Origin of the sequence: Pandoraea sp., assembly GCF_004297875.1 — a bacterium.
Classification (GTDB): Bacteria; Pseudomonadota; Gammaproteobacteria; order Burkholderiales; family Burkholderiaceae; genus Pandoraea.
Genome location: NZ_SCSK01000008.1, coordinates 1 through 113,983, shown reverse-complemented (window position 1 = coordinate 113,983; position 113,983 = coordinate 1). Strand labels below are relative to the sequence as shown.

Genomic DNA, 113,983 nt, shown 5'->3' with positions numbered 1-113,983 from the left:
TTGGGTCGTTAAGAACTTGTACGTCTTGGGAGAAATTCTAATAACCACGCAAAATGAAACAAGCCGCTAAAATCGAATTGTTTGTTCCCAATTTGGAACAGTGCCCCCCCGAGATGAAGCCATGATCGATGATCTGAACGACATGCTGATCTTTGCCGAGGTCGTGCGCTCCGGCAGCATCACCCGTGCCGGCGACCGGCTCGGCTTGCCGAAGGCTACCGTGAGCCGGCGTCTGACGCGCCTGGAAACCCGCCTGGGCACCAAGCTCATGCACAAGACGACCCGTCGCCTTGAGCTGACGGAAGTCGGACAGGCCTATTATGAACGGTGCCTGCCGATCCTGGAAGAAGTCGAGGAAACGCGCGACTTCGCCAGCCAGTTGTCGAACCGCCCGCGCGGGCGGCTGCGCGTGACCGCGCCAAGCGATTTCGCCATGCAGTGGCTCGCACCCGCGCTGGCCACTTTTTGCGCCGCCTACCCGGAAATCTCCGTCGATATGGATCTGAGCCCGCGCCACGTCGATCTGATCGCAGAGCGCGTGGACGTCGCGATCCGCGCCGGCCATTTGAGCGATTCGACCCTGGTGGCACGCCACTTTCTGGACCTGACGCGCAGTCTCTACGCCAGCCCGATCTACCTCGCGCAGACCGGCATGCCGAGTTCGCCCGACGAACTGGCCGGTCATCGCTTCGTGCTGCTGCAGGGCGCGCGCAACGTGATCGATACCGACGTACTCACGCGCGGGCGCCAGCGTGTCGAGTTCACCATGCGCGGCGCCCTGCAGGTCAACAGCATGGGAATGGTCAAGGAACTGGCGCTGGCCGGCGCCGGCATGGCTGCATTGACTGACGGGCTGGCCGCGCCCAGCGCGGCGCTGGGCCGTCTCGTCAAGGTTCTGCCGGAATGGTCGTTGCCCAGCCACCCGGTGCATCTGGTGACGCCATCGCGCCGCTTCCTGCCGCGCAAAACGCAAGTCTTCATCGAGCACATGATGGCAGTGGCGCGGCCACAGGTGTGACACGCCTGCCCCCCGGGCTACCGGCGGCGCGCAGCCAGTATCAGCCGTGCAGCCAGCGCCCCCGACGCGACGCGGCGCCGCGCTCGGTCGTGACGCTCAGGCGATAACGCTCAGGCTCGGGTGCGCCGAGGGTTGCCACGTATTCGCGCAGTTCATCGCGCCGAAACGCGTGCAGACGGATATCATCACCGGGCCGATAGCGCGCCAGCAGCTTATCGAGGTTGCCGGCTGTCACGCGCAAGCCGTCGACCGCCACCAGCGTGTCGCCGGCCGACAACCCGGCGCGCTGCGCCGCACCGCCATCATGGACCTGCGCCAGCGTGCACGAACCATTGCTGCTGCCAAGCTTCACCCCTAGGGCGGGCTTGGCATCTTCGCCGATCTCGCCTTTGAGCGTCACGCCAAACCATTCGAACAATCGCGCCAGCGGCAAATCGCTCGTGCCGTGCACCGCCGTGTCAAAGAAATCCTTCAGCGGCACGCCGCTGACCTGCTCGAACAGCGGCCTGATCTCATCGTCGCGCACACCCACCGGGCGACCGCGGTAGAAGTCGCGACCGTAGCGCTGCCATAGGGCACGCATGATGTCGTCGAGCGATTTCCGGCCGCGCGTTTTGGTGCGGATGATCAAATCCAGCGCCAGCGCGACCAACGAGCCCTTGGAGTAGTAACTAACGATCGCATTGGGTGCATTTTCGTCCTGCCGGTAATACTTGATCCAGGCGTCGAACGAACTCTCGGCCACGCTTTGCTTGTGCCGCCCGCTGCCGCGCAGCACGTTGCCGATGGTCTTGCCCAACAGATCGAAGTAATCCTGCTCGGCAATCACGCCGCTGCGCACCAGCATCAGGTCATCGTAGTAGGACGTGAAGCCCTCGAACAGCCACAGCAGCGAGGTGTAGTTCTCGCGCGCCAGATCATATGGCGCGAAAACCGCCGGCTTGATGCGTTTGACATTCCAGGTGTGGAAGTACTCGTGGCTGACCAGCCCGAGAAAGCCCCGATAGCCCTCGCTCATCGCCGCGCGTCCCAGCACCGGCAGATCGCCGCGCGCACAAAGCAGTGCGGTCGAGGCGCGATGCTCGAGCCCCCCATAACCATCTCCCACGGCCGTCACCAGAAACGTGTAGCGCGACACAGGCGCGCGGCCACGCCCGGTGGAGGCCGGTTCGAAGAATTTGATCTGCGTCTCGCAAATCCGCTTCATGTCGCGGCACAGCCGCGCCATATCGAGATTCGGCACGTTGCCGGTGATCGCCACTTCGTGCAGCGCGCCGCACGCCTTGAAGCTCGCATGGGCAAACGTGCCGAGCTCCACTGGCGAATCGATCAATTCGTCGTAATCGCGTGCCAGATAACGGCCGAACCCGAGCGCCTTGGTGTCGGGCGCCGGCGCCAGCGCCGTGGCAACCTGCCAGACACGGTAGTCCGCACCGACAGGGCGGACGATATCCACTTCGCAAGGCGCCGCCTCCTGGCCGCTCACGCAAAGAAATACGCTGCTGCCGTTGAAGAAGCCATGCGTCTGATCAAGATGCGCGGCCCGCACCGAGAGATCCCAAGCATAGACTTGATAAGTCAGCGTGAGCGCACCCGTGCACGGCGCGGCCTGCCAGGTATGTTTGTCGAGTTTGGCCAGCGCGATCTTGCGCCCCCGGCACGTGGCATCGATCGTCACGACATGGCGGGCAAATTCACGCACCATGTAGCTGCCGGGAATCCACGCGGGCAGCGTAAAGCGCTGTCCGGCCGGATCGGGCTGCGGCACGGTAACACTGACTTCGAACAGGTGGGCGGCGGGCTGCTTGGGGACGATGCTATAGCGAATCGGTTTCATCACGCGTCGTTATTGTTTCGGCATCCGCCGGCTTACTTGCCGGTTCCCAACACCTGGGCCAATTGGGTCGCCGTGAGGGCGCCCGGCAAGCGGCGTCCGTCGGTCAGAAAGATCGTCGGCGTGCCGGTCACATTCAGCCGACGCCCCAGCGCCAGGTTCTGTTCGAGCGGCGTGCTGCAGTTGCCGGCCTGCGCCGGCAGTTGTTGGTCGAGCATCCAGGCATGCCACGCCTTCAGCCGATCAGGCGCGCACCAGATCGCCTTCGACTTGGCCGCCGAGTCGGGCGCCAGCACCGGGAACAGGAAGGTGTACACCGTTACGTTAGTGACGCTGCTGCTCTTGAGCGCCTCCTCGAAGCGCTTGCAATACGGGCAATTCGGATCGGCGAACACAGCGATCTTGCGACTGCCGTCGCCCTTGACGTACTTGATCGCGTCGTTCAGCGGCAAGGTATTGAAATCGATCTTGTTGAGCTCGGCCAGGCGGGCCTGCGTCAAGCTTTGCCGGGTGTGCGCGTCAACCAGATCGCCCACCAGCAAATAGCGCCCTTGCGCGTCGCTGTACAGAATCTGGGTACCGAGATCGATCTCATAGATACCCGGCAGCGGCGTCTTTTCGACCGACTTGACTTGCGCGTCGGAGCCCAGGCTCTTTTGCACCGCTGCCTTGACCCGATCCAGCGTTGCGTCGGCACGGGCCGGCACGGTTGCCGCCAGCGCCGCGCAGCTCAGGAAAAGCGCGCCCAAAACACGCGCGTACGTGCGATTTCTTTCAAACATACCGATCAGCCCCTTGGCATTGACAAGGCCGGCCGCGCTCACCCAAGCGCGCGGCCAACCAGGAATTTCTTGAGAAACGGCGTTGCGTTGACCCAGTCCAGGCCGGTATTGCGCAGCCGCTGCATCACCGGCCCCGGCAGCGCAAACAGTCGCTGCAGCCCATCGCAGGTGAGCGCCATGCGGCGAATGTCCTCGCGACGCGCGCGCTCGTAGCGGCGCAGCACCGTGAAGTCGCCGCAGTCGCGAAACCCCTCGCGCGCGGCCAGCACCTCGCCCAGCACCGTCACGTCGCGCAGGCCGAGGTTCATACCCTGGCCAGCCAACGGATGCACGGTATGCGCGGCGTCGCCCACCAGCGCAATGCGCGGCGAGATGAGCCGGTTGGCCTCGCTCAGCGCAAGCGGAAATCCTTGCGCGCTCGCCGACACGCAGGTCAACTCGCCCAACCCGGCATCGCCGCTGACGCGCGTCACCTCGGCGGCCAATGCCGCCGGCGGCAGCGCGAGCAGTTCGTCGGCATGGTCTGCAAAGGCCGACCAGACCAGCGACACATGCTGCTGCGGCAACGGCAGCAGCGCAATGATTTCGCCATCGCGAAACCATTGGTACGCGGTATCGCGATGCGCCCGCTCGGCCCGAAAATTGGCAACCACCCCGACCTGCCGGTAATCGCGCCGCTGCACGGCGATGCCGGCCTGTTCGCGAACCCACGAGTGCGCGCCATCGGCCCCGACCACCAGCGCCGCGTGCAGCGTCGCACCGTCGTCGAGCTCCAACGTCGCGCGTTCGGCAGACACGGCGAGCGCCACGCCGCGCGCATCGAACACTTGTATTTGCGGCGCGAAGCGCAGCGCCGCATCCAGCGCCCGCTCGACATTGGACGATTCAGCGATCCACGCCAGCTGGGGCACCGCCGCCTGATAGGCGGAAAAATGCACGGCCCCGCGCGCATCGCCAAACACCTCCATGTCATACACCGGATTGACCCGGGCCGCATCCAGCGCCTGCCACACGCGCATTCGCTCGAGCAAGGTTTGCGAACTGGCCGACAGAGAGTAAATGCGCGCGTCCCAGGCATCGGACGGCGCGGTAGCCGGCCGCGCCAACAAGGCCACCTTCAGGCGCGCCTGCGCCAGCAGCAGCGCGGTCGACTTGCCGACCAGCCCGCCGCCGACGACGATCACATCGAATGAATTGGAATTGGACATACAAAGCGCGCGTGGGCGCAAGATCACAGACTCTGGGCATTATAGCCTTGGGCATCGTCCCTTACGCGCGCGGCGCACGCGAGCCCGCCCGGACCTCTCCAGTACAATAGCGGTTTTCCTCTGCACTGTTCGCGCCATGAGCCTCCAATGCGGCATCGTCGGCTTGCCTAATGTCGGCAAATCGACACTTTTCAATGCCTTGACCAAAGCCGGCATCTCCGCCGAAAACTACCCGTTCTGTACCATCGAGCCCAATGTCGGCGTGGTTGAGGTGCCGGACCCCCGTCTCAAGGCGCTGGCCGAGATCGTCAAACCCGAGCGTGTCGTACCGGCCACCGTCGAGTTCGTCGACATCGCCGGCCTGGTGGCGGGCGCCTCCAAGGGCGAGGGACTCGGCAACCAGTTCCTGGCGAACATTCGCGAGACCGATGCGATCACGCACGTCGTGCGCTGCTTCGAGGATCCGAACGTGATCCATGTCGCCAACAAGGTCGATCCGCTGTCCGACATCGAAGTCATCAACACCGAACTGGCGCTGGCCGATCTGGCCACCGTCGAAAAAGCGCTGCAACGCTACACCAAGGCGGCCCGTTCCGGTAACGACAAAGAGGCTCAACGGCTGGTCGCCGTGCTCGAAAAGGTGCTGCCGGTGCTCAACGAAGCCAGGCCGGTACGCTCGCTCAAGCTCGAGCCGGAAGAAAAAGCCCTGCTCAAGCCGTTCTGCCTGATTACCGAAAAGCCGACCATGTACGTGGCCAACGTCAAGGACGACGGTTTCGAGAACAACCCGCATCTGGATGCCGTGCGCGCCTACGCGGCCACCGAAAACGCGCCGGTGGTCGCCATTTGCGCGGCCATCGAGGCCGAGATCGCCGATCTCGACGATGCCGACAAGGAAGTCTTCCTAACCGACATGGGCATGGAAGAGCCCGGCCTGGACCGCGTGATTCGCGCCGGCTTCAAACTGCTCGGCCTGCAGACCTACTTCACCGCCGGCGTCAAGGAAGTGCGCGCCTGGACCATCCCGATCGGCGCTACCGCGCCGCAAGCCGCCGGGGTGATCCACACCGACTTCGAACGCGGCTTCATTCGCGCGCAAACCATCGCCTTCGACGACTTCATCGCCTACAAGGGCGAACAAGGCGCCAAGGAAGCCGGCAAGATGCGCGCCGAAGGCAAGGAATACGTTGTCCACGACGGCGACGTCATGAACTTCCTTTTCAACGTCTGATCCATCCCCGCGCGGTGCGCGGTCCAGGCCGGCCGCGCATGCGTGCAACGCCATCGTGGCCGCCTTGCGTTTGCTACACTTCGCCCACACCTCCCATTTTCAGCACTTCAGGCTAAACCGCCCATGGCACAGTACGTCTTCACAATGAATCGGGTCGGCAAGATCGTGCCGCCCAAGCGCCATATCCTCAAAGATATTTCGCTGTCGTTTTTCCCCGGCGCCAAGATCGGCGTGCTGGGCCTGAACGGCTCGGGCAAATCCACGCTGCTCAAGATCATGGCCGGCGTCGACACCGAAATCGAAGGCGAGGCCACGCCCATGCCCAACCTGAATATCGGCTACCTGCCGCAAGAGCCTAAGCTCGACCCGGCGCACACCGTGCGCCAGGCAGTCGAACAGGGCCTGGGCGAGGTATTCGAGGCACAGCAGAAGCTCGACGAGATTTACGCGGCCTACGCCGAGCCCGACGCCGATTTCGATGCGCTGGCCGCGGCGCAGGCCAAATACGAGGCGATCATCGCCGCCAGCGGCGGCAACAGCGCCGAGCAGCAACTCGAGGTGGCCGCCGATGCACTGCGCCTGCCGTCCTGGGATGCCATCATCGGCAACCTCTCAGGCGGCGAAAAACGCCGCGTGGCCTTGTGCCAATTGCTGCTGTCCAAGCCCGACATGCTGCTGCTCGACGAGCCCACCAACCACCTCGACGCGGAATCGGTCGAATGGCTCGAACAATTCCTCACGCGCTTTGCCGGCACGGTCGTGGCGGTCACTCACGATCGCTACTTCCTCGACAATGCCGCCGAATGGATTCTCGAGCTCGACCGGGGCCACGGCATTCCCTGGAAAGGCAATTATTCGAGCTGGCTGGAGCAGAAGGAAGAACGCCTCAAGCAGGAAGAGTCGGCGGAATCGGCCCGGCAAAAAACCATCCAGAAGGAATTGGAATGGGTGCGTCAGAATCCCAAGGGCCGGCAAGCCAAATCGAAGGCCCGCCTGGCGCGCTTCGACGAACTGAATTCGCAGGAATACCAAAAGCGCAACGAAACCCAGGAAATCTTCATCCCGGTGGCCGAGCGGCTGGGCGACAAGGTGATCGAGTTCGAGAAGGTCAGCAAGGGCTATGGCGATCGCCTGCTGATCGACAATCTCAGCTTCAGCGTGCCGCCGGGCGCGATCGTCGGCATCATCGGCCCGAACGGCGCGGGTAAATCGACGCTGTTTCGCATGCTGACCGGCCGCGAGCAGCCCGATTCTGGCGCCGTCACGCTCGGGCCCACCGTCAAGCTGGCCTATGTCGACCAGAGCCGTGATGCGCTGCAAGCGGACAAAACCGTGTTCGAGGAAATTTCCGGCGGCGCCGATGTGCTGACCGTGGGCCGCTTCGAGACGCCCTCGCGCGCCTATCTGGGCCGCTTCAACTTCAAGGGCGGCGACCAGCAGAAGCTCGTGGGCAATCTGTCCGGCGGCGAGCGCGGCCGGCTGCACTTGGCCAAGACGCTGATCGCCGGCGGCAATGTGCTGCTGCTCGACGAGCCGTCCAACGATCTCGACGTGGAAACCCTGCGCGCGCTCGAAGATGCGCTGCTCGAATTCGCCGGTTGCGTGATGGTCATCTCGCACGACCGCTGGTTTCTCGACCGTATCGCCACACACATCCTGGCCTTCGAAGGCGACTCTCAGGTCACCTTCTTCAACGGCAACTACCAGGAGTACGAGGCCGACAAGCGGCAACGGCTCGGCGAGGATGCGGCCAGGCCCCACCGCATCCGCTACCGGCCGATTGCGCGTTAGGGCGCGGCACCGGTTGCGCGGCGTCAGCGCCGCGCCAGCCGCAACACCGCGAGCAGCACGATCGCGCCGATGGTGGCCGTGATGATGCGCCCCAGCGTGCCGTAGCCCACCGAGACGCCGGCATGGCGCAAAATCCAGCCGCCCAGGAAAGCGCCGATCACGCCGACCACCATGTCACCGATCAAGCCGTAGGCGCCACCCACCACCAGGCTGGCCAGCCAGCCCGCCACCAACCCGATCAGCAACAGAACGATAATGCCGTGCATGCGGTCTCCCGTAAGATAAGCTGTCAATTCGAGCCCGACGGCTCAACTCGCGCGGCGCGCCACGGCACCGTAAATCACCAGCAGGACGATGGCCCCCAGAATCGAGGCAATCCATCCGGCCGATTGGCCTTCCTGATAGAAATGCAGCATCTGGCCGACGTATTTGGCCAGCAACGAGCCGGCGATGCCGAGCACGATCGTCATGATGACGCCCATGCTCTGCCGCCCGGGGTGCAGCGCGCGCGCCACGATGCCAACCACCAGTCCGACAAAGATCGTGCCGACGACGCCCATGATGCCTCCTGTGCGGCTGAGTTGCCCGGCGCGGCGCCGGCTTGCAGCCGCCGCCACTCTCGCCGCGAGTATAGCCAGCTTTGCCGGGCCGGATGCCGGAAAATCGTTACAGAACGTTGCACGGCCAGACGTCGGCGAGGCGACCAATGCGACCCTGTGCAAAATCGTCAAAAAAGTCGCAAAATCGTGTCAGAAGCGGATTCAAACCACAGAATTTTCGCTGTTAACGAGGAAAATCCTTGCCCCGCACGCGCCGCCAGGAAGACCAGCAACGCGATATAATGAGCGGTTGCCCCCGCTCATCGAACATGCAACTGCTTACACTCGGCATCAACCATCACACCGCCCCGGTCGCACTGCGCGAGCGGGTGGCGTTTTCGCTCGAGCAGTTGCAGCCGGCGCTGGAAACCCTCAAATCGCTGTGGCGCACCAACGGCAACACGGCCATGACGCCGGAAGCGGCGATTCTGTCGACCTGCAACCGCACAGAAATCTACTGCGCGACCAACAACGCCGCCGCGCGCGAGAGCACCATCGAGTGGCTGGCGCGTTTTCACAACATTCCGGCCAGCGAGCTGGCACCCCATATTTACGCCTTGCCGCAATCCGATGCCGTGCGGCACGCGTTTCGCGTGGCCAGCGGCCTTGACTCGATGGTGCTTGGCGAGACCCAAATACTCGGCCAGTTGAAAGATGCCGTGCGCAGCGCCGCCGAGGCGGGCGCGCTTGGCACCTACCTGAACCAGCTGTTCCAGCGCACCTTCGCGGTCGCCAAGGAGGTGCGCGGGCAAACCGAGATCGGTGTGCATTCGGTGTCGATGGCCGCCGCCGCAGTCCGGCTCGCGCAGCGCATTTTCGAGAGCATCAGCACGCAGCGCATTCTGTTCATCGGCGCGGGCGAGATGATCGAGCTGTGCGCCACGCATTTCGCCGCGCAGCATCCGAAGGCCCTGTTCATCGCCAACCGCACGGCCGAGCGCGGCGAGCGGCTGGCCGAGCGCTTTGGCGGCACCGCGATCAAACTGTCTGAACTACCCGCGCGCCTGCATGAATTCGATATCGTCGTGTCATGCACCGCCAGCACCCTGCCGATCATCGGGCTCGGCGCGGTCGAGCGCGCCATCAAGGCGCGCAAGCACAGCCCGATGTTCATGGTCGACTTGGCCGTGCCGCGCGACATCGAGGCCGAGGTCAGCCGCCTGGACGACGTATTCCTCTATACCGTCGACGATCTGGGCAACATCGTGCGAGAAGGCAATGCGCTGCGTCAGGCCGCGGTGGCACAGGCCGAAGCGATCATCGAAACCCGCGTGCAGCATTTCATGCAATGGCTCGACGCGCGCAGCGTGGTGCCAATCATCCGCGACCTGCATGGCCAGGCCGAGCGGCTGCGGCAAGCCGAACTGGAACGGGCCCAGCGCATGCTGGCACGCGGCGAGGATCCCGCCGCCGTACTCGAGGCGCTGTCCCAGGCGCTCACCAAGAAATTCCTGCATGGCCCGACCCATGCGCTCAACTATGCGCGCGGCGAGGAACGCGAGCGCATCGTTCAACTCATTCCCGATCTTTTCCATCACTCGGGAACTGCCGACAAATAAATGAAAGCGAGCATGCAAGCCAAGCTCGATCAGTTGAGCTCACGACTGACCGAGCTCAATGCGCTATTGAGCCAAAGCGACATCACCGCCAATCTGGACAACTATCGCAAGCTGACCCGCGAGCACGCCGAATTGTCGCCGGTGGTCGAGCAGTACGGCCTTTACCGCCAGGCAAGCGACGATGTGCTGGCCGCGCAGGATCTCGCCACGGACCCTGAGATGCGGGCCTTCGCCGAAGAAGAAATCGAGACCGCGCGCAAGCGCATGGTGGAACTCGAAGCGGAGCTTCAACGCATGCTGCTGCCGCGCGATCCGAACGACGACCGCAATATCTTCCTCGAAATCCGTGCCGGCACCGGCGGCGACGAGAGCGCACTGTTCGCCGGCGACCTGCTTCGCATGTACTCGCGCTATGCCGAACGCCAGCGCTGGCAGATCGAAATCGTCTCGGCCAGTCCGTCCGATCTGGGCGGCTACAAGGAAGTCATCGTGCGGCTGGTCGGCCAAGGCGCCTACTCGCGCCTGAAATTCGAATCGGGCGGCCATCGCGTGCAGCGCGTGCCGGCAACCGAAACCCAGGGCCGTATCCATACGTCGGCGTGCACTGTCGCGGTCATGCCCGAAGCCGATGACGTCAGCGACGTGCAGATCAATCCTGCGGACATTCGCATCGACACCTTCCGCGCCTCCGGGGCCGGCGGCCAGCACATCAACAAGACCGATTCCGCGGTGCGCATTACCCACTTGCCGACCGGCATCGTGGTCGAATGCCAGGATGATCGTTCGCAGCACCGCAACAAGGACCAGGCGCTGAAAGTCCTGGCAGCGCGCATCAAAGACGCCCAGGTACGCGCGCAGCAGGCCAAGGAAGCGGCCACGCGCAAGAGCCTGATCGGCTCGGGCGATCGCTCCGAGCGCATTCGCACCTACAACTTTCCGCAAGGCCGCATGACGGACCATCGCATCAATCTGACGCTCTACAAGCTCGATGCGATCATGGACGGCGATCTGGACGAATTGATCAATGCACTGATCACCGAACACCAGGCCGAGCTGCTCGCCTCGCTGGGCGAGTCCGACGCGTGAACGGTCGCGCCGGCCCGCCAGAGGCCACCGTGACGGCGCTGCTGCAGGGTTCGGCGCTGCCGCCGCTGGAGGCGCGCATTCTGCTTGGCCACGTGCTCGGCTGGACCCGCTCGCAGTTGATCACACGCGATCGCGACGCCTTGCCGGCAGCCGCCGCAGCGGCCTTCCGGCAACTCGAAGCGCGCCGCCTGGGCGGCGAGCCAATCGCCTATCTGACCGGGCAACGCGAATTCTATGGCTTGCGCCTGAACGTCACGCCCGATGTGCTGATTCCGCGGCCCGAGACCGAATTGCTGGTCGAACTCGCGCTGGAGCGCTGTCGCGAGATCCGCACCGATACCCCGCGCGTGCTCGATCTGGGCACCGGCAGCGGCGCGATCGCGCTGGCAATCGCCCATGCCTGCCCGAGCGCGCGGGTAACCGCGCTCGACCGCTCCAGCGCAGCGCTGGCGGTGGCCCGAGCCAATGCGCAGCGGCTCGGTCTGGCGCTCACGCTGCTCGAGAGCGACTGGTACGGCGCACTGACAGGCCAGCCGGCCTTCGACGTGATCGTGGCCAATCCGCCATACATCCGCGCCGGCGACCCGCATCTGAGTGCCGGAGATCTGCGCCACGAACCGGTGCACGCGCTGACCGACGGCCACGACGGCCTGAGCGCGCTGCGCACCATCGTCAACGGTGCGCCCGGCCATTTGACCGAGGCCGGCTGGCTGTTGTGCGAGCATGGCTATGATCAGGCCGAGGCGATGCGCGACCTGTTGCGCCAGGCTGGTTTCGACGACGTCTTCTCGGCCCGTGATCTGGCAGGGATCGAACGGGTCAGCGGCGCTCGGCTGGCGCCGGCGCGCAAGACCGAAATTCGCTAGAATGACCATTAAATTTCTTCACAGGCTGACATCATGAATACTCAGGAACGCATCCAGCAAATCGTCTCGGGCAACCCGGTGGTGCTCTTCATGAAGGGCAACGCCCAGTTTCCGATGTGCGGGTTTTCCGGGCGCGCGATTCAAATCCTCAAGGCATGCAACGTGACCGACTTTCTCACGGTCGACGTGCTGCAGGACGAAGAAATCCGTCACGGCATCAAGGAATTCGCCAACTGGCCGACCATTCCGCAACTCTACGTGAACGGCGAATTCATCGGCGGCTCGGACATCATGATGGAGATGTACCAAAGCGGCGAACTGCAGCAAGTGCTCGGCGCCGCCGCCTGAACCGCTTCGTGACGATCGCCAACGACGCCTCGAGTGCTGCAACGCCGCGCCGGCTGATCGTCGCCATCACCGGCGCGACCGGCGCCGTGTATGGCGTGCGCCTGCTGCAGCAATTGCGCCGCCACACCGACGTGCAGAGTCATTTGATGGTGTCGAGCGCCGGGTGGCAAACCCTGCATCAGGAACTGGGGCTGGGCAAGGCCGAAGTGCAGGCTCTGGCCGACGTCACCCACAGCGTGCGCGAGGTTGGCGCCACCATCGCCAGCGGCTCGTTCGCCACGCAAGGCATGGTGGTCGCACCGTGCTCGATGAAAACCCTGGCCAGCATCGCCCATGGCCTGTCCGACAATCTGATCGCCCGCGCGGCCGACGTAACGCTCAAGGAGCGTCGCCGCCTGGTGCTGATGGTACGCGAGACGCCATTCAATCTGGCCCATTTGCGCAACATGACCGCCGTCACCGAAATGGGCGGCATCGTTTTCCCGCCCTTGCCGGCCTTCTATCACCGACCTGCCACGCTCGACGACATGATCGACCATACGGTTGCCCGCGTGCTCGACATGTTCCAGCTGGCGCCGCCGCAAGCGCCCGCCTGGACCGGCCTGGCTGTCGACAAGGAAGACGCGGCAAACCCGTAATTCGGTGGCTCGCCAGCGCATTCATCGCCTATAGTGAAATCGCCCTTGGTCATCGGTCGGCCTGTCTCGGGACGGAGGATGCAATGTCGCAGATCGCTGTTTTCGACCTCACGCTTTGCCTGCTGGTTGCCACCACTTTGCTGAGCCTGCCGTGGCGCGGCGCCCTGAGATCGCTGCTGCAGGCCAGTCCGCATGCCGGCCTGCGCCTGCCGCCGCGCCCGCAGCCTGTCGCGGCACCCAGCGGCGCATTGCGTCATGGGCCTCACCGACACCGCGGTGTGCCCGCCGCGCACCCCACGCCGCATCATCATCGGCATATTCCGCGCGAACATGCGTACCGGGGCCACGACCCACGCCCATAACCCTGCGCCATCCGCCGCGCCGGCTGAACGGTTGTTGCGGTATTCGACCGATGCGACTCACATGGCTGAGCGCGGTCACCGCCCAATGGCATGGCCGCGCCAGCGTGATCCTGATGTTGCCGCTTAACCGATTGTTACATCTTTAGAGCCCCGGTTTCACCTCTGCGCGGGGTCCGTTCGTACAATGGAACCATATGACAGCGCCGCCTCGGCGTTGCCGCCACAAGGAAAAAACATGAAACGACCACTGATATTGATTGCTTCGGGCCTGATCGCATTGGCCGCATCCGGTGCCGCGATGGCCCACACCGACATTGGCATTTCCATCGGCGTTCCGCTGCCGGTATACGTGGCGCCGCCTCCCCCGGTCTACTATCGTCCGGCGCCTGTGTACGCCCCGCCGCCCGTGGTGGTGACCTCCGGCTGGTATGGCGATCGCGACTGGCACGATCGCGACTGGCACGATCGGGATTGGCGAGATCACGATCGCTGGCATCACGATCGCGGTTGGCATGGCCGCGGGCATGACCGGCATTAAGGGCCGCTCGCGCGGCGTTTCAACGCATTACGCTGATCGGTAAGCCCCCCCGGCCGAACCGGCAGCGTGATGCGGCAACGCAACAGCCTATAAAAAGGTTGCCAGGATTGCATCAATGTGATTGACTAAAAACACGGGCGCCGCATAAAATTCGCTCGTTTTCACGATAGGGACAAACACCTTGGACAGTAGCAGTTGTCGATCTTCGATCGGTTTGACTGCCTGACTGGCGAGACACCCCGCTAGCTTCCCCTAGCCACCGTCTTGCCACCAGGCAGGCGGTGCGCGCAGCAGTTCCGCAGTATCTCCCGTGCACCTATTTTGACGCGCAGCGGCGCCGGGTATCGCCGTATACCCTGCACCGCCGCGCCTGCGTTCGGATCGCGCAAGCGCCGCGACGGCCCAGTCCTCGCGCGCATGAGCGGGCCACGTTTGCATACCCATGCCTGTTGGATTGGAATCTACCCTTGCCCGACCACGGAGAAACACCATGACACCACCCGCCAACGTTCTACCGCCACGCAGCGCGGTACTCGACGAAGCCCACCTGGGCGATATCAAAGGGGCCTTCGGCACCATCGCTCATCACGACACCGCGCCGCGCCGCGATTGGCTGGCGCGATTTCGCACTCTGCTGGCGATTCTCGGCCCTGGGCTGATCGTCATGGTGGGCGACAACGACGCCGGTGCGTTCGCCACCTACACGCAAGCAGGCCAGAACTACGGCACGACGCTGCTTTGGACGCTGGCGCTGCTGATTCCCGTGCTGTACGTCAACCAGGAGATGGTCCTGCGCCTGGGCGCGGTCACCGGCGTCGGTCACGCCCGCCTGATTTTCGAGCGCTTCGGCAAGTTCTGGGGCGCCTTCAGCGTCATCGACCTGTTTATCCTCAACGCATTGACGATTGTCACCGAGTTCATCGGCATCACCTTTGCCGTCGGCTTTCTTGGCGTTCCGAAGTTATGGGGCGTGAGTATCGCCGCGGTGTTGACGATGGCAGCCGTCAGTACGGGGAGTTTCAGGCGTTTCGAGCGCTTTGCGATGGTGCTGGTATTTGCCAGCCTGCTGCTGATCCCGGTGCTGGTCGCCGTGCATCCGCCGGTCGGACAAATCGCACGGGACTTCGTGGTGCCGAGTTGGCCTGTGAGCGCCAGGCTCAGCGACGTCATGCTGCTGGTGATCGGCATCGTCGGTACCACCGTCGCGCCCTGGCAACTGTTCTTCCAGCAAAGCTACATCGTCGACAAACGCATCACGCCGCGCTTCATCAAATACGAAAAGGCCGACCTGTGGATCGGCATCGGCCTGGTAATGATCGGCAGCATCGCGATGATGTCGTTCGCCGCCGAACTGTTCCACGGTCGGCCGGAATTCGGGCAATTCACCGACGCGGGAGGCATCCTGAGCGGGCTCGACAAATATGTCGGCCGGGCACCCGCGATCATGTTCGCGATCGCCCTGATCGATGCCTGCATCATTGGCGCGGCGGCCGTGTCGCTGTCGACGGCTTATGCGATCGGTGACGTTTTCTCGATCCGCCATTCGCTGCACCGTGGCGTGGGCGATGCCAAGGGTTTTTATCTGATCTATTTCGCCATCGTCGCGCTGGCTGCGGTGATCGTGCTGATTCCGGGCTCGCCGCTAGGGCTGTTGACCGAAGCGGTGCAAACCCTGGCCGGCGTGCTGCTGCCCAGCGCCACGGTATTCCTGCTGCTGCTTTGCAATGACAAGGCAGTGCTCGGGCCGTGGGTCAACTCCCGGGGGCTCAACCTGTTCACAGGCGCGGTCGTCTGGGTATTGGTGATGTTGTCGATCATTCTGACCGCCTCGGTGCTGTTTCCGAACATCTCGGGCGAAGCGATCATCGGCATTCTGGTCGGCGGCACTGCGCTGGCCGTGGCCGGGTACTCGGCGACCATGGCGCTGCGCAAACTGCGCCACGAGGCCGAGACACCCAGCGAGGAAGCCAGTGCGCCGACACCGGACATCGAAACGCTGCGCGCGGGCTGGCGCATGCCCCCCCTGGACCAGTTGCCGGCGCCCAGGCTATCGCTGGCCAACCGCCTATGGATGGGCGTGCTGCGCGGGTACCTGGTGATCGCCGTCGGGCTGGTCATCGTCAAGGTGATCGAGCTTACGTTGCTCAGATAGCACCGCCCCTGGCGGTTTCAGGCCGAACCGCGCTTTGCGCGGTTCGGCCTCCCGTCCGGGTCAGGCGGGATTATCAATCGTCATCATGATCATGGTAATGATGATAGCCACCGCCGTAGGGATAGTAATAAGAACCGGCGGGCACCACCACGCAGCCCCCCAGCGTCAGCAGCAAAGCTGCGGCAATCAGATATCTCATGACGGCTCCCGAGGAAAAATTAGGTGAGCCGACGTGATACACAGGGCGGCAATCCGCTTGCGCCACATCGGCCGTTACCCTCGTTATAACCAAGCATCTGCCCCCGGAGATAGCGCAGTTTTGTAAGGCATGTAAGCAGATCTAACGCTTGCGCAAACCGCGCGTCGACGCACCGAACCCGTGCATGCACCCGGTAGGACAACGCGGGTGGGAGCGCACTGCCCGGATGCGCCAAAATAGCGCACAGAATTCACCAAATAGCAGCGCATCAACGATTTGCAAAAAATTGAATTTAATAAAATCAATTACTTAAAAAACAGGCACTCTTTTTGCTTACAATTTAATTCACTTCAATTTGCACCAAAAGCGAGCATACATGCCCTCCTATAGCCCCGCATACGACGTTCTTTTCCTTTTACTGGGCGCCACCATGGTGCTCGCCATGCACGCCGGCTTTGCCTTTCTGGAGCTCGGCACGGTCCGCAAGAAAAACCAGGTCAACGCGCTGGTCAAGATCCTCACCGACTTTGCCGTATCAACCGTGGCCTATGCGTTCATCGGCTACCCGCTGGCCTACGGCGTGAACTTCTGGGCCGGCGCTGGCGCACTCTCGGCGCACCATGGCTACGAACTGGTACGCTTCTTCTTCCTGCTGACGTTCGCTGCGGCAATTCCCGCCATCGTCTCGGGCGGCATCGCCGAACGCGCCAAATTTCATCCGCAGTCGGTCGCGACCTTCTTTCTGGTCGGCGTCGTCTATCCATTTTTCGAGGGTATCGCCTGGAACGGCCACTTTGGCGTGCAGGCCTGGTTCACGAAGATGTTCGGCGCGCCGTTTCACGACTTCGCCGGCTCCGTCGTAGTCCATGCCGTGGGCGGCTGGATCGGCTTGGCAGCCGTGCTGATGCTTGGCGCACGGCGCGGCCGCTATCACCGCGATGGCCACGTGTCGGCGCATCCGCCGTCGTCGATCCCGTTCCTGGCACTGGGCGCGTGGATTCTGATCGTCGGCTGGTTTGGCTTCAACGTGATGAGCGCGCAGCGGGTAGGCGGCATCTCGGGCCTGGTGGCCGTCAATTCGCTAATGGCGATGGTCGGCGGCACGCTCGCCGCCATGCTGCTCGGCAAGGACGATCCGGGCTTCATTCACAATGGGCCGCTGGCCGGCCTGGTCGCCGTGTGCGCCGGCTCCGATCTGATGCACCCGTTCGGTGCGCTGGTCGTCGGCGCCATCGCCGGCGCCCTGTTCCTGTGGCTGTTCACGCTCACCCAAAACCGCTGGAAGATCGACGACGTACTCGGCGTGTGGCCCCTGCACGGCCTATGTGGCGTATGGGGCGGCATTGCCGCGGGCCTGTTCGGCCAAACCTGGCTGGGCGGCATCGGCGGGGTCAGCCTGATGTCGCAGTTGCTCGGCACGGCGCTGGGCGTGGCAATCGCCTTTGCCGGCGGCCTGGTGGTCTATGGCGCGCTCAAGGCCACGATGGGCCTGCGCTTGAGCGAAGAGCAGGAATTCAACGGCGCCGACATCTCGATCCACAACATAACGGCGACGCCGGAACGCGAAACCAGCTGGTAAGGCCGGCCACGCCGCGCCCCGGCTGTCGCGGGGGCGCGCCTCACAACACGCATTCGCACTCGGTCACGCGCTCCGGCACCACCCCGGCAGGCGTCAGGCGCGGATCGGGCCCGGCAAATTCGCAGGTGCCGCCGTGTTCGCCCTGCCGCCCGCTCAACAACGGACAGCGCTCGAAAAGTTCGGCCACCCAGTCGACGAACGCGCGCACCTTGGGCGACAGATGGCGGTTATGCGGATACACGATGGAAATCGGCATCGGCGCCGGGCGGCAATCGGGCAACACCTCACGCAACTCGCCGGACTCCAGATAATTGCGCACCATGTAGCGCGCCGGCTGAATCAGCCCGAAGCCCTGCAGGCCGCAAGCAACATAGGCATCGGCGTCGTTGACCGACACCGTGCCGTTCATCTTCACCGCCAGCGGCTTGCCGTCGACGATAAAGTCCCAATCGATGATGCGGCCCGTGCGGCTGGAGAAATACTGCACCGCGACATGCTGTTCGAGATCCTCGAGGCTGCGCGGCTCGCCGTGACGCTCCAGATAGCCGGGCGCCGCGCAAGTCACGCCCTCGAATGTGCCAATGCGGCGCGCCACCAGCGTCGAGTCCCGCAATTCGCCGACCCGAATCACGCAATCGACCGCCTCCTGCACCAGGTCCACCGGCTTGTCGCCCAGCCCGATCGCCAACTCGATCTCCGGATAACGCAAGTGAAACTCGCATAGCGTCGGGATCAGGATCAATCGTCCGATCGACCCCGGCACGTCGATGCGTAGCCGCCCGCGCGGCCGGCGCGCGGTGTCGAGAAACGCTGCCTCGGCCTCCTCCACGTCGGCCAGGATGCGCAGGCAGCGCTCGTAATAGGCGGCGCCATCCGGCGTGAGGCTCAAGCGCCGGGTGGTGCGATTGAGCAGCCGCACGCCGAGCATTTTCTCCAGATTCTGAACGATCGTGGTCACCGTGGTGCGCGGCAGCTCGAGGGTATCGGCCGCCTTGGTAAAGCTGTTGGCCTCCACCACGCGGGTAAATACTTGCATCGCCTGAAAGCGGTCCATGACTCTCTCCCGAGGAAGCGACGGCGCGAAGATTGTTCGCATTAGCCGACTAGTGTTGCCGGATTATAGGCGTTTATCCGGTAACGGGTAACGATCAAAATGCGTTCCACTCGAACTCGACATCGGGAAATCCCGCGCGGCTTCATGCAAACGCAACGTCCCTCTCTCGCAGCGATATCCCGGCTTGCAGCCCTGCACGTCGAAGAGCGCACCATCGACGGCTACGCCGGCGCGATCCCGGTGCGGCTCTATCGGCCACGCGACGCCGGGGCGCTGCCGGTGGTGCTGTACTTTCATGGCGGCGGCTTCACCTCGGGCTCGCTCGACGATGCCGACACGCCGGCCCGCTTCATCGCCGCGCATTGCCCGGCGCTGGTGGTCTCGGCAGGCTATTCGCTCGCTCCGGCCGCGCCCTTTCCCGCGGCACCGGAAGACAGCCACGCCGCCGCCGTATGGATTGCGGCGCATGCGCACGACTTCGGCGCCGATCCGGCACGCCTGGCGGTGGCGGGCGACGACGCGGGTGGCAACCTCGCAACCTGCCTGACATTGATTGCGCGCGACCGCCACAGTGTCGAATTCGCCGCGCAGGTATTGCTCGGCCCGATGCTCGACCCGAGCATGACCCGGCTGGGCGACGCGGCCCGGCTGCACTCCGACATCACCGCGCAGGCCTGCGCGGTGTGCTATCGGCAGTATCTGCCTCGCGCCGACCAGCGCGTGCACCCGTATGCCGCACCGCTCGAATCGCTGCGCCTGCACGGCCTGCCGCCTGCCCTGATCGCCACGGCGCAATGCGATGTGCTGCACGTCGAAGCCGAAAAATACGCGGCCGCGCTGATCGCCGCAGGCGTACCGACCCAGGTCACCCGTCACGCCGACCTCACCCATGCGCAGTTGCCCACCCACACGCCGGCGCTGGCCGAAGCGGCCGAATTCCTCGGCCGCCGGCTGGCGCCACGCACTCGCCGCCCGCGCGCCTTGCGCACGCCAAATCTCGGTTAACCATCCAGGGGATTCCACATGTCACTGTCTCGCAAACGTCTTGTTCTGTTCGTCGCCGCCGCCCTCGCGGTGGCGGTCGCCGGCGGCCTGGCCGCCGTCCGCGTCAACGCCAACGTGCCGCACGCCCAGTCGGCCACACCGGCGCCCGCCCAAGTCGACGTCGCCGCCGTCATCAGCCGCACCATCACCGACTGGCAGGATTACTCGGGCCGGTTGCAGGCGGTCGATCGCGTCGAGATTCGCCCCCAGGTGTCGGGGACGCTGATGGCCGTGCACTTCAAGGACGGCAGTTTGGTCAAGAAAGGCCAGTTGCTGTTCACGATCGACCCGAGGCCTTATCAAGCCCGCGTCGATCAGGCCGAGGCGCAATTGAGCGCGGCGCGGGCTCGGGCGGCCTACACGGCGTCGGATCTGGCCCGCGCACAGCGGCTGCTGGCAGATAACGCGATCGCCAAGCGCGACTTCGACGAAAAGCAGAACGCCTCGCGCGAAGCCGCCGCCAACCTGCAGGCGGCGCAGGCCGCGCTCGCGGTGGCGCGCCTGAATCTGGGCTACACGCGCATCGTCGCCCCGTTCACCGGGCGCGTCTCGCGCGCGGCCATCACCGCCGGCAACGTGGTAGCCGCCGGCGCCGCCTCGGCACCGCTCACCACGCTGGTCTCGGTCTCGCCGATTTATGCGAGCTTCGACGTCGACGAGCAGAGTTATCTCAAGTTCATCGCCCATGCGGGCGTCGATCGTGGCCACGATGTGCCGGTCTACCTGGGTCTGGCCGACGAGCGGGGTTATCCCCGCAAGGGCGAAGTGCAGTCGATCGACAACCATCTGGACACGGCCTCAGGCACGATCCGCGTGCGGGCCGTATTCGACAATCCCGACGGCGCGCTGATTCCGGGCCTGTATGCCCGCATTCGCCTGGCCGGCAGCCGCCCCCACCCGGCCGTGCTGATCAGCGAACAGGCGATCGGCACCGACCAGAACAAAAAATTCGTGCTGGTGCTCGACGCGCATAACCGCGCCGACTATCGCGAAGTCACGCTCGGCGCAGTGCAGGACGGTTTGCGCGTCATCGCAAGTGGCCTCCAGCCTGGCGAGCGCATCGTCGTCAACGGCCTGCAGCGCGTGCGCCCCGGCGACCTGGTCGCGCCGCACATGGTGCCGATGGCCACCGACGCAGCGCTGGCCGCCGCCGAAGCAGCCCAGGCTGCACAGGGCTGAACGCCTCACGTTCACAGGAAACATCATGAACATTTCCAAGTTTTTCATCGACCGGCCGATCTTCGCGGGCGTGCTGTCCGTGCTGATCCTGCTGGCGGGCATCCTCTCTCTGTTCCAACTGCCGATCTCGGAATATCCGGAGGTCGTGCCGCCGTCGGTGGTGGTGCACGCGCAGTACCCGGGCGCCAACCCCAAGGTGATCGCCGAGACCGTCGCCGCGCCATTGGAGGAATCGATCAACGGCGTCGAGAACATGCTGTATATGCAGTCGCAGGCCAATAGCGACGGCAACCTCGCATTGACGGTCAACTTCAAGCTCGGCGTCGACCCCGACAAGGCCCAGCAGCTTGTGCAAAACCGCGTCTCGCAAGCGCTGCCGCGCCTGCCCGAGGAGGTCCAGCGGCTGGGCGTGACCACCATCAAGAGCTCGCCCACGCTGACGATGGTGGTGCACCTGATTTCGCCCAGCAACCGCTACGGCATGACATATCTGCGCAACTACGCGGTGCTCAACGTGAAAGACCGCCTCGAGCGAATCCCAGGCGTCGGCCAGGTACAGGTGTGGGGCTCGGGCGACTACGCAATGCGTGTATGGCTCGATCCGAACAAGGTCGCGCAGCGCGGCTTGACCGCTACCGACGTGGTCAACGCGATCCGCGAGCAAAATGTGCAGGTGGCCGCCGGCGTGATTGGCGCCTCGCCCAGTTCGCCCGACGTACCGCTGCAACTGTCGGTCAATGCGCGCGGACGCCTGAAGACGGCCGCGCAGTTCGGCAACATCATCCTCAAGGCCTCGCCCGACGGCTCGGTCACCCGGCTATCGGATGTCGCGCGCATCGAACTGGGCGCCTCCGAATACGGCCTGCGCTCGCTGCTGAACAACAAGCCCGCCGTGGCGCTGGCGATCATGCAATCGCCCGGCGCCAATGCGCTGGCGATCTCCGACCAAGTGCGCGCCGCCATGAAGGATCTGAGCCAGGACTTCCCGGCCGGCGTGCAATACCGCATCGTCTATGATCCGACCCAGTTCGTGCGCGCCAGCATAGAGGCGGTGGTCCATACCCTGCTCGAAGCCATCGCGCTGGTGGTGCTGGTGGTGATCGTGTTCCTGCAGACCTGGCGCGCCTCCATCATTCCGCTGCTGGCCGTGCCGGTGTCGATCATCGGCACTTTCTCGCTGCTGCTGATGTTCGGCTTCTCGATCAATGCCCTGTCGCTGTTCGGCATGGTGCTGGCCATCGGCATCGTGGTCGACGACGCGATCGTGGTGGTCGAGAACGTCGAGCGCAACATCGCCGCCGGCCTGTCGCCACGCGACGCCACCTACCGCGCGATGCGCGAAGTCAGCGGGCCGATCATCGCCATTGCGCTGACCCTGATCGCCGTGTTCGTGCCGCTGGCCTTCATGAGCGGCCTGACCGGGCAGTTCTACAAGCAGTTCGCGATGACCATCGCCATCTCCACGGTGATCTCGGCGTTCAATTCACTCACGCTCTCGCCGGCGCTCTCGGCGCTGCTGCTCAAGCCCCACGATGCTCCGCCCGACCGGCTCACGCGCGTGATGAACCGGCTGTTCGGCGGCTTTTTCGCGCGCTTTAACCGCATTTTTGGACGCGCCTCGCATGGTTACGCCACCGGCGTGACCGGCGTGATCTCGCGCAAGGCCAGCATGATGGGGGTCTACCTCGTGCTGCTCGCGCTGGCGGTGCTGGTCGCGCGAATCGTGCCGGGCGGCTTCGTGCCTGCGCAGGACAAGCAGTATCTGATCAGCTTCGCGCAACTGCCGCCAGGCGCTTCGCTCGATCGCACCGAGGACGTGATTCGCCGCATGACCGACATCTCGCTCAAGCAGCCCGGCGTCGAGGACGCCGTGGCCTTCCCCGGATTGTCAATCAACGGCTTCACCAACAGCTCGAGCGCCGGTATCGTATTCGTCACCCTCAAGCCGTTCGACCAGCGTCGCGCGAAAAACCTCTCGGCCGGCGCGATTGCTGCGGCGCTCAACCAGAAATACGCCAGCATCAAAGACTCGTTCATCGCCGTGTTCCCACCTCCTCCAGTGATGGGGCTGGGGACCATGGGCGGCTTCAAGCTGCAGCTCGAGGACCGCGGCGCGCTTGGCTATAGCGCGCTCGAAGCGGCCACGCAGAAATTCCTCAAGGCCGCGCGCGCCGCGCCCGAACTCGGGCCGACGTTCTCCAGCTACCAGATCAATGTGCCGCAGCTCAACGTCGACCTCGATCGCGTCAAGGCCAAGCAACTGGGCGTGAAGGTCACGGATGTTTTCGACACCATGCAGATCTATCTGGGCTCGCTTTACGTGAACGACTTCAACCGCTTTGGCCGCGTCTATCAGGTGCGCGTGCAGGCCGACGCGCCGTTTCGCGCCCATGCCAGCGACATCCTGCAACTCAAGACGCGCAACGCCGCCGGCGACATGGTGCCGCTATCCTCGCTGGTCACGGTAGGGCCGACTTTCGGCCCCGAAATGGTGGTGCGCTATAACGGCTACACCGCCGCCGACATCAATGGCGGACCCGCCCCGGGCTACTCATCGGGCCAGGCGCAGGCGGCGATCGAACGTATCGCGGCGCAAACGCTGCCGCGCGGCATCGGCTACGAGTGGACCGACCTGACCTATCAGCAGATCCTGGCCGGCAACTCGGCGCTGTGGGTATTCCCGATCAGCGTGCTGCTGGTGTTCCTGGTGCTGGCCGCCCTCTATGAAAGCCTGACCTTGCCGCTGGCCGTGATCCTGATCGTGCCGATGAGCCTGCTGGCCGCGCTGACCGGCGTGTGGCTCACGCGCGGCGACAACAACATCTTCACCCAGATCGGCCTGATGGTGCTGGTCGGGCTGGCCTCGAAAAACGCCATCCTGATTGTCGAATTCGCACGTGAGCTCGAGATGCAGGGGCGCAGCGCGCTGCAGGCGGCCATCGAGGCAAGCCGGCTGCGTTTGCGGCCGATTCTGATGACCTCGATCGCCTTCATCATGGGGGTCGTCCCGCTGGTGACCTCGACCGGCGCGGGCTCGGAAATGCGTCATGCGATGGGGGTGGCGGTGTTCTTCGGCATGCTGGGCGTGACGCTGTTCGGGTTGTTCCTGACGCCCGTGTTCTATGTCGTGCTACGCACACTCAATAGGCGCCGGCTGCACTCGGCCGCGCCGCACGACGCCCCGTTATGCGCCGACCAGACGCCCGACACCGAACTCCAAGGATGATGCAATGAAAAATACAATACGTATGCTGCCGGCGCTGCTGGCCGCGCTGCTCGCGCTGGCAGGCTGCTCCGTCACGCCGACTTATGAGCGGCCGCCGGTGGCCACGCCCGCCGCCTTCAAGGAAGCGAAGCTGACCCCTCGGGAGGCGGGCACCTGGAAACTGGCGCAGCCATCCGAGGCGATGCCGCGCGGCCAATGGTGGCAAGTGTTCGGCGATGCCACACTTGATCGGCTTGAAACCCAGGCGCTGGCCGCCAATCAGGACCTGAAAGCGGCCGCGGCCCGTCTGGCGCAGGCCCGCGCGCTGCAGCAAGGCGCGCGCGCCAGCCTGTTCCCCGAGCTGGATGCCGGCTTCGGCCCGACGCGCCAGCTCGACTCACCGGCCTCCCAAGGCCTGCCAGCCAATGCGCAGACCACGCCGTTCACGCTATGGCGCGCCCAGGCCAATGTCTCGTACGAGGCCGATCTGTTCGGGCGGGTGCGCGCCACCGTCAGCGCCGCGACCGCCGACGCGCAGCAAAGCGCCGCGCTGTTCCGCTCGGTGCAACTAGCGCTGCAGGCCGACGTGGCGCAGAACTATTTCGGCCTGCGCGAGCTCGATGCCGAGCAGCGCCTGTTCCGCCAGACCGTCACGCTACGCGAGCATGCGTTGCATCTTGTCGAACGGCGCTTCCGGGATGGCGACATCAGCGAGCTTGACGTCGCACGGGCAAAGTCGGAACTGGCCTCGGCCCAGGCCGATGAACTCGGCGTGGCGCGCCAGCGCGCGCTGGCCGAGCACAGCCTGGCGACGCTGCTGGGTTTGCCGCCGGCCGATTTCTCGCTGCCGCCGCAGCCGCTGGTGCCGATCGAGGTGCGCATTCCCGCCGGCTTGCCCTCCGCGTTGCTCGAACGCCGGCCCGACATCGCCGCCGCCGAGCGCGCGATGGCCGCGGCCAACGCTCGCGTGGGTGCGGCGCGCGCGGCCTTTTTCCCGCGACTGGAGATTACCGGCGGGCTCGGTTATGAATCGTCTCGCCTGGCCGACCTGTTCAAATGGTCCAGCCGCACCTTCCTGCTCGGCCCGCTGGTCGGCACCATGCTCTCGTTGCCGATCTTCGATGGCGGCCGGCGCGAGGCCGGCGTGGCGCAGGCGCGCGCCCGTTATGAAGAAGACGTGGCGAACTACCGCGAGAAAGTCCTGGTGGCGTTTCGGGAAGTCGAGGACAACCTCGCCAGCCTGCGCATTCTGGCCGACCAGACGCGAGCGCAAAATGCCGCGGTGGCGGCCGCCAGTCGCGCGGCCAAGCTCTCGGGTTTGCAGTACCGCGAAGGTGAGGTCAGCTATCTCGACGTGATCGATGCCGATCGCACCGTGTTGCAGGCGCAGCGCAGCGCCGTGCAGCTCGAGGGCCAGCGCGCAGTGGCCACGGTCAACCTGATCCGCGCGCTCGGCGGCGGGTGGGGCCCGCTGCCGCAGGGCGATCCGACGTCAGCGCGGCCGGCCGCAAATCATGTGTCAACCCTGGCCGCGCAGCAGCAACACCGGGTGACGCCTTGAATCGATACTTATGCCGTTGTTGGCATGAAATCGATAAATCCGGTCACGGCCCGCAGGCGGCCATCGGCTGACAGTTGTCCGAAATCGGTGCCGCCGGCCACGGCGGCACCGTCGGCCGGCGCGAGTTCCCAGGAAAAACGCATGCAGTCATGATGCGCGTCGATTTCGCCGATATGGCGGAACGCCAGGCCGGCAAATTGCGCCTGAACCGCCTGGAGCATCGCATCAATGCCGGCGTGCCCCTCGCCTTGCATCAGCGGATCGAGATAAGCCGCATCTTCACTCCAGGTCTGCGCGATCAGCTCACGACGTCGACCGGCGTCGGTCGTGTTCCAGGCGGCAAAATAACGGTCGACCAGCGAGGCGACATCAGGGCGCTGAGATTTCGAGTTCATATCGGACTCCATCGCAAAGACATTCGGGCGGCACGCGCCGGCATGACGCGTGAACCATCCCGATGTACGGTTCCATGATCCCGCCGCCATAGTCCGGCGTCGATTACTTGCGAGGTAATGGAAGCGTGGCCGGGGGCGCGCTATGATCGCACCATGACACTCTCAGCCCAAACCGATGCGCCCACCGTGGGCGGGCTGCTTCGCCAATGGCGTCAGCAGCGCCGCATGAGCCAGCTCGATCTGGCGTGCGAGGCCGACATCTCGACGCGCCACCTGAGCTTCGTCGAAACCGGACGCGCACAGCCAAGCCGGGAAATGCTGCTGCATCTGGCCGAACAGCTGGCCATGCCACTGCGCGAACGCAACAGGCTGCTGATGGCCGGCGGCTACGCACCGGTATTTGCCGAGCGCTCACTCGACGATCCGGCGATGAGCGCCGCGCGCCAGGCGATCGATCGGGTGCTGGCCGGCCACGAACCGTATCCGGCGCTGGCCGTCGACCGGCATTGGACACTCGTCGCCGCCAATCGGGCGCTCGAATCGTTGATGGGCGGCGCCGACCCCGGCCTGCTGAAGGCGCCGGTCAATGTGCTGCGCCTGAGCCTGCATCCCGCGGGGCTCGCGCCGCGCATCGCCAACTATTGGGAGTGGCGCGCGCATATACTCTCGCGCCTGCGCCGGCAGGTCGAGGTGAGCGGCGACCCCGTGCTGGCCGGCCTGCTCGACGAGCTGCACGACTATGCAGCGCCGAAAGGCCAGGACCACGGCGCCGCCGTGCCGTCTAGCCACGCGGGTGTGATCGTCCCCTTCGAGCTCATCACGGACGGCGGCATCCTGTCGTTCATCAGTACCACGACGATTTTTGGCACGCCGACCGACGTCACGCTGTCCGAACTGGCGTTGGAAGCGTTTTTCCCGGCCGATCAGGTAACTGCCGACAGGCTCAGGCGGCTAGCCCCGTAGTCCCAATCTTCGAGTTGCGGCGCGCAATCATCGGTAACAGGCCAACCGTGCCGCCGTCGGCCCGGAAGCACCTGCCCGGGCTCGAGGTTTCAGGCGGCCGCCTCGCGCAGCCAGGTCATTGCCTGCGCCTGTGGCAGCGCCCAGATGCGCGTCAGCATGCGTGCCACTTCGGCGTCGCCGGCGGCTCCGCTAAAGCGTGCCAGCGATGTCGCCTTGCCGGCGATTTCATCGCGCGAGAGCGTGTTGTCCGGATCGCCCTTGGGCACGTCGACGCGCCCCGTCAGTTGCCGGCCGTCGCGCGTGCGCAGCGTTACGCGCCCGAGCCAGCGCGCCGGGTAGGCAGCGTCCACCTCGGGATCGAGCGCCATCGCCACGCGCTCGCGGAAAGCCTGCACGGGCGCATCGCGCCATGCGTCGGCGAAGGCGTTGACGTCAGCCCGCCCATGCACGGCGATCAGGCCGAGCACCGTGCCCATCGAGAACTTCGCCTGATGCACCGACTGTGGCACGTCGACTGCGCCGAGCACGTCAATGGCGCCCTGATGCACATGTGCGGTGACGGCCTCGATATCGTCGGCCGCCAGGCCGTGTGCGCACATCGCCTGTTGCAGCGCATCGGCGGCCGGATGGGTGTGGCGGCACGAGGCGTGATATTTGAACGACGTCTCGGCCAACGCCCAGCGCTCGCCGAGCCGATCTGTCAGGCGCGCGGCCACGGCGTCTTGTGACATGCCCGCTGCCAACCCTTGCGCGCCGGTCAGGATGCGGCGCGCCCCGGTGAAGCCCTCGCGCGCGAGCCAGGCAGCGCTCAGGCCGTTGGCCGCCGCCTTGCCGGTATGGAGCTGCTTCGAATCGGCTGCGTCGCGCAGGAACTCCCAGAGCCCGGCGGCCTGCGTGCCGGCCGAGCCGAACGCATGCAGCATCTGCGTCGTATCGAGCCCGAGCAGGCGGCCCGCGGCAGCCGCCGCGGCGAGCGTGCCCGCGGTGCCGGTCGTGTGAAATACCTTGTAGTGCGAGCGGCCAAGGAATTCGCCGACACGGATGCCCACTTCGTAGCCCGCCACGCACGCGGCAATGAATTCGCGCCCGCTGGCCCGTTGCGCCTGGGCCAGCGCGAGCGCCGCCGGAAACACCACCGCCGCCGGGTGAAATACCGAACCGTTGTGCACGTCGTCCTGCTCGGCGAAGTGCGATGCGGCGCCATTGACCAGCGCCGCGAACAGCGGCGAGGTCGCGCGCCCGGACATCACCACCTCGGCGCTCCCGGGCGCACCCGAAACCAATGTGGGCCCCATCGCCTGGGCAAAGCGCTCGATCGCCTCGACCGGGCGCGCGCCCTTGCCGGCCAGCGCCGACCCCAACCAGTCCGCATACAGGTCCAGCGTGCGCTCGACCACTGCCGCCGGTATGTCGTCAAAGCGCAGGGTAGCGGCAAAGCTTGCCAGGGTTGCGTCGCCAAACGTCTGTTCGCTCATCTGTACAGTCTCCTTTGCATGATCAGATCATGCCCTGCGCGCGCCATTGCGCGATCTGCGGCGCGGTAAAGCCGAGTTCGGCCAGCACGCTGTCGGTGTGTTCGCCCAGCGCGGGAATCGCGTCCATGCGCGCATCGAACGCCTCGCCACCGGGCGGCAGCAGGGCGGGCAGCGCGCCGGCCGGCGATGCGACGGTTTGCCAGCGCCCGCGGGCAGCCAATTGCGGATGCGTCCAGACGTCGTGCATCGTGTTGACGTGCGCGTTGGCAATGCGTGCGGCTTCGAGGCGCGCAATCGCCTGCTCGGCGTCGAGCCCTGCGAACGCTTGCTCGATCAGCGCACGCAGCGCCTCCCGGTTGGCGCTGCGCGCGCTGTTGGTGGCAAAGCGGGGGTCGGCGGCCAGCGCCGGCTGCTGCAGCACGGTATCGCAAAACACGACCCACTCGCGCTCGTTCTGCAAGCCGAGCATCACCGTCTTGCCATCGCCGGTGGGAAACGGACCGTAGGGATAGATCGTTGCATGCGCGGCGCCGGCGCGCGGTGGCGGGCTCGCGCCCTGGTAGGCGTAATAGAGCGGAAATCCCATCCATTCGACCATCGCTTCGAGCATCGAAATATCGAGCCGGCAGCCGCGCCCGGTCTTGCCGCGCTGGATCAGCGCCGCCAGGATATTGCTGTAGGCATACATGCCCGCGGCGATATCGGCGATCGAGCAGCCGGCCTTGGCGGGCTGCTCGGCCGTGCCGGTCACAGAGAGAAAGCCCGCCTCGCTCTGCACCAGCAGGTCGTAGGCTTTTTTATCGCGATAAGGGCCGTTGGCGCCGTAGCCGGAAATGTCGCACACGATCAGACGCTCGTGACGCTCGTTCAAATGCTCATAGCTCAACCCGAGCCGCTCGGCCGCACCCGGCGCGAGATTCTGCACCAGCACGTCGGCCTGTGCGAGCAGGCGCTCGAGCACCGGCTTGGCCTGCGCGTGCTTGACGTCAAGCGTGACGCTTTCCTTCGAGCGGTTGGTCCAGATAAAGTGCGAGGAAAGCCCGTCGACGCGGTCGTCATAGGCACGGGCAAAGTCGCCCACGCCCGGCCGTTCGATCTTGATCACGCGCGCGCCGAGATCGGCCAGTTGGCGCGTCGCGAACGGCGCAGCGATCGCCTGTTCGAGGGAAACCACGGTGATGCCTTCCAGGGGTCGATGCATGGCGGTGTGGGCGGCACTCAAAAGGAACGGGGCAAGCCGAGCACGTGCTCGGCCACATAGGAAAGAATCAGGTTGGTCGAGATCGGCGCGACCTGATACAGCCGCGTCTCGCGAAATTTGCGCTCGATGTCGTATTCGCAGGCGAAACCGAAGCCGCCGTGAGTCTGCAGACAGGCGTTGGCCGCCTCCCATGAGGCCTTGGCCGCCAGATACTTCGCCATGTTGGCCTGCGCGCCGCACGGCGCATGGGCGTCGAACAGCTCGCAGGCACGAAAGCGCATCAGGTTGGCCGCGCTGGTTTCGATGTAGCTCTCGGCGATCGGGAATTGCACGCCCTGGTTCTGTCCGATCGGGCGATCGAACACAATGCGCTCGCCGGCGTATTGCGCCGCGCGGTTGATGAACCACCAGGCGTCGCCGATGCATTCGGCAGCGATCAAGGTGCGCTCGGCATTGAGGCCGTCGAGAATGTATTTGAAGCCGCACCCCTCCTCGCCGATCAGGTTCTCCGCCGGAATCTCGAGATTGTCGAAGAATAATTCGTTGGTCTCGTGGTTGACCATGTTCAGAATCGGCCTCACCGACAGGCCCTTGCCGATCGCCTCGTGCAGGTCGACCAGAAAGATCGACAGGCCGTCGGACTTGCGTTTGACCTGGTCCGCCGGCGTGGTACGCGCCAGCAGGATCATCAGGTCGGAATGCTGGATACGCGAAATCCAGACTTTCTGGCCGTTGACCACGTAGCGGTCGCCTCGCTTGACGGCCACGGTCTTGAGCTTGGTCGTGTCGGTGCCGGTGGTCGGCTCGGTCACGCCCATCGATTGCAGGCGCAGCTCGCCGCTGGCGATTTTCGGCAAGTAGCGGCGCTTCTGTTCTTCCGAGCCGTGACGCAGCAGCGTGCCCATGTTGTACATCTGGCCGTGGCAGGCGCCGGCGTTACCGCCGTTGCGGTTGATTTCCTCCATGATGACCGACGCTTCGGCCAGGCCCAGTCCCGATCCGCCGTATGCCTGCGGGATCAGCGCGGCCAGCCAGCCGGCCTCGGTGAGCGCGTCGACAAACGCCTCGGGATATCCGCGCGCGCCGTCGACTTCGCGCCAATATTCATCGGGATAATGCGCGCACAGATCGCGCAGCGCATCGCGGATGTCCTGGTAACGGTCTTCGGCGGGCAGATTCATAGGGCGATCGATCAGGGAGTGGGACGAAGCGCCAACACTGGCGCGCGCGACATCAAATGAAACAGGCGGTGCCCTCGAGGGCCACCCGGCCGTCGGCGGTGTAGGTCAGCAGATGCGCGTCGCCCGTGCCCGCATCGATATCGCCGCAGACATGGAACGGTGCGGTGTCGAAGACCGGCTGGCGCGCCTGGAAGCTGAATGCACCCAGCCGCGCGGCGGGCCGCTCGCGGCCGAGCAGGTCGAGCATCAGCGTGGCCTGCAGCGGGCCGTGCACGACCAACCCCGGGTAACCTTCGACCTCGCTCGCATAGGTGCGGTCGTAATGAATGCGGTGCCCGTTGAAGGTGAGCGCCGAATAGCGGAACAGCAGCGCGGCATCGGGGGTGACAGTGCGCTGCCAGGCATGGACCGGCGGCGCCTTCGATTCGGGCGATGTCCTGGGCGCGCTCGCGGCGGACGGCGCGCGATAGACAATGTCATGCTCTTCGTGCAGCAGCACTTCGCCGTCGGCGCGGCGCACCTCGTGCCCGACGCAGACGAATACCAGCTCGCCAGAGCGCCCGGTCTTGTGCTCGATATTCAAAATCGTGCTGGTGCGCTCGATCGAATCGCCCACGCGCAGCGGTGCGACGAACTCGAGGCGGCTGCCCGCCCACATGCGGCGCGGCAACGGCACCGGCGGCAGAAAGCCGCCGCGGCGCGGGTGGCCGTCCTCGCCCAGCTCCCGCTGCGGCGCAACAGGCAGGAAGTACAGCCAGTGCCATAACGGCGGCAGCGGTTCGCCCGGGCGGGCGGTAATGTCGTCGCGATCGAGTGTCGCCGCCAGCGCGCGCACCGGCGCGGCGCTCACGGTGTCGGTGCTGTGCTCGGTGCGGCCAAGCCACGGCGCGTAGGTATCGGACACGAAGCGTCTCCATCGAAGTCTTGGAATGCGGTACAGTGTGCCGCACGACGGGCGTCGTTACAATTCAGCTTTGCTTAAGACGGTGTTTCGTTCATGCCTAGCCCTGCCTCGCCGCCGCTGCATTTCGACCTGACCGACCTGCGCCTGTTCGTCAATATCGCCGAATCGAACAGCATGACGCACGGCGCGGCCCGCTCGAGCCTGTCGGTGCCGGCGGCCAGCATGCGCGTCAAGCACCTTGAGGATGCGCTGGCCACGCAGTTGCTGTATCGCACCCGGCGCGGCGTCACCCTCACGCCGGCCGGCCAGACCCTGCTGCATCACGCGCGGCAGATCGTGCGCCAGCTCGAGGCGCTGCGCGGCGACCTGCAGGATTATTCGGCCGGCATCAGGGGGCACATTCGCCTGTTTGCCAATACCACGGCCATGACCGAATTCCTGCCGACGGCCCTGAGCGGCTTTCTGACCGACCATCCGAGCATCAGCGTCGATTTGCAGGAGCGTCTGAGCCACGAGATCGTGCGCAATGTCGCCGAGGGCGTCGCCGATATCGGCATCGTCGCCGGCAACGTGCGCACCGACGGGCTGCAGGCGCTGCCCTATCGCAGCGACAAGCTGGTGCTTGCGACTGCCCGCCAGCATCCGCTGGTCCATGCGCGGCGCGTCGATTTTCTCGATGTGCTCGAGCACGAGTTCGTCAGCCTGCATTCGGGCAGCGCCATTCACGCTTTTCTCACCCAGGCGGCAGCCGACGCCGGACGCGAGTTGCGCGTACGCATTCAAGTCGGCAGCTTCGATGCAATGTGCCAGATGATCGGCCAGAACGTCGGTATCGGCGTGCTGCCGCAATCGGCAGCGCGGCGCCATCAGCAAAGCGCCGGCCTGCATCTGGCGGCGCTGGCCAACCCCTGGGCGATTCGGGATCTGAAATTGATCGTGCGCGAGATGGGCGCGCTGCCGGCGTTCGCGCAGCGCCTGGTGGCGTTTCTGCAGCAATCGGTGGGAAACTGAAGCGTGGCCAACGCGCCGCCGCACGCCCGCGCGAGGATCGGCGTAACATGGGGGCTCCCGCTTTCAAGGAGTTGCCATGCCGCGCGCCATCTGGAACGACGTTGTGATCGCCGAGGCCCCGGCCGACGAAGTCGAACGCGTCGAGGGCAATGTCTATTTCCCGCCGGGCACGGTCGACCCGGCCGCACTGCAACCCAGCGACCATCATACGGTGTGCTCCTGGAAAGGCACCGCGAGCTACTACAACGTGGTCGTGCAAGGTCAGGTCAATCCCGACGCTGCCTGGTACTACCCTGAACCCAAGCAGGCTGCCGCCCAGATTCGCGGGTACATTGCCTTTTGGCGCGGCGTTGAAATCGTCGACTGAGCGGCTATCTGCCCTCATCTTTCCCTTTATATTGTGCAAGAGCGCGCTATACTAAATATGCCCGCTCTTGACCGTACGGGTGAACTCCATTGACCCGCCTAGGCGGGTTCTTTTTTTGGCACCCGCACGCCGCGGTACCGGACCGTGCCACGTTCAATGGTACAGGCAACCTGGACGACGCAATGCAGCATACCGGCTGCCGTCGGCATCCATGAATGCATGGATTAGCGAATGTTACGTTGATTCGCTATCCTCCCTTTCCCGGCTCACGACTCTCGGCTCTCCGAGCGCGTACGGCGGGCCGTGTCGACGCTCCACCCAGCAAGCATTCGGCCGCGCGCCGCGCGTCGCCGGCCGCACTGGCCTGACCACTCACCAGCGCCACCGAAATCGCGCCATCGACCAGCAACAGTAGCTGGCGAGCCAGCACCGCTGCGTCGGTCGCGCCCGCCGCGCGGCACAGGCTTTCGATGAAAGCCAGCAGCCGCCGCTTGTGCAGACGCGAGACGTCGAGCATGGCGATGTCCGATGGCTTGGTCTGCCCTGCCACGTTAAGAAAGACGCAACCGTGGAAGTCGTCACGACAAAACCACGTGTGCAGCACATCGAACATGCCGAGCAGCTGCGCGGCCGGCTGCGGGGCCGAGCGCAGTGTTTCGCGCTCGAACCAGGCCATCCACCGATCGTCGCGGCGGCGCAGCGCCTGCGTCACAAGATCTTCCTTGGACGCGAAATACGTGTAGAAACTTTTGCGGGCGGTACCGGACTGGCGCACGATCGCGTCCACGCCGGTGGCATGAATGCTCGATTCATAGATGAGTTGCTCGGCCGCGTCGAGCAGGCGCTCGCGCGGACCGATGGCGGAGGTCTCTTTCATCGCTTGCTCAGGAGAGATGCCGCGCGTCACGGGTTCGGCGGGCTCGGGTGCGGGCGCTTACAGCCCGAGATCGCTCAGACCGGGGTGATCGTCCGGCCGGCGACCTTGCGGCCAATGAAAGAGCCGTTCGGACTCGCGGATCGGGCGGTCGTTGATGCTGGCGTGGCGAACCGCCATCAGACCGTGTTCGTCGAACTCCCAATTCTCGTTGCCGTACGAACGGAACCAGTTCTGTGCGTCGTCGTGCCATTCGTAGGCAAAACGCACGGCGATCCGATTGCCGCCAAACGCCCACAGCTCCTTGATCAGCCGGTAGTCGAGTTCGCGCGCCCACTTGCGCGTAAGAAACGCGACGATCTCGGCGCGCCCCACCGCGAACTCGGCGCGGTTGCGCCAGCGACTGTCGGTGCTGTAAGCGAGCGACACGCGCTGCGGATCACGCGTGTTCCAGCCGTCTTCGGCGAGGCGCACTTTCTGTGTGGCGGTTTCAAGCGTGAACGGCGGTAGCGGCGGGCGCGATTCGGTCGACATCATTTCACCTCGAGGCAATGGAGAGTTCAGACGGAATACGCGGCGCGCCTGGCCCGTCGACACACTCGCCAGAGCACCATTCGCAGCCGCGATCACACATGGTAGAACGATCGTTCTACACGGTCAAGCGGCGTTTCATTGTGCCGTTGGCGGCGCCCGGCGCACGCGGCGACTTCCCGGAGGGCGGCGATTCTTGCTCGCACCCGCATCCAAATCGACCTGGCCAACGTAATTAGTGGATGTTCGACACCGCCCGCAGATGGGTCCGAACTTGGCGCCAAGGCGATCTCGCTTGCCTTTGGAAAATTGACTGACCAGGTTTACTCAAGCATATGAAACCAACCAAGACACTCACGCTTATCGCGATCTTCCTGGGACTCCTTCAAGCCGCCGGTGCGCAGGCAGAAGAGGCGACCGCCGCCAGCGCCGCGCCGGACATTACGGCTGGTCCGTCGAGCTCCCCCTATCGGCCCGACATGGGACGTTTGCTGGCAACCCAGGGCGTGAGTTCGGTGGAGGGCCCGGCCGGCGGCGGGATCACGCCGTGGGCGCTGATCGCAGGCTACGGCACGCGCGACAGCTACGGCGCGAACGTGCATTACTCGACCTTGCGGACACAGGATTTCGGTTTCGATACCGCGGGCGTCGCGGTCGGCTTGTTCGACCGGGTCGAGCTTTCCGTCGCTACACAGAATTTTCGGGCGCGCAGCGGACCGCTCGATAGCCTGCGGGTCAATCAGGACATCATCGGTGTCAAGGTGCGCCTGTTCGGCAATTTGGTCTATGACCAGGAAGACTGGATGCCGCAAGTCTCGATCGGGGCCGAGTACAAACACAACAATGGCCTGAAGGGCCTGCTCAACGCATCCGTGACCGCGCTGGGCGCTAAAAGCGATAGCGGCACCGATTTTTATATTTCCGCGACCAAGCTGTTTCTTTCGCAAAGCCTGTTGGCCAACGTGACCTTGCGCGCGACCAAGGCCAATCAAATGGGCTTGCTCGGCTTCGGCGGTGATCTGCATAACAGCTACTCGCCAGAAATCGAAGGCTCGCTCGCCTATCTGCTGTCGAAAAACTGGGCCGTCGGCGCGGAATATCGCACCAACCCGCATAACCTCTCGGCCGACAATCAGAAGGATTACTACGACGCCTTCGTCGCCTATTTCCCGACCAAGAATATTTCGATCACAGCCGCCTACGTCAATCTGGGCAGCATCGTCGCGCCGGTCACGCACAACAACGCCCGGCAAAACGGCTTTTATGTCTCGCTGCAGGCCGGCTTTTGACGTTTGAAGCCACGCACATCGCTCAAGAACCCATGACACCCAGAGGCAAGACCATGAAATTTCATTCGCTCGCGTTTCTTACCATCGCCGCCGTCAGCGCGGCTCTCGCTTCCCCGGCCATGGCGCAAGGCATGCAGGCCATGCCGCAAGCCGCCATGACGCATGACGACAGCGTTTATCAGGCCTTTGGCGCTCAGCCTGGCGTGGACAAAGTGATCGACGATTTCATCGCGGTATGGAAAGCCGATCCGCGCATCAGCCACGCGCTGGATCATGCCAATGTGCCCCATTTGGCTGCCATGCTCAAACTACAGATCGGGCAACTGACCGGCGGCCCCGTCAAATATACGGGTGAAGACATGAAGACGGCGCATCGTGGCATGGGTCTGCGCGACGCCGACTTCAACGCACTGGCCGAGGATCTGCAAGTCGCGATGGATAAAAATCACGTCCCGTTTCGTGCGCAAAACAAATTGCTCGCGAAACTGGCGCCGATGGAGCGCGACATCGTGACGCACCGGTAAACGGCCAACTTCCTGGTCGCAGCAATCCCCCGCCACGCGCGCGGGAGCTTTCCCTGGGCTCCCGCCGCTTTTGATGGAAAGCACGAAGATGGACGACGGATCGAATCTCAATCGCCGCTTGATCGTAAAAATGATTGGACTGGGTTTTCTCGCGGCCCCCATGATTGCATTGCCACAGCCCTCGGTGCGGACGATAAAAATCGTCGCACAACGATTCAAATACACGCCCGACAGGATTGAGCTGAAGCTGGGTCAGCCAGTGCAACTGCAACTCACTTCGCTGGATGTTCTGATGGGTTTTAACGCCCCGGATTTCAAGATTCGGAGCGACATCGTGCCAGGCAAGGCCTCTCACCTGATGTTCACGCCGCAAAAAGCCGGAGAGTTTGGATTCTTCTGCGACATCTATTGCGGCGCCGGGCACACCAATATGATCGGCAGCTTCGTCGTGAGCTAAGCGCGGCCGCTGCTACGGGCGCACGGTCTCAATGAACGCCGGCCGCCCGGTCAACGCGCGATGCCACGCCAGCAGCGACGGCATCTCGGCCGGTTTGGGCAGCAACTCCGCAAATTGCTCGAGCAATCCGATCCAGCGATGCACCGCCAGGCCGATTACGATGTCCGCCGCGGTAAAGCCCGTCGAGGTAATGAACGGCTGTCGGGCCAGCACGGCGTCGGCCATCTCCAACTGGCGCGAAGCGTTCTCGAACGACGTTTTGATCGCCTCGTGATTACGCTGCGCCAGCGGCGTGCGCGTCAAGCCCAGGAAGGCCACGCGCAGCGTGGCCCAGAGCGTGCCCAGCTGCCAATCCATCCAGCGCTCGACATCCGCCCGCCTGGCGGGGTCGGCGGGCAACAGCGCGCCATCGCCCCGCGTGGCGGCAAGGTAGCGCACGATACTGTTCGATTCCCACAGCACCAGATCGCCCTCGACCCAGGTCGGCACCAGCCCGTTCGGATTGAGCGCCAGATACTGCGGAGTGCGCACGACGCCGAAATCGAGACCGGCATCGATGCGTTGATAATCGCGCTGCTCCATCAGGCCGAGCTCGGCCAGACACCAGATGACTTTCTGGACGTTGATCGAACTGCGTCTGCCATACAGTTGCATGAAAGGCTCCTTGAGGTTGTATTGCGGATTCTGATTTGCCGCGCCGAGCTTGGGGGGTATTCAAGGCTACCGGCATAGTGACCGGTGATGGCGGTCAGCGCCTGGCCGCCCCGAGGGCGCGAGACATCACGCAATGTACTTTTCGGCGTCCAGAAAGCACAAGGGGTTACGCGAAATTCACGTAACCCCTTAACTTGATTGGTGCCGGCTGCAGGACTCGAACCCGCCACCTGATGATTACAAAGCCTTTGCAGAAATACAGAAAATCAAATGTTTAGGTGAAGTTTCGCGTTCGCACTTCGATGCATTTCACTGGCATAAGAGCCCCGTCGCATCGAGGTCTAGGCATCAATTGCGAACGCGACGCAACGGTCTATTCATGCGCCGTTTGCCGTCCGAAAAATCCCTACCGCTACGCCTACTCCATCGACCGCGAACTGTAATGCATGAGCTTAGCGTATGAAAGTGCACACGTTCCATGCACCCCGCAATGCCTCGCAGCGTTCGTACTGGCGGGCCTCTGCGGTCTGCCTGCAGGTGCATAAAAAGTGTTCGATCAAGCGGGCGGGCGTGGCGGGGTCTCGACGGCGCGCGAAGGCTCACAAGGGGCGGGGTCGGTCCGAAGTTCGGGCAGAGTCTAGCAACGATGCGCTTTTTGCACACCGTGATCGCCTGGATGACTTGCGCCGCAACTGCACGTCAAAAGAGAGTTCGTCGTAAGATCGCAATAATTACCGACCCGCTTTCCAGGCAGCATTCGGGAATGCACATGACAAAAAAATTGCTCGAAGAACGGGGATTTTTCTGGTGGCACGATGATCCCTTACCGGCAAACCAATTTGCCGCGGACAGTTGCGTTGTTGGCACTCTGACCATTGAAGAGAACGGTGCGGCATATCTCGAACTGGATGGCTACTTCGCAGGCAGCGAAGGCGGTCCAATGGCAATCTTCGCTGCGCAGGGACAGCAATTCTCGTTGGAGAAAGCTATCCAAGGGAAGCTCAAGGCTAGTGACAAGAATGTTTTGCTGCTAGGACTGCGCCGACGTGGCGGACGGTTTAACTCCAACGGCATTTCGCACGAGGGGTTCGCAGCCTCTCATTGCCTTGTGACAGATGGATCGTTTCCACCGGCCACACGCCCGCTCCGTTTTAGCGCGCTTGAAGTCAAGCTAACCGGCCTGGAGGAGTGGTTGCGGTTGGGAAATATCGAGGTCAAGCGAGCTCGGCGGCGTATCTCTGCCAAACATCAGGTGCCCAGCGCCGATATCCATGAGTTGGACGACGGCACTTTGACGATGCGTTATGACATCAGTGGTCCCTGGACTGGAAAGCTCGTGCGTCGCATGGATAAGCTCAATCTCTCGGAGAGCGCGAACCTCCGGTTCAAGCCGAAGCGGGCGCGCACGCTCCTCGAAATGCGAGACGAATATGCGCGACTGCAGGAACTGTTTATTCTACTAACCGGAACGACATTTTCGCTGGAATGGCCGCTATTGATCATCGGCAAGACAGCCTATCGTTACTATTACGATGGATTTGAGCGATCGACCAAGGCTCCAACGTGGGACGAGTGCTGGGTCAATTACATTCAGGTGAAGAGCAACTTCGGTGCGATCGTGACGGCGCTGCGACGTAAGCGGGAGGAGTTCGGACCGGGGTTCTATCTCTATCTGGGCATCCGGCGTGGCATGAAGATGTATGTCGAGCACCGATTCGTGAACATGATCTGGGGGCTTGAGTCATTTCACCGCCGGAAGAACAAAGACAAGGCGAAGAAAACCAAGCTCGATGCCAAAATCCAGCGGATACTGGATCAAGTCAGCGGCAGCGATGACAAGCGATGGCTCGAAGGTCAACTGAAACACGCGGGTGAGCCGTCGCTGAAAGAGCGATTGATGGACGTCCTTTCCGCATTGCCACTCGCCTTCGAGCGCACACGGATGGAGGTCTTTTGCAAATCTTGCGCCGACCGTCGGAACGACATGTCGCATTTCGGCGGTCAGCGGGAGGGGAGCGATTACCGGGAATTCGCGGTCGATCTCGTAAAAAAATCGGAGGCTCTTGCGTATCTGTATCACGCAGTGCTGTTGCATGAAATCGGCGTGGACGCCACTTTGATCAAGGCAAGCCTTTTGGAAAATGGACCGAATGCCTCTCGCTCGAAGTATGCGTTCCGAGAGGTTGGTTTGCTGCCGGTGACTAACGGGGATGGTTTGCTGTTGGATGAGTAAGTCATGGCCGAGAGCCGTCTATGGCAATAGGTCGTTTTCGACCCACTGCCGACGATCGACGAAGCGCGGCATCATCGGCTGCTTTCAGGGTGTAGCGGTCATCGTTTTCTTTGCGCCCATTGCCAGTCAGACCAGCACACCACCGCCGTCAACAACGACGGTCTGTCCCGTAGCATAGCGATTTGTCATCAAATAAACGTACGTCTGCGCAAGGTCCTCCGCCTCGCCGACACGACCGACTGGTATGGCCGAGCCACTCGCGGCGTAGAGCGCTTCTCGCTCGCATTCGGGCAGGTCATCCCACAGCGGCGTGCGCACCAAACCGGGACTCACGAGGTTGACACGAATCGGCGCCAACTCCACAGCAAGCGCCCGTGTGAGGCCTTCCATCGCGCTGCAGACACTGGCCAGCGCCGCCCAGCCATATTGTGGTCGCAAGCTCGCAATACCGCTGGTCAACACCACGGAGCCGCCGGAGCGAAGAAACGGCACCGCATGTTTGACGGCGGCAATGGCGCCGAAGAATCGCACTTCGAAAATCTGACGGACCGTAGTGAGTTCCATGGAGGTGAGCGCCCCGGTTCGCAACGAATCCCCCGCGCTGTAGACCAGATGGTCGAAAACGCCGATTTGCCCGAACAGCGCGCGCACAGCGGACTCGCTGCTCAAATCGACCGTGTATCCCTTGGCACGGTCGCCGAGTTTCGCGACAGCTTCAGCGACTCGCACACTGCGCGATGAAACAACGCTCACCGAGGCACCGGCTGCCAGCGCGGCTTGGGCCGTGGCAAGGCCGATTCCAGAGGTACCGCCCAGCAGGACGACGTGTTGATGCTCAAGGTTTGCGCTTGCAATAGTCATGGTGAGTCCTCGTGGTGAGTTGAGAGTGAAGCCATGACCCGAGTATTATTCTTTAGCCTGACTTGATAAACCAGTCATCTCTTCGAACACTCCTTAATAGAGCTTGTGAATGGATCGATTCAGCAGCATGGCGATATTTGCGCGCGTGGTCGAGCGCGGCAGCTTTACCGCTGCCGCCGAAGGTAGCGGTATGACGCCTACCATGGTGGGCAACCATATTCGCGAGTTGGAACGACGGCTCGAAGGCCGCTTGCTAAATCGCACCACGCGGCGTCAAAGCCTGACCGAACTCGGCAAGCGCTATCACGCGCGATGCCTCGAAATTCTGGCATTGGTGGATTCCGCCGAACTGGATGCGCGAGAAATGCAGAGTAATCCGCGCGGCCGGTTGCGGGTAACTTGTCCGGTAATCTATGGCACGCGCGTGCTCATACCGGCGCTTGCCGCGTACCTCGACCGCTATCCCGAGGTTCAAGTCGAGTTGTCCCTCAGCGATCGCTTCGTCGATCTGGCGGAAGAAGGTTTCGACGCCGCCATCCGCGCTGGCATACTGCCAGACTCGGGCTTGATCGCGCGGCCGTTGACCCATTCGCCGCGCATCGCCTGCGCATCACCGGCTTATCTGGCGCGCCACGGACAGCCGCAGGTGCCCGCCGATCTGGTGAAGCACAACTGCCTGGCATTTATGGTCGCGAATGGACCCGAACGTGAATGGCATTTCCCACGTCCCGATGGCAACAGCGTGGAACGCATCGCGGTGCGTGGCCGTCTCGATGTCAATGGCGGCCTCGCGCTTCGCGAAGCCGCGCTCGCGGGACTGGGGGTGGTTTTTCAACCTCAGGTGATGCTGCAGGAAGATCTGGATGCGGGTCGGCTCGTTCGTCTTTTTCCCGACCGGCCGGCGCCGACCTGGCCTATCCATGTGGTGCACCTGCCCGATGCGCACATGCCGCCGAAGCTGGCGACTTTTATCGCCTTCCTCATGCAAACGTTGGGGCACGGCAGCGAACCATAGACCGGTCACGTTATGGGGAAGCGACCTGTGATTACTTGGCAGTCAGTTTCCGTGACGGCCTGAATTGACGGGTCAGGTCAGTGATGCGCTCAACGCTCTCGGTTCGCGAAGGCTCCCTGCCTGAGCGGAGCTGCCGCTCGAATGACCGTGTAGCGGCAATAGCGAACGGCGGCAGCTGGCGGACAACCGCCCCATAACGCCCCTCCAATAAGCCCCCCGGCCAGTCGCCGCCCCGCTCCCCGCAAGCCGAACGCACCCTGCTTCACTCCGGCCACAACCCAATCCCCCAGCCGCTTCCAGGCAAGTGGGTTCGTCGAGTCAACCTCGCCCACGTACACAGAAGCCCACGCCGCTTTGGAGTAGCATCATTGCGTTGAACCGAGTTCGTCGATCGCGGCCCTGCAGGTTGCGACGGTCGCGTTTGTGCGCTGGCTCGTCATGCCAGAGCGCAAGTGAACGGAGTTCGAGCGCTTCGTGGGGTGTGGGTAACCGCGCTCCCTGCGCGTACCCACGCAAATCAGATCAGGAGATTCAAATGAATTCTGCAACCACCACGCCGTCGCCCGCACCGGGTTACGGCTTTCACTGCGATCTGACGGCGGCGGATTTTGCGCAGGCCGTCACGCTGGTGATCGAGGCGCTCAAGGCCGAGGGCTTCGGGGTACTGACCGACATCGACGTGCAGGCCACCATGAAGGCCAAGCTGGGGGTCGATGGGCGCCCGTATCGGATCCTCGGCGCCTGCAATCCGCCGCTGGCCCATCAGGCGCTGGGGGCCGATCCCGACATCGGGCTGCTGCTGCCTTGCAACGTCGTTGTTCGCGAAGACGCCGACGGGCGTATCGTCGTCGGTTTCATGGACCCGGTGGCCGTGCTGCAGCTGACCGGCGACCCCGAGATCGGCCGCGTCGCGCATGAAGTGCGCGCGCGACTGGAGCGCGTGCGCGCGGCGCTCGTCGCTCGGTCCGACGGTTCAACGCGGCACTGAGCTGAGATCGCCCGAGTCTTGCCACCGCCGCGTCATCCCCGCCTCACACTTCATTGACTCTCACCCCGCCCACGAACGCCTCGATATTGGCGATCAGCTGATCGGCCAGCGCCTGCTGCGCCTGCTCCGACGCCCAGGCGACGTGCGGCGTGACGATGACGTTGGGCCGATGCGCGGCGCGCATGAGCGGGCTGTCGGCCGGAGGCGGCTCGCCGCCGGCCGCAACGTCGAAGCCGGCGCCGCTGACCAGCCCTTCGTCGAGCGCGGTGACCAGGCCGGCCTCGTCGACGAGCCCGCCGCGGGCCGTGTTGATGATCAGCGGCCGGCGTTGCATCGCACGAAATTCGGGCAGCGCCAGCAGGCCCTGGGTGTGTGGCGTGAGCGGGCAATGCAGCGTGATGATGTCGCTGGTGGCCAGCATTTCCTCCCAGGGTGTGTAGAGCGAGCCGAGTCCGCTCTTGCCCTTGTGCGCGGCGAACAGCGGCACCATGCCGAAGGCCCGGCCAAGCTCCGCGACACGCTGGCCGAGCACGCCCGCGCCGACGATGCCCAGGCGCGCGCCGCGCAGGTCGTGTATCGGATGATCGAAGAAACAGAACTGCCCGGCGCGCTGCCAGGCGCCGGCCAGCACGTCGTCGCGATAGGCGACCAGATTGCGGCGCAGCGCGAGGATGAGCGCGAAGGTGTGCTCGGGCACGGTGTCCACCGCGTAGCCGCGAATGTTGCTCACGGCGATCTCGCGGGCGCGGCACGCCGCTTTGTCGACGCAATCGGTGCCGGTGGCCGCCACGGCGATGAGCTTCAGCCCGGGCGCGTCGCGCAGCACCGCCTCGCCCAGCGCGACCTTGTTGGTGATGGCGATGGTCGCGCCGGCCAGGCGCGCCGCGACTTCATGCGGCTGCGTGCGGTCGTATTCGATCCATTCGTGCGCGAACGCGGGGCGGCGCAGGCGAATCTGCGGCGCGAGCGTCGCGCGGTCGAGAAAAACGATTTTGTGCATGGTCAAGATGTGTGCCGGTGCGGCAGGGTTCAAAGGAGCCGCATCGCCTGCGATGCGACCTGTTCGGCGGTGATGCCGAAGTGTTCGTATAGCGCGTCGGCGGGGCCGGAGGCGCCGAAGCCGGTCATGCCGACGAAGGCGCCGCGCTCGCCGAGATAGCGGTCCCAGCCGAGCCGCACCGCTGCTTCGATGCCAACGCGCACGGTGCCGGGCCCGAGCACGGCGGCGCGGTAATCGGCGTCCTGCGCCTCGAACAGCGCCCAGCACGGCATCGACACCACGGCGCTCGGCACGCCCTGGCCCTGCAGCCGCGCACGGGCGGCCAGCGCCACGGCGACTTCCGAGCCGGTGGCCAGCAAGGTGACTTGCCGCGCGCCGCCTTCGGCTTCGGCCAGCACATACGCCCCGCGACGCGAGAGGTTTTCCTCGACGTGTTCGGCACGCACCCGCGGCAGTGCCTGCCGGGCGAACACCAGCGTGCTCGGGCCGGTGCGGTGTTCGAGCGCGAGCATCCAGCACTCGGCGGCCTCGACCGCGTCGGCCGGGCGCATCACCAGCATGTTCGGCATCGCCCGCAACGAAGCCAGGATCTCGACCGGCTGGTGGGTCGGGCCGTTCTTGCCCACCCCGATCGAGTCGTGACTGAAGACGAATTTGACCGGCAAGCCCATCAGCGCGGCCATGCGCATCGCCGGCCGCTCGTAGTCGGAAAACGCCAGATAGGTGACGGCCAGCGCAATCACGCCGCCATGCGCGGCCATGCCGTTGGCCATCGCCCCCATCAGATGCTCGCGCACGCCGCAGTGCACATAGGCGCCGGCCCGCTCGCCGGCTGCGAACGCGCGCAGTTGCCGCTTGTGTCCGGTGGGCGCTTCGAGGTCGGCGCAACCGACCATGCGCTCCGGCAGATGCGGCGTGAGCAGGTCGTTGATGTCGGCCGAGATCATGATGCCGGCCTGCGCCTCGTCGCTTCGCATCGCGCGCCGGCGATAGTCTTCGAGCACGTCGCGCCAGCCCTCGGGCAGCCGGCCAGCCTGAATGCGCTCGAACTCGGCGCGCTCGGCCGGCGCCAGCGCGGCCACGCGCTCGCGCCAGGCATCGTATTCACCCCGGCTGCGGCGCCCGGCGGCGCGCCAGGCGTCGAGCACCGGGCCCGGTATCTCGAACGGTGCATGCGGCCAATCCAGCGCGTCGCGCATCTGCCGGGCATCGTCGGCGAACAGGCGCCCGCTGTGGCCGCCGCGCTGGCCCTGCAGGCGCGCGATGCCGCGCGCGATGACGGTGCGGCACGCCAGCAGCGACGGGCGCGGGTCCTGGCGCGCGTTGTCCAGCGCGGCCGAGACCGCTTCGAGGTCGTGCCCGTCGACTTCCTGCACATGCCAGCCGGCCACGCGAAAGCGCGCCGCGACATCTTCGCTAATCGACAGTTCGGTGCTGCCGTCGTCGGTGATCCGGTTATCGTCCCAGCACAGGATCAGCTTGCCCAGGCGCAGGTGCCCGGCCAGCGAGATCATCTCCTGGCCGATGCCTTCCTGCAGGCAGCCGTCGCCGACGAACGCGTAGGTGTAGTGGTCGACAATCTCGCGGCCGAAGCGGGCCGCCAGGTAGGCCTCGGCAATTGCCATGCCCAACGCGTTGGCAATGCCCTGCCCGAGCGGCCCGGTGGTGACCTCGATGCCGGCGCCGGTGTCGAATTCCGGATGCCCGGCGCAATGCGAGCCGAGCTCCCGGAACGACTTGATCTGGTCGAGCCCGATGCGCTCGTAGCCGGTCAGGTACAGCAGCGAGTACAGCAGCATCGAACCGTGCCCGTTGGAAAGCACGAAGCGGTCGCGGTCGGCCCAGGCCGGGTCGGCCGGATTGAATTTGAGATGGCGCGTGAAGAGCGCCGTGGCGATTTCGGCCATGCCCAGCGGTACGCCCTGATGCCCCTCGCCGGCTTGCAGGATGGCGTCGATCGACAAAAAGCGTATTGCGTTGGCCAGCGCCTTGGCATCGGTGTGCGACATGACAAAAGCATCCTTCGCGCGACCCTTGGGCGGGCCGCGTCAGTCAAAAAAGTGAGTGATGGAGCGGTTGGGTGCGGCAACGCTGCGGCGCGCCGCACCGCAGGTTCAGAGAAATCCGGTGGAGATCCACGGCACCGCCACGACCACCGCCAGGCCCGCGGCAAGCGCGCCCAGATACGGCCAGATGCGGCGCAGCCCGGCGTTGGGGTCGACCCGGCCGATCGTGCAGGCCGCGTAGTAACCCAGGCCGAACGGCGGCGTGAACAGGCCGATGCCCATGGCAAGAATCACGGTGATGGCGTAATGAACTTCGTTGATGCCGGCCTGGCGCGCGATCGGAAACAGCAGCGAGCCGAACAGCACCATCGCCGGAATGCCCTCGAGCACGCTGCCCAGGACCACGAAGGCGATCACCGAGATGAACAGGAACCCGTAAGCGCCGCCGGGCATGCGGGCCATCGCTTCGGCCAGCGCCTGCGAAAAGCTCGCCTGGGTCAAAGCCCACGCCATCGCGGTGGCCGCGCCGATGATCAGCAAAATCGCGCCGGACAGCGATGCGGTTTCGACCAGCATCGGATAGATGCGCCGCCAATCGAACTGGCGATACACCAGCAAGCCGATCACCACGGTGTAGGCAATGCCGATGGTCGAGACTTCGGTGGCCGTGGCCACGCCCTCGGCAACCGCATAGCGGATCAGCACCGGCAATACCAGCGCCGGCAGCGCCACGAACAGCGTGCGCAACACGGTCTTGAGGCTCGCCCGCGGCACTTTGTCCGCGGCGTCGCCGGTACGCCGCCGCGCGATGAAAGCCAGCGCCAGCGCCAGCACGATGCCGGGCAGCAGGCCACCCTTGAACAGCGCGGCAATCGACACGCCCGTGACCGAACCGATGATGATCAGCACCAGCGACGGCGGAATCGTCTCGGCCATCGCGCCGCACGCGGCCAGGAGCGACACCAGCTCGCCCTCGGGGATGCCGCGCCGCTTCATTTCCGGGAACAGCACTGGAGCGACGGCCGCCATGTCGGCCGTCTTGGCGCCCGAGATGCCCGAGACCAGCAGCATCGCCCCGATCAGCACATATGAGAGTCCGCCCTTGACGTGACCCAGCAGCGAGGCGAGAAAAGCCACCATCGCCTTGGCCATCTGGGTCATTTCGATGAGTTGACCCAGCAGGATGAACAGCGGCACGGCCAGCAGCACCAGCGAGCTCATGCCCTCGTTCATCTGCCCGGTGATGACCGCCAGCGGCGTGGTCGTGGTGGTGAGCAGGCACGCCACCGTGCACAGTCCGAAGCAGAACGCGATCGGCAGCCCGACCAGCACGCCGCCGCCGAGCAGCAGGCCGAAGAAAATCACCAGGTTCCAGTTGCCCATGTTCGCGAGCAGATCGCGCGCGCCGTAAAGCGCGAGAGCGATGAGTGCCAGCGCGCCGAAACCGAGCAGCAGTTCACGCGCCCGATGCCGCATCAGCCGGACCGCGCAGATCGCCAGCATCAGCGCGGCGCCCACCGGCACCGCCGCCGCGCGCACGGTGTCGTGCAGCCCCAGCACCGGCGTCTGCACGATCCACTGGTCGGAGGCGTAATTGATCGACGGGCCGAGCATGATGACCAGAAATACGCACGGCGCGCCGATCGCCAGCACCTCGGCAAACGCCTTCCACCGGCCCGGCATGCGTGCGGCCAGCACCGTCATACGCATGTGGTGCCCGCGCCGCAAGGCGACGGCCGAGCCCAGCATCGCCAGCCACAGGAACAGGATGGAAGCGATCTCGTCGCTCCATACCAGCGGGTGGTTGAAGACGAAGCGCGCAATGATGCCGACCAGCAGGATCATGACCTCGGCCAGTACCGCGATGGCCGAGGGGATTTCGATCAGCCAGCCGAGCGCGCTGTCGCACCGCCCCTGCCAGGCAGGCAGGGGTTGCTCGTCGATCGAGAGCACGCTTGTCATGCCAGCGCCCCGGTGGTTTGCTGCAGCAGGTCCCAGCCCTGCGCGCCGAACTTCGCGCGCCAGTCGCGATAGAAGCTGGTCTTGCTCAACTGGTTGCGGAACGCCTGCTTGTCGACATCGACGATCTGCAGGCCCTTGCTGGCCAGGCTTTGGCTCAACGTCGAGTTGAGTGCGGCGATGTCGGCCCGCTCTTCGGTGGCCGCGCGATCGAACTCCTTGAGCACGATGGCCTGCACGTCGCTCGGCAGACGCTTGAAGGCGGCCGGGTTGCCGAGAATCCAGTACGCGTCCCAGACGTGGCTGGTCATGCTGACGTACTTCTGCACTTCATAGAGCTTCGCGGTGGAGATGATCGGCAGCGGGTTTTCCTGGCCGTCGACCAGGTGGGTCTGCAGCGCCGAATACAGTTCGTTGAAGTTGATCGGCGTGGGACCTGCCTTGAGCGACTGGAACAGCGAGATCAGCATCGGCGCGACCGGCACGCGGATCTTGAAGCCGTGCAGGTCGTCCGGCGTGCGGATCGGCTTGGTCGACGAGGTGATCTGCCGGAAGCCGTTATCCCACGGACGCGACATCGCAAGCATGCCGGCCTTGGCGATTTGCGCCTGGGTGTATTTGCCCAGATCGCCGTCCATCGCTTTCCAGACATGATCGTAGTCGGGAAAGGCGAAGCCGGTGTTGGCGATGCCGGCGGCCGGCACGAGCGTGGAGAGCACCGAGGCGGCCATGTTGATGAATTCGACCCCGCCATTGCGGATCTGCGACAGCAGATCGGTGTCGGAGCCGAGCTGGTTGCTCGGAAATACGCGAATCTCCAGACGCCCGCCGGTGGCCTGCAGAATGCGCTCGGCGGCCTGCTTGGCGCGCACGTTCACCGGATGGCTCGGATCCTGGCCGGTGGCCAGCTTGTAGGAGAACTGCGGCGCCGAAAACGCCCGGCCGGAGACGCTCACCAGCGGCGCGGCCACCGACAGTGCGGCGCCGGCTTTCAGGAAGGTACGGCGGTTGATGCGGGTCTTCGTGTTGGAATCCGTGCTCATAATGTGCTCCTCCAGTGATGGGGTGTATTGCTGTTGTAGTTTTGATGCTTGCCTGAAACGTTCCGGCGCGCGCCTGCGCGCCGGGATGTTGCCACTGCTTAACCGTGAATCAGCATGCCGCCGTTGACGTCGATCACCGCGCCGGTGATGTAGGACGACAGATCCGAGGCAAGGAACGTGAAGGCGCCGGCCACGTCGTCGGGCACGCCGATGCGATTGAGCGGAATTCCCGCCAGGATCTCGACCCGCTTTTCGTCGCTGATCTTGCCGGCGTTGATGTCGGTGTGAATCAGGCCCGGCGTGACGCAATTGACGCGAATGCCGTCAATGCCGAACTCGCGCGCCATCGCCTTGGCCAGGCCCAGCACCCCGGCCTTGGCGGCCGAGTAATGCGGGCCGCCCAGGATGCCGCCGCCGCGCTGCGCCGATACCGACGACATGCAGGCGATCGAGCCGCCATGCTGTTTTTTCATCTGCGGAATGACCGCTTGCGACAGATAAAGAACACCGCGCAGATTCACGTCGAGAATCTTGTCCCAGCTCGCCGCGTCGATGTCGAGCAACTTGACCGGCTGGGTGATACCGGCGTTGTTGACCAGCACGTCGATGCGGCCGAAATCGCCGACGATCTGCTCGACCGCGGCCACGCACGCCTGCTTGTTGGTCACGTCGCAGGCATAGCCGCGATGCTCGGCGCCAAGACCTGCCGCGGCCTCGGCGGCGGCCGCCTGATCGAGGTCGAGAATGGCGACGCGCGCGCCGTGCCGGGCAAACATGCGCGCGGTGGCAATGCCGATGCCGCGCGGCGACGCCGCGCCGGAGATCACGGCAACCTTGCCGTCCAGAAGTTTTGTCTCGCTCATTTTGTTGTCCTAAAGTGGGTCACTCGAGAGGTTTTCGTCAGGGTGGCCGACGCCTCAGCGCAGCCAGGTTTTCACGGTATCGGCCATGGCCTGCGTGGAGATGCCGTAGCGATCGTGCAGGGTCGGCAGCGCACCGGCGTCGAGGAACGCATCGGGCAGGCCGATCTGGCGGAAGGCCGGCGTCACGCCGTGGCTCAGCAGCACGGCTGCGACTGCTTCGCCGAGCCCGCCGATCACCGTGTGGTTCTCGGCGACCACCACCAGGCGGCCGCTGCGGCGCGCCTCGCGCAGAATCGTCGCGGTATCGAGCGGCTTGATGGTCGGCACGTGCAGCACGCCCACGTCGATGCGGTCGTGCGCGAGCGTCTTGGCGACTTCGAGCGCGCGCATCGTCATGATCCCCGACGAAATGATCAGCACGTCGGCGCCGTCGCGCAGCAACTTGGCCTTGCCGAGCTCGAAGCGATAGTCGTATTCGTCGAGCACCACCGGCACGTTGCCGCGCAGCAGGCGCGCGTAGACGGGGCCGTGATGCGCGGCCATGGCGGGCACCATCTGCTCGATCTCCACCGCGTCGCACGGGTCGATCACCGTCAGGTTCGGCATGGCGCGAAACAGCGCCAGATCCTCGGCGGCCTGGTGGCTCGGCCCGTAGCCGGTGGTCAGCCCCGGCAGCGCGCAGGCGATCTTGACGTTCAGATTGTCTTCGGCGATCGCCTGATGGATGAAGTCGTAGGCGCGGCGCGCGGCGAACACCGCATAAGTGGTGACGAACGGCAGCGCGCCTTCGTGGGCCATGCCGGCGGCCGCGCCCATCAGCAGCTGTTCGGCCATGCCCATCTGGTAATAGCGCTCGGGAAAGGCCTGCGCGAAGATGTGCAGGTCGGTGTATTTGCCCAGGTCGGCGGTCATGCCGACGACGTCCGAGCGTTCGCGCGCGAGCGCCACCAGCGCGTTGCCGAACGGTGCGGCGCGGGTGGCCTGGCCATCGCCCGCGATCGAGGCGATCATCGCCGAGGTTTTAAGGCGCGGCTTGGTTGCGGCGTTGCTCATGCTTTTCTCCCGGCGTCGAGCGCTTGCAGCGCGAGTTGCCATTCGTGCGCTTCGACCCGAATGAAGTGGTTTTTCTCGCGGGCTTCGAGGAACGGCACGCCGCTGCCCATCTTGGTATCGCACACGATCATGCGCGGGCACGCGCCACGGTATGCGCGCGCCGCATCGAAGGCGGCGATCACGGCAGCCAGGTCGTTGCCGTCGATGCGCTGCACGAACCAGCCGAACGCCTGCAGCTTGTCGACCAGCGGCTCGAAGGCCATGACCTGCGTCGAGGGGCCATCGGCTTGCTGGTTGTTGACGTCGACGATGCCGATCAGGTTGTCGAGCTTCCAGTGGCTGGCCGACATGATGCCCTCCCACACCGCGCCCTCGTCGAGCTCGCCGTCGGAGAACAAGGTGTAGACGAAGGCGTCGGAGCCGCGGCGCTTGAGCCCCAGGCAACGGCCCACCGCAATCGTCAGGCCCTGGCCGAGCGAGCCGCCCGACATTTCCATGCCGGGCGTATAACTGGCCATGCCCGACATCGGCAGCCGGCTGTCGTCGCTGCCATAGGTTTCCAGTTCTTCCTCGGGGAGGATGCCGGCCTCGATCAATGCCGCATACAGCGCAATCGCGTAGTGTCCGTTGGACAGCAGGAAGCGGTCGCGGCCTTCCCATTCGGGATCGTCCGCGCGCAAGCGCAGCGCGTGCCCGTAAGCGACCGCGAGTACGTCGGCGATATCGAGAGCCTGGGCAATGTAGCCCTGGCCCTGCACCTCGCCCATGCGTATCGCGTTGCGCCGGATACGGTAGGCACACTCCGCGAGACGGGCATGCAACCCGGGGTCGCTCTTAGTCACCATGTTCTCCTTGTACCGGCCGCCGCACTCGGGCGCGGCCGGATTGGTTTGATGGATGCGGGCGCGCCAACGCCGCCTCGCCAGAACCTGGGCTTGGACAAGATGCTTGCCGTCGCAGCCAGTGAAACAAGCTTAAAGATTTGGACGGAGCGGCTCAAACGAATTAATATGGCCCTATCGTTGAATTCAATTCATGCATCCGCTGCAATGCACAATCGCGTCACGCTCAAGTCGGTTCAGGCTTTCGAGGCCGCCGCACGGCTTGCTTCTTTCTCGCTTGCGGCGGAGGAGTTGTTCGTCACGCCCTCGGCGATCAGCCATCAGATCAAGCTGCTGGAAGAACAGTTGAGCGTCAGGCTGTTCCATCGCGTGCATCGCGCGGTCGTGCTGACCGACCTGGGCCGGCAATACGCCGAGGAAGTCGCGGCGGCATTCGCGCGCATCGATCACGCGACCCGGGAGCTGGGCCGAGCCGCCAAAAGCGACATCCTCACGATCCATTGCACCCCGAGTTTTGCCACGCAATGGCTGATGCGGCGCCTGGCGCGCTTTAGTGCGCTACACCCGGACATCGACGTGCGCCTGAACGCCTCCGCTGGCGCGGTCGATCTGCTCTCCGAGGAAATCGATGTCGATATCCGTTATGGCGCCCGCAAGCTGCAGCCGCCGGGCGCCATGGTGATCGAATTGCCGTCCGAGACGGTCGTGCCGCTTTGCTCGCCCGATCTCGCGCATGGCGAGCATCCGATCACGCGGGCCGCTGACTTGCAGCATCACACGCTGATTCACAGCGAGGGCTGCCTGGTGGGCTGGCGCGACTGGATGCGCCTGCATCGCAAAGTGCCGCTCGACGTCACGCGCGGGCCGCGTTTCGACCGCTCCTTCATGTCGATCAGCGCGGCCGTCGACGGTTTGGGCGTTTGTCTCGACAGCCTGCTGCTCGCGCAACGCGAGCTCGAAACAGGCCAACTGGTGGCCCCGCTGGGCCTGACGGGGCTGACCGTGCGGGGCTACACGCTGAATCTGCTCAAGTCACGCGCCGAGCTGCCCAAGCTGCGCAGTTTCCAGGAATGGCTGGTCGGCGAGCTGGAAAAGTGAACCGGCGCGCAAGGTACGCCTTGCGACGAAAATAGTCCGTCGCGGCCACCCGCCGCGCTGCACCATTCGGGAGCCCTAGCCGCCCGCAAAAATCTGAGGCACACTGTGATTCAAGCGCAACGATACTGATCGTTGCGCGGGTATCTGTGAGACTGGGTCCATTCGGCCTCGACCCATTTCGAGGCCATTCGCGAGCGCGGTTGTCACATGTCGAATTTCACACACGATACCCCTGCCAACGGCGGCTGGATGGCTCGGGAGGCGCCCTTGTACGGACCTGCCGCGGCCGTCGTGCTCGCGCCCCTGTTCAAGATCTTCAGCGAGCACGCTGTCGACATCTCCGAACGACTGTTCGACAATCTGACGCGCTTGCCGATGTCGCCCCGTTTTTTCCAGATGCTGTCGGCCGACGAGCTCGAGCATGTCCGGCAGCGGCAACTCCAATATTTGCTGCAGCTCGCCTCGCCGACACTCTCGGCGCACGAGCATGGCGTGATGGCCCGCCGGATTGGCCGCATTCACGCGGCGATTGGCCTGGATCGCAGCGATCTGGCCAGATCGCCCGGCGCGCTATGGACATCGATCCGCAATTTCATCGCCCCCGACACGCATCACGCCGCGCTGGAGGTGCTCGAACGCCGCTTCATCCGGGATCTCGCATTGCAGCTGGAGGTGTATCAGAACCTGCAGACTTCACGCGAGACGATGCTGCTCAGTCTCACGGAGATGGCGTGGAAAGCGCAGACCTACGCCGACCTGATTACCCAGGTCGTCGAAACATTGAGTGATTACGACGAAATCGCCGGTTGCTCGGTCGGTCGCCCGGACGACGTGGGTGTGTTCCGCTACGAGGCCATCGGCGGCACGGCCATGGGGCGATACCTGAAGGAACTCGAAAAGTCCGCCGACGGCGCGATCATGGCCAACAGCGATACGCCCAAAGGCAACGGCCCGACCGGGCGCGCATGGCGCAGCGGGAATATCGAGCGCTCGCTCAATATCTCGACCGACCCTCATATGGCGCCCTGGAGAGAGGCTGCGCAACGAGTCGGCTTTCGCTCGAGCGTGGCGATTCCGCTGCATCAGCCGGATCATCCGACGCGCGCCATCCTGACCCTTTACAGCGCCTCGCCGGGCGCCTTCACCGCCAGCGACCGGATCGCATTCACGAGCCTGCTGCAGTCCCTGCTCGGGTTCGCCATCACGCGCCTCGAAGCATTGGAGGGCAAGACGCAGACCATATCTCACGGGTTGCGCCAACACTTTGCCGGCCTGCTTCGCGGCAATGCACTGGTGATGCACTACCAGCCGCTGATGGATCTGCACTCGGGGCGAATCGTGAAGGTCGAGGCGCTCGCGCGACTGCTCGACGGGGATCAATTGATCAGGCCGGACGCGTTTTTGCCGGCGTTCTCGGCGGAGGATCTGTTCGAGTTGTATCGCCTTGGCCTGGAACAGGCCCTGGCGGATCGCCGACGCTGGGCCGAGGCCGGCCACGACCTTGGCATCTCGCTCAATTTGCCGGCCACCGCGCTCGGCGACGGACGCTATTACCTGGCCACGCGCGACGCCCTGCACCGTCACGGCTGCACCGGCGAGAAGTTGACGCTGGAAGTGCTGGAGTACGACGCTTTTCCGTTGGGTGTCGATCCGCTCATCGTGTTGTCGCACTTCAAGGCGCTGGGCGTCGTGCTCGCCGAGGACGACCTCGGCTCCGGCCACAGCAGCCTCAATCGCCTGCGGGAAATTCCTTTCGACGACGTCAAGATCGACCGTCACACCGCGCGCGTGGGGCATCACAATCCGGAGCGCGTGCTGCTTTTCATCTACCAGTTGATTCAGCTCGGCCACACCCTGCTCAAGCAGGTGACCGTCGAGGGTATCGAAGATGCCGAAATGCTCGAGGCGGTCGCCGTGCTGGGCGCCGATCTGGCGCAGGGCTATGTGATCAGCCCGCCGATGCCTGCCAAGCAGCTCGCTCATTGGCTGAACCAGATGCGCCACGCCCCCGACCGGTCTCACCCGGTAACGGCTTATGGCGTGCTGGCGATGGACATTTTGAAGCGTGAGCGGCAACGCCTGCTCGCCCACGAAAACCAGCGCGTCGCGCCGGATTGAGGCCGGCGCGACCGGCATGATTTCCTGCACGGCTCAAGCGAACCCGATGACCGCGGATAAACGCCCGGGATGCTTTACAGCGTTTGCAATACCGCCTCGGCCGCGCTCACCTCGAATTTGCCGGGCGCTTCGACGAACAGCGCCTTGACCACGCCATCGTCGACCACCATCGCATAGCGCTGCGAGCGCACGCCCATGCCACGCGCCGACAGGTCCTGCTCCAGCCCCAGCGCGCGCGTGAACGCCGCGCTGCCGTCGCCCATCATGCGCACCTTGCCCTCGGTGTGCTGGTCGCGCGCCCAGGCGCCCATCACGAACGCGTCGTTGACCGACACGCACCAGATTTCATCGACGCCCTTGGCCCGCAGCGCGTCGTAATGCTCGACATAGCCGGGCACGTGCTTGGCCGAGCAGGTCGGCGTGAAAGCGCCGGGCAGGCCGAAGATCACCAGCTTCTTGCCGCGCGCCAGTGCCGGCACGTCCAGCGCGTTCGGCCCGATCGCGCAACCGCCCTGCTCGCTTTCGAAATATTCGTACAGCGTGCCCTGCGGCAGCTTGTCGCCTGTTTGAATCATGATTTTTCCTTGTATTCGAGAATGCGGCCGCGCTCGGCGGCGGGCATTTGCCGCCCGCGAACGGAAGCCTGAGTCATTGAACCGTCGCAGCGCCATGCCATGGGGATGCAGCCGTGCGCTACGGCCATACAGCCGGATTCATTCTAGGCAGTCCCCGGGGCTTTGCCAACCCGGACGAACCGCGGCCGGTTCGTCGGGATAACCACTTGTGACAAGCTGGTCGACATGTATGATATGTCTTCATACATTTGAGGCCGGCGGCACGACGAACCGCGTTGCCGCCGTGAAAGCCTGTCGCCACCGATCGATCGAGCATGAAACGTCAGAACCGTCCCAGGACACCGAGCGCCGCGCCCGCTGCCGCGCCGCTGCAGCGCGATAGCGCCACCTCGCTGTATCGGCAGATCGCCGACCAGCTCGAGCACGATATTCTCGCGGGGCATTTCGCCGTGCATGGCAAATTGCCCTCGGAACATGAATTGACCGTGCGCTTCGGCGTGAGCCGGGTCACCGTGCGCCAGGCGATGGATGCGCTGCTGGCGGCCGGACTGGTCGTCAAGAAGCAAGGCAAGGGGACTTTCGTCGCCGGCCAGAAGCTGCAGCACGATCTGCATTCGATGCAGGGCTTCTACGACTCGCTGATCGCGCAGGGCGTGGAGCCGGAGACGCGGTTGATCGAGTTCGCCGCGGTCGCGCGCCCCGAGCACGTCGACGCCAGCCTGGCGGGCGCCGATGACCAGTGCTTCTTCCTGCGGCGTATCTACCAGGTGGGCGGCGAGCCGATCGCGATGGTGTGCGCCTACCTGCCGGCCGAGGCGGCCCGGGTGTCGTGGCAGCAGGCCAGCGAGAACCCCATCTACGGCATTCTCGAGCGCCTGCTGCAGATGCGGATCACGCGCGCGGACGTGAGAATCCGCGCGCAGCCCGCCGGCACGCGAATCGGCCGCGAGCTCGGGCTGGGTCCGCGCGCCGCGCTGCTGGTCATGGAACGCGAGTCCTTCGGCGGCGACGGCAAGGTCGCCGAACACTCGTCGTTCTACATCCGTCCGGAAAACTACGAATTCCTGCTCAGTGCCCAAGGCCCGCTGCCGATCAGTTCATCGATCCGGGGCGCCACCCGCTCGCGCGTCGAGCAGCTCGCCTGAACGCCCGAATCGCTGCGTTCGGGTCGCGGCGCGCGCGACGCCCGTCCTTTTACGCATGCACCCTTTTGCCGGCCGGCCCGGCGATGAGATCCGACAGGCGCATTTCCGTGTCGATCAGCCAGACGAAGCCAGCCCCGACCAGCATCAGGCCGCTGGCCACCAGGAACGGCAAGGTCCAGCTGCCGCTCCATTGCACCAGCGCGCCGAACGCCACCGGCGAAATGATGCCGCCGACATTGGCCCATGTGTTCATCCAGCCCGCGGAGGTCGACGCATATGAGCCGCCCATGTCCATGGCGATCGCCCAGAACACCGAAATCGTCGCATCCAGGAAAAAGAACGAGCAGGAAAACAGCATGATGGTGACGAACTGGCTTTGCGCGTATATCGCGGGCAACAGCAGCAGGACCGAGCAGACCATCCCGGCGCTGGGAATCAGGCGCCGCCAGAGACGTTTGTTACCGGTACGCGCGCACAGGCGATCGCACAGCGCCCCGCCCAGCACGCTGCCGAGCATGCCGCCGATGAACGGCAGAAATCCGTAGATGCCCACTTTGAGCATGGTGAAATGGTGATCCTTGATCAGGAACGTCGGCAGCCAGGTCAGGTAAATCGTGAGAGTGTAGAAGTAGCAGAAATCAGCCAGGCAAAGCGCCCACATGCTTTTGCTCTTGAGCACCACCGCCCACACCTGCTTGCCATGTCCCAACTGGTTCCGGTGCGCGTGGCCGGTCGCCGGCGAACGGTACACCGCAAGCCATACCAGACCGATCAGCACCGTTGCACTGCCAAACACCCAGAACGGCCCCGGAATGCCGAATGCGACGATGCTGGCGACCCCGACAGGCACCGTGAGCGCCGCGCCCAGGCGCGTTGCCGCGTGCATGATCCCCTGCGACAGCGCGCGCCGCCCGGGCGGCACCCAGGGCGAGACGCCGCCGGTGGCCGCCGGCATCGAGGCCGCCTCGCCCGCGCCGGCCGCCGCGCGCATCCACGCCAGTTGCCCGAGGTTCAGCGCCGTGACGCCGCTGAGCAGCGTGAACGCGCCATACCAGAGCACCATCAGCCCGACCGAGCGTCGCGGCCCGACAATGTCGGACAGATAAGCGAGCAGCGGCTGAAGAATCGTGTACGTGATGGCGAACGCGGAGAAAATCCAGCCCATCGTGATCTTGCTGATATGCAGATTCGCGATCAGATGCGGCGCCACCACCGACATCAGCGCCTTGTCGGTGTAGTTGCTCATGTAGACCATCGAGCCCATCGCGATGACGATCCACGGATAGATGCGCGCCCGCTGACTGACGGCGGCGGGCGTCTGGAGCATGCCTTTCTTTGCCTCGGATGTTGCGTCCATTGTCTCCTCCAAGAAACATTTCGATCATCCGGCCCAGACGCGTCCGGTCGATGCGTGTCTGCGCGGGAACGGCACGCAGCCCGCCCGGCGAGGCGCCGCGAGCGTTGTGCATGTTGTCGATGCTCGTCGGTAAAGCCGGCCGGCGCGACGGCCGGAACTCCTGTGCGGCACGGCTCATGCAAGAGCGTGCCGTTCTTCTCTCATTGCTGTCTCGCAAGAAACGCTCGTCTCCTGCCGCGCGCGTGATGTCGCGCGCGCCAGGAGAGTCCAATTCACCCCCGCTCGACGAAACGCACCTTGCTCGTATTGCCCGGGGCGCCATGCCGCCCGGTCTCGCCCTCGCCCGTCGATGCCGAAGCACGCCCCTGCTGGTCCAGCACGCGCAGCGTGGCGGCGGCCGGGTCGACCTCGATCCACGCCCCATGCGGCACGCACGAGGTAATGTCCTCGTCGAAGCCGGCCAGCATGGGAATCCCGGCCAGCGCGGCGCCCTGCACCAGAATCGTGTTGACGCTGTTGAAAACGATGGCCAGCGGCGCCATGTCGCGTGACTGCATCTCGTGGAGCATCCAGGCGCTCGCGACCCCCCCCTTGGCGGTATCGAGCACGAGAATGCGGCCGACATACGACTGTCCGACCAGTTTGTGGGCCGGCCGCGAGAATACGCCGGTCAGGCGATTCAGGTCGTAGCGGGCCGACAGGCCATCGTTGGCGACGAGCGCATGCCCCTCGACCTTGCGCCCCATCGCATGGCGTGCGCTGAGCACCAGTTCATTCATTGCAGTTCTCCGGTTTCGGCGGCATCGACGCATGCCGTCATCGACGCGAGCATCGGCACATAACCATAGCCGCCCAGGATGTTGACCAGCTTCGCGCTGTTGCTTGCCAGCCGCTTCCAGCCTTTGGCCTCGGCCATCTCGCGTGCATATGATTGGTAGAAGCACATGCCCGCGAGAACCGTGCCTCCGGCCGCCTCGATGCGTTCGGTGAAGCCGAAGCGATCCGCGTCGGGCTTGACCTGCGGGCTGGTCACCGCCAGCAGCGGCACCTTGAAGCGCCGCCCGTCGCACAGTTCGGCCAGCGCACGAAGCTCATAGAGGCTCAGTTGCGGCGCCGAGAACACCACGACGTCGACGGCTTTTTCCAGCGCATAGCTGCGCGTGAGCGCCTCGATATCGGCGCGGCCGATGCACTGCCGCACCGGCAGGCGCTGCCCGCCCACCTCGCCCAGCGTGGGGGCCTCGGGCGTCACGCCGACGATATGGAACAGCGCGGTCGAGCCAAAGCTCGCCATTGCCGCGCCAAAGTGCTTGAGTTGATCCGAAGACGGTGCGACGTCGCCCATCTCGATGACCGGCACCTGCCAGTAGTTGCCGGCCAGACGGCCGATCACGCCGCCCAGCGCGCCCCATTCGTCGAGCCCGCGGGGCACGAAGTCGACCTGCACGCGCAGCGTGGCGCGCCGGTATTCGTCCAGATGAAATCCATAGCGCGGCGTGCGGCCGGTCAGGCCGGCCGCCAGTGCCGACGGTCCGCCCTCGAAATTCGAGCGCGCGCCGTTGATCGAGTTCGAGTAGATCACTACCCCGGTGTCGCCGAAAGCCACGTGCTCGCCGCGCGTGGCCGCCAGCACGGTCTGATAGTTGATGCAGGTGTCGGTCATGGTGACGCCGAGCTTGACGAAGGCGTCGATCGCCCGCCGCTCCAGCTCGAGCATCCACGCGCTTTGCCCGAGCGCATCGGCCTTGCTGAAATCGGTACCGCGCGGGTCGGTGATGGTCGGCACGCGCACCTGGTGCCGCCCGTCCTTGGCGTCGCACAGGCGTTCGAGCCACATCACGCCGGCCTGCCCCAGGCTCTCGGTATCGGCCATGATGTGCGCCTGTGTCACCGGCACGAAATCGCGGGCGTCGAAAAACTCGCCCACCGCTATCTGATGCTTGATGGCGATTTGGGCAACCTCGCCCATTTCGCCGGCCAGCATCGCTGTTTCTTCGTCATTGAGTCGCATTTTCTCGATCCCAGGTGATGTTCCGGCGCATCACGCCCGGCGGGCCCATGCACCGCCTGCGCGGACACCGTAGCGGCCCGCCGCGGCCTCGACGCCAGTTAATATGTATTAAGTTGTATTAATACATTGATGGACAGATAGTATGAAGACGGGATAGCGATGTCAATAGCTTCGATGTCCCGATTTCCGCCAATGCGTCGTCCCATCGCCGGCGCCGGCACTCCAGCGGCATGGCTTCCGTGGCATCAGGAAACCGTTGATCTTTGTCCCCGTTCGCGGCACGATGCCCGCATGACGCGATGCGCAGGGCCCCCGTAGGCGCCTGAAGAGAATCCGGACACAACGACAATGCGTTTTAAATTTTTCAAGGGCCTGCTGCCGCTCGAATGGCCGGGCGCGCTGCGTGACGCGCTGGCCGGCGTGACGCTGGCGTCGATGAATATTCCCCAGGTGCTCGGCTATGCGCGCATCGCCGGCATGCCGGTGGTGACCGGGCTCTATACGGTGCTGCTGCCGCTCATCGGCTTCGCCGTGTTCGGCTCGTCGCGCCATCTGGTGGTGGCGGCCGACTCGGCCACCGCGACGATCTTCGCCAGCGGGCTGACCGACATGGCGCCGGCCGGCAGCGCGAAATACGTCGCGCTGGTCGGCATGGTCGCATTGCTCACGGCCGGCTTCCTGCTCGTTGCGCGCATCTTCAAACTGGGGTTCCTGGCCGATTTTCTGTCCCGCACGGTGCTGGTGGGTTTTCTCGCCGGGGTCGGCGTGCAGGTCGGCATTGCGATGCTGGGCAATATGCTTGGCATCAGCGTGACTTCCGCCCACACGACGGACCAGTTGATGCGCCTGGCACAGGCCTGGCAGCAGACCCGCCCGCAGACCCTGGCGCTGTCGGTGCTGGTAGTGGCGTTGATTCTGGCGTGCAAGCGCTACGCGCCCCGGCTGCCCATGCCGCTGCTGACCGTGGTCGGCGGCATCGCCGCAAGCTATGTGTTTCATTTTTCCCGCCACGGCATCGCCGTGATCGGTCCGGTGCCGACCGGCTGGCCGCATTTTGGCGTGCCCATGGTCAGCTGGCGCGAGCTGATCTCGCTGGTGCCCATCGCCGGATCGTGTTTCGTCGTCATCATTGCCCAGAGCGCGGCAGCCGCGCGGGTATTTGCCGACCGCTACCACGAACGGCTCGATAAGGACGCCGACATTCTTGGCCTGAGCGTGGCCAATTTCGGCGCGGCGCTCTCCGGCGCATTCGTGGTCAACGGCAGCCCGACGCAGACCGCGATGGCCGATCGCGCCGGCGCGCGCAGCCAGCTCGCGCAACTGGTGTTCGCCGGGGTCGTGGTGCTGGTGCTGCTGTTTCTGACCGCGCCGCTCCAGTATTTGCCGCACTGCGTGCTGGCCGGCATCGTGTTTACCATCGCGCTCGGCCTGATCGATCTCAAAAGCCTGCGCGACATTCGCCGCGAGAGCCCCGGCGAATACGCATTGGCGCTGGCGACGGCCGCCGCGGTGGTGCTGGTCGGCGTCGAGGAAGGTATTCTGCTGGCCATTGCGCTGTCGCTGCTGCGACACGTGCGGCACAGCTACCGCCCCCATACGACCCTGCTCGCGCCGGACGCGCAAGGCAGGTGGCTGCCGGTGCCTGCCACGCCCGGCTCGCAGACGGCGCCCGGGCTGATCGTCTACCGGTTCGGTGCGGACCTGTTCTTCGCCAACGACAATCGCTTCGCCGATGAAGTGCGCCAGCTCATCCAGCGCGCGCCCTCGCCCGTGCAGTGGTTCGTGGTCGACGCCGGCGCCATTACCGACCTGGATTATTCGGCGGCCCGCTCGGTGCGCGCGCTGTGCGAAGACCTGACCGAACGGGGCGTCACGCTGGTATTCGGGCGCGTCAACGATTATTTGCTGGCCGACATGCGGCGGCACGGCATTGCCGAGGTGATCGGCGACGATCATATTTTCCCGACCCTGCACGAGGCGCTGTCGTTTGCCGGCGTTCACTCCGCTCGCGCCACGGTGTAGTGCCGCTGTCGGCCGAGCGCCTGCCCCCACTGCGCTGCCCGGCGCGGGGCTGGCCGCACGCCGCTCAGAACAGGACGTCGTCGTCCGGGTGCGGCGCCGCCGCGCCATGATGCTGGTGGGGGTCCGCCTGGCCTTGGACCTCCTGACGCTTGCGCCGAATGTGATAGGCGGTAAGCGATTGATGCGCGACCATGTCCAGTGCCGGCCGGGCCTGGCCCTGCTTGTCGGTCCAGACCTTGGGCGTGAGACTGCCCGAGAGCGCCACCGAATCGCCGTCGTCCAGCGCCAGCAGCGCCGCCCTGACATCGTCGGCAAAGGCGATCACGTTGACGAACAGCGTCTCGTCGCCGGCGGCGACCCGCACCTTGGCCGTCACGAATGCACGCCCACCCTGGCCGGTGCGCTCCTGCGCGGCACCGTATAGCCGCCCGCCAATCAACCCGTCGATCATGTCCCGCTCCCCAAGCTCAATGGCTCAGTGTAACCGCAAGCGGGCTCGCCGCGGCTCGGGCGATACGGATCGCCGCCGGCGCGCCGGCAGGCCGGGGCGTAAGATACTGAAACAATTATTCGACCGACAAGCATCGCGCCATTGTTGACGCGCGTGCGTCCGACCCTCTACCCTAGCGCCTGTCAAAGCGATGAGAATTGCCGTGAAAATTCCCCACGTAGTCGCCGGCCTTGGCCTGCTGGCCGTGCTGCCGATCGCGGCGGCACAACAGTCCTCGGTAGTCAAATCCATGCCGTCTTCGGCCGCCGATCAGGCGATCCAGCAAAACTGGAACGCCATCACCCATCCGCCCCCGCCGGCACCCGAGCCGGCGAGCAAGGCGCGAGCCGAACGGCGCGCGCACGAGCGGCGTGGCACTCGCCTCATGCAAACGACGAACTGAACGGCACCCGCCGCTCAGAGCGTGATCGTGCCCTGACCCAGTTCGATCACGCGGCCGCCGACGCGAATGCGCCGATCGGCGCCGACGTCGAGCTGCAGCCGGCACGGCCGCTCGATCTGGTCACCCTGGCTGATACGCAAACTCGCCGGCAACGCATGTCCGGTCGAGACCAGCCAGCCGCCCAGGTTGGCGCACGCCGACCCCGTGCCCGGATCCTCGCTGACGCCTCCGCCTTGCGTGGTGAAGAAATAGCGCGCCACCACCTGCCGCGTGCCGCTGTTCGGGCTGTTGCCCGGCGCATCGTCGAAAGCAAAGACGTAGCCGGTTTTGCGCCCCAGGCTGCTCAGCGGCCAGCGCTCGAGCAGGGGGCTGACCGGCGCCGCGCGCCGTACCGCGTGCGGATGCTTGAGCGGTATCAATAACTGATCTGCGCCGGTATCGACCCACATCGGGGCGGCGAGCAGATCGTCGGCCTGCAGCCCCACCAGCGCCGCCACCTCGGCCGGCGGCAACGACACCTCGCGCACCTTGGGCGCTCCCTCGCTGGGCGCGGTGAGCGTCCAGACGTCGCCGTGCGCCTGGACCGGCACCACGCCGGCCTTGAAGGAAAGCGTCAGCGCATCGCCGCTCTGGCGCAGCGCGCGTATCACGTGGGCGGTGCCCAGCGTCGGATGCCCGGCAAACCGCATCTCGTAACCCGGCGTGAAAATGCGCACGTTCGCGTCGGCCTGCTCGGCAGGCAAGATGAACGTGGTCTCCGATAAATTGAATTGACGCGCCAGCGCAAGCATCTGCGCATCGCTGAGCCCCCGGCCGTCTTCGAAGACACAGAGAGGATTGCCGCCGAAAGTGGATTCGGCGAATACGTTGACGATACGGAAGCGATAGTCGGGCATAAGGGATCCTCGGGTGGGGCATCGACGCCCATGAATTGGTGCGATTCGCTTAGCCTAGCGGCTTGCCAGGGCGCTTGCCATGGACAATTCGACGCGGATCGACCAAGCCAGTGAAGGCGCCGGCGACGGTCCCGGCAAACGCGGCGCGTCTGCCCTATACTGGCTCCTCCCCGAACTTGCCGCTGCGCCGAAGCGCCTCGTCCATGCTGCCGATCGCCATGACCCTGGCCATGCTCGCCGCGCCGCCCGCCGACCTGCTGGGCGCCGCACAGGCCCGCTTTGCCGCACTCGGCAGTTACGAGGCGACGATCCGCTCGTCGGGCGACAAGCGGGGCGCGGAAGTGATTCACTATTTCTATCGCCGGCCCGATCACGTGCGCATGGAATTCGATCAACCGCACCATGGCGCGGTCATCGTCTACGACCCCGCCTCGCGCCGCGCGGTGGTGTGGCCATTCGGCCAGGGACATTTCCCGCGCGTGGTGCTGCGCCCCGGCAATCCGCTGATTCGGGGCGCGCGCGGCCAGCGGGTCGACCAGTCGAGCGTCGGCGCGCTGCTGGCCAGCGCCCAGGCGCTGCAGGCCGAGGGCAACGCCTCGCCGGCCGGCGAGGCCATGGTCGGCGCGCAGCGCACATGGCATGTGGTGGTCACCGGCGCCGGCAACGCCAAGGTGGCCGGCGGCATTCATCGCTACGATCTGTGGCTCGCCACCGACTCCCTGTTTCCGGTCAAGGTGCAGAGTCGCGATGTCGCGGGTCAACTGCTGGAGTCGGTGCGCTTTGACGACGTGCGCCTGAATGTGCCGCTCGCGGCGAAGTTGTTCGACCCGCGGGCCAAACCGGCCGGGGCGCCCGCCGCCGTTGCGGTGCCGTCGACGCAACGCGCGCGCAACTGACGCGCGAATCCAGGCCGCGCGGAGCCTGTGCGAGAGCGTGCTCTGCAAAGTTTGGCCGAAGCGCTTAACATGCCACCTTCCGTCGTTTGGCTCACTGATTTCTCCTGACATGTCTTCTCGTTCCGGCAGTTCCCTGACACGCGGCAGCGTCTTGCTCATGGCAATCGCGTGCGGCTTGACCGTCGCCAACCTGTATTACAACCAGCCGATGCTCGACGACATCCGCAAGGACTTCGGCCTGAGCGCATCGCAGGTCGGCCTGATACCGATGCTCACGCAGCTCGGCTACGCCTTCGGCCTGCTCACGCTCACGCCGCTGGGCGACCGCGTCGATCGGCGCCAGCTGATTCTCGGCATGCTGGCCGTGCTCACCCTGTCGCTGATCGGCGCGGCGCTCTCGCCCGGCCTGGGCGCGCTCGGGGCAGCAAGCTTCCTGGCCGGCGTCACCTCGACCGTGGCGCAGCAGATCGTGCCGCTGGCGGCCCAACTGGCCGAGCCGGCCAGGCGCGGCAAAACCGTCGGGCAGGTCATGAGCGGCCTGTTGATCGGCATTCTGGCGGCGCGCACCTTGAGCGGCGTGGTGGCTACCGCCTTCGGCTGGCGCGATATGTTCTGGATCGCCGCCGCCATGATGGTGGCGCTCGCGCTCGTCCTCGCGCGCCGCTTGCCGCATGCGCCTGCCACCACCGATATGTCGTACCGGCAACTGATGGTCTCGCTGCTGCATCTCGCGCGCCGGCATCCGGCGCTGCGCGAGGCGTCGCTGGTCGGCGGGCTGCTGTTCGCTTCGTTCAGCGTGTTCTGGTCGACCCTGACGCTATGGCTGGCCAGCCCCGCCTTCGGGCTGGGCGCCGACGTGGCCGGCATGTTCGGCCTGGTCGGCGTGGTCGGGGCGCTGGCCGCGCCGATTTCCGGCCGGCTGGCCGATCATGGCGGCCCGCGCCGCGTGCTGGGCGTGGGCATTGCCATCGTGGTCGCGTCGTTCATCGCCTTCGGCTGGCTCGGCGCGAGCCTGTGGGGCCTGGCCGCCGGCGTGATTCTGCTCGACCTGGGCGTGCAAGGTTGCCAGATCGCCAACCAGACCCGCATCTACGCGCTCGATCATGCCGCCGCGAGCCGCCTGAATACCGTCTACATGACCAGCTACTTCGTGCTGGGAGCGTTGGGCTCGGCGCTGGGCTCGCTCGCCTGGTCGCATTTCGGCTGGCCGGGCGTATCGGCCGCCGGCCTGCTGCTCGGGCTCGCCGCCGGCATGTGCCACTGGGCCGGACGGCGTCACGTCGTGACCGCCACCAGTTGAGCCCCGCGAAGCGCCCGACGTGCCGGCATTGGCCAGGGCCGCTCGCAAAACCTTGGCCATCTCCATTTGCCCGATCCCCGGCGAACGGCCCGTTATCAGGCGCTGCGGCCGAAATGCCGTGGGAACTTCTCACGATTTCGCAACAGAATGATACAAATCATTACAGGAGCGGGCGACTCGATCGGGTATCTTGAAATCGCCAACTGTCAGCGGCAGCGCGACGCGCGAGCGTGTCGCGCAAACATGCCGGAGTCCGAAATTGACAGTGCCTTGAATGGAGATGAACAATGAAAACCTCACAACCTTTGCGCGCCATGAGCAAGCTCGCGCTGGCGCTTGCCTGCGCGGCCAGCCTCGCCGGCTGCGCGATGAACGGGATGTCGCCGCGCCAGGAACGCAACACGGCGCTGGGCGCCGGCATCGGCGCGCTGGGCGGTGCGCTGATTTCCGGCGGCGACGCCTGGACGACGATCGGCGGGGCGGTCGCCGGTGGCGTGATCGGTAACGTCACCACCGACAACCGCGGCCACTACTATCGCCGCGATCGCTACTGATCCACGCAGGCCACCAGCCTCCGCTGCCCCCCCTGTCCCGCGCGCGCCGGCATCGGTGAGCTCCGGCGCGCATCCCCCGGTCAACAGAACAAGGAACCACGATGAAGAAATCACTCATCGGCGCTTTTATCGCCACCTCAGCCACCTTTCTTGGCCTGGCCAGCCCGGTATCCTTCGCGCAAACCGGCATGCCGCAGCCCCCGGCAGCCCAGCAGCCGGCCTCCCCCGCGCCGGACTTCAACGACGCGCGCGATCAACGCACCGCGCTCAAATGGTATCTGCAGCGCACCTTCGAGGCGGTCGACACCAACCATGACGGCGTGATCGACCGCAAGGAGTGGGCCGCCTTCCAGGAAAAGGATCTGGCGCGCCGCCGCGCCGCCTTCGAACGGCACTTCAAGGCCGACGACAAAAACGGCGACGGCACCCTGAGCCGTGCCGAGGTACAGGCCTCGGAACCCTGGCTGGCGCCGCACTTCGACCAGGCGGATCTGAATCATGACGGCCAGTTGTCGCAGGAGGAAGTGCGGGCCTACATCCGCAAGCTGCGTCACGAGGAGTACGCACTCGATAACCCCGCCTCCAAACCGTAGGCGACAATCGACGTACCCACAGACGCGCCGGCGAGCCGCATTCGCCGGCGTTGTCGTTTGCGGCTCGATGCACCAGGGCCAAGGCGCCAGCGCGGCGCCTACTTGCCCGACAGTTGCGCTCTGACCAGCGCGCCCAGGCGCTCGATGCCGGCATCGATCTTGTCGACCCGGATCGACGAAAAACCGAGCCGGAAGCAATCGCGCTGCGGGTGATCCCCCATAAAGAACACATCGCCCGGCTCGATCAGGATGCCATGCGATTCGGCCTGACGCGCCAGCAGGCTGGCGTCGAGCCCCGCAGGCCCCTGCACCCAGCACGAGGCGCCGCCGGCCAACGGCACGAAGCGCGCCTCGGGCAAATGCCGGCGCAGTGCCTCGCCCAGCGCTTCGGCGCGTTGCGAATAGGCATGCGCGAGCCGGCGCAGCAACGCATCGTGATGCCCCAGCGAGAGAAACAGCGCGAACGAGCGCTGAATGAAGGCCGACGGGTGGCGCACCATCAGACGGCGCAGCGCGCGCAATTCGCTGACCAGTTCGGCGGGCGCGACGATATAGCCCAGGCGCAGGCCCGGCGCGAACGATTTCGACAGGCTGCCGACGTAGATCACGCGATTGTTGCGGTCGAGACTCTTGAGCGCGGGGTTGGGCGTGCCGGAAAAATTGTTCTCGCTCTCGTAGTCATCCTCGATGAGCACGAAGTCCTTGGCCTCGGCCAGCGCCAGCAGGGCCTCGCGCCGCTCCAGCGGCATCGTGGTGGTGGTGGGGCACTGGTGGCTGGGCGTGATGTAGACATAGTCGCACTCGCCCAGCGTGGCGCTCACCGGCAAGCCGCCCTGGTCCACCGGAAAGCCGACCAGGCGCGGCGTGCGCATGCTGAAGATGTTGCGTGCGTCGGGATAGCCGGGGTCTTCCATGCCCACCGTGGTGCGCGGCGACATCAATAGATCGGCCACCAAATAAAGCGCCTGCTGCGCGCCGTTGGTCAGGACGATTTCATCGGCGTTGGCCCAGACACCGCGGCGCGGCAGCACGCGCGTGCGCACTTGCTGGATCAGCGATTCATCGTCGCGCGCGATCATGTCGGGCGCCCAATCGCGAATCTCCATGACCGAGAGCGCCTTCATGCAGCACTCGCGCCAGTCGGCGGTAGGAAACAGGGCGGGGTCGAACTGGCCGTAAATGAAGGGAAATTCGTACTTCTGCCAATCGGATGCCTTGACGATATTGCGCTGGCGCGAGGGCCGCGACATGAAACGCGGCTCCCACACCGGCCCGCCCGGCCGCTCGGCGACGGCGCGCGGCGCGGGGGCATCGGCCGGACGCGCCACGCGACCCTGCAGCATGTCGGCATTGACGAAGTAGCCACGCCGCTCGCGCGCGATCAGATAACCCTCGTCCACCAATTGCTGATAGGCAAGCACCACCGTGTTGCGCGCGACGTTGAGCTGGTCGGCCAGCTCCCGGCTCGACGGTACCGGCACGCCGGGCTGCAGCTGCTCGTCGAGAATCGCCGACACCAGCATCTGGCGAATCTGGCCTTGCAGGCTCATGCCACTGTGGGCCGACAACTGGAACAACTGGTTCCACAGCACCGATGAAAGCCGGCTCGCCATGCGCTTATTCTCCCGTTGAGATTGCACTGCCAAAAATTTTGCCGCGTCGCCCGGCATTTCGCGAAGCGGCGCGGCACGCTGCCGCTATGATCGCTCCTGCAGCGCACAAATTCATATCGGGTTTGTACCAAGGTGCGCCAATGCGCCCCGGGTGCTGGCGCCCAGCCGCGCTTCGCGTGGCCTCATCGAATAATCTCATCTGGTTCTAACGCCCGGCCGCGTCACCGGCAATCATGAATAACACAAACGCGCGGTGCGCGGCCAGTTGCTTGGTGCGGACCGCTTCATAGCCACGTTTCGATTGCGTTCGCCATGAATCCATCCAGTGCCGTCGCGCCAGCCCAGCCGGCGACTCGCCAAGCCCCGCCCAAGGGCGCGGCCCACGAGTCTGCGCCCCCGCCTCATGGCGGCGCGCGGCGTTCGGCCTGGCGCTCACTGGCCAGCGCATCGGGCATGACCCTGTGCGACGGCCACGGGCGCAGCGTGCTGGACGCCACGGCCGGCAGCCTTGCGGTACCAGCCGGCCACAGCCGCGCGACGATCGCCGCCGCGGTCGGCCGGCAACTGGGCGAATGGCACGACAGCACCGCGCGTGGCGCGAGTCACCCGATGCTCGGCGAGCTGACCAGGCGGCTGCTGGCGCTGGCACCCGACGGCATGGAGCGCGTGCAATTCTCGACGACGCCGCGCGGCAGTCTCGAGCAGGCGCTGCGCGTGTGTGTCGCAACCCACGCCGCGCGCGGCGAACACCAGCGCACGATCGTGATCACCGACCAGCCGGCCGCGGCCGGCTTGAGCCTGGCCACCCTCAGGCCGGGCAGCAACGGCCGGCGCGTGCCGGACAACGGCCTGGGCGCCGGCCTGCTCGGCTTCGTGCAATTGCCCCATCCGCGCCTGGCGGAAAACCGCTTCGTCAAAGGCCAACCGGATCACGGCGATGCGCTGGCCGACGAGTTCACGCATATCGTCGAGCTGTTCGGCGCCGCGCATATCGCGGCCTGCGTGATCGAGCCGGTCGGCACCGCCAACGGCATCCAGGTGCCGCCGCGCAACTATCTCGAGACGCTGCAGACCGTGTGTCACGAACACGGCATCCCGCTGGTGTTCGACGAGTCCTCGTGCGGCATGGGGCATACCGGTGCGGCGCTCGGCGCGCTCAGCCTGGGCGTGACGCCCGACTTGCTGGTGCTGGGCAACGCACTGACCAACGGTACGCTGCCGCTGGGCGCGCTGCTGATCGGCGAGCGCGTCTGCCGGGCGCTGGGCGACACGGTCGGCGCGCCGGCCGACGACAGCGCTCACCCGCTGTATCCGGCCGCGGGCGCGGCCGCGCTGGCGATGCTCGATCTGTGCGAACAGGAAGCGCTGTTCGAGCGCGCGCAGCAACTGTCGCCCGCCTTTCTCGACCAGGTGTTCGCGCTGAGCGACCTGCCGGTGGTGCGCGACATCCAGGGCTTTGGCCTGCTCGCCGGGCTCGAGATCGACAGCGGCGCCGCCGCGAGCCGGCACGGCGCGCACGTCGCCGAGGTGCAGCGCCGCCTGTTCGAGGCCGACCTGAACGTGCTGGCGCGCGGCGACACCCTGCTGCTGGCGCCGGGCCTGGTGATGACGCCGCAGGAACTCGATCAGATGTGCCGCACGCTGCGCAGCGTGCTGACGGATTTCAGTTGAAGTAGAGAGGAGACCGCCCAAACCTGCCGTATTGGGCGAGACAGGCGGTTTGACAAACCGCGATATTCAAAACGAGAGAGGTGACACTGTGGCCCGCTTGAAGCATTTCATTCGCAGAACCGTTGCACTACTTGCAGCTCCCGCCCTGGCGTGGGCATCGCTGGGCAGCCTGCCCGCGCATGCCCAGGACAAGGAAATCACCATCGCCTATCAGCAGATCGTCGACCCGTGGCTGGTGGCCATTGCCAATCATAGTTTCGAGAAGGCGACCGGCTACAAGATCCACTGGCGTCAATTCGAATCGGGCGCGAAGGTGGCCACCGCGTTCGCCTCGGGCGACGTCAAGATCGGCGTGATCGGCTCCAGCCCGCTGGCCGCCGCGGTCACCCGCGGCGTGGATCTCCAGCTGTTCTGGATTCTCGACAACATCAACAACGCCGAGGCGATGGTGGTGCGCAACGGCTCGGGCATCAACAAGCCGCAGGACCTGGTCGGCAAGAAGCTCGGCGTGCCGTTTGCCTCGACCTCCGACTATCACGCGATGTTCGCGTTGCAGCGCTGGGGCATCAAGCCTGCGAGCGTGCATATCCTGAACATGCAGCCCAACCAGATCGCAGCGGCCTGGGAGCGCGGCGACATCGATGCTGCCTACGTATGGGATCCGGCCCTCTCCCGCATCAAAGAGACCGGCAAGGTGCTGATCACCTCGGGCGAGCTGAGCAAGGCCGGCAAGCCGACTTTCGACGGCATCGCGGTCGATCGTAAATGGGGCGCGGCCCACCCCGATTTCATGGCCAAGTTCGTCAAGGTCATCGCCGATGCGGACGCTGCCTATCGCGATAACGCAAAGGCCTGGACGCCGGACTCGCCCCAGGTGAAGGCGATCGTGCAAATGATCGGTGGCAACGCCAAGGACGTGCCGAACGCACTGGCGCTGTATGCGTTCCCGACCATGCAGGAACAGGCCTCGCCGGATTGGCTGGGCGGTGGCGAAAAGAGCCGCGCGGCATTCGCGCTCAAGGACACCGCCGCTTTCCTCAAGGGCCAGCATCAGCTCGACAGCGTGAAGGCCGACTACAGCAGTTATGTCACGCCGGCCTACGTCGACGCCGCGATGAAGCTGAAGTAACGCCGCACGCGCTATCTGCTTGAACGCCGGGGCGCATCGCAGCCCCGGCCATCTCCTCCAGTGGGATCGAGATCATGGAAAATATGCAAATCAAGGACGTCAGCGTCATCTACCCGGGCCGCCGCGCCGGCGAACAGGTGCATGCGCTGGCCAACATCAATCTGGACATCAACGCGGGCGATCTGGTGGTCGCGCTGGGAGCCTCCGGCTGCGGCAAGACCACGCTGCTGAGTCTGATGGCCGGCTTCATTTCACCGTCGAGCGGCGAACTGCTGCTGGGCGACAAGCGCATCGAGGGCCCCGGCTCGGACCGCGGCGTGGTGTTCCAGAAGCACGCGCTGCTGCCGTGGCTCAACGTCATCGAGAACGCCGAATTCGGCCTCAAGCTGCAGGGCGTGCCCAAGGCGAAGCGGCGCGAGATCGCGGCGCGCAATCTGGCACTGGTGGGCCTGAAGGACTTTCACCAACATATGATTTACCAGCTCTCGGGCGGGATGCAGCAGCGCGTCGGTATCGCGCGCGCGCTGACCTGCAATCCTTCGATGCTGCTGATGGATGAGCCGATGGCCGCGCTCGACGCGCTGACGCGCGAAACGATCCAGGAGCTGCTGCTCGACGTGTGGAAGGAAACGCACAAGATGATTTTCTTCATCACGCACAGCGTCGAGGAAGCGCTCTTTCTGGCCAGCCGGCTGATCGTGATGTCGCCGCGGCCCGGGCGCATCACGCACATGTACGAGCTGGATTTCAACCGGCGCTTTCTCGCGTCGCGCGATGCGCGCGCGGTCAAGTCGAGCCCCGATTTCATCAGGATGCGCGAAACCGTGCTGAGCATCATCTATGGCGACGAGCGTGCCGGACAGGCCGGCATGGTTGCCAACCAGGCCGCCGCGGAGGTCGCTCATGCTTAACAAACAGGCCTACTCCGCCGCCCAGGCGTCCGATCCCGAAGCCAGAGGTCACACCATGAACACCCTGCCCAAGGCAGCGCCGGCCCGCCCGGGCCTGCTGACCAAGCTGTTCGCCAAGAAGCCCGCCAAACCGGGTGAGGCGTTCGGCGCACCGGGCCAGGGCAGCAGCCTGGCCATCAGTATCACGACGGTCGTGGTGCTGTTCCTGGTCTGGATATTGGTGACGACGACCGGCATGGTCAAGCCGCTGTTCCTGCCGGGACCGCACGCGATCTATGCGAAATTCATCGAAGTCTCGACCGAGGGCTTTGCCGGCTCGACACTGTGGCAGCACACGCTGATCAGCCTGTATCGCGTGTTCGGCGCCTTTGCGCTGGCGTGCGTGACGGCCATCCCGATCGGCATCATGATGGGCGTGAACCGGGTGGTGCGCGGCATTTTCGATCCACCCATCGAGTTCTACCGGCCGTTGCCGCCGCTGGCCTACTTGCCGCTGGTCATCATCTGGTTCGGCATCGGCGAGTTCTCCAAGGTGCTGCTGATCTACCTGGCGATTTTCGCGCCGCTGGCGATCGCGGCCCGCTCGGGGGTGCGCTCGGTGTCGATGGAGCAGATCCACGCCGCCTATTCGATGGGCGCATCGCCGCGGCAGATCATCATGCACGTGATCGTCAAGTCGGCCCTGCCGGAGATTTTCACCGGCATGCGCATCGGCGTGGGCGTGGGCTGGACCACCCTGGTGGCCGCCGAAATGGTGGCCTCCAGCAAGGGGCTCGGTTTCATGGTGCTCAACGCGGCCGAGTTCCTGGCCAGCGACGTGGTGATCATGGGCATCATCATCATCGGCCTGTTCGCGTTCACCTTCGACTTGCTGATGCGCTATCTGGAGAAGGTGCTGGTGCCCTGGAAAGGCAAGGTGTAGGCCGCGCGGCGCGTGCGTTGCATCATCGCGCGCGCCGGACGTTGGCCGCCGGCAGCTCGAAGCGGAACATCGCTCCGCAGCCGGCATGCTCGATCAGGCGAATCTCGCTGTGATGCAGTTGCAGCATGCGTTGCACGATCAGCAGCCCCAGCCCGCCCGGCCGGCGCGGATCGCCCAGGCTGGGGCGGCGAAACAGGCCCTCGCGCAGCGCCGCCGGCACGCCCGGGCCGGTGTCGCTGACGGTCACTTCCACACTGTCCTCGCGCGGCGCGAGCGCCACTTCGACCGAGCCGCCCGGCGGTGTGTGGCGAATCGCGTTGTCGAGCAGATTGGTCAGCACGCGCTCAATCATGCCCAGATCGGCCGCCACCGCCGGCACGTGCGGCGGCAGGCTGGCCGAGAGGCCGACCTGCCGCGCCTGGGCCGCCAGCCCGAATTTCTCGAACACGTCCTGCACCAGATCGGGCAATGAGAAATCTTCCAGATTCGGCTGCACGAAACCGTGCTCGAGCCGCGCCAGTTCGAATAGCGACTGAGCCAGCCCGCCGACCTTGCGGCTCTGGTCCAGCGCGATCGACAGATAGCGGCGCCGCTCGGCCTCGCCAAGCGTATCGGCCTTGAGCGACAGGGTTTCCAGATAGCCGTGCAGCGACCCCAGCGGGGTACGCAAATCATGCGAGATATTGGCGATCAGATCGCGCCGCTCCTGGTCCTGTCGGGTCAGCGTGCGCCATTGCTCGCCGATCCGGGCGGCCATTTGCGTGAAGGCGCTCTCGAGCACGGCGATTTCGTCGCGCCGCCCGGGTGTCGGCGGCGCCGGCGGCTCGGGCGGCGGCAATGGCACGTCGCCGTTGGCGTCGAACCGGCGCACCCGCTCGGTGAGCCGGCGCAAGGGCCGGGTGATCAGGCCGAACGCGAAGAGCCCCGCCACCAGCCCGAGCAGCGCAACCAACGCCATCGACCATAGCGTCGTGCGCAGCACGGCACTCGCGGCCAGGCGTGCCGCCAGCCGGTCGCGCGCCTCGCCCTGCAACACCACGTAGATGTAGCCGGCCACGCCGTCGCGGCCGCCGACCTGCAACGGCGCCGCGCTGAACACCTTGCGCGCGTCGGTGCTGCGCGGGTCGTCGCCGAAGATCGGCAGCGGCGCGCCGGCCAGAAATCGCCGTACCGGCGCGAGGTCGACCCGGTTCCGCTTGAGGTGGCCAGCCGGGGCGTCGTCGCCCTTGATGCGGCCGCTGCTGTCGAGCAAATACACTTCCACGCTCGGGTTGACGACCATCAATTGCCCGAACAGCCGCCGCAGCGCGTCGGGCTTCAGCCCGCTGGCATCCATCAGTTCGGTATTGTGGGCGATATGCTCGGCCAGGCCGCGCGAGAGGCCCTGCACGACCTCTTCCTCGTGCATGTGGTTGGCCCGCACCTGCAGCCATGCGGAGGCGCCGCAACAGGCCAGCAGCAATGCGGAAAACACCAGCGACAGGCGCTGCGTGAGCGTCAGATTCATGATGCGTCGGCCTCCGGCACGAATTTGTAGCCGTAGCCCCACACCGTCTGGATACGGCACGGCTGGGCGGGGTCAGCCTCGATCTTGGCGCGCAGGCGATTGATATGGGTGTTGACGGTGTGCTCGTAGCCATCGTGCTGATAGCCCCATACGGCGTTGAGCAGATCCATGCGCGAGAACACCTTGCCCGGATGGCGCGCGAAGAAATACAGCAGGTCGAATTCGCGCGGCGTGAGTTCGATGCGCTTGCCGTCGACCGCGGCCTCGCGCGTGAGCGGATCGATCGACAGCCCGCCCAGTGCCAGGCTGCCGGCATCGAGCCGCATGTTGCGGGCCAGCGCATCGACGCGCCGCAGCAGCGCCTTGACGCGCGCCACCAGCTCGAGCACCGAGAATGGCTTGGCCAGGTAATCGTCGGCGCCCAGTTCCAGGCCGAGGATGCGGTGCACTTCGCTCGAGCGCGCACTGGTGATGATGATCGGCGTGTAGCGCGCCATCGCCCGGGCGCGCCGGCAGATCTCCAGGCCGTCGACACCGGGCAGCATCAGGTCGAGGATCAACGCATCCCAGCCACCCTGTTCAAGTCTTCGCAGACCCTCGTCGCCGTCGGCACAATGCACGACCTCATAGCGTTCGTCGCGCAGATGCAGGCACATCAACTCGGCGATGTGGCGATCGTCTTCGACGACCAGTATGCGTTTGGGCTGATCCATCCGTCGTTTTCCGGGAAGAGATGCGCCGAGCCCCGGGGGCCGCGGCGCTCATGCCGCCATTGTGCGCAATTCCGGGGCGGCCAAGTATCACATTTAATTTAAGTTTACGTGAGGATCTGGCAACCACGCGCGCCATACCATGCGCACATCGACCTTTGACTCCAGGAGAACGATGATGCCATCCCGCCGAGGTTTTCTACTTACCGGCGGCGCCGCTGCGGCCGCCATGGCGGCCGTGCTGGCCGGCCGGCGCGGGTTGCAGGCCGCGCCGGCCAGTGCCGCGGCGCCGCGCGAGACGTTCGAGGTGACGCACACCGAGGCGCAATGGCGCCAGTTGCTCGGCCCCGAGCGTTACGCGGTGCTGCGCGAGGACGCCACCGAGCGCCCCTATAGCAGCCCGTTGAACGACGAGCATCATGCCGGCGTATTCTCGTGCGCCGGATGCCAGTTGCCGCTGTTTTCATCACGCACCAAGTTCGACAGCCATACCGGCTGGCCGAGCTTCTGGGAGCCGCTGCCGCACGCGGTGGCCACGCGCGAGGATCTGTCGTTCGGCATGGCGCGCACGGAGGTGCATTGCCGGCGCTGCGGCGGCCATCTGGGCCATGTGTTCGACGACGGCCCGAAGCCGACCGGACTGCGCTATTGCATGAACGGGCTGGCGCTGCGCTTCACGCCCAAGGCCGCCTGAACACGGCCGCGCCGGCATGGATCGATTGTTGCATCAACCAAACCAGGGAACCTTCCAATGCTTCTCATTGTGCTCGCCTATCTCGGCGGTGTGCTGACGATTCTGAGTCCATGCATCCTGCCAGTGCTGCCGTTCGTGTTCTCGCGTGCGGACCAGCCTTTCGTGCGCAGCGGCCTGCCGCTGCTGGCCGGCATGGCGCTGACCTTCGCCGCGGTAGCCACCCTGGCGGCCGTCGGCGGCGGCTGGGTGGTGGCCGCCAACCAATACGGGCGCTGGCTGGCGCTGGTCATGCTGGCCCTGTTCGGCCTGACGCTGCTGCTGCCCCGGCTCGCGGAGCACCTGACACGCCCGCTGGTGGCACTGGGCAATCGCCTGTCGAGCGCCGCCCACGCCAGCGGAGCGCCGCGCGCCGGGTCGTCGTTTCTGCTGGGCATTGCGACCGGGCTGCTGTGGGCGCCGTGCGCCGGACCGATTCTCGGGCTGGTACTGACCGGCGCCGCGCTGCATGGCGCCAGCGTCGGCACTACGCTGTTGCTGCTGGCCTATGCCGCGGGCGCCGCCACGTCGCTGGCGGTGGCGCTGCTGCTCGGCAGCAAGGTGTTCGCCGCCATGAAGCGCTCGCTGGGTGCCGGCGAGTGGATCCGGCGCGGGCTCGGCGCGGCGATGCTCGGGGGCGTGGTGGCGATCGCATTGGGGCTCGACACCGGCGCCCTGGCCAGCGTCTCCACGGTGGCCACCAGCGGTCTCGAACAGGCGCTGATCCACGATCTTTCGCCAGCGGCGACGCACACCGGCGGCCCGGCCGGCGCGATGATGGCCGCGCAGGCCCAGCCGGAAGCGGCCATGCGCATGGTACGCACGGCGGCCCCGGTCGAGACCGCCGCCGCGCTGCCGGTCGAGGGGCAATTGCCGCCGCTGTCGGGCGCCGTGCAATGGCTCAATTCGCCGCCGCTCACCGCGCAGGATCTGCGCGGCAAGGTGGTGCTGCTCGATGTGTGGACCTACTCGTGCATCAATTGCCTGCGCACGCTGCCGTATGTGAAGGCGTGGGCGAGCAAGTATCGCGACCAGGGGCTGGTGGTCATCGGCGTGCATGCGCCGGAGTTCGCGTTCGAGCGCAACGTGGCGAACGTCAAGCGCGCGGTGCACGAGCTGGGCATCGATTACCCGGTCGCGATCGACAATCACTATGCGATCTGGCGCGCGCTGCACAACGAGTACTGGCCGGCGGAGTATCTCGTCGACGCGCAGGGCCGCATTCGCCATCATCACTTCGGCGAGGGTGAATACGCGCAGACCGAACACGCGATTCAGCAACTGCTGGCCGAGGCGGGCCATCGAAACGTCGCAACCGGCCTGGTCGGCACGCCCGATAAAGGCGTGCAAATGGCGCCCGACAATGCCGATCTGCAATCGCCCGAGACCTATATCGGCTACCGGCGCGCCGAGCGGTTTGCGTCCCCGGGCGGCCAGACACGCAATTTGCCGCAGCAATATACGGCCCCGGCGCGGCCGGCGCTCAATCAGTGGGGGCTGGCGGGCACCTGGCAGGTGGGCGGCGCCCATGCCACGCTCGACGGCGCGACGGGCCGCATCGTGTATCGCTTTCATGCGCGCGACCTGAATCTCGTGCTCGGACCGGCCAAGGACGGCAAGCCGGTACGCTTTCGCGTGAGCATCGACGGCGCGCCGCCGGGCGCTGCGCACGGGGTCGATGTCGACGCCAAGGGCGACGGCACGATTACCGAACAGCGGCTATACCAATTGGTTCGGCAGGACAAGACCGTGACCGACCGCACCTTTGCAATCGAATTTCTGGATCCGGGCGTTCAAGCGTACGCTTTTACTTTCGGATGACTTGTTACGCCACTCAAGCATGTATCGAGGAATCACATCATGAATACTTCAATCCGTCGCCGCACGCGCTGGACTCGGCCGATGCTGTTGAAAATGGCCGGCGCCGCCGTCGTGCTGGCTGGCCTGCTGGCATGGCAAGGGTCGGTACAGTCGGCCGAGAATGCGGTCACCATTCCGGCCCCGGCCAAGGATGAAACCGTCGGCTCCGTGCGTAGCGAGACAGCCGTGCTCGCCGGCGGCTGCTTCTGGGGCGTGCAAGGGGTCTTCCAGCACGTGCGCGGCGTCACGCAGGCGGTGTCGGGCTACTCGGGCGGCGCGGCCAGCACGGCCCAGTACGAGACGGTCAGCGGCGGCGACACCGGCCACGCCGAATCGGTGCGCATCACCTACGATCCGGCCAAGATCACCTATGGGCGCCTGCTGCAGATCTATTTCTCGGTGGTGCAGAACCCGACCGAGCTCAACTACCAGGGGCCCGATCACGGTACCCAATACCGCTCGGCGATCTTTCCGCAAAATGCGATGCAGCGCAGCGTGGCGCAGGCGTATATCGCCCAGCTCGACGCCGCGCACGTATTCCCCGCGCCGATCGTCACGCGGGTGGAAACCTTCAAGGGCTTTTACCCGGCCGAGGGCTATCACCAAAACTTTTTGACGCTGCATCCCGACAACCCGTACATCGCCTATAACGATCTGCCAAAAATCGCCAACCTGAAACAGCTTTTCCCGCATTGGTATCGCAGCGATCCGGTGTTGGTGAGTGCGGCGGCACGGTAAGACGCACCGGCGGCTCGGCGCTCGCCGCTCAGGCAAAGAAGCGCAGCGCCGTCAACCCGCCAATGGCGGCGACCACCCACTTCTCTTTGCCCGTGACGTGGTCCTTGAGCAGCAGGCTCGAAAGCAGCATGGCGAGGCATCCCGTCGAGTTCAAGATGGGCCAGGCAACCGCCGAGACGGCGCTGCCGACGGCGCCGATGAAGGTCATTTGCGTGACGACCGTGAGCCCGCTTCTGAGCATCAGCATGGCGCTCAGCGGCGGTCTGAAAACGTGCGACTGCCGCTGCATCAACCGACGCCACAAGGGGATGCAGCTCAAGGCCGCCCGCCAGATGATGACCGCGGTCGTGAAAACCACGGCGAGCCGCAGGTGCGAAGCGGAGAAAGACGGCACCAGGAGCGGCGAGAGGCTCGCCTGCAGCACCAGCGCACCGGTTATGAAAGCGCCGGCGGTCAAAAGCCCGGAACGGCGGTGGCGCGAATCCGCCGCAAGGAAAATCGGCAAGCTCACCACTGTCGTGGCAACCGCAAAGCCATAGGTTTTCCACTGCCAGTCGTATGTCGTCCAAAATATCCCGATGGGGATGAGCAAATCGGAGAACTTGCCAACGACCGTGACCTGGTTGACGTTCAGGTGTCGAAACCCATACGAGAATGCATAGGCAGTCAATTGCACCAGGGCGGCAAAGGCCACGGTGCGCCAATCCAGCAGGCAATGCGCGACCTCGCGCCCCGCACCCAGCAGCAGGCCTGCGAGCGTCATCAATGCCGCCGGAATGAGGTTATTCCATAAATTGACGTTGAGAATGGAGAGATTTTTGAGCCCGATCTGATATCGGTCGATGAGATTCAATCCGGCCCGGCTCACGGCGGAGATCAAAGCAAGCACCATGACCCATTGCGTGGTCGCGAGATCGCTCATGAGGTTGATGTTTTGTATTCGATGAATGGAGCGACATGCTATCGGGGTGAATTCCTGGCGGACATTAGAAATCTCCGATTGCGGGTTAAGACCCATAGAGTATGGCGGTACGATCCGTGGCGCACAGCAGCGCACAAACGAAAAGGCCGAACTGTCTGTTCGGCCCGGTCTGCGCAACGCAGCGGAAATGACGTCGGATCAGCGCCGCTTGGGTCGCTCGCTGTCGATCTCTTCGAGCACGTCGCGGAATTCGGCGACGTCTTCGAAACTGCGGTAGACCGATGCGAAACGGATATAGGCGATCTTGTCGAGCCGCTTGAGCTCGCGCATCACCAGTTCGCCGATGCGCTGGCTGGCGACTTCGCGCTCGCCGCCGGCCAGCAGCTTGTATTCGATGCGGGCGATGGCGGCGTCGAGCGCTTCGGCGCTGACGGGGCGCTTGCGAATTGCCAGTTGCATGCTGGCGCGCACCTTGGCGCGATCGTAGTCGGCCCGGCTGCCGTCTTTCTTGACGACCGAGGGCAGCGCCAGCTCGACCCGTTCGTAGGTCGTGAAGCGCTTGTCGCAGGCAGGGCACTTGCGGCGCCGCCGGATGGCGGCGCCGTCCTCGGCCTCGCGCGAGTCGATGACCTGGGTGTCATCGTGGCGGCAGAAGGGGCAGCGCATCGCGGCGGGCCGTGGTGGGTAGCGGGCTCAGGCGCTCAGCGATAGACCGGGAAACGCTTGGTCAGATCGGCCACTTGCCCGCGAACGCGCTCGATATTCGCCGCATCGGCGGGATTCTCGAGCACGTCGGCGATCAGGTTGCCCACCTGCACGGTCTCGGCTTGCCCGAAGCCGCGCGTGGTCATCGCCGGCGAGCCCAGGCGAATGCCGCTGGTCACGAACGGCTTTTCCGGATCGTTCGGAATGGCGTTCTTGTTGACCGTCATGTGGGCTTCGCCCAGCGCCGCTTCGGCCGCCTTGCCGGTGATTTGCTTGGCGCGCAGGTCGACCAGCATCACGTGCGACTCGGTGCGCCCGGAGACGATGCGCAAACCGCGCTGCACCAGGGTCTCGGCCAGCACGCGGGCATTGTCCACCACCTGTTGCTGGTACACCTTGAAATCGGGCGACAGCGCTTCCTTGAAGGCCACGGCCTTGCCGGCGATCACGTGCATCAGCGGGCCGCCCTGAATGCCGGGGAAAATCGCCGAGTTGACGATCTTCTCGTGCTCGGCCTTCATCAGGATCACGCCGCCGCGCGGGCCGCGCAGGCTCTTGTGCGTGGTGGTGGTGACGAAGTCGGCGAACGGCACCGGGTTCGGGTAGACGCCGGCGGCGATCAGGCCGGCATAGTGCGCCATGTCGACCATGAAGTAAGCGCCGATCGATTTGGCGATCTGCGACATGCGCTCGAAATCGATGTGCAGCGAGTAAGCCGAGGCGCCGGCGACGATCAGCTTCGGTTTGTGCTGTTCGGCGAGCTTGGCGGCGGCGTCGTAATCGATCTCTTCTTTTTCGTTCAGCCCGTAGCTGACCACGTTGAACCACTTGCCGGACATGTTGACCGGCGAGCCGTGCGTGAGGTGACCGCCATGCGCCAGGCTCATGCCCATGATCGTGTCGCCCGGCTTGAGCGCGGCGAAGAACACACCCTGGTTGGCCTGGGAGCCGGAGTTCGGCTGCACGTTGGCAGCCTCGGCGCCGAACAGCTGCTTGACGCGGTCGATCGCCAGTTGCTCGACCACGTCGACGTATTCGCAGCCGCCGTAATAGCGCTTGCCCGGGTATCCCTCGGCGTATTTGTTGGTGAGCTGCGAGCCCTGAGCGGCCATGACCGCCGGGCTGGTGTAGTTTTCCGAGGCGATCAGCTCGATATGGTCTTCCTGGCGCTGATTTTCCTGCTGAATGACCGCCCAGATTTCGGGGTCGATATTCGCGATCGTGTCCTTGGCTTTGTCGAACATGGCTTTTCCGTTGGGTTGAACAGGTTATCCGATGAGGCGGGGCAGGCATGCCAACGATTGGTGGCAAGCAATAGACAGAGCAGCCCCGCCATCACGGCTGCCCAGGCGAACGGCAAAAATGCGCCCCGCGCTTCCCGGTGGGTCAGTCCACCTCGGGCATGCCGGGCATGCCGTAATCGCCAGTCACGCGGGGGGATATGGCGCCAGTAGTGTATGCGAGGACGGCCTGATAGGCAACCGGGCCAACCCCGGTGGTGTTGCGCGGCCGCCGCGCCGGATTCAGGCGGCCGGCTTGCGTGCCGCGAACAGCACGCCGAGGGCGACCGAGGCCAGCCGCGAGAACGGCGAATCGGCCCGGCTGGTGAGGATCACCGGCACCCGGGTGCCGAGCACCAGCCCCGCGCATTCGGCGTGGCCCAGGTAGACCAGCGATTTGTAAAGGGTGTTGCCGGTTTCGAGATTGGGCACCAGCAGGATGTCGGGATGGCCGGCCACCGGCGAATGGATTTTCTTGATGCGGGCCGATTCGAGCGAAATGGCATTATCGAAAGCCAGCGGGCCGTCCAGCACGCCGCCGGTGATCTGGCCCCGATCGGCCATCTTGCACAGCGCCGCCGCGTCGAGCGTGCCCGGAATGGCCGGATTGACCGACTCGGTGGCCGACAGAATGCCGACCAGCGGCTTGGCGATGCCGACCACATGCGCGAGATCGATCGCATTCTGGACGATATCGCGCTTGACCATCAGGTCCGGCGCGATATTGACCACGCAATCGGTCAGCATCAGCGGCTTGGGCATGTCGGCCATGTCGAACAGGAACACATGCGAGATGCGGCGGCTGGTGCGCAAGCCCGCCTCGCGGCCGACCAGCACCCCCATCAGTTCGTCGGTGTGCAGGCTACCCTTCATGATCGCCTGGGCCTGCCCTTGCGCGACCAGCGTCGCAGCCTCCCGGGCCGCGGCGACCGGGTCGTCGGGCGTGTCGACCAGGGTCGCGCCGCTCAGGTCGATGCCACCGTCGGCCGCCACCTGCGTCATCCGCTCACGCGGCCCGACCAGCAGCAGCTTGCCCAGCCCGCGCGTGCCCGCCCCGATCGCCGCGCGCAGCGATACCTCTTCGCAAGGATAGACGACGGCGATCGTGATGCTGGAGCCGGCGGCCTGGTCGATCAGGCCGTTCAAATAGGGGTACGTATACGACATGTCTCCTCCTGGACGGGCGCGCCGCCCCTGGCCTGGCCGGCCGGGAGGAGCTCCCGCGACTAAAATGTTTGCGCCAGTTCCCGGGCTGCTTCCTGCAGGCGCGGCACGAACTCCATGGCCCGCGACAGCGGCGTGCGGGCGATCGGCGCGTGTACCGCGATGGCCGCCAGGCACGTGCCGTTGGCCGAAATCAGGGGCGCCGCCACGCAGGCGATGCCCGCCACGAATTCTTCGTTGTCGACCCCGATCTGCTTGTAGGCGATGCGATCGAGCTCGGCCTCCAGCAATTCGACGTCGGTAATGGTGTTGGCCGTGAAGCGTTCGAGCTTCAGGGTTCGCACCAGCATGCCGCGCTCCTCGCGCGGCAGCATCGCCAGCAGCAGCTTGCCGCTGGCCGAACAGTGCACGGGCACTTGCGAGCCGGGCTTCAGATCCAGCCGCAGCGGCCACGGGGCCTCTTTGCGATCCAGATACAGCACCTCCGTCTCGTTGAGCATGGTGAGATTGCAGGTCTCGCCCAGATCGGCCACCAACCGGCTCAGGATGGCATGCCTGACACGCCGCCCGCCGGTATGCATGACCACGTTCATGCCCAACTGCGACAGGCGCGGCCCGATCGCATAGGTATTCTTGCCGCCGGGTTCGCGAATCACCAGGCCGCCCGCCTCGAGCGCCGCCAGCATGCGGTGCAGCGACGCCTTGGGCGCCTCGAAGTCCTGCACGATCTCGGCCAGCGACAACGGCCGATCGGCCTTGACGAGGTGCTCCAACAGCGCAAAGGCCCGCAGGGTGGGCGTATCAGCTTTATTCATGCCGTCTTCCGTTCCGAAAAATGAAACGGGCTTATTGTACCGGCTGCCGTCGGCCGCATCCTGCTGCACACGCACTCCCTCCCGCGACGCCTGGTCTGGCGCCGTTTGCTTTGCTGGTTTGGCCTGCTTGGTCGGCAGGCCCTCTGCAAGCACTCCAGTCATTGCTTCATAACTCCCGGTATGCACGGACTCAATATGCGGCACGATTAAAATTTTGTCAACGAATCGTACCGAAAAATTTTTTTGTAACCGGTATTGTCTTTTTAGTGTCTTTGTACAAAAATAAACAGTACGTTTTGTTCCATTAATTTTTTGGCGGCTGACGCCGTCGCCCACCGCCCCCCCTAAATAGGAGACATACCATGGCCAACCGCCAAGTCACACAGGGCAAAACCAAAATGACGCCATCCGAAGCGTTTGTCGAAACGCTGGTCGCCAACGGCGTGACCGATGTGTTCGGCATCGTCGGCTCGGCTTGCATGGATGCGCTGGACATTTTTCCGGCCGCCGGCATTCGCTACATTCCGACCGTGCACGAACAAGGCGCCGGCCATATGGCCGACGGCTTCTCGCGCGTGGCCGGCCGCCATGGCGTATGCATGGCGCAGAACGGCCCCGGCATCACCAACTTCGTGACGTCGATCGCCGCGGCCTACTGGGCGCATAGCCCGGTGGTCATGATCACACCGGAATCCGGCACCATGACGATGGGTCTGGGCGGCTTCCAGGAAACCGAACAACTGCCGATCTTCTCGAAGATCACCAAGTTCCAGGGGCACGTCAATAATCCGCGCCGCATGGCCGAGATCACCGGGCGCTGCTTCGATCGCGCGATGCTCGACATGGGGCCGACCCAGCTCAATATTCCGCGCGATTATTTCTACGGCGAATACGAGTACGAAATTCCCGAGCCGATCCGCATCGAAAACGGCCCGGGCGGCACGCAAGCCCTGGTCGAAGCGGCCGAGCTGCTGGCCAGCGCCAAGTTCCCGGTGATTCTGGCCGGCGGCGGCGTGGTGATGTCCAACGGCGTCGAGGCCTGCGTGGCGCTGGCCGAGCTGCTCGACGCGCCGGTGGTCAACAGCTACCTGCACAATGATTCCTTCCCGGCCAGCCACCGCCTGTGGTGCGGCCCGCTCGGCTATCAGGGCTCGAAAGCCGGCATGAAGCTGATCTCCAAGGCCGACGTGGTGCTGGCCCTGGGTACCCGGCTCGGACCGTTCGGCACGCTGCCGCAGCACGGCATGGACTACTGGCCGAAGAACGCCAAGATCATTCAGGTCGACGCCGATCCGAAGATGCTGGGCCTGGTCAAGAAGATCTCGGTCGGCCTGTGCGGCGATGCCCGCTCGGCCGCGCTGGCCCTGGCCGAGCGCCTGAAGTCGCAATCGCTGGCCTGCCACGCCAACCGCGACCAGCGCCTGAACGACATCAAGCAGGAAAAGGCCGCCTGGGAAGCCGAGCTGACGGAATGGACGCACGAGCGCGATCCGTACAGCATGGACGTCATCAAGAACGCCAAGGAAATGCATCCGCGCCAGATGTTGCGCGAGTTGGAAAAGGCCATGCCGAAGGATGCAATGGTCTCGACCGACATCGGCAACATCTGCTCGGTTTCCAACAGCTACCTGCGTTTCGAGCAGCCCCGCTCGATGTTTGCGGCGATGAGCTTCGGCAACTGCGGCTATGCGTTCCCGGCGATCATCGGCGCCAAGGTGGCCGCGCCTCATCGTCCGGCCGTGGCCTACGTCGGCGACGGCGCCTGGGGCATGAGCTTCGGTGAAATCCTGACCTGCGTGCGCGAGAACATCCCGACCACCGCCGTGGTGTTCCACAACAAGCAGTGGGGCGCGGAGAAGAAGAACCAGGTGGACTTCTACAGCCGCCGCTTCGTCGGTACCGATCTGGAAAACCCGAGCTTCGCCGCGATCGGCCGCTCGATGGGCGCCGAAGGCGTGGTGATCGATCAGCTGTCGGACGTCGGCCCGGCGCTGGCCGCGGCCTGCGCCGCCCAGAAGGACGGCAAGACCACCATCATCGAAGTGATGGTCACGCGCGAACTGGGCGACCCGTTCCGTCGCGACGCGTTGTCGATGCCGGTGCGCCTGCTGGACAAGTACAAGGACTTCGTCTGAGTCGCTGGCTGGGCGCCACTTGCGTGGCGCCCATTGGCCGCCGCGGGCTTCGTCCCGCGCGCGGTAAAATTTGCGCAGTACCCTGGGGGCGTCGCCACACCGCTTCCCGTCAATAACGAAATAACGAAAAGCGCCAGCCGCTGCCCAGCGCAGCCGGTATAGAGCGTCGAGTGAAAAAATCAGGAGGCTTCACTGTGTCAGTCGTTCCCTTTCCCGCTCGTGCCGTGACGCGCGCCCGCGCCGGCAGCCTGCCTGCGGCGAATCGTCATCCGTTCCCGTTCCTGGACCACGGCGCGCAGCGCCGGCGTAGATCCCTGGCACCGCGCGCGTAACCCGCCCGCGAGCCGCGCGGCCGCGGCCGCATCCCTATCGCAAACCACACCGTTGCCAACGGCACCGGCCGGGTGCATCCGTTCGCGCGCAGCGCGAGCCCGCCCCGCGCATGCCGCCGGTGTTTTCGTCACGCTTGTCCGCCAAGAGGAGGCCGGCATGTATCAAGATCCACGCTCGAACCCATCAGCGAGCCGCCTGCAGCACAGTCTGAAACAACGCCACATGTCCATGATCGCGCTGGGCGGCGTGATCGGCGCCGGCCTGTTCGTCGGCAGCGGCGTCGTTATCCACTCGGCCGGTCCGGCCGCGATTATTTCCTTTCTGATCACCGGCGCACTGGTGGTGCTGGTCATGCGCATGCTCGGCGAGATGGCCTGCGCGCTGCCGGCCGTCGGCTCGTTCTATGAATATGCCCGGCTGGCGTTCGACGACCGTCCGGCGGCGGGCGAGCTGGCGGGCTTTCTGACCGGCTGGATGTACTGGTATTTCTGGGTCATCGTGGTCGCGGTCGAGGCCGTGGCCGGGGCCTCGCTGGTCCAGTTCTGGCTGCCTGGCGTGCCGGCCTGGACCATCAGCCTGGTGCTGCTGGTGCTGCTGACGCTGACCAATCTGGTGTCGGTCGCCTCGTATGGCGAGTTCGAGTTCTGGTTCGCCTCGATCAAGGTCGCGGCCATCGTGGTGTTTCTGTTCCTGGGCGGCCTCTACGTGCTGGGCCTGTGGCCGCACGCCACCGGCGGGCTGGGCAATATCACCGCGCACGGGGGCTTCATGCCCAACGGCATCGGGCCGGTACTCAGCGGCGCGGTAGCCGCCACCGGCTTCTACTTCGGCGCCGAGATCGTGACGATTGCCGCGGCCGAGGCCGCCGAGCCGCACCAGGCGGTCGCACGGGCCACCAATTCGGTCATCAGTCGCGTGCTGTTCTTCTACGTCGGCTCGATTCTGCTGGTGGTTGCCCTGGTGCCCTGGAACTCGGCCGGCATGGCCACGCCCTATGTGAGCGCGCTCGAGGCGATCCATATTCCGGCCGCGGCCAACATCATGAATGCCGTGGTGCTGACCGCCGTGCTCTCGGCGCTCAATTCGGGGCTTTATGCGTCCTCGCGCATGCTGTTCGCGCTGACCCGGCGCGGCGACGCGCCAGCCGCCCTGGCCCGCCTGAACCGGCGTGGCGTGCCGGTGCGCGCGATCCTGGCCGGCACCCTGTTCGGCTATGCGGCGGTCGTCATGTCCTACGTCTCGCCCGACAAGGTGTTCGCCTTCCTGGTGAATTCGTACGGCACCGTGGCGATTTTTGTCTATGTGCTGATCGCCCTGTCGCAATTGCGCCTGCGCGCCCGGCTCGAACGCCAGGCGCCCGAGCGCCTGAAAGTGCGGATGTGGTGCTTTCCGTGGCTGACCTACGTTGCCATCGCCGGCATGCTCGGCATCGTCACCGCGATGGCCTTCATTCCGTCGCAGCGCACGCCGCTGGCGCTCGGCGTGGTAAGCCTGGCGATCCTGCTGGCGGCCTTCGCGCTGCGCTCGATCTGGCGCGGGCCCCGCCTGCCGCAGGGGCAATACGAGACGTAAAACCGGCGTCCGGCGCTCGCCGGTCGCGAATACCCAGCCGGCGCCGCTTGTGCGCCGGCTTTTTTTTGCACCATTCTGGCTCCCACGAAGGCCCCCAACTGGCCCTAACGCATCGGCCGCGCAACTGGTTCAATGACATGCATGGGGTCGCCCGAACCCCGGCATCGAACCAGTATTCCGAGGAGTCACAAATCATGGATCAACAAAACCAAGTCAGCGTCGAGTTCCTGCAAGCCTTCAGCGATGCGTGGAACCGCCACGACCTGGACGGCCTGATGGAATTCATGGCCGACGACTGCATCTTCCAGGCCGCCGGCGGCCCCGAATTGTGCGGCAAGACGTTTGCCGGACGCGCGGCGGTACGCGAGGGCTTTGCGCTGGCCTGGCAAACCTTCCCGGATGCGCAGTGGCTCGACGGCGTGCACTTCGTGTGCGGCGATCGCGGCGTGTCGGAGTGGACCTTCACCGGCACCCGCGCCGACGGCACGCGCATCGAGGCGCGCGGCGTCGATATCTTCACGTTCCGCAACGGCAAGATCGCCGTCAAGAATGCGTTCCGCAAGGACCGCCCGCCCGTTTCCGGGGCCGCTCGCTAATCCGGCCGCCGCTAGGAGACAGTCATGGAAACGATCCTGAAACAGGCGAGCGCTACGGGCGACAACGGCGATAACAGCCGTCACGGCAGCCCGACCCAACCGTCGAACAAGTACGATCCGCAGTACGATCCGCTGGTCGCGCCCGATCCGGGGCGCGGGCGCGAATATGCGCCGACCTACTGGGCGGCCACGGCCGGGCCGGCGCCCGACGACGACGGCCCGATCACTCACGACATCGATGTCGACGTGGCGATCATCGGCGCCGGTTTCACCGGCCTGGTGACGGCGCTGGAACTGGCGCGCGAATATGGCATCAAGGCCACCGTGCTCGAAGCCAACCGGGTCAGCTGGGGCTGCACCAGCCGTAATGGCGGCCAGGCGCAAAACGCCTCCGGGCGCCTGACGCGCGGCCAGTGGATCGAGCGCTGGGGGCGCGAGACGGCGCTCCGGATGCACGCCGAGATTCTCGACGGCTTCGATTATTTCAAGCACCTGATCAAGAGCGGCAACATCGCCTGCGACCCGCAGCCGGGCGGTCACCTGTACATCGCCCACCGGCCGTGGGCGCTGGAGAAACTGCGCGCCCAGTCGAAGGTGTACAACGAAGTCTTCAACTATAAATCACGCATTCTCAGCGCCGAGGAAGTCAAGCGCCAGTACGTCGGCGACGCCGAGTGCCATGGCGCGATGCACGAGCCGGATGGCATCGGCGTGCATCCGCTCAAGCTGGCCTACGGCTACTTGCGCATGGCGCGCGAGGGGGGCGCGACGGTACATCCGTCCAGCCCCGTGACGCACTGGGAAACGCGCAACGGCATCCACTATCTGACAACCCCCGGCGGGGTGGTGCGCGCCCGCGCGGTTGGCGTGGCCACCGGTGGCTACACCTCGCAAGGGCTGCATCGGCAGTTGCGCAACCGGATCATGCCGATCCTTTCGAATTCGATGGTGACGCGGCCACTGACCGAGGCGGAGATCGCCGCCTGCAATTTCCGCACCAACGAGGTCATTACCGACACCCGCACGCTGCGCCACTACTACCGCAAGCTGCCCGACAACCGTGTGCAGATCGGCAGCCGCAGCGCGATCACCGGACGCGATGCGCCCAATCCCCGGCACCAGCAATTGCTGATCGACGGCCTGCACCGCAAATTCCCGGCGCTCAAGGGCATCCAGATCGATTATTCGTGGTGGGGCTGGGTCGACGTCAGTCACGACATGATGCCGCGCATCGTGCAGCCCGATCCGAATGAAACCGTGTATTACGCGCTCGGCTATGGCGGCAACGGCGTGATGTATTCGGCCCAGGCCGGCCGGCATATGGCGCAATGGATCGCAGGTCACGGGCGCAAGCTGGATTTGCCGATCTTCACCTCGCCGCTGCCGGGCCACATGTTCGCGCCGTTTCGCCGGCTCGGCCAGCGCATGCTGTTTCACTGGTATCACTTCCGCGACGAACGCGCCTGAGGATCCCCGAGCGGCCGGCGCTGCCCGGCCCGGCGGGCGCGCGCTATGGCTGCGCCGGCTGCTGCAGCAACGGCGCGAGCCGTCGCGCCGTCTCCTCCATTTTGGGGACCGACTGCATCAGGTCGCTCAGGCTCAGCCGCGCGGTCGGCGCATGGCACGCCAGCGCGGCGATGGCGTGACCGTCGGCCGCGCGGATCGGCAGCGCCACGGCGACCATGCCGCGCACGAATTCTTCATTGTCCACCCCGATATTGCGCACCGACATGCGGTCTAGCTCCGCCGCCAGCAACCCCGCATCGGTCAGCGTGCGCGGCGTCATGCGCGGCAGCGGCAAGCGTGCCAGCAACTGCTTGCGCTCGAGCGCGGACATCTGCGCGAGAAACAGCTTGCCGCTGGCGGTGCAGTGCAGCGGCACATGGGCGCCCGGCTGCAGTTGTTGGCGCAGCGGCTCGTCGGTTTCGACCCGTTCGACGTAGAGCACGCGGTCGCCGTCGAGCGCCGTGATATTGCAGGTCTCGCCAAGCGCCGCCACCAGGGTGCGCAGCACCGCGCGACACGAGCGCGTGAAGCTGTTGTTGCCAAGCGTGGCCAGCGCCAGGTTGGCCAAGGCCGGCCCCGGCATATAGCCCCGCTCGTTGGGAGCGTGCACGATGAAGCCGCCGGCTTCGAGCGACTCCATCAAACGCAGCAGCGTCGCCTTCGGAATATGCAGGCGAACCGACAACTGCGACAGCGTGAGCGGATGGCCCGCCCCCGCCAAGTGCGCCAGCACCGCCACCGGCCGCAGCGCGCGCGCCTCCTCCGCGCCTCCGTCACCGCCGCGCGGGACACCGCGGGCGGCAGCTTCCTCACTCGTCTCCATGTCTGTCTCTTTTGAAACAAAAATAAATGTTTTGATCCACTTTTTTCGATCTTAGCCCAATTTGCTTGATGAGAAATCAATTGCTTCATAAAGTCGAAACAAATCATTCCATTATTAAAACAGGAGCGAGACACCATGAAGCGCGATTACGACTATGTCGTGGTGGGCGCGGGTTCAGCCGGCTGTGTCCTGGCAAACCGCCTGAGCGAAAACGGTAAATACTCGGTCTGCCTGCTCGAGGCCGGCCCGCCCGACCGATATGTGTGGATTCACATCCCGATCGGTTACGGCAAGACGATGTTTCACAAGGTCTACAACTGGGGCTTTTATACCGACCCCGATCCGAACATGCTCGGGCGCCGCCTGTATTGGCCGCGCGGGCGCACGCTGGGCGGCAGCAGCTCGATCAACGGCTTGATCTACATTCGCGGCCAGAGCGCCGATTACGACCGCTGGGCCGCGCAGGGTAACTCGGGCTGGAGCTGGGAGGATTGCCTGCCTTACTTCAAGCGGCTCGAACACAACGACCTCGGCCCCGGCGCCACGCGCGGCACCGACGGTCCGTTGTGGGCAACCAGCATCCCGACCCGCAACGAACTGGTGGAAGCTTTCATCGGCGCGGCCAATAAGCTTGGCGTGCCGCGCGTGGACGACTTCAACACCGGCCATCAGGAAGGCGTCGGCTACTACCAGTTGACGACCCACAACGGCAAGCGCTGCTCGACCGCCGTGGCCTATCTGAAGCCGGCGCGCCAGCGCCCCAACCTGCATGTGGAGACCGATGCACAGGCGACCCGGGTGCTGTTCGAGGGCGCGCGCGCGACCGGCGTGCAATACGTCAAGCACGGACAGCAGTTCGAGGTAAGCGCGCGCCGGGAGGTGATTCTCTCGGCCGGTGCGCTGCAGTCGCCGCAGTTGCTGCAACTCTCGGGCGTCGGCCCGGGCGCATTGCTGCAGAAGTTCGGCATTCCGGTGGTCAAGGACGCGCCGGGCGTGGGCGAAAATCTTCAGGACCACCTGCAGATCCGCCTGATCTACGAGGTAAGCAAGCCGATCACCACCAACGATCAGCTCAACTCGCTGTGGGGCCAGGCGCGCATCGGCATGCAGTGGCTGTTCTCGCGCAGCGGGCCGCTGGCCGTGGGCATCAACCAGGGCGGCCTGTTTTGCCGCGCGCTGCCGGGCGAGGCCGTCACCCCCGATATTCAGTTCCACTTCGGCACCCTGTCGGCCGATCAGGCCGGCGGCTCGGTGCATCCGTTCTCGGGCTGCACCTACTCCGTGTGCCAGTTGCGCCCGGAATCGCGCGGCACCGTGCGCATCCAGTCGACCGATCCGCTCACGCCGCCGTCGATGCAGCCGAATTACCTGTCGTCCGAACTGGACCGGCGCACGGCCGTGGCCGGCGTGAAATTCGCGCGCCGTGTGGCGCAGGCCGACCCGATGCGCGCGCTGATGAAGCGCGAGCACCGGCCCGGCCACGAAGTGCAAAGCGACGACGAGATTCTGCATTTTTGCAGGGAATACGGCGCGACGATTTTCCACCCCTCGGGCACCGCCAAGATGGGGCCGGCGCACGACCCCATGGCGGTGGTCGACGAACGCCTGCGCGTGCGCGGCGTGGCCGGCCTGCGGGTGGTGGACTGCTCGATCATGCCGACCCTCGTGTCGGGCAACACCAACGTGCCTGTCGTGATGGTGGCCGAGAAAGCCTCGGACATGATCCTGACCGATGCCGTCGCCGCGCGCGAGGCGCTCGCCGCCTGAGACCGTTTTTTTTGCAGTACGTACGACCAGTTGTATCTCATCAGAAAAAAAGCGCCGGGAGGAGACGTCGACGGCGCGTATCAACCGCCATCCGGCGGCAACCATCAACGGAGACATTATGGCAAACGATAGCATCGCAATACGCCGCGTCGCGCTCGCCAGCGTGATCGGCGCGACCATCGAGTGGTACGACTTTTTCCTGTATGGCGTGATCGCCGGCATCGTCCTCAACAAGCTGTATTTCCCGGGTCACGACCAGGTGGTCTGACCATGCTGGCCTATACGACCTTTGCGGTCGGCTTTGTGGCGCGCCCGCTCGGCGGCGTGATCTTCGGGCACTTCGGCGACCGGATCGGCCGCAAGAGCATGCTGGTGCTGACGCTGCTCATCATGGGGGTGTCGACGGTGCTCGTCGGGCTGGTGCCGACCTATAGCCAGATCGGCCTGTGGGCACCCACCTTGCTGTTGCTGCTGCGCGTGTTCCAGGGCATCGGCCTGGGCGGCGAATGGGGCGGCGCGGTACTGATGACCTATGAATATGCGCCGCCCAACAAGCGCGGCTTTTATGCCAGCCTGCCGCAGATCGGTTTGTCGATCGGCCTGTGCCTGGCTGCCGGCGTGGTTGCGCTGCTGTCGAAGACGCTGACCAACGAGCAGTTCCTGGCGTGGGGCTGGCGCGCGGCATTCCTGCTCTCGGCGGTGCTGGTATTCGTCGGCATGTGGATCCGGCTGCGCGTGATGGAGACGCCCGAATTCGCCTCGCTCAAAAGCCGCCATGCGCAGGCCAAGGTGCCGTTCCTGGAAATGCTCAAGCACTTCCCCAAGAACGTCATGCTCGGCATGGGCGCGCGCTACATCGACGGGGTGTTCTTCAATGTGTTCGGTGTGTTCATCATCAGCTACCTGACCCAGCAGATCCATATCGACCGCACCGACGCGCTGATGAGCGTGATGGCCTCGGCGCTGGTGATGTGCCCGTTCATTCCGATTTTCGGTCGCCTGTCGGACAAGATCGGCCGCGCCCGCGTGTACTTCTGGGGCTCCCTGATCACCGGGCTGTCGTCGTTCCCGGCGTTCTGGCTGATCCTGACGCACTCGACCAATTTGCCGGTGATCTGGCTGTCGGTCGTGGTGCCGTTCGGGATTTTCTATGCGGCGGTGTATGGCCCAGAGGCAGCGCTGTTTGCCGAGCTGTTCGACGCCCGCGTGCGCTATACCGGCATTTCGTTCGTCTACCAGTTCTCGGGCATTTTCGCCAGCGGCCTGACGCCGATCATCGCCACCGCGCTGATCAAGGTCGGCGGCGGCCAGCCGTGGCTGATCTGCGCCTACGTGCTGTTCGCCGCGCTGGTCTCGGCCGTGTCGGCCGCCGCCATCGGCAAGCGCGCACCGGCCTATGCCTACGGGACGTAAGCAGCATCCGCCCATAACCGCCGCGGCCGCCAGACGTAATGCCTGCGCGGCCGCGGCGGTTTTCTGCTTTGTGGCGGGCGCGCCGCGGGTCAGTCGTGGAAAGTTTTAGAGATATCGAGCGCGGCCTGGCGCAACTCCGGCACGTAATTCAGCAAGCTGTCGATGCTGGCGCGACCGAGCGGGGCCTGCACGGCGATGGCCGCGCAGGCGCGGTTGCGATCGAGCATGACGGGCACGGCAATGGCGATCAGGCCCTGCAAATGCTCCTGATCGTTGATGCCGATGCGGCGCTTGCGCGTGAGCGCGAGCTCTTCGCGCAACGCGTCGAGGTCGGTGATGGTGTTCTCCGCTTGCGCGCGCAGCGGCAGCGAGGCAATCAGGCGCTCGCGCCGCATCTTGGGCAGCAGGCTGAGCAACAGTTTTCCGCTGGACGTGCAATGCAGCGGCACGTGCGAGCCCGGCTGCAGATGCATGCGCAGCGGCCACTGGGTTTCGACCCGATCGAGGTAGACAATATCGTCGCCGCTCAGGATGGTCAGGTTGCAGGTCTCGCCGATGCGGTCGACCAGATGCTTGAGGATGGCGTGCCGCGCCGCGGCGGGCCCCGAGTTCATCAGCACGCTGATCGCCATTTGCCGCACCCGCGCCGAGCATTCGTAATAGCGCCCGCCGGTACCGCGGGTGACGAGCCACGCGCTCTCGAGTTGCTTGAGAATGCGGTGCACGGTTTGCTTGGGCAATTCGATACGGCTGACGATATCGGTCAGCGCAAGCGGCTTGTCGGCCTCGGCAAGAATCTCGAGGATGCGGAAAGCGCGCAGCGCGGCGGCATTGGACTGGTTTGAGCTCATGGCATCAAATTTAGTGGTTATTGGGACTCGACTTGTCCCGATAAATGCACTTTAGTATGCTTCCTGCATAAAAAAATATAAAAATGCGCAAATTGGGACAGATCAGTCTCGACACTCGTCTAAATTGATACCAGGGCGTCGCCTCATCCGCCTGCGGCATTCAACGCGTTCCAACCACGACAGGGCCCATTGCATGAGTGCAACAACGCCGCCACGCATTGAGAAGCACGCTCCGCTGCCGGCCCGTACGAGCGCTTGGCGTGGCCCGCGCCCGCTCCGCCCGGCCCCCCCGCCGGGCCGCATCATTTCCCCATTGCAGCAGGAGGTTCAGCACCGTTGAGACTGGCCGGAATGGCTCCGCGCTCAACGGAGGGGCGCATTGCCAATGCTTTCATCCAAGTGGTTTGCAGTCGCGTTTCACATCCATCAAAAACGACGCATTACATGCAGTACATAAACTCAAGGAGACAGCCATGCGTTCGACGATTTCCGGGCGACTTCCCGGTCTGGAGACCAAGCGTTTCACCTTTGCCGCAGGCCTACGCGCATTAGTCCGCCTGGGCGGCCCGCTGCTCGGCCTGGCGATGCTGTTCGGCGGCGCCGGCCAGGCCTTTGCGGCGTATCCCGATCACCCGATCAATTTCATCGTGCCATGGGGCGCCGGCGGCGGCGCCGACCTGCTGGCGCGGACCTCGTCGAACATCATGCAGAAGTCGCTCAAGGTGTCGCTGCCGGTGATCAACGTGCCGGGCGCCGACGGCATGGTCGGCATGACCAAGCTGCTGACCTCCCCCGCCGACGGCTATAGCGTGGCGGTGCTGATCGGCGACACTTATGCGCTGCTCGCGCGCCAGAACCCGCCGTTCAAGCTGGATCAGGTGATCCCGCTGGCGATCATGATCCAGCAGCCGTCCGGGTATTGGGTCAGCGCCGACAGTCCTTACAAAACCTGGGCCGACCTGGTCAAGGCCGCCAAGACCAAGAACATGACCGTCGCCGTCACGGGCCTGGGCAGCGCGGACGACATCACCACCCGCTACCTGGCCAGCAAGGGCCTGAAACTGCAATCGGTGCCGTACGGCAAACCGGGGTTGCGCTATAGCTCGATTCTCGGCGGCAATAGCGACATTTTGTATGAACAGACCGGCGATGTGCGCAGCTATTTCGATTCCGGGAAAATCCGGCCGCTGATCTTTTTCTATCCACATCCGGTCGATATCCCCGCCTTCGCCAAGGTGCCGGTGTCGACGCAACTCGGCTATGACGTGACCCTACCGCAATTCCGCGCGATCGTGGTGCGCGCCGGCACGCCGCCCGAGCGGGTAAAGATTCTCGCCAACGCGCTGGCCGAAGTCGCCAAGAGTCCGGAATTCAAGGATTATCTGAAGCAGCAATACGCCGATCCGAACAGCTACGTGCCGCTGGCCGACGCGCATGCATTCATGGCCAACTGGCTCAAGCAGGCGCAAGAGGTGATCGCGCGGAGCAAGCAATGATGCGTGTTCCCGACCAGGCGCTGGCTGGCCAGCGCAAGAGCGCCGCGCCGTCGAGACTGACCAGGACGCTGCCCTATCTGCTGATCGCGGCGTTCTCGGTGTTCCTCTACCACAACGCGGACAGCTTCGAGTTCGTGAGGACGTACGGTCAGATCGGGCCGGACGCCTGGCCGAAGATCGTCCTGGTGGTCATGCTCGTCACGGCCTGTATCGGTGCGCTCAAGACGCTGCGGGCGCCGTCGGGGGCGCAACCGCGCGGCGAGGACGACGAGGCCGCCCTGCTCAATCCGCCCGAGCTGTACCCGGGCATGGTATGGGCAGGCGTGGCCGCGACCGCGTTCTATGCCTTCGCGCTGCCGATCCTGGGCTTCGCGATCGCCACGGTGCTCTACAGCATTGCCCTGATGTGGGTCGGGCACCAACGACGGCTCAGCGTCCTGCTGGGGTTGGGCGTGGGATTTTCGCTGTTCTTCATGTTCCTTTTCATGAAGGTCGTGTACGTCTCGCTGCCGCTGGGCGATGAGCCCTTCTCCAAGGTCTCCCTCCTGTTGATGTCGCTCCTGGGAGTGCACTGACCATGGAACTCCTTCACGATCTTGGCATGGGATTTTTCCATGTCTTCCAGTCCTTCGATTTTCTGATGCTGGTGGTGGGACTGCTGGTGGGCATGGCGGTCTCCATCATGCCCGGCCTGGGATTTGTCATGGGCGTGGTGCTGGCCCTGCCGTTCACCTACAAGATGCAGATCGAGCCGGCAGTCATCCTGCTCACCGCGATCTATTTTTCCGGTACCTACGGCGGTGCGTTCACAACCATCCTGTACCGCATTCCGGGCGAACCGAGCGACGTGCCGCTGCTGTGGGATGGCTACGTGATGGCGCGCAAGTCAGGACCCGCCAAGCCGCTGGGCTGGGCACTGGTGGCGGCCCTGGCGGGCGGACTGGCGTCGTCGGTGGTGATGGTGCTGCTGGCCGAGCCGCTCACGGCGATCGCGCTGAAATTCAATTCGGAGGACTATTTCGCGGCCATCTTCTTCGGCCTGACCACGGTCGTGTCGCTGGCCGGCAAGTCGCTCGTCAATGCGGTGATCAGTCTGTGCCTGGGCCTGTTGGTGGCGTGTATCGGCGTCGACAGCACTTATGGCGTCAACCGCTTCACATTCGGGGTACCGGTGCTTGGCGACGGCGTGCAACTGGTGGCGGTGCTGGTGGGCATGTACGGCCTGGGCGAGGTGTTCAAGCGGCTGGGCCAAGGACTGGCGCTGGATAACACGCACGCCGCCACCGGCAAGGTACAGACGCACTTCCCCTCGCTGCGGGAGATCTGGCAGATCAAGGGCACGCTGTTGCGCAGCAGTGCGATCGGCACGCTGCTGGGCATCGTGCCGGGCGCCGGCGCGACGATCACGTCCTTCATTTGCTACGGCACCGAAAAGCAGTACGGCCGGCGCCGCACGCAGTTGGGCACCGGCATGCCCGAAGGCATCGTGGCGCCGCAAATCGGCTCCACCGCCTCGGTCGCCGGCCATATGATCCCGATGCTCACGCTGGGCATTCCCGGCAGCGCGGCCACCGCGGTCATCCTGGCGGCCTTCCTGCTGCATGGCGTGCAACCCGGCCCGATGCTGTTGACCGACCCGACCTCGCACCAGGTGGTGTACACGATTTTCGCGTCGATGTTCGTCAGCATCATCGGCATGTGCATCATCGGGTTCTTCTGGATCCGCCTGGTGGTCAAGGTGCTGACCATCCCGCAGTCGGTGCTCAACGCGGTGGTGGTGCTGTTCTGCCTGATCGGCGCGTACGCCAGCCGCAACAGCATGTCGGACGTGTGGATGATCGTGGTCTTCGGCGTATTGGGCTATCTGTTCGAGAAGTTCAACTTCCCGATTTCGCCGTTGGTGCTCGGCGCGATTCTCGGTCCGATCGGCGAGAACAATTTCATGCGCAGCATGATCATCAATCACAACGATTGGACCATGTTCTTCCGTCAGCCGTTGAGCGGCTCGCTGATGGCTGCCTCGTTGATCTCGATTCTTTACCCCCTGCTCAAGCCCGTCGTGCGCTCGCTGCTCGGGCGCGGCAAACCCGCCTGAGCACCGCCGCGATGCCGTCGCGCCGCGTCGATCGCGCGGCGCGACGGCCGCAGCGGACGTGGCCGGCGGCCTGACGCGCCAACCTTCCCCCGAGATCTGTTCGATACCGCCCGATGAGGTATTTCATGCGCGCGAATTCATTGGAAATTACATTTATCGGGACAATAAAAATCCCGATAAATAAATTATTCGATGCTTTAAAGGAACGTGCGCTACAAAATGCGCAAATTGGGACGTTTGCGTCCCGAGGTTCCTCTAGATTGATACCAGAGCATGTTTTGCCATTGATACCAGCCGATTCGTTTCAATCCTGATGGGAGCCGTCACATGAGTGTTAACGCGCCATCGCGCGCCATCCAAAGCGATCCGCAAACCCACGCCACGGTCGCGCAGCTCGTGGCCCGCGCGCGCGCCGCACAAGCCGCTTTCTCGCAAGCGGGCCAGGGCGTCATCGACGATGCCGTCGCCGCGGTAGCCTGGGCCATCATGGAGCCCGAGCGCAACCGGCAACTGGCCGAGTGCGCGGTGCACGACACCGGGCTGGGCAATGTCGACGACAAGATACGCAAGAACTATCGCAAAACGCTGGGGCTGCTGCGTGATCTGCACGGCGTGAAAACCGTCGGCGTGATTGCCGAGGATCCCGCCAAGGGCATTGTCGAAATCGCGCGGCCAGTCGGCGTGGTCGCGGCCATCACGCCCTCCACGAATCCGGCGGCCACCCCCGCCAACAAGATCATCAACGCGCTCAAGGGCGGCAATGCGGTGATCGTGGCGCCCTCGCCCAAGGGCTGGAGCGCCGGCGCGATGCTGCTCGAATTCATTCATCATGAATTGCGCAAGGTCGGCGTCTCGCCCGACCTGGTTCAATGCCTGCCCTCGCCGGTCAGCAAGGCGGCGACCTGGGAGCTGATGCAGCAGGCCGATCTGGTGGTGGCCACGGGGTCGCAGGCCAACGTGCGCATGGCTTACACCAGCGGCACGCCGGCGTTCGGGGTCGGCGCGGGCAACGTCGCCTCGATCGTCGACGCCTCGGCCAATCTGGCCGACGCGGCCGACAAGATCAAGCGTTCGAAGACTTTCGATAACGCGACGAGCTGCTCGTCCGAGAACAGCGTGGTGATTCTCGACGCCGTATATGACGCAATGCTCGCCGCGCTCGATGCCTGCGGTGGAGTATTGCTGGACGCCGACGAGAAAGCCCGCCTGCAGGCTGCCATGTGGCCGGACGGCAAGCTCTCCGGTCATATCACGGGCAAGAATGCCGCGACGGTCGCTCAGCTGGCGGGCCTGTCGCGCGCGTCCCGGAGCCACGCTGGCCAACCGGCGTTTCTGATGGTCGAGGAAACCGGCTTCGGCAGCGACTACCCGTTCTCCGGCGAAAAGCTCTCACCGGTGCTGACGGTGTATCGCGCGCGGGACTTCGCCCATGCCTGCGAGATCGTCGAGCACATTTACGCTTATATGGGCGCCGGTCATTCGGTGAGCCTGCACTCGGCCGATAGCGCGCAGGCGCTCACGCTCGGGCTGCGCCTGCCAGTGGCTCGGGTCATCGTCAATCAGGCGCACTGCCTGGCGACCGGCGGCAACTTCGATAACGGCCTGCCCTTCTCGCTGTCGATGGGCTGCGGCACCTGGGGCGGCAACAATTTTTCGGAGAACCTCAATTACCGCCACTATTTGAACATTACCCGTATCGCCCGCCCGATCCCGGAACGGGTTCCTGCGCAAGAGGATCTGCTCGGCGCCTACTTCAGGAAATACGGCAAATGAATGCACCTCGCACTCTGCACGAATTGATCGAGCAGCGCGCCGCCGCGCATCCCGACAAAACCTATCTGATCTCGACCGAGAGCGGCCGCGAGCTGACCTATGGCGGCTTGCGCGACGCTTGCCGCAGGTTCGGCCGGCAATTGGCCGCCAAGGGGCTGAAGGCCGGCGACACGGTTTCGGTGTTCCTGCCCAATGGCGAGCAAACGACGCGCATCCTGCTGGGCATCATGGCCAATGGCCTGATCGCCAATCCGATCAACCTGTTGTGCCAGCCGGCCCAATTGCGCCACATCCTGGATCATTCGGACACCCGCCTGGTGTTTACATCCGAAGAAGGCGCCCAGGTGTTGCGCCAAGTGCTGGAGCAGGTCGAGCGTCCGATCGAGCTGATCGTGACGCGCGCCGACGCCACGGCGCTGCCTCCGGCTTTTTCCGGCGACGGCGACGACGCGACCGGGCCAGTCCCGCAGCCCGACCAGGACGCGCTGCTGATGTACACCTCGGGCACTACCGGCGTACCCAAGGGCGTGCTGCTCACGCACCACAACCTGGTCATTACCGGCCATCACATCAGCCGAGAGCATCGCCTGGGCGACAGCGACCGGGTGCTCGCCTCGCTGCCGCTTTATCACATCAACGGTCTGGTCGTCACCGCGATCGCGCCGCTCGTGCATGGCGGCTCGGTGGCGATGCCCGCGCGCTTTTCGGCCGGCATCTTCTGGCACGACGCCAGCCGCTTCGGCTGCACCTGGATCAATGTGGTGCCGACCATCATCGCCTACCTGCTCAATGATCCGACCGACCTGGGCGGCACCGATCTGAGCCTGTTGCGCTTTTGCCGCTCGGCCTCGGCCGCACTGCCGCCCGAGCATCATCGCGCCTTCGAGCAGCGCTTCGGCATCGGCGTGATCGAGACCATGGGCATGACCGAGACCGCGGCGCCGGCGTTCAGCAATCCGTTCGATCCGGCCCAGCGCAAGGTGGGCAGTATCGGCAAGCCGTCGGGCACCGAAGCGCGGGTCATCGATCCGCAAGGCAACACGCTCGGGCCGAACGAGACCGGCGAGATCGTGCTGCGCGGCGGCAATGTGATGCGCGGCTACTACAAGGCGCCGGAAGAGACCCGCAAAGCCTTCACGGCCGATGGCTGGCTGCGCACCGGGGACCTGGGCTATCACGACGCCGACGGTTATTTTTTCATCAATGGCCGCGCCAAGGAGCTGATCATCAAGGGCGGCGAGAACATCGCACCTCGCGAGATCGACGAGGCGCTGCTCAAGCATCCGGTCGTGCTGGAGGCGGCGGCGGTCGGCGTGCCCGATGCCAACTACGGCCAGGAAATTGCGGCGTATGTGGTGGTGCGCGAGAATCTTTCCTACGACGAGGCCGACCTGCGCGAGCACTGCCTGCGCGAGCTGGGCCGCTACAAGACGCCGCGCGAGTTCCACGTGATCACCGAGCTGCCGCGCGGCCCGTCCGGAAAGGTGCAGCGCCTGAAATTGCTCGACATCAAGTAATCCGCAAAAAACAAGCAGGCAACCCGATTGCCTCGCCAGAGACAGACAGAACTACGACAGAGACAGCGGCGGACCGCGCAGCGGCCTGCTCGCCAGTATGCGCCGCGGCGCCCAAAGGAGGTCGTATGAAGTACCGCATCAAAACCCGCCACATCATCCTCGGCGTCATGTGCCTGATGTATTTCATCGCGTACATCGATCGCGTCAATATCGCCGTGGCCGGACCGATGATCCGGCACGAGATGGGGCTGAGCAATACCGAGCTAGGCCTGATTTTTTCCGCCTTTGCCTATCCCTATGCCGTCATGCAGATCCTGGGCGGCTGGATGTCGGATAAATTCGGGCCGAAGAAGGTTTTGTTGGTGTTATCGCTGATCTGGGGCGCGTCGACACTGGCTACCGGGTTTGCCGGCAGCGTCATGGCACTGGTGGTCCTGCGCTTTGCGCTGGGCATTGGCGAAGGCGGCGCGTTCCCCTCGGCCACCCGCGCCTTTACGCACTGGATGCCGACTGCCGAGCGGGGTTTCGCGCAGGGCATCACGCATAGCTTCGCGCGCCTGGGCGGCGCGATTACCCCGCCGGTGGTGGTGGCGATCGTGATCTGGAAGGGCTGGCGCGAAGCGTTCATCGTGCTGGGTGCGCTCAGCCTTTGCTGGACCGTGCTGTACGCGCTGGTCTTCACCAACACGCCCGAGGAGCATCGCCGTGTCACGCCGGATGAGCTCAAGGAGATCGGTTATGCCAAGGGCGACGGTCTTCAGGCGAGGCGCACGCCCACGCCGTGGCGCAAGCTGATCAGCCGCATGTGGCTGGTGACCTTCGTGGACTTTTGCTACGGCTGGTCGCTATGGGTGTTCCTGACCTGGCTGCCTTCGTATCTGAAGGATTCGCGCGGTTTTGATTTGAAGCATCTGGCGCTGTTCACGGCGCTGCCTCTGCTGGCCGGCGTGGTCGGCGACACGCTCGGCGGCGTGCTGTCCGACAAGCTCTACAAAATCACCGGCAACCTGCGGCGCGCGCGCGGCACGATCCTGTTCACCGGTCTCGTCGGTGCGCTGATTTTCATTCTGCCGATGATCTATACAGCCAGTCCGATCGGCGCGGTGATCCTGCTGTCGCTGTCGTTCTTCTGCCTGGAGTTGACCAATGCGGTGCTGTGGAGCCTGCCGATCGACATCGCCGGCAAGTTCGCCGGCACGGCCGGGGGCATGATGAATACCGGTTTCGGCATCGCCGGCATGATTTCGCCGGTGGCGTTCGGCTTTCTTATCCAGATAACCGGCAGCTACACGATCCCGTTCCTGATTTCGGCCGGGCTGCTCGGCATCGGCGCGATCGCGGCGCTGTTCATCGATCCGAATCGGACCGTGGAGGCGGACGACGCCACGCTCGAAAACTTGAAGCCCGCCCTGTCCTAGCAGGCATGCGCGCACCCGGGCGAGGAATGCCGGGGCGCGCCGCCCAGTTTGCGCTTACTTATCGGTCAGACGGCGCAGACGGCGAATCAGACTCGAAGTATCCCAGCGATTGCCCCCCATCGCCTGCACATCGGCGTAGAACTGATCGACCAGGGCCGTCACCGGCAGCGATACGCCGGTGCGTTGCGCTTCTTCGAGGCAAAGCCCGAGGTCCTTGCGCATCCAGTCGACCGCAAAGCCGAAATCGAAGCGGTCCTCGACCATGGTGCGGCCCCGATTGTCCATTTGCCAGCTGGCGGCGGCTCCCTTGCCGATGACATCGAGCACCAGCGGCATGTCCAGTCCGGCATGCTGCCCGAAGTGAACCGCCTCGGAGAGCGCCTGCACCATGCCGGCGATGGCGATCTGGTTGACCATTTTGGCGAGTTGCCCGGCGCCGGGCCCGCCGATGCGCGTCACTGCCCGGCCGTAGGCCGACAGCACCGGCGCGACATCGGTGAATACCGCTTCGTCGCCGCCGCACATGATGGTGAGAATGCCCTTTTGCGCGCCCGCCTCGCCGCCCGAGACCGGGCCGTCGACGAAATGCAGGCCGGCGGCGGCCGCCGCCGCGTTCAGTTCGCGCGCCACGTTGGCCGAGGCCGTGGTGTGGTCGACATACGTGGTTCCCTTGGCCATGCCCGCAAAGGCGCCGGATTCGCCCAGCACGACGCTGCGCAGGTCGTTGTCATTGCCGACGCAGGAAATCACGATGTCGGCATCTTGCGCGGCGTTACGTGGCGTATCGGCACTTTTACCGCCGAATTCGGCGACCCATTGATCGGCTTTGGCTTTCGTCCGGTTATAGACCGTGACATGATGACCGGCTCGCGCCAGGTGTCCGGCCATCGGGTATCCCATTACGCCAAGCCCCAAAAAAGCAACGCGGCGCGGTTTGGCTTGCGAATTCTCGTTACTCACAGGATCTCCTCGAAGTGGTCAATTCATAAAAATATGTCAATTATAGGGGCGCGGCCGGATTCGCAGAGGTGTCACATCCGGTCACAAAAAAACCACACAAAGGCGCTGGCGTCACGCCGTGCATCCGCTAAAATGCGCGGCATGGCAGAATTCCACTTTCACTGGTCAATCCGCGTTTACTACGAAGACACAGATGCGGGCGACGTTGTCTTTTATGCCAATTACCTCAAATTTTTCGAGCGGGCGCGCACCGAATGGCTGCGCTCGCTCGGCATTGACCAGTCCCTGCTGGCAAAACGCACCGGCATGCTGTTCGTGGTGCGCCACACGGCCGTCGACTATCTCAGCCCGGCGCGCCTGGATGACCAGCTCGCGATTCGCAGCCGCATCGAGCGGCTTGGCCGCGCGTCGGTCGATTTCCTGCAGGAAGCCTGGCGCGGCGAGCAATTGCTGGCGCGCGGCACCATCAAGGTCTGTTGCGTCGCGGCAAGCGACCTGAAGCCAAATGCCATCCCCCCGGACGTCCTGAGCGCCATGCGCTCGGCCACCACGGCAGAACAAGAACTTACCGCCCATTTTTCACACTAAGAAACAAATTTTTCGTCGGTTACACAATGCCCGCACAAGACCTTTCAATGATCTCACTCGTCGTCAACGCCAGTTTGCTGGCGCAGGCCGTCATGGCCCTGCTGCTGGTGCTGTCGCTGATGTCCTGGACATTCATCTTCCGCAAGCTGTTCGGCATCCGTCGCGCGCGCATCCAAACCGAACGCTTCGAACGCGATTTCTGGTCGGGCGGCGATCTGCAGTCGCTGTATCAAAGCGCCGTCAACAACCGGCACAATACTGGTGCACTCGAGCGCATTTTCGAATCCGGCATGCGCGAATACCTGAAGGCGGTCGAAAAACGCATCTCGGATCCGAGCGCGATTCTCGACGGGGCACGGCGCGCCATGCGGGCGGCCTACCAGCGTGAAATGGACTCGCTCGAATCGAATCTCGCGTTTCTCGCGTCGGTCGGCTCGGTCAGCCCGTACATCGGTCTGTTCGGCACGGTCTGGGGTATCATGAACGCGTTCCGCGGCCTGTCCAACGTTCAGCAGGCCACCCTCGCCAACGTGGCGCCCGGGATTGCGGAAGCCCTGGTGGCAACGGCCATCGGCCTGTTTGCCGCAATCCCCGCGGTCGTTGCCTACAATCGCTTCTCGCACGACATCGACCGCCTGGCGATTCGCTTCGAGAGCTTTATCGAAGAGTTTTCCAACATCCTGCAACGGCAGATTCACTAGGAACCGACATGGCAGGCCCCATTCGCAGCAGTAGCCGTTCGCGCGGACGTCGCGCAATGGCCGACATCAACGTCGTGCCGTACATCGACGTCATGCTGGTGCTGCTCGTCATTTTCATGGTCACCGCGCCGATGGTGGCACCGTCGATCGTCAATCTTCCGACTGTCGCCAACGCCAGTCCGCAGCAGCAAACGCCGCCGGTCATCGTCAACATCGACGCGAACAACCAGTTGCTGGTTCGCTACAAGGACGCCCAGGAAACGCACGAGCAGAAAATGACCGAACAGGATATGCTCACGTTCCTGCAGAATCGCCAGGAGGTCAACCCGGATCAGCCGGTGGTGATCGCCGCCGACAAGACGGTGCGTTACGAAATGGTGATGAACGTGATGTCCGATCTGAAGGCCCAAGGCATTAAGCGTGTTGGCTTGCTCGTGAAGCAAAAATGACCCAGATGTTCGCGCGTCCGACTCCCCCCGAACCAGAACGAGGTACGGGCCGGTCTTTTTTACTGGCGCTGTTGATGCACCTGTTGCTGCTCGCGCTGCTGATTTACGGCATGCGCTGGCAGAATAGTTCGCCGGCCGGTTCGGAGGCGGAATTGTGGACCCCTGCCGAATTGAATCCGCCGACGCCGCCTCAGCCGCAGGCGCCGCCGCAACCGCCGACCCCGCCGGTCGCCGCTCCCGCGCCTGTGCCGGAAAATGCCGACATCGCGCTGCAGAAGGAAAAACGCCGCCGCGAGGAAGAGGCCGCCGCCCAGGCAAAGTTGCTGCAACAGGAGCAGCAGCAGGCGCAGGCCAAGCTCCAGCAGGAAATATTGCGCCGTCAGCAGGAGCAACAGCAGGCCGAGGCCGCCAAGGAAAAGGCACGCCAGCAGAAATTGGCGGCGCAGCAGAAAGCCGCCGAAGCCTTGAAACAGCAGCAGCAAGCGCAGAAACAGGCCGAGCAGGACAAGATCGCGAAACAGAAGGCCGAGCAAGCGGCTGCCGCCCAGAAGAAGGCCGAACAGGAAGCCGCCGCCAAGAAAAAGGCTGAACAGGAAGCTGCCGCGAAGAAGAAGGCCGCGCAGGAAGCGGCCGCCAAGAAGGCCGAGGAACAGGCCCGCCAAGCCCGCCTGGCAGCGCTTCGCGGTGCCGCCGGGGCGTCCGGCAACGGCTTGGGCAGCGCCGCGGCCGGCAATGGCGCCGGCGCCGGGGGCACGGCAACGCCGGGTTACGCCGATCGCGTGCGTCGGCGCGTCAAGCCGAACATTGTGTATACGGAGCGCAACCCGGGCAATCCGACGACGGTGATCGAAGTCCATCTGGCGCCCGACGGCACACTGCTCTCGCAGCGTATCGTCAAATCCAGCGGCGTGCCGTCGTGGGATCAGGCAGTCGAGCGCGCGGTAACGCGTTCCGATCCATTGCCGCGCGACACGAACGGCAAAGCCCCCTCGAGTTTCACCATCACGTTCCGGCAAAACGATTAGCCGACCGACATGACGAACTTGGGAACGAACAACCCTGCAACTAGTCACCACCACGGATGTGGTGATAGCCTGTTGCTTTTCTGATAGAAGGCCTACCGACAGCATGCGAATTTCCAGCAAGTCTGCATGGCACACCCTGATCGCCACGTTTCTGGCCGTGGCCTGCAGTGCCGCCAATGCACAACTGAACGTTGACATCACCGGCGTCGGCTCCAACCTTTACCCCATTGCCATCGCCAACTTCGCCAACGGCGCCAGCGCCCCGCAGGACATCAGCAGCATCGTGCGCGCGGACCTGACCGGCAGCGGGCGGTTCAGCCAGATCAACGCCGGCGACGCTCCGGTGTCCGAAACCGATCAGGTCGACCTGGGCAGCTGGAAGGCGCGCGGCGCCGACGCTTTCGTCGGCGGCAGTGTGACCCGGCTGGCCAATGGTCAGTACGACGTGCGCTTCCGTCTTTACGATACGGTCAAGCAGGCGAGCCTCGGCGGCCTGTCGATCACCAGTCCGGCCAGCGATCTGCGCCTGACCGCGCACAAGATCTCCGACTATATCTATCAGAAGCTGCTCGGCGTTCGCGGCGTCTTCGCGACGCGGCTGTCGTACATCGTGCATACCGGCAATCGCTATCAGTTGGTGATTTCCGACTCCGACGGCCAGGACCAGCACGTCGCGCTGACCAGCCGCGAACCGATCATCTCGCCGTCCTGGTCGCCGGACGGCACCAAGGTCGCCTACGTCTCGTTCGAACGTCAGAAGCCGATCGTCTACATTCACGACCTGCCGACCGGCCGGCGCGTGATGATCGCCAATTACAAGGGCAACAACAGCGCGCCGGCGTGGTCTCCCGACGGCAGGACGCTGGCCCTGGCCCTGTCGCTCACGGGCAACACCCAGATCTACAGCATCAACGCCAACGGCGGCGGGCTGCGGCGATTGTCGCGCGGCAGCGGCATCGACACCGAGCCGCAGTACTCGCCTGATGGCAAATGGATTTACTTCACCAGCGATCGCAGCGGTGGGCCGCAAATCTACCGCATGCCGGCCGCAGGTGAAGCCGCAGGTGCCGCGCAACGCGTCACCTTCCAGGGAAATTACAACGTCAGTCCGCGTATCAGCCCAGACGGCAAGCTGCTTGCCTATATTTCACGGGTCGGGGGCAGCTTCAAGCTGTACACGCAGGATTTGACCACCGGGGATGTCACCGCAATGACGGACACCACCCATGACGAGTCACCGAGCTTTGCCGCAAACGGCAAGTACATTCTTTATGCGACGCAAGTCAATGGCCGTAAGGTATTGGCGGTGGTCTCGGTGGACGGGCGAACACGGCAAATATTATCAGTGCGGGGAGGAGGCGTTCGCGAACCTTCCTGGGGTCCATTCATGCAATAAAACTAACCGGAGGTCCTATGAGTTCTTTACTTCGTAACATCCTGGCCGCATCCGCGGTCGTCGCCCTGGCCGCTTGCAGCTCGGGCGTCAAGCTCAACAATGGCGCGGGTTCGGCCAACGGCGCCGGCGCCAACGCCCGCAGCGTTGCTCCGGTCAGCGCCGTCGACGAGCTGAACAATCCGAACAGCCCGCTCGCTCAGCGCAGCGTGTTTTTCGATTTCGACAGCTACACCGTCAAGGACAGCTACAAGAGCATGCTCGAAGCCCATGCCAAGTACCTGATCGCTCACCCGAACCGTCATGTGCTGGTGCAAGGCAATACTGACGAACGCGGCACCAGCGAATACAACCTGGCACTGGGTGAGAAGCGCGCTGAAGCGGTCGTCAAGGTGCTCGAGCTGCTCGGCGTGCCGAGCTCGCAACTCGAAGCGGTCAGCTTCGGCAAGGAAAAGCCGAAAGCGCTGGGCCACAACGAAGCGGCTTGGGCTGAAAACCGTCGCGCGGATCTCGCTTATCAATAATCATCGCCATGCAACCTCGACTGCTTAAATCATTTGTACATGCCGGCCTGCTCGGCTGCCTGCTGCTGGGACCGGTCGCTCATGCCGGCTTGTTCGATGACGATCAGGCGCGCCAAGCCGTACTCGACTTGCGCGCCAAAGTCGATAGCAGTAATACGCGTATCGAGGGGTTGACACGCAACCTGCTGGACCTGAACAATCAGGTCCAGCAGTTGCAACAAGCCCTGGACGCGGAACGAGGCCAAAACCAGGAGCTTCAGAACCAGCTCGCGACACTGCAGAAGAATCAAAAAGACTACTATGCGGATCTCGATGCGCGGCTGAAGAAACTCGAACCGCAGCAAGTCACCGTCGACGGCGTCACCGGTACGGTTCAGCCGGGCGAAAAGACCGAATTCGACGCGGCGCTCAATCAGTTCCGCAACGGCGATTTCAAGGGCGCTTCCGGCAGCCTCTCGTCGTTCGTCAAGCACTACCCCAACAGCCCATATCTGCCCGACGCCGAATATTGGCTCGGCAACACGTATTACGCGCTGCGTGATTACAAGGCGTCGAACAACGTGCTGCAGAACGTCGTCAGCCAGTTTCCGAATCATCCTCGCGCACCGCAGGCGTTGCTGGCGATCGCCACCAACCAGCAGGAGACCGGACAGAAGGTCGCCGCACGCCGAACCCTGCAGACCATCATTTCCAAGTACGCCGATTCCGACTCGGCGCAGGTCGCCAAGCAGCGTCTGGCCAAGCTGCGCTGATTCGTCCACAGCCAACCGGCAGCAAGAACGCCGCTCGAACGAGTGGCGTTTTTTGTTTTTGACGTCGACCGCCTCATCGCGAACAGGCGAGGCGGCGCGTGCGACATGCCCATGGCGAGCGACGCACTCGGCCGAGAGCGCATCGCCGGCGCCTGAACTTGACACTCTCTCCGAAAAACAACTAAAATCGCTGTCTCGTTGGGTCGTTAGCTCAGTTGGTAGAGCAGCGGACTTTTAATCCGTTGGTCGCGTGTTCGAGTCACGCACGGCCTACCAAAAAAAAGAAGGGTTAGCTCAGGCTAACCCTTTTTCACTTTCAAACGCGCCGCCGACATGCCTGTGGCGCGACAGCCCAGCGACTCGACGGGCCGGCCACGCGCCACCGACTCTCACGACATGTCGCTCAACCGTCGCTTCGTGTCACAACCAATTGCCAGCCCGGCAGCAGCAAATCAGGATTCGCCGCCAAGTTGTATTGCGGATTGAGATTGATCAACTCCTCCAGGGCGAAATCGGCCACCAACGTATCGTTGCTCAAGTGCCGGCGTTGGCCATCCGTTTTTTCCTTATCCGTGAGCAATGTCCCCAGATGTTCCTTGGCAATGCCGTCCAATGTGCTGGTCGCCTCGTTGCCGGGATGGTATGGCGCGACGACAACCGTTTGCGGTTGCGGAGGCTGTTTCGGATGTGGATGGGGATGCGTGTGCTCACCGGGCGGCGGCGTCGTGGATCCCCCGCTGGGCGTCGTGGGTGACGTCGTGGGTGATGGTTGTGAAGAAGCCGCCGGATTGGGCTTCTTCTTCGCCGGCGCAGCCTGAGTCAAAGTGCTGACCAGGTAGCTCGCGCCGAAACTGGTCAGCCCGACAGCGCTGGCCCAGGTGGCGATTTTGTTGTCGAGCGGCATTTTCGGGGCGGCCTTCACGACCGGCGCCTCGCCAGTTGACACTGCGGCCTCCTCCACATTTGCCTCTTCGGACGGCGACTGGGCCACCACCTCGGGTGCAACGGCACGTCTTGCCGCAATGCTGCTGCGCAAATCGGTCAGCGCCATCTTCCCCAGTCCGTAGAGCACGCCTCCGCCAAAGCTGACCGTCGGCAGCCAGAACTGCGGCCCCGCCTGAATCGAATAGTCGGCCATGAGAAACGAATTCGCCACCGTTGCCGTCACCTGTGTAACGTACTTCTCTGTCTTGCTCGCCGGAAACGCCCTGCCCTTGACCAATTCATAGGCTCTCTGCGTGCCGCTCATTTCGTCGGTCAGCGCATAGCCGCTATTGTGCGGCTGGCTTTTCCAGTTCCAGTGGCTCGGATCGAAGCTCCAGGTCGCATAATTATGGTAAGCGCCATTCAAGAACAGGCTGACCATATTCCAGCCGTTCACCAGCCGCCCGCTGATTTTCGGGACGATCAGCGGCGCCGCGGTGCCCAGGCCGCGCATCACGAACCCGGTGCCGTTGCCCAGCGCGAGCTCATGCGGATCGATCAGAAAAGAAGCCGGTGCGGAAACACTTAACGTACCCAGATACCACGGCAGCTTGGAATGCCCCACGCGGCTGAAGAATCCTTTCACACCGCCAGGCTGGGCTGGCGGCGACACGCTCGACGCCTCGCTTCCGGAAAGCGTTTCGATCTGCTGGCCTCCCCCTTGCGTGGCGTTTGTGGCGTTTGCGGCGGTCGTTTCCGTAGCAGGCACTACCGACGCCGCGTTTGGATCGGTCAACCAGGAGGTCGAAAGCAAAACCCTCTTCGCGCCCACGTACCACAAAGGCATGGCGCTCGCCGCCCCACTGCCAGCCGATTGATTCGGGCCGGATGACGCCAGCGGTTGCAACAAGCTGGCCGTCTCGACGCCGCCCGGCGCCCCCGGCGTCGGAGGCAACGGGCCTTGCGTCGGCGCGGTCGGCGCACCGCCCTCCGGCGGCGCCGCATCGTCGATCATGCCCAACATCGTGTTATAGAAGCGCCGCAACTCCACGTCGCTAATGCTGCGCTGAAGCTCCTTGAGCGCCAGGGTGTGCGTGAGCGCCTCGCTCGCGCTGATGTTGCGCGGCGCACGAAACATTGGCACAACGTAGGATTCGTCAAGCTTGCCGCCAAATTTCTTGACCTGGGCCATGACAACGCTATTGTCACCGAGGATTTTCTTGGCGGCCTGCCACACGGCAAACGGGTCATCGGAAGTCGTCACCACCATCGTCTGATTGTATTCGGGGCCGACAGCCGGCCCCGTCGCTTGCAGGTCCAGGCTCGCGGTGATCACCTTGGCATGGTCGACCATCGGATCGATCACCGGCACGTCACCCATGCCGCGAGCGGCCAGCGCGGCACGGATGCGATCCGCCAGAACCGGATAATGCGTGCAATTGCACCACACCGACGTCGCATTGGGCGGCACCTGATCGACCACGGCGCGCACCTTTTCGTCCAGTCCGGCGGAAATTTCCGGATTCGGGCTGACATGCTCCATTTGATTGACCGCCGGAGCCCATGTCGGGGCCGCGAGCATGTGCACGGTCGGCGCGGTAACACCGGCCTGGTCCGCTGCCTCCGCAATCGCAACGGGATAGGCGCCTACGTCCACAGTGCCTTGGGTGGCGATCAACACCGGGTGGGGATCACCATGCGCCACGATCGCATTGGCCGTCGGAATTACCAGGTCGGTTACGGGGGTGCTCACGCCCGCAGCATAGACATTCTCCCCCGACGCGCTGGCTGTATTGCAGACAATGCCGAGACCGTGCAGATTGAGTTCGTCCATGCTCTTGAACGCGCTATGGGTATGTTTCGCGACCATTCTCGGTGTCAGCTCGCCATACGGCGCATTGTCGTGATCGAGAAACAGTACCTGGCGTACCGGCGAGCCGGACGTCAGATCGGACATCTCGTTCCCGAGCGTCTTGGCGGCCACGATGCCGCCATTACTCGAATCGAACAATCCCAGTTCGATCGGCGTCACGGGAGGTTGCGCGAGCGCTTGCTTCGCCAGTCTGTACCATCCGCGATGGGCCTTCGGATTGAAACCGTCCACCCCGGCGGCAAGGCCCGTATCGGCCTCTACCTCGCCCGGCGGCAGACGCATCACGCCATCGACCGCGCCGGCCCGCCCTGCCGCCATGATGGCGGCGGTCTGCTGGTCCACGCTATGCCACAAGTGCAACTTATTGGCATTGCGCAACACGGCGCCCCCCAGCAATTCGGCGCCCCAGTTCGACACACTGGCGGTAATCGGATAGTCCGAGAGAACCTTCGTGTAGATGGCCGGCATGTCCGCGCGCGGATTGTTCAGGTTCAACACATCGCTCGGCATGTGGTTATTGACGTTGCCCATGCCGATCTCGTTGCCCCCGTCGCCGATGGCAATCGCCCGCCCATTCGGGCGGTTATCGAATAATTCGAAGAGAATATCGAGTGGCGGGTTAAAGCCCTTGACGGATACCCCTCGCATATTCAGATATTCCCCTTGGGCATTACGCCCCGGGCGCTCTATCGACACCATCGTGTCGGGTTTGAGTCGATCAAGCAGCGCCTTGGCCGCAATCCGCGCCTTGCCAAAGTTATGCGGTGCGTCGAACACCACCACGTCCTGGGCTGTCAAGCCGATCGCTCGCAGGCATTTGCGCACCACCGGCGCATTGGTCTTGTCGGTGATGATGGTCGCTTTGATGCCGGCTTTCTGCAGGTCGTGATAGAGCAATACCGTGCCGGGGGGGCCGTCGGTTTCGGGCATGCCCTTGGCCACCGTGAAACCGGTGATCAGAGCGACGTGCTGGGCGGTACCCACCACCCGCGCAGCTTCCTCGATGCCGTTGCGCGCCATCATGATATGGATGCCGCGCCCCGGGAAAAGCGTGGCCACCTGATCGATGGGAGACAACCCCGACACGCCGTCGAGCGCGGAGCTCAAGGTGGCGCTCGAAACCATCGTGCGATCGGGCAAAGCGGGAGCTGTCGGCCGGCGAAACGCGGCCGGCACGGGGTTGCGCTCCTCGTAGGGCGCCGAGGGATCGTGATACGCCGCGCCCATGCTCTGGGGCGTGACCGAAGTCGACGGATTCATCAGCATATCGGTCAACGTCAACGGCGCGGCAGACAGCGCCGTCAGATCGATCAACCCTGGCGCGAGCCCAGTGTTGCCTTGGGCTCCACGACCAGCCGCGGAGCGCTGCCCCGGGATTACCGGGCCGGCATTGCCGGTCGCACCGGCGGCATTTGTGTTGGTATTTGTGTTGGTATTTGTGTTGGTATTTGTGTTGGTATTTGTGTTGGTATTTGTGTGGGTATTGGCGGTCGCTGCCGTGGCTGCGACGGCCGCCGTGACTTCGGTGGCTGAGTTCGCGCTATCGGAATTTCCCACACTGGCCGCCGTTGCCGCTGTGTCAGTCGCGGCCGGGTCGCCACTGAAGCTGTTCGCCTCGCTCCCGCCAGGCGCGCCCTCCGACTGAGCCCCGCGCACCTGGCTCCCCACCGAGCGCACCGCCCTGTGGATACCGAACGGCACCAGATTCATCCCCAGCGAGGTCAGCTGGCTCCACTTTTGATAGCCGCTCATCTGATCCCAGTTGTGGATCAGCGCGGCGCCCTGAGTGGCCATCTGATACGTGCCGCCGATCATCGCCGGGCGGTTGATGCGGCTGGCCAG

General features: G+C 64.7%; 100 protein-coding genes, 1 tRNA gene, 1 pseudogene and 1 riboswitch. Of the genes and pseudogenes, 61 read left to right on the top strand and 41 right to left on the bottom strand.

Annotated elements, in window-relative coordinates; all coding sequences use genetic code 11:
• The first annotated feature begins 121 nt into the window (after positions 1-121).
• A complete protein-coding gene (locus EPN80_RS04520) occupies positions 122-1,018 on the top strand; it encodes a LysR family transcriptional regulator (RefSeq protein WP_293024239.1) in 897 nt (298 codons plus the stop codon).
• Positions 1,019-1,058: 40 nt separating this feature from the next.
• Here EPN80_RS04520 and EPN80_RS04515 read toward each other — a convergent pair whose 3' ends face one another.
• Genes EPN80_RS04515 through EPN80_RS04505 form a run of 3 tightly spaced genes read right to left on the bottom strand, consistent with a single transcriptional unit; the run spans position 1,059 to position 4,842 of the window.
• The gene (locus EPN80_RS04515) at positions 1,059-2,855 is read right to left on the bottom strand and encodes a M61 family metallopeptidase (RefSeq protein ID WP_293024236.1); all 1,797 of its coding nucleotides are present in this window, start codon (positions 2,853-2,855) and stop codon (positions 1,059-1,061) included.
• 32 nt (positions 2,856-2,887) lie between these two features.
• A complete protein-coding gene (locus EPN80_RS04510) occupies positions 2,888-3,634 on the bottom strand; it encodes a DsbC family protein (protein ID WP_293024233.1) in 747 nt (248 codons plus the stop codon).
• A 38-nt stretch (positions 3,635-3,672) separates the two neighbouring features.
• Positions 3,673-4,842 (bottom strand): UbiH/UbiF family hydroxylase, encoded by a 1,170-nt coding sequence (locus EPN80_RS04505; RefSeq protein WP_293024230.1) that lies wholly within the window; start codon positions 4,840-4,842, stop codon positions 3,673-3,675.
• Between the two features lie 136 nt (positions 4,843-4,978).
• Here EPN80_RS04505 and ychF point away from each other — a divergent pair, with 136 nt between their 5' ends.
• Positions 4,979-6,073 carry a redox-regulated ATPase YchF gene (ychF, locus tag EPN80_RS04500; RefSeq protein ID WP_293024228.1) on the top strand — a complete coding sequence of 365 codons (1,095 nt, stop codon included), beginning with the start codon at positions 4,979-4,981 and terminating at the stop codon, positions 6,071-6,073.
• Between the two features lie 123 nt (positions 6,074-6,196).
• The gene (ettA, locus tag EPN80_RS04495; protein ID WP_293024225.1) at positions 6,197-7,864 is read left to right on the top strand and encodes an energy-dependent translational throttle protein EttA; all 1,668 of its coding nucleotides are present in this window, start codon (positions 6,197-6,199) and stop codon (positions 7,862-7,864) included.
• A gap of 23 nt (positions 7,865-7,887) precedes the next feature.
• Here ettA and EPN80_RS04490 read toward each other — a convergent pair whose 3' ends face one another.
• Positions 7,888-8,130 (bottom strand): GlsB/YeaQ/YmgE family stress response membrane protein, encoded by a 243-nt coding sequence (locus tag EPN80_RS04490; protein ID WP_047215832.1) that lies wholly within the window; start codon positions 8,128-8,130, stop codon positions 7,888-7,890.
• A gap of 42 nt (positions 8,131-8,172) precedes the next feature.
• A complete protein-coding gene (locus tag EPN80_RS04485; RefSeq protein ID WP_293024305.1) occupies positions 8,173-8,427 on the bottom strand; it encodes a GlsB/YeaQ/YmgE family stress response membrane protein in 255 nt (84 codons plus the stop codon).
• Positions 8,428-8,732: 305 nt separating this feature from the next.
• Here EPN80_RS04485 and hemA point away from each other — a divergent pair, with 305 nt between their 5' ends.
• The 8 genes from hemA (at position 8,733) to EPN80_RS04445 (ending at position 16,012) form a co-directional block, all read left to right on the top strand.
• Positions 8,733-10,022, top strand: coding sequence for a glutamyl-tRNA reductase (gene hemA, locus EPN80_RS04480; RefSeq protein WP_293024222.1), 1,290 nt, complete (start codon positions 8,733-8,735; stop codon positions 10,020-10,022).
• A complete protein-coding gene (gene prfA, locus EPN80_RS04475; protein WP_293024220.1) occupies positions 10,023-11,108 on the top strand; it encodes a peptide chain release factor 1 in 1,086 nt (361 codons plus the stop codon).
• Positions 11,105-11,974 (top strand): peptide chain release factor N(5)-glutamine methyltransferase, encoded by an 870-nt coding sequence (gene prmC / locus EPN80_RS04470; protein ID WP_293024218.1) that lies wholly within the window; start codon positions 11,105-11,107, stop codon positions 11,972-11,974. The genes prfA and prmC overlap by 4 nt, the downstream gene beginning before the upstream one ends.
• A 33-nt stretch (positions 11,975-12,007) precedes the next feature.
• Positions 12,008-12,322 (top strand): Grx4 family monothiol glutaredoxin, encoded by a 315-nt coding sequence (gene grxD / locus EPN80_RS04465; RefSeq protein ID WP_293024215.1) that lies wholly within the window; start codon positions 12,008-12,010, stop codon positions 12,320-12,322.
• Between the two features lie 8 nt (positions 12,323-12,330).
• The gene (locus EPN80_RS04460; RefSeq protein WP_293024212.1) at positions 12,331-12,960 is read left to right on the top strand and encodes a UbiX family flavin prenyltransferase; all 630 of its coding nucleotides are present in this window, start codon (positions 12,331-12,333) and stop codon (positions 12,958-12,960) included.
• 83 nt (positions 12,961-13,043) lie between these two features.
• Complete coding sequence (locus EPN80_RS04455) at positions 13,044-13,322, top strand: hypothetical protein (protein WP_293024210.1); 279 nt, start codon at positions 13,044-13,046, stop codon at positions 13,320-13,322.
• Between the two features lie 235 nt (positions 13,323-13,557).
• On the top strand, positions 13,558-13,860 hold the full coding sequence (locus tag EPN80_RS04450; protein ID WP_293024208.1) for a hypothetical protein: 303 nt from the start codon (positions 13,558-13,560) through the stop codon (positions 13,858-13,860).
• Positions 13,861-14,350: 490 nt separating this feature from the next.
• Positions 14,351-16,012: an NRAMP family divalent metal transporter gene (locus EPN80_RS04445; protein WP_293024206.1), complete on the top strand. Its 1,662-nt coding sequence runs from the start codon at positions 14,351-14,353 to the stop codon at positions 16,010-16,012.
• 73 nt (positions 16,013-16,085) lie between these two features.
• Here the strand turns inward: EPN80_RS04445 and EPN80_RS04440 are convergent, their stop codons facing one another.
• Entirely contained in the window at positions 16,086-16,211 is a 126-nt protein-coding gene (locus EPN80_RS04440) for a hypothetical protein (protein WP_293024204.1), read from the bottom strand.
• A gap of 376 nt (positions 16,212-16,587) precedes the next feature.
• Here EPN80_RS04440 and EPN80_RS04435 point away from each other — a divergent pair, with 376 nt between their 5' ends.
• Positions 16,588-17,790: an ammonium transporter gene (locus EPN80_RS04435; protein ID WP_293024202.1), complete on the top strand. Its 1,203-nt coding sequence runs from the start codon at positions 16,588-16,590 to the stop codon at positions 17,788-17,790.
• A 40-nt stretch (positions 17,791-17,830) separates the two neighbouring features.
• Here the strand turns inward: EPN80_RS04435 and EPN80_RS04430 are convergent, their stop codons facing one another.
• Positions 17,831-18,844, bottom strand: a complete 1,014-nt coding sequence (locus tag EPN80_RS04430; protein WP_293024198.1) for a LysR family transcriptional regulator — start codon at positions 18,842-18,844, stop codon at positions 17,831-17,833.
• A 144-nt stretch (positions 18,845-18,988) separates the two neighbouring features.
• Between EPN80_RS04430 and EPN80_RS04425 the strand changes: the two genes are divergently transcribed.
• From EPN80_RS04425 to EPN80_RS04410, 4 genes are read left to right on the top strand one after another with little or no spacing between them, the layout of a single operon-like run.
• Positions 18,989-19,849, top strand: a complete 861-nt coding sequence (locus tag EPN80_RS04425) for an alpha/beta hydrolase (RefSeq protein WP_293024195.1) — start codon at positions 18,989-18,991, stop codon at positions 19,847-19,849.
• 18 nt (positions 19,850-19,867) lie between these two features.
• Positions 19,868-21,067 (top strand): efflux RND transporter periplasmic adaptor subunit, encoded by a 1,200-nt coding sequence (locus tag EPN80_RS04420; protein WP_293024192.1) that lies wholly within the window; start codon positions 19,868-19,870, stop codon positions 21,065-21,067.
• A 25-nt stretch (positions 21,068-21,092) separates the two neighbouring features.
• On the top strand, positions 21,093-24,293 hold the full coding sequence (locus EPN80_RS04415) for an efflux RND transporter permease subunit (RefSeq protein WP_293024189.1): 3,201 nt from the start codon (positions 21,093-21,095) through the stop codon (positions 24,291-24,293).
• Between the two features lie 4 nt (positions 24,294-24,297).
• Positions 24,298-25,833, top strand: coding sequence for an efflux transporter outer membrane subunit (locus EPN80_RS04410; protein ID WP_293024185.1), 1,536 nt, complete (start codon positions 24,298-24,300; stop codon positions 25,831-25,833).
• Positions 25,834-25,841: 8 nt separating this feature from the next.
• Here the strand turns inward: EPN80_RS04410 and EPN80_RS04405 are convergent, their stop codons facing one another.
• A complete protein-coding gene (locus EPN80_RS04405) occupies positions 25,842-26,228 on the bottom strand; it encodes a nuclear transport factor 2 family protein (RefSeq protein ID WP_293024183.1) in 387 nt (128 codons plus the stop codon).
• Positions 26,229-26,381: 153 nt separating this feature from the next.
• Here EPN80_RS04405 and EPN80_RS04400 point away from each other — a divergent pair, with 153 nt between their 5' ends.
• A complete protein-coding gene (locus EPN80_RS04400; protein ID WP_293024180.1) occupies positions 26,382-27,191 on the top strand; it encodes a helix-turn-helix transcriptional regulator in 810 nt (269 codons plus the stop codon).
• An 89-nt stretch (positions 27,192-27,280) separates the two neighbouring features.
• Here the strand turns inward: EPN80_RS04400 and EPN80_RS04395 are convergent, their stop codons facing one another.
• The 4 genes from EPN80_RS04395 to EPN80_RS04380 are packed head-to-tail and all read right to left on the bottom strand — an operon-like array spanning position 27,281 to position 31,952.
• Positions 27,281-28,666 carry an MmgE/PrpD family protein gene (locus EPN80_RS04395; RefSeq protein WP_293024178.1) on the bottom strand — a complete coding sequence of 462 codons (1,386 nt, stop codon included), beginning with the start codon at positions 28,664-28,666 and terminating at the stop codon, positions 27,281-27,283.
• A 22-nt stretch (positions 28,667-28,688) separates the two neighbouring features.
• Positions 28,689-29,867 (bottom strand): CaiB/BaiF CoA-transferase family protein, encoded by a 1,179-nt coding sequence (locus tag EPN80_RS04390; RefSeq protein WP_293024176.1) that lies wholly within the window; start codon positions 29,865-29,867, stop codon positions 28,689-28,691.
• A 17-nt stretch (positions 29,868-29,884) separates the two neighbouring features.
• Positions 29,885-31,048, bottom strand: a complete 1,164-nt coding sequence (locus EPN80_RS04385) for an acyl-CoA dehydrogenase family protein (protein ID WP_293024174.1) — start codon at positions 31,046-31,048, stop codon at positions 29,885-29,887.
• Between the two features lie 52 nt (positions 31,049-31,100).
• Positions 31,101-31,952, bottom strand: a complete 852-nt coding sequence (locus tag EPN80_RS04380; RefSeq protein WP_293024172.1) for a MaoC family dehydratase N-terminal domain-containing protein — start codon at positions 31,950-31,952, stop codon at positions 31,101-31,103.
• Between the two features lie 117 nt (positions 31,953-32,069).
• Here EPN80_RS04380 and EPN80_RS04375 point away from each other — a divergent pair, with 117 nt between their 5' ends.
• Both EPN80_RS04375 and EPN80_RS04370 read left to right on the top strand, forming a co-directional pair.
• A complete protein-coding gene (locus EPN80_RS04375) occupies positions 32,070-32,963 on the top strand; it encodes a LysR substrate-binding domain-containing protein (RefSeq protein ID WP_293024303.1) in 894 nt (297 codons plus the stop codon).
• Between the two features lie 76 nt (positions 32,964-33,039).
• Positions 33,040-33,330, top strand: a complete 291-nt coding sequence (locus tag EPN80_RS04370) for a DUF427 domain-containing protein (protein WP_293024170.1) — start codon at positions 33,040-33,042, stop codon at positions 33,328-33,330.
• A 247-nt stretch (positions 33,331-33,577) separates the two neighbouring features.
• On the opposite strand, the gene EPN80_RS04365 is transcribed toward EPN80_RS04370, so the two are convergent.
• Positions 33,578-34,207, bottom strand: coding sequence for a TetR/AcrR family transcriptional regulator (locus EPN80_RS04365; RefSeq protein ID WP_293024168.1), 630 nt, complete (start codon positions 34,205-34,207; stop codon positions 33,578-33,580).
• A 57-nt stretch (positions 34,208-34,264) separates the two neighbouring features.
• Complete coding sequence (locus tag EPN80_RS04360) at positions 34,265-34,738, bottom strand: nuclear transport factor 2 family protein (protein WP_293024301.1); 474 nt, start codon at positions 34,736-34,738, stop codon at positions 34,265-34,267.
• A gap of 332 nt (positions 34,739-35,070) precedes the next feature.
• On the opposite strand from EPN80_RS04360, the gene EPN80_RS04355 reads away from it, so the two are divergent.
• The 3 genes from EPN80_RS04355 to EPN80_RS04345 all read left to right on the top strand — a co-directional run bounded on the left by EPN80_RS04355 (position 35,071) and on the right by EPN80_RS04345 (position 37,005).
• The gene (locus EPN80_RS04355) at positions 35,071-36,024 is read left to right on the top strand and encodes a DUF3034 family protein (protein ID WP_293024166.1); all 954 of its coding nucleotides are present in this window, start codon (positions 35,071-35,073) and stop codon (positions 36,022-36,024) included.
• 53 nt (positions 36,025-36,077) lie between these two features.
• The gene (locus EPN80_RS04350) at positions 36,078-36,548 is read left to right on the top strand and encodes a group 1 truncated hemoglobin (RefSeq protein WP_293024164.1); all 471 of its coding nucleotides are present in this window, start codon (positions 36,078-36,080) and stop codon (positions 36,546-36,548) included.
• 88 nt (positions 36,549-36,636) lie between these two features.
• Positions 36,637-37,005, top strand: a complete 369-nt coding sequence (locus EPN80_RS04345; protein ID WP_293024162.1) for a cupredoxin domain-containing protein — start codon at positions 36,637-36,639, stop codon at positions 37,003-37,005.
• A 12-nt stretch (positions 37,006-37,017) separates the two neighbouring features.
• Here the strand turns inward: EPN80_RS04345 and EPN80_RS04340 are convergent, their stop codons facing one another.
• Positions 37,018-37,659 carry a glutathione S-transferase N-terminal domain-containing protein gene (locus tag EPN80_RS04340; RefSeq protein ID WP_293024160.1) on the bottom strand — a complete coding sequence of 214 codons (642 nt, stop codon included), beginning with the start codon at positions 37,657-37,659 and terminating at the stop codon, positions 37,018-37,020.
• A 769-nt stretch (positions 37,660-38,428) separates the two neighbouring features.
• On the opposite strand from EPN80_RS04340, the gene EPN80_RS04335 reads away from it, so the two are divergent.
• On the top strand, positions 38,429-39,892 hold the full coding sequence (locus tag EPN80_RS04335; RefSeq protein ID WP_293024158.1) for a HEPN domain-containing protein: 1,464 nt from the start codon (positions 38,429-38,431) through the stop codon (positions 39,890-39,892).
• A gap of 126 nt (positions 39,893-40,018) precedes the next feature.
• Here EPN80_RS04335 and EPN80_RS04330 read toward each other — a convergent pair whose 3' ends face one another.
• Positions 40,019-40,753 (bottom strand): SDR family oxidoreductase, encoded by a 735-nt coding sequence (locus EPN80_RS04330; RefSeq protein ID WP_293024155.1) that lies wholly within the window; start codon positions 40,751-40,753, stop codon positions 40,019-40,021.
• A 109-nt stretch (positions 40,754-40,862) separates the two neighbouring features.
• Here EPN80_RS04330 and EPN80_RS04325 point away from each other — a divergent pair, with 109 nt between their 5' ends.
• Together EPN80_RS04325 and EPN80_RS04320 are read left to right on the top strand one after the other, a co-directional pair.
• The gene (locus EPN80_RS04325) at positions 40,863-41,768 is read left to right on the top strand and encodes a LysR family transcriptional regulator (RefSeq protein WP_293024153.1); all 906 of its coding nucleotides are present in this window, start codon (positions 40,863-40,865) and stop codon (positions 41,766-41,768) included.
• Between the two features lie 535 nt (positions 41,769-42,303).
• Positions 42,304-42,756 (top strand): DUF302 domain-containing protein, encoded by a 453-nt coding sequence (locus EPN80_RS04320; protein ID WP_293024151.1) that lies wholly within the window; start codon positions 42,304-42,306, stop codon positions 42,754-42,756.
• Positions 42,757-42,799: 43 nt separating this feature from the next.
• On the opposite strand, the gene EPN80_RS04315 is transcribed toward EPN80_RS04320, so the two are convergent.
• The 7 genes from EPN80_RS04315 to EPN80_RS04285 form a co-directional block, all read right to left on the bottom strand.
• Positions 42,800-43,756, bottom strand: coding sequence for a D-2-hydroxyacid dehydrogenase (locus EPN80_RS04315; protein WP_293024148.1), 957 nt, complete (start codon positions 43,754-43,756; stop codon positions 42,800-42,802).
• Positions 43,757-43,785: 29 nt separating this feature from the next.
• Positions 43,786-45,765, bottom strand: a complete 1,980-nt coding sequence (gene tkt, locus EPN80_RS04310) for a transketolase (RefSeq protein ID WP_293024146.1) — start codon at positions 45,763-45,765, stop codon at positions 43,786-43,788.
• Positions 45,766-45,870: 105 nt separating this feature from the next.
• Positions 45,871-47,724 (bottom strand): TRAP transporter large permease subunit, encoded by a 1,854-nt coding sequence (locus EPN80_RS04305; RefSeq protein ID WP_293024143.1) that lies wholly within the window; start codon positions 47,722-47,724, stop codon positions 45,871-45,873.
• Entirely contained in the window at positions 47,721-48,764 is a 1,044-nt protein-coding gene (locus EPN80_RS04300) for a TRAP transporter substrate-binding protein (RefSeq protein ID WP_047214690.1), read from the bottom strand. Before EPN80_RS04300 ends, EPN80_RS04305 begins: the two co-directional genes overlap by 4 nt.
• A gap of 98 nt (positions 48,765-48,862) precedes the next feature.
• A complete protein-coding gene (locus EPN80_RS04295; RefSeq protein WP_293024139.1) occupies positions 48,863-49,627 on the bottom strand; it encodes a glucose 1-dehydrogenase in 765 nt (254 codons plus the stop codon).
• A gap of 54 nt (positions 49,628-49,681) precedes the next feature.
• Complete coding sequence (locus tag EPN80_RS04290; protein WP_293024137.1) at positions 49,682-50,680, bottom strand: transketolase family protein; 999 nt, start codon at positions 50,678-50,680, stop codon at positions 49,682-49,684.
• Complete coding sequence (locus EPN80_RS04285) at positions 50,677-51,525, bottom strand: transketolase (RefSeq protein WP_293024135.1); 849 nt, start codon at positions 51,523-51,525, stop codon at positions 50,677-50,679. The genes EPN80_RS04290 and EPN80_RS04285 overlap by 4 nt, the downstream gene beginning before the upstream one ends.
• 204 nt (positions 51,526-51,729) lie before the next feature.
• On the opposite strand from EPN80_RS04285, the gene gcvA reads away from it, so the two are divergent.
• Positions 51,730-52,620, top strand: a complete 891-nt coding sequence (gene gcvA, locus EPN80_RS04280) for a transcriptional regulator GcvA (RefSeq protein WP_293024132.1) — start codon at positions 51,730-51,732, stop codon at positions 52,618-52,620.
• A gap of 207 nt (positions 52,621-52,827) precedes the next feature.
• On the top strand, positions 52,828-54,738 hold the full coding sequence (locus tag EPN80_RS04275; protein WP_293024129.1) for an EAL domain-containing protein: 1,911 nt from the start codon (positions 52,828-52,830) through the stop codon (positions 54,736-54,738).
• 74 nt (positions 54,739-54,812) lie between these two features.
• On the opposite strand, the gene EPN80_RS04270 is transcribed toward EPN80_RS04275, so the two are convergent.
• Entirely contained in the window at positions 54,813-55,313 is a 501-nt protein-coding gene (locus tag EPN80_RS04270; protein WP_293024126.1) for a peroxiredoxin, read from the bottom strand.
• A gap of 314 nt (positions 55,314-55,627) precedes the next feature.
• Between EPN80_RS04270 and EPN80_RS04265 the strand changes: the two genes are divergently transcribed.
• Positions 55,628-56,458 (top strand): GntR family transcriptional regulator, encoded by an 831-nt coding sequence (locus EPN80_RS04265; protein WP_293024123.1) that lies wholly within the window; start codon positions 55,628-55,630, stop codon positions 56,456-56,458.
• A gap of 49 nt (positions 56,459-56,507) precedes the next feature.
• Here the strand turns inward: EPN80_RS04265 and EPN80_RS04260 are convergent, their stop codons facing one another.
• From EPN80_RS04260 to EPN80_RS04250, 3 genes are all read right to left on the bottom strand, one after another.
• Positions 56,508-57,815: an MFS transporter gene (locus EPN80_RS04260; protein ID WP_293024120.1), complete on the bottom strand. Its 1,308-nt coding sequence runs from the start codon at positions 57,813-57,815 to the stop codon at positions 56,508-56,510.
• Between the two features lie 272 nt (positions 57,816-58,087).
• A complete protein-coding gene (locus EPN80_RS04255; protein WP_293024119.1) occupies positions 58,088-58,594 on the bottom strand; it encodes a DUF126 domain-containing protein in 507 nt (168 codons plus the stop codon).
• On the bottom strand, positions 58,591-59,826 hold the full coding sequence (locus EPN80_RS04250; protein WP_293024117.1) for an aconitase X catalytic domain-containing protein: 1,236 nt from the start codon (positions 59,824-59,826) through the stop codon (positions 58,591-58,593). The genes EPN80_RS04255 and EPN80_RS04250 overlap by 4 nt, the downstream gene beginning before the upstream one ends.
• A gap of 348 nt (positions 59,827-60,174) precedes the next feature.
• Between EPN80_RS04250 and EPN80_RS04245 the strand changes: the two genes are divergently transcribed.
• Positions 60,175-61,848: a SulP family inorganic anion transporter gene (locus tag EPN80_RS04245; RefSeq protein WP_293024114.1), complete on the top strand. Its 1,674-nt coding sequence runs from the start codon at positions 60,175-60,177 to the stop codon at positions 61,846-61,848.
• Positions 61,849-61,912: 64 nt separating this feature from the next.
• On the opposite strand, the gene EPN80_RS04240 is transcribed toward EPN80_RS04245, so the two are convergent.
• Positions 61,913-62,299, bottom strand: a complete 387-nt coding sequence (locus tag EPN80_RS04240) for a single-stranded DNA-binding protein (protein WP_293024111.1) — start codon at positions 62,297-62,299, stop codon at positions 61,913-61,915.
• A gap of 202 nt (positions 62,300-62,501) precedes the next feature.
• Between EPN80_RS04240 and EPN80_RS04235 the strand changes: the two genes are divergently transcribed.
• Positions 62,502-62,741, top strand: coding sequence for a hypothetical protein (locus tag EPN80_RS04235; protein ID WP_293024108.1), 240 nt, complete (start codon positions 62,502-62,504; stop codon positions 62,739-62,741).
• Between the two features lie 14 nt (positions 62,742-62,755).
• Here the strand turns inward: EPN80_RS04235 and EPN80_RS04230 are convergent, their stop codons facing one another.
• The gene (locus EPN80_RS04230; RefSeq protein WP_293024105.1) at positions 62,756-63,637 is read right to left on the bottom strand and encodes a PhzF family phenazine biosynthesis protein; all 882 of its coding nucleotides are present in this window, start codon (positions 63,635-63,637) and stop codon (positions 62,756-62,758) included.
• A 203-nt stretch (positions 63,638-63,840) separates the two neighbouring features.
• On the opposite strand from EPN80_RS04230, the gene EPN80_RS04225 reads away from it, so the two are divergent.
• The 4 genes from EPN80_RS04225 (at position 63,841) to EPN80_RS04210 (ending at position 66,980) form a co-directional block, all read left to right on the top strand.
• Positions 63,841-64,533, top strand: coding sequence for a DUF1571 domain-containing protein (locus tag EPN80_RS04225; protein WP_293024102.1), 693 nt, complete (start codon positions 63,841-63,843; stop codon positions 64,531-64,533).
• Positions 64,534-64,642: 109 nt separating this feature from the next.
• The gene (locus tag EPN80_RS04220; protein ID WP_293024099.1) at positions 64,643-65,833 is read left to right on the top strand and encodes an MFS transporter; all 1,191 of its coding nucleotides are present in this window, start codon (positions 64,643-64,645) and stop codon (positions 65,831-65,833) included.
• Between the two features lie 287 nt (positions 65,834-66,120).
• Positions 66,121-66,387, top strand: a complete 267-nt coding sequence (locus EPN80_RS04215) for a glycine zipper 2TM domain-containing protein (RefSeq protein ID WP_293024096.1) — start codon at positions 66,121-66,123, stop codon at positions 66,385-66,387.
• A 101-nt stretch (positions 66,388-66,488) separates the two neighbouring features.
• Entirely contained in the window at positions 66,489-66,980 is a 492-nt protein-coding gene (locus EPN80_RS04210; protein ID WP_293024094.1) for an EF-hand domain-containing protein, read from the top strand.
• Between the two features lie 98 nt (positions 66,981-67,078).
• Here EPN80_RS04210 and EPN80_RS04205 read toward each other — a convergent pair whose 3' ends face one another.
• Positions 67,079-68,593, bottom strand: coding sequence for a PLP-dependent aminotransferase family protein (locus tag EPN80_RS04205; protein ID WP_293024091.1), 1,515 nt, complete (start codon positions 68,591-68,593; stop codon positions 67,079-67,081).
• Positions 68,594-68,905: 312 nt separating this feature from the next.
• Here EPN80_RS04205 and EPN80_RS04200 point away from each other — a divergent pair, with 312 nt between their 5' ends.
• The 4 genes from EPN80_RS04200 (at position 68,906) to EPN80_RS04185 (ending at position 73,226) form a co-directional block, all read left to right on the top strand.
• Positions 68,906-70,264: an aminotransferase class III-fold pyridoxal phosphate-dependent enzyme gene (locus tag EPN80_RS04200; RefSeq protein WP_293024089.1), complete on the top strand. Its 1,359-nt coding sequence runs from the start codon at positions 68,906-68,908 to the stop codon at positions 70,262-70,264.
• An 88-nt stretch (positions 70,265-70,352) separates the two neighbouring features.
• Positions 70,353-71,393: a taurine ABC transporter substrate-binding protein gene (tauA, locus tag EPN80_RS04195; protein WP_293024087.1), complete on the top strand. Its 1,041-nt coding sequence runs from the start codon at positions 70,353-70,355 to the stop codon at positions 71,391-71,393.
• 74 nt (positions 71,394-71,467) lie between these two features.
• Positions 71,468-72,304, top strand: coding sequence for a taurine ABC transporter ATP-binding protein (locus EPN80_RS04190; protein WP_293024085.1), 837 nt, complete (start codon positions 71,468-71,470; stop codon positions 72,302-72,304).
• Positions 72,305-72,359: 55 nt separating this feature from the next.
• On the top strand, positions 72,360-73,226 hold the full coding sequence (locus EPN80_RS04185) for an ABC transporter permease subunit (RefSeq protein ID WP_293024299.1): 867 nt from the start codon (positions 72,360-72,362) through the stop codon (positions 73,224-73,226).
• A 22-nt stretch (positions 73,227-73,248) separates the two neighbouring features.
• On the opposite strand, the gene EPN80_RS04180 is transcribed toward EPN80_RS04185, so the two are convergent.
• Positions 73,249-74,733 carry a HAMP domain-containing sensor histidine kinase gene (locus EPN80_RS04180; protein ID WP_293024083.1) on the bottom strand — a complete coding sequence of 495 codons (1,485 nt, stop codon included), beginning with the start codon at positions 74,731-74,733 and terminating at the stop codon, positions 73,249-73,251.
• A complete protein-coding gene (locus EPN80_RS04175; protein ID WP_293024080.1) occupies positions 74,730-75,446 on the bottom strand; it encodes a response regulator transcription factor in 717 nt (238 codons plus the stop codon). The genes EPN80_RS04180 and EPN80_RS04175 overlap by 4 nt, the downstream gene beginning before the upstream one ends.
• Before the next feature lie 175 nt (positions 75,447-75,621).
• On the opposite strand from EPN80_RS04175, the gene msrB reads away from it, so the two are divergent.
• The 3 genes from msrB (at position 75,622) to msrA (ending at position 78,771) form a co-directional block, all read left to right on the top strand.
• Positions 75,622-76,137 (top strand): peptide-methionine (R)-S-oxide reductase MsrB, encoded by a 516-nt coding sequence (msrB, locus tag EPN80_RS04170; RefSeq protein WP_293024297.1) that lies wholly within the window; start codon positions 75,622-75,624, stop codon positions 76,135-76,137.
• Between the two features lie 57 nt (positions 76,138-76,194).
• Complete coding sequence (locus EPN80_RS04165; protein ID WP_293024078.1) at positions 76,195-77,994, top strand: cytochrome c biogenesis protein DipZ; 1,800 nt, start codon at positions 76,195-76,197, stop codon at positions 77,992-77,994.
• A 93-nt stretch (positions 77,995-78,087) separates the two neighbouring features.
• Positions 78,088-78,771 (top strand): peptide-methionine (S)-S-oxide reductase MsrA, encoded by a 684-nt coding sequence (gene msrA / locus EPN80_RS04160; protein WP_293024295.1) that lies wholly within the window; start codon positions 78,088-78,090, stop codon positions 78,769-78,771.
• Between the two features lie 28 nt (positions 78,772-78,799).
• Here msrA and EPN80_RS04155 read toward each other — a convergent pair whose 3' ends face one another.
• From EPN80_RS04155 to EPN80_RS04135, 5 genes are all read right to left on the bottom strand, one after another.
• A complete protein-coding gene (locus EPN80_RS04155; RefSeq protein ID WP_293024076.1) occupies positions 78,800-79,870 on the bottom strand; it encodes a hypothetical protein in 1,071 nt (356 codons plus the stop codon).
• A 21-nt stretch (positions 79,871-79,891) separates the two neighbouring features.
• A complete protein-coding gene (gene nrdR / locus EPN80_RS04150; protein WP_293024073.1) occupies positions 79,892-80,359 on the bottom strand; it encodes a transcriptional regulator NrdR in 468 nt (155 codons plus the stop codon).
• A 35-nt stretch (positions 80,360-80,394) separates the two neighbouring features.
• Complete coding sequence (gene glyA / locus EPN80_RS04145) at positions 80,395-81,642, bottom strand: serine hydroxymethyltransferase (protein WP_293024071.1); 1,248 nt, start codon at positions 81,640-81,642, stop codon at positions 80,395-80,397.
• A gap of 92 nt (positions 81,643-81,734) precedes the next feature.
• Positions 81,735-81,839, bottom strand: a riboswitch (ZMP/ZTP riboswitch).
• An 82-nt stretch (positions 81,840-81,921) separates the two neighbouring features.
• Positions 81,922-82,845, bottom strand: a complete 924-nt coding sequence (locus EPN80_RS04140; RefSeq protein WP_293024069.1) for a bifunctional enoyl-CoA hydratase/phosphate acetyltransferase — start codon at positions 82,843-82,845, stop codon at positions 81,922-81,924.
• Between the two features lie 59 nt (positions 82,846-82,904).
• Complete coding sequence (locus tag EPN80_RS04135; protein ID WP_293024067.1) at positions 82,905-83,657, bottom strand: IclR family transcriptional regulator; 753 nt, start codon at positions 83,655-83,657, stop codon at positions 82,905-82,907.
• 362 nt (positions 83,658-84,019) lie between these two features.
• Between EPN80_RS04135 and xsc the strand changes: the two genes are divergently transcribed.
• The 4 genes from xsc to EPN80_RS04115 all read left to right on the top strand — a co-directional run bounded on the left by xsc (position 84,020) and on the right by EPN80_RS04115 (position 89,760).
• The gene (xsc, locus tag EPN80_RS04130; RefSeq protein WP_293024065.1) at positions 84,020-85,792 is read left to right on the top strand and encodes a sulfoacetaldehyde acetyltransferase; all 1,773 of its coding nucleotides are present in this window, start codon (positions 84,020-84,022) and stop codon (positions 85,790-85,792) included.
• A 489-nt stretch (positions 85,793-86,281) separates the two neighbouring features.
• Positions 86,282-87,697, top strand: a complete 1,416-nt coding sequence (locus tag EPN80_RS04125) for an amino acid permease (protein WP_293024063.1) — start codon at positions 86,282-86,284, stop codon at positions 87,695-87,697.
• Positions 87,698-87,891: 194 nt separating this feature from the next.
• On the top strand, positions 87,892-88,293 hold the full coding sequence (locus EPN80_RS04120; RefSeq protein WP_293024060.1) for a nuclear transport factor 2 family protein: 402 nt from the start codon (positions 87,892-87,894) through the stop codon (positions 88,291-88,293).
• Between the two features lie 24 nt (positions 88,294-88,317).
• Entirely contained in the window at positions 88,318-89,760 is a 1,443-nt protein-coding gene (locus EPN80_RS04115) for an FAD-dependent oxidoreductase (RefSeq protein ID WP_293024057.1), read from the top strand.
• A 43-nt stretch (positions 89,761-89,803) separates the two neighbouring features.
• Here EPN80_RS04115 and EPN80_RS04110 read toward each other — a convergent pair whose 3' ends face one another.
• Complete coding sequence (locus EPN80_RS04110) at positions 89,804-90,622, bottom strand: IclR family transcriptional regulator (protein WP_293024054.1); 819 nt, start codon at positions 90,620-90,622, stop codon at positions 89,804-89,806.
• 135 nt (positions 90,623-90,757) lie between these two features.
• On the opposite strand from EPN80_RS04110, the gene EPN80_RS04105 reads away from it, so the two are divergent.
• Both EPN80_RS04105 and EPN80_RS04100 read left to right on the top strand, forming a co-directional pair.
• The gene (locus EPN80_RS04105) at positions 90,758-92,389 is read left to right on the top strand and encodes a choline dehydrogenase (protein WP_293024051.1); all 1,632 of its coding nucleotides are present in this window, start codon (positions 90,758-90,760) and stop codon (positions 92,387-92,389) included.
• Between the two features lie 118 nt (positions 92,390-92,507).
• Positions 92,508-93,802, top strand: a pseudogene (locus EPN80_RS04100) (MFS transporter).
• An 89-nt stretch (positions 93,803-93,891) separates the two neighbouring features.
• On the opposite strand, the gene EPN80_RS04095 reads toward EPN80_RS04100, so the two are convergent.
• On the bottom strand, positions 93,892-94,653 hold the full coding sequence (locus EPN80_RS04095) for an IclR family transcriptional regulator (RefSeq protein WP_293024049.1): 762 nt from the start codon (positions 94,651-94,653) through the stop codon (positions 93,892-93,894).
• A gap of 473 nt (positions 94,654-95,126) precedes the next feature.
• On the opposite strand from EPN80_RS04095, the gene EPN80_RS04090 reads away from it, so the two are divergent.
• The 6 genes from EPN80_RS04090 to EPN80_RS04065 all read left to right on the top strand — a co-directional run bounded on the left by EPN80_RS04090 (position 95,127) and on the right by EPN80_RS04065 (position 102,952).
• The gene (locus EPN80_RS04090; RefSeq protein WP_293024046.1) at positions 95,127-96,149 is read left to right on the top strand and encodes a tripartite tricarboxylate transporter substrate binding protein; all 1,023 of its coding nucleotides are present in this window, start codon (positions 95,127-95,129) and stop codon (positions 96,147-96,149) included.
• Positions 96,146-96,724 carry a tripartite tricarboxylate transporter TctB family protein gene (locus EPN80_RS04085; RefSeq protein ID WP_293024043.1) on the top strand — a complete coding sequence of 193 codons (579 nt, stop codon included), beginning with the start codon at positions 96,146-96,148 and terminating at the stop codon, positions 96,722-96,724. Before EPN80_RS04090 ends, EPN80_RS04085 begins: the two co-directional genes overlap by 4 nt.
• A 2-nt stretch (positions 96,725-96,726) precedes the next feature.
• Positions 96,727-98,244 carry a tripartite tricarboxylate transporter permease gene (locus tag EPN80_RS04080; RefSeq protein WP_293024040.1) on the top strand — a complete coding sequence of 506 codons (1,518 nt, stop codon included), beginning with the start codon at positions 96,727-96,729 and terminating at the stop codon, positions 98,242-98,244.
• 327 nt (positions 98,245-98,571) lie between these two features.
• Positions 98,572-100,017, top strand: a complete 1,446-nt coding sequence (locus tag EPN80_RS04075; protein WP_293024038.1) for an aldehyde dehydrogenase family protein — start codon at positions 98,572-98,574, stop codon at positions 100,015-100,017.
• The gene (locus tag EPN80_RS04070; protein ID WP_293024035.1) at positions 100,014-101,534 is read left to right on the top strand and encodes an acyl--CoA ligase; all 1,521 of its coding nucleotides are present in this window, start codon (positions 100,014-100,016) and stop codon (positions 101,532-101,534) included. The genes EPN80_RS04075 and EPN80_RS04070 overlap by 4 nt, the downstream gene beginning before the upstream one ends.
• A gap of 125 nt (positions 101,535-101,659) precedes the next feature.
• Positions 101,660-102,952, top strand: coding sequence for an MFS transporter (locus tag EPN80_RS04065; RefSeq protein ID WP_293024033.1), 1,293 nt, complete (start codon positions 101,660-101,662; stop codon positions 102,950-102,952).
• Positions 102,953-103,006: 54 nt separating this feature from the next.
• On the opposite strand, the gene EPN80_RS04060 is transcribed toward EPN80_RS04065, so the two are convergent.
• Positions 103,007-103,840, bottom strand: coding sequence for an NAD(P)-dependent oxidoreductase (locus EPN80_RS04060; protein ID WP_293024031.1), 834 nt, complete (start codon positions 103,838-103,840; stop codon positions 103,007-103,009).
• A 204-nt stretch (positions 103,841-104,044) separates the two neighbouring features.
• Between EPN80_RS04060 and ybgC the strand changes: the two genes are divergently transcribed.
• From ybgC to EPN80_RS04020, 8 genes are all read left to right on the top strand, one after another.
• A complete protein-coding gene (gene ybgC, locus EPN80_RS04055) occupies positions 104,045-104,500 on the top strand; it encodes a tol-pal system-associated acyl-CoA thioesterase (protein ID WP_293024293.1) in 456 nt (151 codons plus the stop codon).
• 26 nt (positions 104,501-104,526) lie between these two features.
• Positions 104,527-105,201 (top strand): protein TolQ, encoded by a 675-nt coding sequence (gene tolQ, locus EPN80_RS04050; protein WP_293024027.1) that lies wholly within the window; start codon positions 104,527-104,529, stop codon positions 105,199-105,201.
• An 8-nt stretch (positions 105,202-105,209) separates the two neighbouring features.
• Positions 105,210-105,650, top strand: a complete 441-nt coding sequence (gene tolR, locus EPN80_RS04045; protein WP_293024025.1) for a protein TolR — start codon at positions 105,210-105,212, stop codon at positions 105,648-105,650.
• Positions 105,647-106,675, top strand: a complete 1,029-nt coding sequence (tolA, locus tag EPN80_RS04040; protein WP_293024022.1) for a cell envelope integrity protein TolA — start codon at positions 105,647-105,649, stop codon at positions 106,673-106,675. Before tolR ends, tolA begins: the two co-directional genes overlap by 4 nt.
• 103 nt (positions 106,676-106,778) lie before the next feature.
• The gene (tolB, locus tag EPN80_RS04035) at positions 106,779-108,071 is read left to right on the top strand and encodes a Tol-Pal system beta propeller repeat protein TolB (protein ID WP_293024019.1); all 1,293 of its coding nucleotides are present in this window, start codon (positions 106,779-106,781) and stop codon (positions 108,069-108,071) included.
• A 17-nt stretch (positions 108,072-108,088) separates the two neighbouring features.
• A complete protein-coding gene (pal, locus tag EPN80_RS04030) occupies positions 108,089-108,592 on the top strand; it encodes a peptidoglycan-associated lipoprotein Pal (protein WP_293024016.1) in 504 nt (167 codons plus the stop codon).
• Between the two features lie 8 nt (positions 108,593-108,600).
• Positions 108,601-109,344, top strand: coding sequence for a tol-pal system protein YbgF (gene ybgF, locus EPN80_RS04025; RefSeq protein WP_052892688.1), 744 nt, complete (start codon positions 108,601-108,603; stop codon positions 109,342-109,344).
• 200 nt (positions 109,345-109,544) lie between these two features.
• A tRNA-Lys gene (locus EPN80_RS04020) sits at positions 109,545-109,620 on the top strand.
• 127 nt (positions 109,621-109,747) lie between these two features.
• Here the strand turns inward: EPN80_RS04020 and EPN80_RS04015 are convergent.
• Positions 109,748-113,983, bottom strand: a 4,236-nt coding sequence (locus EPN80_RS04015; protein ID WP_293024008.1) for an LWXIA domain-containing protein, incomplete at its 5' end; no start/stop codon positions are given.

What these genes read in the sequence shown, in the direction of transcription:
- EPN80_RS04520 (WP_293024239.1), top strand. Translation starts at nt 122, where the DNA reads ATGATCGATGATCTGAACGACATGCTGATCTTTGCCGAGGTCGTGCGC.
- EPN80_RS04515 (WP_293024236.1), bottom strand. Translation starts at nt 2,855, where the DNA reads ATGAAACCGATTCGCTATAGCATCGTCCCCAAGCAGCCCGCCGCCCAC.
- EPN80_RS04510 (WP_293024233.1), bottom strand. Translation starts at nt 3,634, where the DNA reads ATGTTTGAAAGAAATCGCACGTACGCGCGTGTTTTGGGCGCGCTTTTC.
- EPN80_RS04505 (WP_293024230.1), bottom strand. Translation starts at nt 4,842, where the DNA reads ATGTCCAATTCCAATTCATTCGATGTGATCGTCGTCGGCGGCGGGCTG.
- ychF (WP_293024228.1), top strand. Translation starts at nt 4,979, where the DNA reads ATGAGCCTCCAATGCGGCATCGTCGGCTTGCCTAATGTCGGCAAATCG.
- ettA (WP_293024225.1), top strand. Translation starts at nt 6,197, where the DNA reads ATGGCACAGTACGTCTTCACAATGAATCGGGTCGGCAAGATCGTGCCG.
- EPN80_RS04490 (WP_047215832.1), bottom strand. Translation starts at nt 8,130, where the DNA reads ATGCACGGCATTATCGTTCTGTTGCTGATCGGGTTGGTGGCGGGCTGG.
- hemA (WP_293024222.1), top strand. Translation starts at nt 8,733, where the DNA reads ATGCAACTGCTTACACTCGGCATCAACCATCACACCGCCCCGGTCGCA.
- prfA (WP_293024220.1), top strand. Translation starts at nt 10,023, where the DNA reads ATGAAAGCGAGCATGCAAGCCAAGCTCGATCAGTTGAGCTCACGACTG.
- grxD (WP_293024215.1), top strand. Translation starts at nt 12,008, where the DNA reads ATGAATACTCAGGAACGCATCCAGCAAATCGTCTCGGGCAACCCGGTG.
- EPN80_RS04455 (WP_293024210.1), top strand. Translation starts at nt 13,044, where the DNA reads ATGTCGCAGATCGCTGTTTTCGACCTCACGCTTTGCCTGCTGGTTGCC.
- EPN80_RS04450 (WP_293024208.1), top strand. Translation starts at nt 13,558, where the DNA reads ATGAAACGACCACTGATATTGATTGCTTCGGGCCTGATCGCATTGGCC.
- EPN80_RS04445 (WP_293024206.1), top strand. Translation starts at nt 14,351, where the DNA reads ATGACACCACCCGCCAACGTTCTACCGCCACGCAGCGCGGTACTCGAC.
- EPN80_RS04440 (WP_293024204.1), bottom strand. Translation starts at nt 16,211, where the DNA reads ATGAGATATCTGATTGCCGCAGCTTTGCTGCTGACGCTGGGGGGCTGC.
- EPN80_RS04435 (WP_293024202.1), top strand. Translation starts at nt 16,588, where the DNA reads ATGCCCTCCTATAGCCCCGCATACGACGTTCTTTTCCTTTTACTGGGC.
- EPN80_RS04430 (WP_293024198.1), bottom strand. Translation starts at nt 18,844, where the DNA reads ATGGACCGCTTTCAGGCGATGCAAGTATTTACCCGCGTGGTGGAGGCC.
- EPN80_RS04425 (WP_293024195.1), top strand. Translation starts at nt 18,989, where the DNA reads ATGCAAACGCAACGTCCCTCTCTCGCAGCGATATCCCGGCTTGCAGCC.
- EPN80_RS04420 (WP_293024192.1), top strand. Translation starts at nt 19,868, where the DNA reads ATGTCACTGTCTCGCAAACGTCTTGTTCTGTTCGTCGCCGCCGCCCTC.
- EPN80_RS04415 (WP_293024189.1), top strand. Translation starts at nt 21,093, where the DNA reads ATGAACATTTCCAAGTTTTTCATCGACCGGCCGATCTTCGCGGGCGTG.
- EPN80_RS04410 (WP_293024185.1), top strand. Translation starts at nt 24,298, where the DNA reads ATGAAAAATACAATACGTATGCTGCCGGCGCTGCTGGCCGCGCTGCTC.
- EPN80_RS04405 (WP_293024183.1), bottom strand. Translation starts at nt 26,228, where the DNA reads ATGAACTCGAAATCTCAGCGCCCTGATGTCGCCTCGCTGGTCGACCGT.
- EPN80_RS04400 (WP_293024180.1), top strand. Translation starts at nt 26,382, where the DNA reads ATGACACTCTCAGCCCAAACCGATGCGCCCACCGTGGGCGGGCTGCTT.
- EPN80_RS04395 (WP_293024178.1), bottom strand. Translation starts at nt 28,666, where the DNA reads ATGAGCGAACAGACGTTTGGCGACGCAACCCTGGCAAGCTTTGCCGCT.
- EPN80_RS04390 (WP_293024176.1), bottom strand. Translation starts at nt 29,867, where the DNA reads ATGCATCGACCCCTGGAAGGCATCACCGTGGTTTCCCTCGAACAGGCG.
- EPN80_RS04385 (WP_293024174.1), bottom strand. Translation starts at nt 31,048, where the DNA reads ATGAATCTGCCCGCCGAAGACCGTTACCAGGACATCCGCGATGCGCTG.
- EPN80_RS04370 (WP_293024170.1), top strand. Translation starts at nt 33,040, where the DNA reads ATGCCGCGCGCCATCTGGAACGACGTTGTGATCGCCGAGGCCCCGGCC.
- EPN80_RS04365 (WP_293024168.1), bottom strand. Translation starts at nt 34,207, where the DNA reads ATGAAAGAGACCTCCGCCATCGGTCCGCGCGAGCGCCTGCTCGACGCG.
- EPN80_RS04360 (WP_293024301.1), bottom strand. Translation starts at nt 34,738, where the DNA reads ATGTCGACCGAATCGCGCCCGCCGCTACCGCCGTTCACGCTTGAAACC.
- EPN80_RS04355 (WP_293024166.1), top strand. Translation starts at nt 35,071, where the DNA reads ATGAAACCAACCAAGACACTCACGCTTATCGCGATCTTCCTGGGACTC.
- EPN80_RS04350 (WP_293024164.1), top strand. Translation starts at nt 36,078, where the DNA reads ATGAAATTTCATTCGCTCGCGTTTCTTACCATCGCCGCCGTCAGCGCG.
- EPN80_RS04345 (WP_293024162.1), top strand. Translation starts at nt 36,637, where the DNA reads ATGGACGACGGATCGAATCTCAATCGCCGCTTGATCGTAAAAATGATT.
- EPN80_RS04340 (WP_293024160.1), bottom strand. Translation starts at nt 37,659, where the DNA reads ATGCAACTGTATGGCAGACGCAGTTCGATCAACGTCCAGAAAGTCATC.
- EPN80_RS04335 (WP_293024158.1), top strand. Translation starts at nt 38,429, where the DNA reads ATGACAAAAAAATTGCTCGAAGAACGGGGATTTTTCTGGTGGCACGAT.
- EPN80_RS04330 (WP_293024155.1), bottom strand. Translation starts at nt 40,753, where the DNA reads ATGACTATTGCAAGCGCAAACCTTGAGCATCAACACGTCGTCCTGCTG.
- EPN80_RS04325 (WP_293024153.1), top strand. Translation starts at nt 40,863, where the DNA reads ATGGATCGATTCAGCAGCATGGCGATATTTGCGCGCGTGGTCGAGCGC.
- EPN80_RS04320 (WP_293024151.1), top strand. Translation starts at nt 42,304, where the DNA reads ATGAATTCTGCAACCACCACGCCGTCGCCCGCACCGGGTTACGGCTTT.
- EPN80_RS04315 (WP_293024148.1), bottom strand. Translation starts at nt 43,756, where the DNA reads ATGCACAAAATCGTTTTTCTCGACCGCGCGACGCTCGCGCCGCAGATT.
- tkt (WP_293024146.1), bottom strand. Translation starts at nt 45,765, where the DNA reads ATGTCGCACACCGATGCCAAGGCGCTGGCCAACGCAATACGCTTTTTG.
- EPN80_RS04305 (WP_293024143.1), bottom strand. Translation starts at nt 47,724, where the DNA reads ATGACAAGCGTGCTCTCGATCGACGAGCAACCCCTGCCTGCCTGGCAG.
- EPN80_RS04300 (WP_047214690.1), bottom strand. Translation starts at nt 48,764, where the DNA reads ATGAGCACGGATTCCAACACGAAGACCCGCATCAACCGCCGTACCTTC.
- EPN80_RS04295 (WP_293024139.1), bottom strand. Translation starts at nt 49,627, where the DNA reads ATGAGCGAGACAAAACTTCTGGACGGCAAGGTTGCCGTGATCTCCGGC.
- EPN80_RS04290 (WP_293024137.1), bottom strand. Translation starts at nt 50,680, where the DNA reads ATGAGCAACGCCGCAACCAAGCCGCGCCTTAAAACCTCGGCGATGATC.
- EPN80_RS04285 (WP_293024135.1), bottom strand. Translation starts at nt 51,525, where the DNA reads ATGGTGACTAAGAGCGACCCCGGGTTGCATGCCCGTCTCGCGGAGTGT.
- gcvA (WP_293024132.1), top strand. Translation starts at nt 51,730, where the DNA reads ATGCACAATCGCGTCACGCTCAAGTCGGTTCAGGCTTTCGAGGCCGCC.
- EPN80_RS04275 (WP_293024129.1), top strand. Translation starts at nt 52,828, where the DNA reads ATGTCGAATTTCACACACGATACCCCTGCCAACGGCGGCTGGATGGCT.
- EPN80_RS04270 (WP_293024126.1), bottom strand. Translation starts at nt 55,313, where the DNA reads ATGATTCAAACAGGCGACAAGCTGCCGCAGGGCACGCTGTACGAATAT.
- EPN80_RS04265 (WP_293024123.1), top strand. Translation starts at nt 55,628, where the DNA reads ATGAAACGTCAGAACCGTCCCAGGACACCGAGCGCCGCGCCCGCTGCC.
- EPN80_RS04260 (WP_293024120.1), bottom strand. Translation starts at nt 57,815, where the DNA reads ATGGACGCAACATCCGAGGCAAAGAAAGGCATGCTCCAGACGCCCGCC.
- EPN80_RS04255 (WP_293024119.1), bottom strand. Translation starts at nt 58,594, where the DNA reads ATGAATGAACTGGTGCTCAGCGCACGCCATGCGATGGGGCGCAAGGTC.
- EPN80_RS04250 (WP_293024117.1), bottom strand. Translation starts at nt 59,826, where the DNA reads ATGCGACTCAATGACGAAGAAACAGCGATGCTGGCCGGCGAAATGGGC.
- EPN80_RS04245 (WP_293024114.1), top strand. Translation starts at nt 60,175, where the DNA reads ATGCGTTTTAAATTTTTCAAGGGCCTGCTGCCGCTCGAATGGCCGGGC.
- EPN80_RS04240 (WP_293024111.1), bottom strand. Translation starts at nt 62,299, where the DNA reads ATGATCGACGGGTTGATTGGCGGGCGGCTATACGGTGCCGCGCAGGAG.
- EPN80_RS04230 (WP_293024105.1), bottom strand. Translation starts at nt 63,637, where the DNA reads ATGCCCGACTATCGCTTCCGTATCGTCAACGTATTCGCCGAATCCACT.
- EPN80_RS04225 (WP_293024102.1), top strand. Translation starts at nt 63,841, where the DNA reads ATGCTGCCGATCGCCATGACCCTGGCCATGCTCGCCGCGCCGCCCGCC.
- EPN80_RS04220 (WP_293024099.1), top strand. Translation starts at nt 64,643, where the DNA reads ATGTCTTCTCGTTCCGGCAGTTCCCTGACACGCGGCAGCGTCTTGCTC.
- EPN80_RS04215 (WP_293024096.1), top strand. Translation starts at nt 66,121, where the DNA reads ATGAAAACCTCACAACCTTTGCGCGCCATGAGCAAGCTCGCGCTGGCG.
- EPN80_RS04210 (WP_293024094.1), top strand. Translation starts at nt 66,489, where the DNA reads ATGAAGAAATCACTCATCGGCGCTTTTATCGCCACCTCAGCCACCTTT.
- EPN80_RS04205 (WP_293024091.1), bottom strand. Translation starts at nt 68,593, where the DNA reads ATGGCGAGCCGGCTTTCATCGGTGCTGTGGAACCAGTTGTTCCAGTTG.
- EPN80_RS04200 (WP_293024089.1), top strand. Translation starts at nt 68,906, where the DNA reads ATGAATCCATCCAGTGCCGTCGCGCCAGCCCAGCCGGCGACTCGCCAA.
- EPN80_RS04190 (WP_293024085.1), top strand. Translation starts at nt 71,468, where the DNA reads ATGGAAAATATGCAAATCAAGGACGTCAGCGTCATCTACCCGGGCCGC.
- EPN80_RS04185 (WP_293024299.1), top strand. Translation starts at nt 72,360, where the DNA reads ATGAACACCCTGCCCAAGGCAGCGCCGGCCCGCCCGGGCCTGCTGACC.
- EPN80_RS04180 (WP_293024083.1), bottom strand. Translation starts at nt 74,733, where the DNA reads ATGAATCTGACGCTCACGCAGCGCCTGTCGCTGGTGTTTTCCGCATTG.
- EPN80_RS04175 (WP_293024080.1), bottom strand. Translation starts at nt 75,446, where the DNA reads ATGGATCAGCCCAAACGCATACTGGTCGTCGAAGACGATCGCCACATC.
- msrB (WP_293024297.1), top strand. Translation starts at nt 75,622, where the DNA reads ATGCCATCCCGCCGAGGTTTTCTACTTACCGGCGGCGCCGCTGCGGCC.
- EPN80_RS04165 (WP_293024078.1), top strand. Translation starts at nt 76,195, where the DNA reads ATGCTTCTCATTGTGCTCGCCTATCTCGGCGGTGTGCTGACGATTCTG.
- msrA (WP_293024295.1), top strand. Translation starts at nt 78,088, where the DNA reads ATGGCCGGCGCCGCCGTCGTGCTGGCTGGCCTGCTGGCATGGCAAGGG.
- nrdR (WP_293024073.1), bottom strand. Translation starts at nt 80,359, where the DNA reads ATGCGCTGCCCCTTCTGCCGCCACGATGACACCCAGGTCATCGACTCG.
- glyA (WP_293024071.1), bottom strand. Translation starts at nt 81,642, where the DNA reads ATGTTCGACAAAGCCAAGGACACGATCGCGAATATCGACCCCGAAATC.
- EPN80_RS04140 (WP_293024069.1), bottom strand. Translation starts at nt 82,845, where the DNA reads ATGTCGTATACGTACCCCTATTTGAACGGCCTGATCGACCAGGCCGCC.
- EPN80_RS04135 (WP_293024067.1), bottom strand. Translation starts at nt 83,657, where the DNA reads ATGAATAAAGCTGATACGCCCACCCTGCGGGCCTTTGCGCTGTTGGAG.
- xsc (WP_293024065.1), top strand. Translation starts at nt 84,020, where the DNA reads ATGGCCAACCGCCAAGTCACACAGGGCAAAACCAAAATGACGCCATCC.
- EPN80_RS04125 (WP_293024063.1), top strand. Translation starts at nt 86,282, where the DNA reads ATGTATCAAGATCCACGCTCGAACCCATCAGCGAGCCGCCTGCAGCAC.
- EPN80_RS04120 (WP_293024060.1), top strand. Translation starts at nt 87,892, where the DNA reads ATGGATCAACAAAACCAAGTCAGCGTCGAGTTCCTGCAAGCCTTCAGC.
- EPN80_RS04115 (WP_293024057.1), top strand. Translation starts at nt 88,318, where the DNA reads ATGGAAACGATCCTGAAACAGGCGAGCGCTACGGGCGACAACGGCGAT.
- EPN80_RS04110 (WP_293024054.1), bottom strand. Translation starts at nt 90,622, where the DNA reads ATGGAGACGAGTGAGGAAGCTGCCGCCCGCGGTGTCCCGCGCGGCGGT.
- EPN80_RS04105 (WP_293024051.1), top strand. Translation starts at nt 90,758, where the DNA reads ATGAAGCGCGATTACGACTATGTCGTGGTGGGCGCGGGTTCAGCCGGC.
- EPN80_RS04095 (WP_293024049.1), bottom strand. Translation starts at nt 94,653, where the DNA reads ATGAGCTCAAACCAGTCCAATGCCGCCGCGCTGCGCGCTTTCCGCATC.
- EPN80_RS04090 (WP_293024046.1), top strand. Translation starts at nt 95,127, where the DNA reads ATGCGTTCGACGATTTCCGGGCGACTTCCCGGTCTGGAGACCAAGCGT.
- EPN80_RS04085 (WP_293024043.1), top strand. Translation starts at nt 96,146, where the DNA reads ATGATGCGTGTTCCCGACCAGGCGCTGGCTGGCCAGCGCAAGAGCGCC.
- EPN80_RS04080 (WP_293024040.1), top strand. Translation starts at nt 96,727, where the DNA reads ATGGAACTCCTTCACGATCTTGGCATGGGATTTTTCCATGTCTTCCAG.
- EPN80_RS04075 (WP_293024038.1), top strand. Translation starts at nt 98,572, where the DNA reads ATGAGTGTTAACGCGCCATCGCGCGCCATCCAAAGCGATCCGCAAACC.
- EPN80_RS04070 (WP_293024035.1), top strand. Translation starts at nt 100,014, where the DNA reads ATGAATGCACCTCGCACTCTGCACGAATTGATCGAGCAGCGCGCCGCC.
- EPN80_RS04065 (WP_293024033.1), top strand. Translation starts at nt 101,660, where the DNA reads ATGAAGTACCGCATCAAAACCCGCCACATCATCCTCGGCGTCATGTGC.
- EPN80_RS04060 (WP_293024031.1), bottom strand. Translation starts at nt 103,840, where the DNA reads ATGGCCGGACACCTGGCGCGAGCCGGTCATCATGTCACGGTCTATAAC.
- ybgC (WP_293024293.1), top strand. Translation starts at nt 104,045, where the DNA reads ATGCGCGGCATGGCAGAATTCCACTTTCACTGGTCAATCCGCGTTTAC.
- tolQ (WP_293024027.1), top strand. Translation starts at nt 104,527, where the DNA reads ATGCCCGCACAAGACCTTTCAATGATCTCACTCGTCGTCAACGCCAGT.
- tolR (WP_293024025.1), top strand. Translation starts at nt 105,210, where the DNA reads ATGGCAGGCCCCATTCGCAGCAGTAGCCGTTCGCGCGGACGTCGCGCA.
- tolA (WP_293024022.1), top strand. Translation starts at nt 105,647, where the DNA reads ATGACCCAGATGTTCGCGCGTCCGACTCCCCCCGAACCAGAACGAGGT.
- tolB (WP_293024019.1), top strand. Translation starts at nt 106,779, where the DNA reads ATGCGAATTTCCAGCAAGTCTGCATGGCACACCCTGATCGCCACGTTT.
- pal (WP_293024016.1), top strand. Translation starts at nt 108,089, where the DNA reads ATGAGTTCTTTACTTCGTAACATCCTGGCCGCATCCGCGGTCGTCGCC.
- ybgF (WP_052892688.1), top strand. Translation starts at nt 108,601, where the DNA reads ATGCAACCTCGACTGCTTAAATCATTTGTACATGCCGGCCTGCTCGGC.